Source organism: Rhizobium sp. BT-226, assembly GCF_025847085.2.
Classification (GTDB): Bacteria; Pseudomonadota; Alphaproteobacteria; order Rhizobiales; family Rhizobiaceae; genus Rhizobium; species Rhizobium sophorae.
In genome coordinates this window covers 1,117,838-1,229,709 of record NZ_JAOYTI010000002.1, presented here as the reverse complement: position 1 = coordinate 1,229,709, position 111,872 = coordinate 1,117,838, and the positions used below count along the sequence as shown (strand labels likewise).

Below are 111,872 nucleotides of genomic sequence, written 5' to 3'. Positions count from 1 at the left end.
AAAAAGCATCCCCCTCCATCGTCCGCTCCGGTCGATTTTGTTTGACAACATGTTGTCGATTTTGTATCTCATCCATAATGACAACATATTGTCATATCCGAAAACTGAAGGCAACGCCGAAGGAGGAGAGCGCCATGAAGAAAACCTACAAGGGAAGCTGCCATTGCGGCAAAGTGCACTACGAGGTGGACATGGACCTCGATGAGGGCACCGGCCGCTGCAATTGTTCGATCTGCGCCAAGCGCCGCTATTGGGGCGCCAACGTCAAGCCGGAGGATTTCCGGCTGATGTGCGACCAGGCGGAAACGTCCGACTATCAGTTCAACACCAGGAGCGGTCATCACCGCTTCTGCCGCACCTGCGGTGTGCCGGCCTATGGCGACGGTTATGTCGAAGCGATCGGTGGCGCCTATGTCTCGATCAACATCGCCTGCCTCGACGATATCACACCCGAGGAACTGGCGGCGCTTCCAATTCGTTACGCCGACGGCAGGCACGATGCCTGGTGGAACGAACCGGCGGTGACGAGTTATCTCTAATGCATGATGCGAGCGGTTTCGCACAACATCATGCTCAATTCTAAAAGTCGCTGTCGAATTGCCGTCCTCCCCTTCGTCCTCTGTCCATAACGGAGAAGGAGAACGATCGTGAAAGACGAAGCAAATGCCAGGATCGAGGAAGAGGCGATTATCGCCATGCTGATGATGCGCGCCAAGGCGCTGGGCGAAAAGAATGCCAAGGACGCGCTTTCTTACGAGGCGAAGGATTCCGTCGAGTTTTCGCTGGCGCCGCCGCTTGCCTATTACGGCCAGGACGAAGCGGGTCTGCAGGCCTGGTTCGATACCTGGGAAGGCCCGATCGGCGGCGAGGTGCGCGATGCCAAACTGACGGCCGGCGAAGATGTCGCCTTCTGGAGCGGCCTCATGCATATGACGGGAACCAAGACCGATGGCGCCGAGGTCGATCTCTGGTTCCGCCAGACGCTGGGCCTTATCAAGCAGGATGGCCGATGGCTGGTCGCCCACCAGCACGCCTCGGTGCCCTTCGCCATGGATGGCAGCGGTCGGGCGTTGCTCGATCTCAAGCCGTGAAGTGTCAGGCAGCACTCCCCGCGACCTTTCGCCGGTCGGCGCGAATGCTCACCAATCCGACGCCCATCAAAAGCAGGATCGCCGTCGCATAGATATCCGTCGTCAATGCGTAACCGGCCGATTTCGCCAGGAACCCGGCAAGGATTGCCGGCAGGCTGAAAGCGAGGTAGCTCTGGACGTAGAAGGCCGACAGCAGCCCGGCCCGCTCGTCCGCCTTGGCAAGCGGCATGATGGTGCCGATCGACCCGAGGAAATTGGTGCCGAAACCGACGCCGGTAAAAATCGTGCCGACAAGCAGCAGCGGCACATTGGCGAGATGCACGCCGGCAACGACCGTCAGGATGCCGAGCGTCTTGGCCGACACGCCGAAAACCAGGTTGGCCGAGGCCGTCTTGCTTCGCCTGAAATAGACGGCGATTGCTCCGCTCACCATCAGCGCGGTGACGACGGCCCCGCCCGTCAGCGGCGCCCGGCTGCCGGTCGTGCTGGCGACCAGCGACGGGACCAGCGAGAGATAGAAGCCGGCAAGCGTCCAGTTGGCGATGTTGATCGGCGTCACCAGCGAGAGCGGCCGCTTCACCTGCGGCGGAACGGTGACCCGCGGTATCAGCGAGCCGAGCGCGCCCGGCCGCGTGCCACCGGTCTCGCCCGTCAGCCAGATGCCGGCCGCCTGCAGCGTGAAGGCGACAAGCAACAGCGCATAGGTGAGATGCATCGGGAAGGGGCCGTATTGGATCAGGGCGCTGGTGCCCACTGCCCCCACCGCCATGCCGGAAAGCGGCGCGATCGAATTGACGATCTGTCCCTTTGCCCGGTCGACATCGACGAGCGCCGCTCCGATCGAGGCGCCGGCGATCCCGGTTGCCAGCCCCTGCACGATCCGCGCCGCGATCAGCCAGGCGGGACTGCTTGCGGCGACGAAGAGCGCCATGGAGACGATTTCGAGCACGAGGGCGATAAAGATCACCGGCTTGCGGCCGAGATGATCCGAGATCGAACCGGCGATCAGCAGCGCCGCCAGCAGCGCGAAGGCGTAGACCGCGAAGATCACCGTGATCAGCACCGGCGAAACGGAGAAGTTTTCCTGATAGATCCGGTAGAGCGGCGTCGGCGCCGCGGAGGCGCCGAAAAAGGTCGCGAGCGTCAGCGCATGAAAGCCGATCGAGGGGCGCGGCGAATTCTCGGTGGATTTGGCTGCGGCGAACATATATAAGCCCCTTAAAGCTAAGCCATTGCGTTAGCTACGTAAGGCAGGCGCTCTATAAAAGCAAATTATTTGCGTTAATAGGTCTGTCAAAGATTTTGAACCATCGGTGCCGAGGAGAGAAGTCGGGTTGCCAGCATGACTGTGAAAGAGAATCTCCGTCCGGGCGGCAGAAGCGCGCGGGTTCAGGCATCGGTGCACAAGGCGGTCCGTGAGCTGATGGCCGAGATGAGCCGCGCCGACGTGACGATCCCGCTGATTGCCGGCAAGGCGGGGGTGACGCCGTCGACCATCTATCGCCGCTGGGGCGACCTGCAGGAGCTTCTCGCCGATGTCGCCGTCGATCGGCTGCGGCCGGATATGCAGCCGGTCGATGCCGGCAGCGGCAAGGCCGATCTTCAAGCCTGGGCCGAGCAATATGCCGAGGAAATGTCCTCCGGCCCGGGCCGCGAGATGATCCGCGACGTGCTGGCGGCGCAGGCGGGCGCGAATGCTTGTAAATGCAGCGAATATACCCGCGCGCAGATCGACGTCATCGCCGAGAGGGCGAAGGCTCGCGGCGAGGCTTTTCCGGATGTCGAACGCGTCATGGACCAGGTCGTGGCGCCGATCATGTACCGCATCCTGTTCGGCGATGTGCCGGCGACAGCGCGTGTGCGCGATCTGGTTGCGCGTGTCATGAGCGCGATGGACTAGAGCAATTCCAGCAAAAGTGCGTAGCGGTTTTGCGTCCGGAATTGCGTGAAAACAAAAAGATAGAGCATCTCCGTGATTCGGAGAAAAACGGAAATGCTCTAAGTTTTCAGTTACTCCGCGGCGGCGCGCTTGAGGCCGGAAATCTGGGTGATATAGGCGCGCAGCGCCGCCGGGCGTACCGGCTTGTGCTGAACGGCGATACCGTATCGCTCGGCCTCGCTGCGCACCTCCGGCGTGCGGTCGGCCGTGATCATCAGGGCAGGGATATCGGCGCCGAACTGTCGGCGCAGATGCAGGATGGCGGCAATGCCGGTGCCGTCGCCGAGATGATAATCGGCGATGACGATGTCAGGCGGTCCCTCCCGGCCATCGAGGGCGGTTACCCCGGCGAGGCAATCCAGCGCCTCCACCTCGCAGCCCCAGCCGCTGATCAGGAGCCGCATGCCTTCGAGGATCTTCGGCTCGTTATCGATGCAGAGGATCTTCAGCCCGCTCAGGGGTTGCCCCGGACGGTCGGCGGGCGCAACCGCTGCTGCCGCCGCGGCCGGGCGCGAGACGTCGAGTGGCATGGCGATGCGGAATTGCGTGCCCTTGCCATGCGTCGACTGCAGCTCGACCGGATGGTTGAGCACGCGGGCGATGCGGTCGACGATCGATAGGCCGAGCCCGAGGCCGGAGGCGGTTTTGGCACCTTCATCCAGCCGCGCGAATTCCTTGAACACGGTGCGGAATTTCGACGGTGGGATGCCGATGCCGGAATCGATCACCTGGATGATCACCTGGTTGCCGCGCCGCCGCGCCCCGACCAGCACCTTGCCGGTGATGGTGTATTTGATGGCGTTGGAGACGAGGTTCTGCACCAGTCGGCGCAGAAGATTGGGATCGGAGCGGACGCGCAGCGATGTCGGCATGACCACCAGCTTAAGCTGCTTTTCCCGCGCGATCGGCGCAAAATCGGTCTCGATGCGCTTGAGCAGGTCGGAGAGCGCGACGGCGGCGAGCCGCGGCCGCATGGCGCCGGTATCGAGCCTGGATATATCGAGCACCGCGCCGAGAATGGTCTCGACCGATTCCAGTGCGGAATCGATGTTGCGCACGATCGGGCTGTTGTCGGATTGCGCCATGCGCTCGACCAGAGCCGAGGAATAAAGCCGGGCGGCATTGAGTGGCTGCAGGATGTCGTGGCCGGCGGCGGCGAAAAAGCGTGTCTTGCCGATATTCGCCTCGTCGGCGGCCGCGCGCGCCTCGCCGAGTTCGCGGTTGACGCGGGTCAGCTCGGCCGTGCGTTCGGCGACGCGCTGCTCCAGCGTCTCGTTCGCCTGTTTCAGCGCCTGGTCGGCGTTCACGCGCTGGGTGATGTCGGTGAACGTGGCGACGATACCCTTGTCCGGCATGGCGTTGGAGCGCACCTCGATGATCCGCTCGCCGCCGCCGAGCACCAGCGAGAAGGGTTTGTCGAGCGTCAGGAAATGTCGCACCGTCTGGCTGAGATCGCCAGGCGCGATATCGCCGCGCTGGATGAGCGTGGTGACGATATCAGACAAGGGAAAACCGACCTGTCCGGCACTTTCCGGCAGATCCAGCAATTGCCGGAAGCGCCGGTTCCATATCGTCAGCCGGTTGGAACTGTCGAAGACGGCAATGCCCTGGTCCATCTGCGAAAGCGCCGTCTGCAGCATGTCCTGGTTATATTGCAGCGCCTCGCTCGCCTGGTCGAGCAACCAGGCGGTGTCGGAAGAGGCATCCTCGATCTTCTGCAGGATCAATGACAGCACCAGCCGGGCCGAGGACGAGCCGATGGCGCTGCCGAGCAGTTGTTCGCTGAAATGGATGAGCGCCATGTCGGCCGGCTGCTCGTCCTCCAGCTTGCGGCCGGAGCCTTGTTCGTAAGTCGTGAAAGAACGCTGCATGCGTTCTTCGCCGAGATAACGTGAGATCGCCGCCTTGAGGTCGCCGACGCTGATGCGAGTCTTCCAGCCGCGCGTGGCAAATTGCGAGCGCGAATGCCGCTTGACGAAGATGCCGGCCTGAATGCGCTCCAGCGGCTTGGCGTTGCGGGTGAGCGAGCCGACGACGAAGAAGGCGCTGTTGACGAGCAGGCTCATCGCCGTCGCATTGACCAGCGGATCGGCGTCGGGCGCGGTGAACAGCGTGGTCCCGGGAAAGATGAAGCCGAGTACGGCGCTCGCCACATAGGAATAGTCGGGGCCGCCGAGCGAGGGCAGGAACAGCAGGTAGATCCAGATGATGAAGCCGGAGGTCAGCCCGAGGATCGCGCCGCGCGCATTCGCCCGCCGCCAGATCAGCCCGCCGAAGAGCGCTGGGGCGATTTGCGCGATCGCGGCAAAGGAAAGAAGGCCGATTGAGGCAAGGCCGGCGGTGCTGTCGGTCGAACGGTAATAGGCGTAGCCGAACAGCAGCACGGCGAAAATGGCGCTGCGGCGGATGTTGAGCAGTGTCTTGGCGAAATTGTCGCGCAGGCTGGCGCGACCGGCGAGTTTGCGCCGGAGGAAGATCGGCATGACGATGTCGTTCGACACCATGATCGACAGCGCCACGGAATCGACGATCACCATCGCCGTTGCAGCGGAGAAACCGCCGATGAAGATGATCAGCGAAATGACGGGCATCTGGCCGGCAAGCGGCAGCGACAGCATGTAGAAATCGGCATTGCCGGTGCCGCCGAAGGTCAAGAGCCCGCCGATCGCCACCGGCAGCACGAAGAGATTGATGGCGATGAGATAGCTGGGAAACAGGAAACCCGCGAGTTTCAGCTGTTTCGGTGTCCGGTTTTCGACAACCGTCACGTGGAATTGCCGCGGCAGCAGGATGATCGCAAAGGCCGACAAGATGATCAGGGTGATCCAGCGGCTGATCGGTGTGTGGTAGCTAAGCGCCGACATGACCAGCTCATTGTCGAGGGTCTTGCGCCAGAGATCGGTCGGACCGTCGAACAGAAACCAGATGACGCAGACGCCGGCCGTCAGGAAGGCGACGAGCTTGACCACGGATTCCATCGAGACGGCGAGGATCAGGCCGTCCTGGTGTTCCGTCGCATCCGTATGCCGCGTGCCGAACATGATGGCGAAACAGGCAAGCACCAGCGTCGCGGCGAGCGGCAGATCGAGGAAATAGAGGTTGCCGCTGCCTATGCCGTAATCGGACGGATTGACCATGGCGCTGACGGTGCTCGAGATCGCCTTGAGCTGCAGCGCGATATAAGGAATGGCGCCGATCAGCGAGATCAGTGCGACGATCGTTGCGACCGTCGGGTTCTTGCCGTAGCGCGCGGCGACGAAATCGGCGACCGAGGTGAGCTTCTCCGCCTTGGCGAGCTCGATGATGCGGCGAAGCAACGGCATGCCGAGCGTGAAGACCAGGATGGGGCCGATATAGATGCCGGCAAATTCCAAGCCGCGCTGCGCCGCAAGCCCGACGCTGCCGAAATAGGTCCAGGAGGTGCAGTAGATCGCAAGGCTCAGCGCATAGACGACGGGCCATCCGCCTTCCAGCGTGCCCGGGCCGAGCTTGCCCTGGCTACGGTTCTTGCGGTCGCCATAGCTTGCCACGGCGAAAAGCAGGAGCAGATAGCCGAAGGCAGACGCGAATATAACCCAGCCTGGAAGCATTGACCCTCCGCCGGCGGAAAAACCGCCGGGACCTCCCGCAACATGGGTCAGCTTAAGTTATTTCAAGCACTTTGAGAATTCCCGCCGGTCTAGGCCTTAAGTCAAAGACCGCACGGGGTATCCCCAAACAATTACGATTACCGATTGATTAATTGCAATGAAGATGTAGCTAATAAAAACAATTGTATCGAAGGGAGACGGATCCGATGCTCAATGAGTTCAAGGCCTTTATCGCCCGCGGCAATGTCATGGATCTTGCAGTCGGCGTCATCATCGGCGGCGCCTTCGGTGGCATCGTCAAATCTCTGGTGGATGACCTTATCATGCCGATCGTCGGCGCCATTTTCGGCGGCTTCGATTTTTCGAATTACTTCTTCCCACTCTCGTCGGCGGTCAACGCGCCGTCGCTCGCCGCCGCCCGCGCCCAGGGAGCTGTCTTTGCCTATGGCAGTTTCCTCACCGTGCTCATCAACTTCCTCATTCTCGCCTGGATCATCTTCCTGATGGTCAAGGGCGTGAACATCCTGCGTGCCCAGGTCGAGCGCCAGGAAAAGGCGGCACCGGAAGAGCTGCCCCCGCCGCCGGCAGACGTTCAACTGCTGACGGAAATCCGCGATCTTCTCGCCCAGCGCCCGACGGCTTGATCCGGGCTCAATCATCACCAAAATCGATATGCCATCACTGGTTATCATGGGATTTGCCGGCGCAAATCCGCTATGAAGGCGAAAACCGGAGATATGCATGTCGATCGTCAGCAGCCTCAGCCCGCGCGCCCTGGCGGCGCCCGAAAGCGGGATCGTCGAACTCGTCAACTATGCCCGTGGCCGTGAAGGCCTGCTGCCGCTCTGGGTGGGTGAGGGCGATCTGCCGACGCCTGATTTCATCAGCAGGGCGGCGATGGATGCGCTTGCCGCCGGCGAGACCTTTTACACCTGGCAGCGCGGCATTCCCGAGCTTCGCCAGGCGCTTTCGGATTATTACGTCAGACATTTCGGAATCCGGCTTCCGGTCGAGCATTTCTACGTCACCGGTTCCGGCATGCAGGCGATCCAGCTCAGCGTTCAGGCGTTGACCTCGCCAGGTGACGAATTCGTCTATCTCACCCCCGCCTGGCCGAATATCGCCGCCGCCCTCGAAATCGCAGGCGCACGTTCGGTCGGTGTCGAACTGCAGTTCGAAGGCGGCAAATGGGCGGTCGATCTCAACCGCATCGAAGCCGCCATCACGGAGAAGACCAAGGGCCTCTTCATCAACACGCCGTCGAACCCGACGGGCTGGACAGCAACGAAGAAGGATCTCGCCGATATCCTGGCGCTGGCCCGCAAGCATGACCTCTGGATCATGGCGGATGAGATCTACGCCCTCTACTATTTTCCAGGCGGTCGCGCGGCCTCCTTCCTCGATGTGATGGAGCCCGACGACAAGATCATCTTCGTCAATTCCTTCTCGAAAAACTGGTCGATGACGGGCTGGCGCGTCGGCTGGATCGTCGCACCCCCTGAGATGGGCCAGGTGCTCGAAAACCTTATCCAATATTCGACGTCGGGCGTCGCCCAGTTCACGCAGAAGGGCGCCGTCGCTGCCCTGGACAAGGGCGACGATTTCATCGCTGCCAATATCGCCAAGGCGGCCCGCTCCCGCGATATTCTCTGCGATGCGCTGATTGCCACCAACCGCGTCGAGACGCTGAAGCCGGATGGCGCGATCTATGCCTTCCTGAAGATCGACGGCGTCGCCGACAGCCGCAAGGCAGCGCTCGACATCGTCGACAAGACAGGCGTCGGCCTTGCTCCCGGCACCGCTTTCGGACCGGGCGGCGAACTTTTCCTGCGCGCCTGTTTCCTGCGTGATCCCACGCAGGTGGCGATCGCGGCCGAGCGTCTCTGCGACTATATCCTCAAGCTCTAACGGGACGATTTTGTGCCGGAATCGCCGGATCGATAAAACTCTAGCAAAGCCCGAAATCGGCCTCTAACCACGACTCCAAACATACCCGTTCAAAGGCCTTCCAACGGCCGTTCGATAAGAAAATTGGAAAGAAAAACCGGCGCCTGATGCCCCTGCTTCTAAAAAACGAAAGCAGGGATGCGGGACATGGCGGTTTTGGTGACGGGCGGGGCCGGATATATCGGCAGTCACATGGTTTGGGCGCTGCTCGATGCGGGCGAGGATGTGGTCGTGCTCGACCGCCTCTCCACAGGCTTTCGCTGGGCCGTGGCGCCGGCGGCGCGTTTCTATCTCGGCGACGTTGCCGATCCGGACATATTGAAAAAGGTCTTCATCGAAAACGACATCGAGGCGATCATCCATTTCGCCGGCTCCGCCGTCGTCCCGGTCTCGGTCGCCGATCCGCTCTCTTATTACGACAACAATTCCGGCAAAACCCGGGCGCTGCTGAGCGCTTCGGTCAAGGCCGGTATCCGCAACTTCGTCTTCTCTTCGACGGCGGCCGTCTACGGCCAGCAAAAGACCGACCTGCCGGTGAAGGAGACGGCCCCCCTCAATCCGGAAAATCCTTACGGCCAGTCGAAGCTGATGACCGAATTCATGCTGCGCGATGCCGCCGCCGCTTATGATTTCAACTATGTCGCGCTTCGCTATTTCAACGTCGCCGGCGCCGACCCGCACCACCGCGCCGGCCAGTCGACCTCAGGCGCCACGCACCTCATCAAGGTCGCCTGCGAGGCAGCGCTCGGCAGGCGCGACAGCGTCCATGTCTACGGCATCGACTATCCCACCCACGACGGCACCGGCGTGCGCGACTACATCCATGTCAGCGATCTCACGGATGCACATCTGAAAGCGCTGCAGCACCTGCGCAGGGACAAGGGCTCGCTGGTTGCCAATTGCGGTTATGGCAGCGGTTATTCCGTGCTCGACGTGCTGAACATGGTCACCCGCCTGCACGGCCATTCCTTCAAGATCCACATGGCGCCGCGCCGCGCCGGCGATTCGGCAAGCGTCGTCGCGGACGCTTCGCTCGCAAGGCAGGTGCTCGACTGGAAGCCCAGATACGATTCGCTGGAAACCATCGTCCAGAGCTCGCTCGATTGGGAACTGTTCCTGTCGAACAAGAACGTCGACGACCTGCACAGCATCCACCGGGCACTCGCCGCCGCGTCGTTCTGAGCGACCGACCTGCCGGTTCCTGCATGACACGACTTGAATAAGGAAAAATCAAACTTTCTCTGGCGGGCTCTGGCTGACGGAAAGGAGAAGATGAAGAACTTTCTGGCCTCATTGCAGCTGCAAAAAGACAACCCGACACTTCTGACGGCGCAGTTCCGAGCCCTGTCGTCGCAGATCCCCATTCTCTATGTCCTCTTGATCATCAACGCCCTTGCGGTGGCGATCACCCATCTCAAATCCGCGCCCCTTTGGCTCTCGCTCTACATTCCCGTGGTCTTGAGCGTCGTCTGTGTCTTTCGTCTCTGCTGGTGGGAGATCCGCGGCAAGGAAAACGTCACCGCCGAGCGTGCCTACAGGTTGATGAAGGTGACGATATCGGGGGCTGGCATCCTGGCCGTCGCCTTCGGTAGCTGGGCGATCGCGCTTTACCAATATGGCGATGCTTCCCAGCAGGGTCAGATCGCCTATTTCCTCGTGGTGACTGGGATTTCTTGCATCTTTTGCCTGATGCACCTGCCGATGGCGGCGGCGCTGACCACGGTCATCACCTTCTGCGCCATGGTCGCGACCTTCTTGTTCTCGGGCAATCCCGTTTTCGTGGCGACGGCCATCAGCGGCCTCTTCCTGATCCTGCCTTTCCTCAGGGTGATCAACAGCTATTTCCAGAATTTCGTCGGTCTCGTGCAATTGACCGAGGAATTGAAGCAAAAGCAGGCGGAAGCCGAGGAGCTCAACCTCGTCAACAGCCGCAACGCGCTGCATGATCAACTGACCGGCCTTGCCAACCGCCGCAGCTTCTTTCTCTCGCTGGAAAAACGGCTGCAGAAGAATCCCTCTTCGCCGCCCGTCCTCGGCATTCTCGATCTCGATGGTTTCAAGCCGGTCAACGACGTCTTCGGCCATGCCGCCGGCGATCTCGTGCTCAAGGAGACGGCCCGCCGCTTCGTCGCGCTGGTCGGCGAAGAGGGCATCGTCTCCCGTCTCGGCGGCGATGAGTTCGGGATCATCTTCCCCTGTTCGATGACGCGGCAGGCGATCGCCGATCTCGGCCAGGCGCTCTGTGCTGCCGTCCGCGACCCTTTCGAAATCCCCGACGGCTCGGTCCGCGTCTTCGGCTCCTGCGGCATCGTCTATCCCGATATCGGCACATACACCGCCGAAGATCTCTACGAGAAAGCGGACTTCGCTCTTTACCAGGTCAAGAGCAAGCGCAGCAGCGGCGTCGAATTCTTTTCAGCCGAGCACGAGAAGATCCTGACGCAGCGCCACCTGATCGAACTCGAACTGCAGGCGAATGATTTCGCCAAGGAATTGAAACTCGATTATCAGCCGATCGTCGACTTGAGGAGCGGCCGCGTCGTCGCTTACGAGGCGCTCGCCCGCTGGGACAGCGCCCGCTTCGGCCGCATCAGTCCCGAAGCCTTCATTCCCGCTGCCGAGCGCACGGCGGTTATCGGCCGCATGACCCGCATCCTCTTCGCCAAGGCGCTCGAAGCGCTGGCGATCATTCCACGGCATCTGAGCCTGTCTTTCAATCTCTCGGCGCGCGATATTTGCGACCACGAGACCTCGATGGCGCTGCTTGCCATGATCACCCGCTCCGGCATCGATCCGAAGCGCATCGAGTTCGAGATTACCGAGACCGCATTGCTCTCCGATTTCGACACCGCCGATCAGGTGATATCAATGCTGCGCGCTGCCGGCATCTCGATCGCGCTTGACGATTTCGGCACCGGCTATTCGAGCCTCAGCCATATTCATCGTCTCGGCTTTGACAAGCTGAAGATCGACAAATCCTTCGTGATGAATTTCGATCGCGACGCCCGCTGCATGAACATCACCCGCTCGGTCGCCAATCTCTGCCAGAATCTCGGCATTGCCTCCGTCGCCGAAGGCGTCGAAAGCGAAGAGATCGCCGAGGGATTGAAGGCGATGGGCGTTCGTCTGGCGCAGGGCTATCATTTCTCGCGGCCGCTGCCGCTGGAACTTGCCATCGATTACGCCGCCCGGTGCGAGGCCTCAGCCTCCGCCCGTAATTCGCTGTCTGCCTGAACCCAATCTCCGACCGGTCTTAAATCGACTGGAGCGAAGCTACGTCGTCGTCTATTCATGGTCTCAACAGATGAGGTGAACCATGCAAGACGGCGAAGTCATCATTGAGCGGCTGGGGACTGTTGCTATCATCCGCCTCAACCGGCCGCGGGCGCTGAACAGCCTGACGCTGCCGATGATCCGGGCGATCACTGCGGCCCTTCACACTTTTGCCGGTGATCCCGAGGTGACAAGCGTCGTGATGACGGGGGAGGGCGAACGCGGCTTCTGCGCCGGCGGCGATATCCGCGCCCTGCATGAGAGCGCCCGCGCCGGCGATGGACTGGCGGCAAGCTTCTGGCGCGAGGAATTCCGCCTCAACCATATGATCGCCGCCTACCCCAAACCCTATGTCGCGCTGATGGACGGCATCACCATGGGCGGCGGCGTCGGCCTGTCGTCGCACGGCCGCCACCGCGTCGTCTCCGAGCGCACCCGGCTGGCCATGCCCGAAACCGGCATCGGCTATGTCCCGGATGTCGGCGCCACCTGGCTGCTGCCACGCGCACCCGGTGAAGCCGGAACATGGCTCGGCCTGACAGGGCTTGATATTGGCGCGGCCGATGCAATCCACGCTGGGCTTGCCGACCTTCAGATCGCGTCGTCGAGGCTCGGCGAAGCGATCGATGCTCTCTCCGGCCTGCCGCGCGGAAGTTCATCCGGCGATGTCGATGCCGTCTTGCAGGAGCTTTCGGAACCTCAGGGAGAAAGCCGACTCAGGCAGAACGCGGCGACGATCGATCGCGCCTTTCGTTTCGACAGCGTCGAGGAGATCCTGGCAGCACTTGCCGGGGAGGAGGGCGATTTCGCCGCTGAGACGCGCCGGGTGCTGCTGACGCGTTCGCCGACCAGCCTGAAGCTCGCTTTGCGACTGTTCAGGGCCGGACGCCATAGCGCCTCGCTTGCCGAATGCCTCGGCCGGGAACTCGGCGCCTGCCTGCAGATGCTTGATAATCCCGATTTCTTCGAGGGTATTCGCGCCGCCGTCATCGACAAGGACCGCAATCCGAAATGGTCGCCTGCATCAGTCGAGGCTGTGGAGTCAGCAAGGATCGAGCATTTCCTGAAACCGGCCGAACCGCCGCTTTCGCTCTGAAGTCTATCCAGTTATCGCCACATGCCGCGCATGCGGGCGCCGACATCGATGCGCACCTGCCGCGCCTGCTGCTGGGCGGCGCTGCCAGATTTCACCTGCGGCCAGCTGCAGGCTTCGAAGAACTGCAGCAGCGTTGCCGGAATGAAGCGGCTGCGTGAGGCATAGACGTGCCGGTCGCCCTGCGAGTTCTGCCCATAGGTGAAGAAGCGTTGCGGAACGACGAGGTCGAGACCATCCCGAGCGCGCGTCATGGCGACATAGAGCAGCCGGCGTTCCTCTTCGATTTCGGCGGTGGTGCCGACGGCGAGGTCGCTCGGTATGCATCCGTCGACGACATTCAGCATGAAGACCCTCGTCCATTCCTGGCCCTTGGCGGAATGGATGGTGGACAGGATGAGATAGTCTTCGTCGAGAAGCGGTACGCCCGCCTGGTCGCTGGTCGCATCCGGCGGATCGAGGGTGAGCTCGGTAAGAAAGCGCTCGCGTGAGGCATAACCGCTAGCGATCTGCTCGAGCTGCAACAAGTCGGCCTGTCGCGTCGCGGCATCCTCGTGCAGCCGTTCCAGATGCGGTGCGTACCATTCCCGTGCCAGGCCGATCTCTGCCGGCCAGCCGGCCTTGCCGGTCTTCAGCTCCTGCAGCATCGAAACGAACGTTGTCCAGTCCTCGCCGGAGCGCGGTGGCGCCGGCATGGCGCCAAGAGCAGTAATCGGGCTGGCATCCTCGGCCATCAGGTCGAGCGCCTTTTGCGCCGTCGACGGCCCGACGCCCGGCAGGATCTGCATCAGCCGGAAGCCCGCCACCCGGTCGCGGGGGTTTTGCGCGAAGCGAAGGGCGGCCAGCATGTCCTTCACATGCGCGCTGTCGAGAAACTTCAGCCCGCCGAATTTGACGAAGGGGATGTTGCGCCGGGTCAGCTCGACTTCCAGCGGCCCGCTGTGATGCGAGGCGCGGAAGAGCACGGCCTGCTGCTTGAGCGTGAGGCCTTCCTCGCGATTGTCGAGAACCATGTCGGTGATGTAGCGCGCCTGCTCGGCCTCGTCGCGCACCGTGACGAGGCGCGGCCGCTCGGACGATTGCCGCTTGGTCCAGAGGTTCTTGGTGAAGCGCTCCGAGGCAAGATCGATGACGGCGTTGGCGGCAGCGAGGATCGGCTGCGTCGAGCGGTAGTTACGGTCGAGCGTGACGATATTGGCGGCCGGGCTGAAGGCGGCGGGAAAATCGAGGATGTTGCGCACCGTCGCAGCGCGGAAGGAATAGATCGACTGCGCATCGTCGCCGACGACGGTCAGCCCCTGGCCTTGGGGCTTCAGCGCTAGCAGGATCGAGGCCTGCAGCCGGTTGGTGTCTTGATATTCGTCGACCAGCACATGGTCGAAACGGCTGCCGATATCCTCGGCAATCATCGCTTCGCCGACCATCTGCGCCCAGTAGAGCAGTAGATCGTCGTAATCGAGCACGTTCTGGCTCTGCTTGGCCTCGACATAGCTGGCGAATAGTTCGCGCAGCTGTTTCTCCCACGTCGCGCACCAGGGAAAGACGTCGCGCAGCACGAGGTCGAGCGCGGTTTCCGAATTCACCGCCCTGGAATAGATGGCAAGGCAGGTGCCCTTTGTGGGAAAACGGCTTTCCGTCTTCGAGAAGCCGAGGTCGTGCCGGATCAGGTTCATCAGATCGGCGCTGTCTTCGCGGTCGTGGATGGTGAAATCCGGATCGAGGCCGATCTGCTCCGCATAATCCCGCAGCAGCCGCGCGCCGATGCCGTGGAAGGTGCCGGACCAGGACAGCGCGTCCGCCATCACGCCGGCATTCGAACCAAGCACATCGCGGCAGATGCGCTCGACGCGTCGCGCCATCTCGGCGGCGGCCCGACGCGAGAAGGTCATCAAAAGGATGCGGCGGGGGTCGGCGCCTTTGACGATGAGATGGGCGACGCGATGCGCCAAGGTATTCGTCTTGCCGGAGCCGGCGCCGGCAATGACCAGCAGCGGCCCGGCAATATGGCTGCCGTCGATGAGCGTGCCGTGCTCGACGGCCATGCGCTGCTGCGGATTGAGCTTTTCGAGATACATCCAGCCGTCCGGTCGGGCTCCCGCAGAATCACTGGGGAAAGATTAGATGTTCCTTGAATGTTCGCGATTGCCGCCGCTGTCAAGCGATCTGGCGCGCTGGCAACATCTCAGTCGGGGAAATCCGGACCGATCTCGCGCCGCACCAGCTTCAGGCTGCGGTCGGGCTGAAGGATATAGGTTTCCTCCACGCGCTGTCCCGTCCCGTTGTAGAACTGGTGATAGACGGCGCTGCCGACTGGCGACTTGCTGAGCTTCGTTCGCGGCTGGCCGCCATAGGTAATGCTGCCGGGAATGGGTTCCAGCGCCGGGCTATCGGCCGAGGAACAGCCGGCAAGCAAAGCCCCGGCAAACAAGGCGGACAGAAGCGCTTTCATCGTCATCATCCCTCTTTCGACTGCAGCCAGATATGGAAGCGGCGGCGCCTTTCGCCAAGGGTAGCCATGCCACCGCGCAGGTATCGCTGTCGAGCAAGCTCTTCTTTTCCGGGGGACGCAACGAAATGCGTCACTGCGGCGTTAACAGACATCAACCAACATCAGGAAACGTTCACGGTGCTCGGCTTTCCAGCATTCACGGGGCATGGCGAGCCCGGCCGGCAGGGCCACAGCGATGCCGCGACGCGCGCCTCGGTAGAGAGCGCCCTTCATGCGGCCGCCGATATCGAAGCCGGCGAAATCACCGTCAGCATATCGGGCTCCTATGTCACCCTCGAAGGCTTCGTGCGCCGGCGGGGTGATGTCGAGCGGGCGGTCGAGATCACCGAGAGCATCGTCGGCCGAGGCTATGTGCACAGTCGCCTGCTGCGACGCTAGCCGGCCAGCGCCGTCATGTCGCATGAAGGGAACCAAAACGCCCTCCCGCGGGTTGAAAGGCGGACCTAAACGCTGGAGAACCTCATGCAGTCGCTTCTTCGCATCTCTGCAATGACCGTGATAACAGGCGGTGTCTTTGCCGGCTCCGCCCATGCCTCGCTGGAAACCGGCACGAATTATTCCGCTTTGCCGAAGGACCAGATCGCCCTCAACGAATATACGGGGGCCCTCGCCTGCCAGCCGGTAGAGCCTCACTATCTTCCCTCCTTCATCCGCGCGGCAGATGGCACGATCATCGGTGTCGGTTATGTCGAGATCGAGAATGAGAGCGGCGCTGATTGCTGAAAAAGGCGGTCCTGCTCGGACGAGGCTCGCCTGCGTTCCCGCAGAGGTGACGAGCCTCTAACCATCATCATGATGGCTGGTAGTCTTCTATTGAGCACCTGTACCAGGCGCAACGCCCTTTGCGCCAAAACCCGGCACGCACTTGTTGCAGGGTCAAACCAAAATTAAAGCATTGTCCCGTTCCGGCACGCTTGCGCGCCCAGAAGGCGAAAATCGCCCGAAATTCCTTGCGGAAGTGCTAATGCAGCTTCAGCTTCGCCTCTTCGGCGGCCGCCAGGAACTCGGCTCTTGCTTCTTCCACGCTCTTGCGCCCATCGAGCGCCGCCCGGCAGGCGCTGCGGGCCTTGATATAACGAAGCCCGCGCACACTCGGCCAGAGATCCGCCAGGCACTTCAGCGCATCGAACGGACCATTGACCGTTCGCGCATCGGCACCTTCGAAACCGACATTGACCGGACTGTTCCATCTTTCAGTTGCCATCGATGCTCCTCCACGATTTGTCGACAGAAACGAAGTGCAGCATCTCCCAGTTCCTCCGGGGAGATTTTGCGATAGTTAATATTCTAGCGTGATTTTCACCGTCAGCAATGGGCGGATCGTCGCTGATGCCGCTGCGAGCGGCCTCGCGTCGACCGATGAGGGGATATGATGGACGGCTTTGATGAGAAGCAGCAGATGATGACGTGTTTCGGAAGAGGTAGGGACCGATGGCGATGCCCTGTTGCGGATCGCTTGTGAGCACGGGCGGAAGGCACCATCGCCATAAGATTGGGTGAGGGCGAATAGCCTTCTTGTCAATGCATCCGACGGGACCCATAAGTTGTTTTGATAACAGGGTCGAGGGCCGGGGAATGACCGCGCGCATATTGGTGGTTGACGATATATTGGCGAATGTGAAGCTGTTAGAAGCGCGCCTTCTCGCAGAATATTTCCAAGTACTGACTGCCGCCGATGGTAATGAGGCACTAGCGATCTGCGAGCGAACCCAAGTCGATCTCATTCTGCTCGATGTCATGATGCCCGGCCTCGATGGCTTCGAGGTGTGCGAGCGGTTAAAGGCCAAAGGAAAGACGGCGCATATCCCGGTCATCTTCATAACCGCTCTCGATCAGCCCGCCGACCGCGTCCGCGGCCTGAAAGCCGGCGCGGACGACTTTCTGACGAAACCGGTCAACGATCTCCAGCTGATCTCCCGCGTGAAAAGCCTGCTGCGGCTAGCCGAAACTCAAACCAGATCCCATGTTGTGCGAAACGCCACGAACCCTGCAAGCGTTCTCCTCGTGGATGCACGGGCCAACTCGCAGGGACAGATCATCAAAACATTGAAGCCCGTTGCGGATGTGGCAGCGATCTCCGATCCGCAGGCAGCCCTTTTCGAAGCGGCCGAAAACTGGTTTGATCTGGTTATCGTCAACGCCAATTTCGACGACTACGATCCGCTTCGCCTCTGCTCTCGATTCCGTTCGCTGGAGCGCACGCGGTTTGTGCCAATCATGCTGATTACCGAGCGAGGCGCCGACGATATTGTGATCCGTGCACTCGACCTCGGAATCAATGACTATATCTTCCGCCCGATCGATCCCAGCGAGTTCCTAGCCCGTTGTGATAACCTCCTCAATAAAAAGAAGCGAGCGCTGCACACCTCAACCGTTGAAGGTGGCGGCAGGTCGCATGGTGAAACAAAACATCACCCGGGCGCTCTTCTGTTCGACTTTGTCGATGGAAGGCTCACTATTATCCCTAGTTCTGGAACGGTTTCTTCTCCTGACCGAGCCAATGCAGCAGCGGCACTTGAGGTTGTTATCAACGATGCGCATCGTCTTGATGAGACGTTGGTTAAATCGAATGCAGATTATCGGCTGATAGAGATTTTTCGAACCCTTTCAGCGCTAACATCTTCCGGCGAGAACGTAATCAAACTCGGATTGATGAACATCGAGTGCCTGCAGATGGCAGAATCGTTCGACAGAGCCGGCGAATTGTCTGCCCATCTTTTCGGCGCTTTGCGAACCCAGTGCTTGAAGACGCACATGTACGTTTCCCAATTCGAGGAGTGGAATAAATTCTCAGCGAATGCCACTGAAATCTCCGTTGATGACAGTGACGTTCCTCGTCTTACCGACACAGTTAACAATCTCGCTACCGAACTATCCTGGCAGACCAATGATGTTGACACCAACGTACCTAAGTCGCTCGAGTTTTTGCTCGGACTCGTTCATGAGCCTCGAAGAACCTCCAAAAAAGCAGTTTACGCTTTGATATCGGTGATCGAAGGAATAGCGCTTTCCGTTGCCCGCTATTGTAGCGATATATTGGAGGGCTCCGCGAAAACTGCCGCCGGCCACATGAAAAAAGCTTTCGGAGTGGCAACAGCGGCGATCGTTTTAAACGCAGCCATCTCATATTTTGACATAGCGGCGAAGGTAGGCTCGACGCCATGGCTCTCACCTGCGATCGAGATAATCAAAAAGTATATCGAAGCATTCCGCTAGCGCCCGAAAGTTCGAGCAGTGGGCGTGTTTGCGTGGAGGAAAACTGGTGCTGCCGAGTGGGATTGAACCACCGACCTCACCCTTACCAAGGGTGTGCTCTACCACTGAGCTACGGCAGCAGGACCAGATCGCGCAAGCCGGGTGGCTCAATCGCGGGAACGGGGCGGCTATTGCCACAGCTTGAGGGCAAGCGCAAGCAGCAAATTCCAACTTCGCGTGGATTGGCATGCAAGGGCCTTTTGGATCGGCGCGAATTCGGCTAATCCTTTTCCATGAACGAAAAGACCGAAGCTGGCCAGCAGAGCCGCAAAGAGGCGATCGAAGCGCAGGCAAAACTGCGCCGCGAGCGTGCCGCCGAAAAGCTCAGGGAAAATCTGGGGCGACGCAAACAGCAGGTCCGCGCCCGCCGTTCCGGCCAGGCCGACGAAACAAATGGGCTGCCCGCCGCAAAATTGGACGAATCGTAATGTTCCGTCCGTCGCGAATTGAAGCCTGTCGATAAATCCCCTAAACACCTCACTCCTTATTCCAAGGCAGAACTTTCAGGAAAGGCGGGCGCTGCCCGTAAGCGCACATGGATCGTATCAGAATCGTCGGCGGTAATGAGCTGAATGGCATCATTCCGATTTCCGGCGCCAAGAATGCCGCACTGCCGCTGATGATCGCCTCGCTTCTGACCAGCGATACGCTGACGCTCGAAAACGTGCCGCATCTGGCCGACGTCGAGCTGCTGATGCGCATCCTCGGCAATCACGGCGTCGACGTCGCCGTCAACGGCCGCCGCGAGCGCCAGGAAGATTCCTACGCCCGCACGATCCATTTCACTTGCCGCACCATCGTCGATACGACCGCATCCTATGAACTGGTCTCGAAGATGCGCGCCTCCTTCTGGGTCATCGGCCCGCTCTTGGCGCGCGAAGGCCATTGCCGCGTATCGCTGCCGGGCGGCTGTGCCATCGGCACGCGCCCGGTCGATCTCTTCATCGAGGGCCTGACGGCGCTCGGCGCCACCATGGAAATCGATGCCGGTTATATCAACGCCAAGGCGCCTGCCGGCGGCCTGATCGGCGCACGCTACACCTTCCCGAAGGTCTCGGTCGGCGCCACCCATGTGATGATGATGGCGGCAACCCTTGCCCGCGGCACGACGGTGATCGGCAATGCCGCCCGCGAGCCCGAGGTCGTCGATCTGGCCAACTGCCTGAACGCCATGGGCGCCAAGATATCGGGCGCCGGCACTGCGACCCTCACCATTGAAGGCGTCATCTCGCTCTCCGGCGCCCGCCACCGCGTGTTGCCGGATCGCATCGAGACCGGCACCTATGCCATGGCCGTCGCCATGGCCGGCGGCGACGTCGTGCTGGAGAATACCGACATGGCGCTGCTCGAAACCGCGGTGGAAACGCTGCGCCGCGCCGGCGCGGAAATCTCCTCGACCAACAATGGCATGCGCATCAAGCGCAATGGCGCCGGCATCAGGCCGGTCGATATCGTCACCGATCCCTTCCCGGGCTTCCCGACCGATCTGCAGGCGCAGTTCATGGCGCTGATGACCCGTTCTTCCGGCGTCTCGCATGTCACCGAGACCATTTTCGAAAACCGTTTCATGCATGTGCAGGAGCTTGCCCGCCTCGGCGCCAGGATCTCGCTGTCCGGCCAGACGGCGAAGATCGAGGGTGTCCAACGCCTGCGCGGCGCACCCGTCATGGCGACCGATCTGCGCGCCTCGGTTTCGCTCGTCATTGCCGGCCTTGCCGCCGAGGGCGAAACCACGGTGTCGCGCGTCTATCACCTCGACCGAGGTTTCGAGCGGCTCGAGGAGAAACTGACCCGCTGCGGCGCCATCGTCGAGCGCATCAGCGAGTAAACGCGCCCTTATCCCGGTTGCGTAATCCGCCGCAGCATCTTATTTCCCTTTTGACGCATCGCCATTCCGGCGGTGCCAGCTGGGGATGAGGCTGAATGACCGACCTGAAGCTTATTGCGCTCGATGACGAGGACCTTGCGGTCGTTTCCGCGCATATGCAGGACAGCGTCTTCAAGGTCGGCGACATCGACTGGTCGCCGCGCGACGCGCAGTTCGCGCTTGCCGCCAATCGTTTCGTCTGGGAAGGTGCCGAGCGCAAACGCAAGGGTTTCGAACGTCGCCGTGCTGCCCTGGTCTTCAAACGCGTGCTTGCCGTCCGCTCGCTCGGCATCGATCGCGGGAAACGCGACGAGGTGCTGTCGCTGCTGGCGCTGCGCTTCGAGAAGAAGGGCGAGGGGCCGGATGGCACGGTCGAGCTGTCGCTGTCGGGCACGGCCTCGATTGCGCTCGATGTCGAATGCATCGAGGTCCAGCTGGCCGATATCGGCGGCGCCTGGGAGGCTTCCTCCAAGCCTCGCCACCGCTGACATGACGCCCTAAAGTTTGAACATCGCAGTTTCGAGTTGAGAAGGAATATCGGCCTTGGCAATCTGGCTGGATCAGGCATCGGAAGGTTTCGAGCAGCATTTTGCCGCCTTCCTGACGACGAAGCGCGAAGTCTCCGAGGATGTGAACGTCGTCGTCCGCGCCATCATCGATGATATCAGAGCCCGCGGCGATGTGGCGCTTGCCGAATATTCGCTGAAATTCGACGGCATCGATTACGCCACCGTCCCGATGCGCGTCACAGCTGAAGAGATCGACGCCGCCGTCGAGGCGGTTCCTTCGGAAGTGCTGGGGGCGCTGAAGCTCGCGGCACTGCGCATCGAATCCCATCATCGCCGGCAGCTGCCGAAGGACGATATCTACGAGGACGACATGGGCGTCGGCCTCGGCTCGCGCTGGACGGCGATCGAGGCGGTCGGGCTCTATGTTCCGGGCGGCACGGCGAGTTATCCGAGCTCGGTGCTGATGAATGCCGTGCCGGCCAAGGTCGCCGGGGTCGATCGTATCGTCATCGCCGTTCCCGCCACCGGCGGCGCCGTCAATCCGGCGGTGCTCGCCGCCGCCAAGCTTGTCGGTGTCACCGAGATTTATCGTGTCGGCGGCGCCCAGGCAATCGCGGCTCTTGCCTATGGCACCGAGACCATCGCACCGGTCGCCAAGATCACCGGCCCCGGCAATGCCTATGTCGCCGCCGCCAAGCGCCATGTCTTCGGCACCGTCGGCATCGATATGATCGCCGGCCCCTCCGAAGTGCTTGTTATTGCAGACAAGGACAACAATCCGGATTGGATCGCCGCCGACCTCTTGGCCCAGGCCGAGCACGACGTCAGTTCCCAGGCGATCCTCATCACCGATGACGCCGCATTCGGCAAGGCAGTGGAGCAGGCGGTCGAACGCCAGCTGAAGACGCTGAACCGCGCCGAGACGGCGGCAGCAAGCTGGCGCGATTTCGGCGCGGTCATCCTCGTTGCCGATCTGAAACAGGCCATTCCGCTGGCAAACCGTATCGCTGCCGAGCATCTGGAGCTCGCAGTCGTCGATCCGGACCGGCTGCTCGACGGCATCCGCAATGCCGGCGCGATCTTCATCGGCGCCCATACGCCCGAGGTGATCGGCGATTATGTCGGCGGTTCGAACCATGTGCTGCCGACGGCGCGTTCGGCGCGCTTCTCCTCCGGCCTTTCGGTTCTCGATTTCGTCAAGCGCACCTCGATCCTGCGCCTTGGGCCGCAGCAACTGCGCACCCTCGGCCCGGCGGCGATCGCGCTGGCGGTCTCCGAAGGCCTCGATGCCCATGCGCGATCGGTCGCGATCCGCCTCAACCTCGAAAGGTGAGGGCATGGCGAAGGGCGATTTCCGGCTTTGCGACGTCGTCCTTGACGATACGATCGGCCGTTCGACGCCCGATGTCGAGCATGAGCGCGCCGTCGCCATCTTCGATCTGATCGAGGAGAACAGGTTCGAGCCGCTCGGCCATGCCGGCGGACCTTACCGGCTGAACATTTCGCTGGTCGATTCGAAGCTGGTTTTCGCCATCACCACCGAAGAGGGCGGGAGCGTCGCCACCCATATCCTGTCGCTCACGCCCTTCCGGCGGATCGTCAAGGATTACTTCATGATCTGCGAGAGCTATTACGAAGCAATCCGTTCGTCGACGCCAAGCCGCATCGAGGCGATCGACATGGGCCGGCGCGGCATCCACAATGAAGGTTCGCAGACGCTGAAGGACAGGCTGGCCGGCAAGATAGAAATCGATTTCGACACCGCCCGGCGCCTTTTCACGCTGGTCTGCGTGCTCTACTGGCGCGGATGACGGCAATGGATCTCGCCGCCGACATCGAGGAGGGAAAGCGGCCGGGCGCCATCCTCTTCATGTGCGGGATGAACGCCATCCGCTCGCCGATAGCCGAAGCGATCGCCCGTAGCATTCTGCCGGCCAATACCTATATACGATCGGCCGGCGTTCGCGCCGGCGAGCGCGATCCCTTCGTGGATGCCGTGCTCGAGGAAATCGGGCTTTCCCTCGGGCGCCGCCAGCCGCAGACGCTGGAAGAACTCGAGGACGATTATTTCGATCTGATCATCACGCTTTCGCCGCAGGCCCACCACGCGGCGCTCGAGCTGACCCGGTCGAGTGCGGTCGATGTCGTCTATTGGCCGACCATGGATCCGACTGTTATCAGCGGAACGCGCGAGCAGATTCTGGAGAGCTACCGCGAGGTTCGCGAACACCTGGCCGGCCTCATCGAAAGCCGGCTACTCAAACGAAATGGCATCGCCGCGCAATCGGCATGAAAACAAATAAAGGAAAGCCTGATCAACAAGGTTCACAAACCATCGTTGATTGTGTAGTTTCCGCCCAAATTTTGAAGGCGCGCCCTGCGCTGCCTATTCAACCCACAGGAAGAAAACACTTATATGCCTAAAGAAGAAGTCCTCGAATTCCCGGGAATCGTCACCGAACTTCTGCCGAATGCGACGTTCCGCGTGAAGCTCGAAAACGAACACGAGATCATCGCCCATACGGCAGGCCGCATGCGCAAGAACCGCATCCGCGTTCTCGCCGGCGATAAGGTGCTGGTGGAAATGACGCCCTACGATCTGACCAAGGGCCGCATCACCTACCGTTTCAAGTAAGCTTGCCCAAGGCCCTGTAAGGGTTTTTCTCCCGTCTGCCGATGGTCGAGGTTCTATGACGCTGAAATACAAGCTCATTCTGGCCTCGGGTTCGCCCCGGCGCGTCGACCTGCTCAACCAGGCCGGCATCGAGCCTTCGCGCCTGATGCCGATGGATATCGACGAGGCGCCGAAGAAGTCGGAGCATCCGCGTTCGCTCGCCCGCAGGCTTTCGGCTGAGAAGGCTGAAGCCGCCCTTGCCGCCATCAAGGGCGATATCACCTGGAAGGGCAGCTATATCCTGTCTGCCGATACGGTGGTCGCCGTCGGCCGGCGCATCCTCGGCAAGGCTGAGTTCGCCGACGAGGCGTTGAATTCGTTGCATCTCCTCTCGGGACGCAACCACATGGTCTACACCGGCGTTTGCCTGGTGACCCCGGATCGCAAGGTCCGTCAGAAGATCGTCGAGACCAAGGTACGCTTCAAGCGTCTCTCCGGCTTCGAGATCGAGAACTACCTGGCTTCCGGCCAGTGGCGCGGCAAGGCAGGCGCCTACGGCATCCAGGGCCTCGCCGGCACCTTCGTGCAGAAGATGGTGGGCTCCTACACCAATGTCGTCGGCCTGCCGCTTTATGAAACCATTCTGCTTTTGACCGGCGAAGGCTTCGATGTGCATAGCCGGTGGCCCGAGGGCTGAGCCCGACGGCCGATGCTTGAAGCGCGTCACGATCTTTCAGATCCGCGCGTCGCGCTTTAAGGCTTTGTTTTTACGCATGTCGGTGTCGCAAAACCGTTGGATACTTTTGCGCGACATGCTTTAGGACGGACCGATATGCCTGAAGACAAGAAACCGGCCGCCAAGGTCGAACCGCTGCGCAAGACGCGCCCTTGCCCCGAATGCGGCAAACCTTCGAACCGCGAACATTACCCCTTCTGCTCCAACCGCTGCCGCGAGGCCGATCTCTCCCGCTGGCTGACCGGCGCCTATGCCATTCCGGTTGCCGACGACGAGACGAAGGCTGATTATCCCGATGAAGAAAACTAGAGAATTTCGTCTGCGAAGCTCTTATTTTTCCTCATGAATCCGCAAAGCCGGCAAGACCGTCAAAAAAGAGTCATTTGACGCTTGCCATGGCCGAACAAGATGCTATAACCCCGCTCGCTTCCGGGGTGAACCAAGGCCCCGCGGTTCCTTTTCTGAAAGGGACCATCGGAAGCAGGTTAGCCCAGGTAGCTCAGTTGGTAGAGCAGCGGATTGAAAATCCGCGTGTCACTGGTTCGATTCCGGTCCTGGGCACCACTGCTATCAATCGTGTTTCATTGTATTTTTTATATCCGCATCATCGATGCGTGCGGGCATCCGATCGAAAGAACCTGCAGAATTTCGCAAGTATCGCCGTTGGCAATGTTATTGTTGCGAAATAATTCGCTATCAGCTATATTTACCGATGAAAAAGATCGCCTACAGCAAGGCCGCCACGAAGGCACTCCGCAAGATGCAGCCGAAGCGCGCCGCGGCGATCGTCGCCAGGGTCGAAGCCTTCGCCAACGGCGAGACGGTCGACCTCAAGAAGCTGCAAGGCAGCGATTTTTTTCGAATTCGTGTCGGGCAGGACCGTGTCATCATCGACGATCAGACCATGCAGGTCCTCGTCATCAAGGCCGGCCCACGCGGCGACATCTATAACGAATAGGAACCACCATGGGTGAAATCCAGAAACTGACCATCGACGGAAAGGGGTACGTGCTGCTTTCCGAAGACGACTATCAGGACCTTGTCGACATCAGCGAGGCGCGCGCCGCAAAGGCGCGTATCGACGCTGGCGAAGAGACCTGGCCTGAAGACGTCGTCAAAGCACTGATCGCTGGCGAAGATCCTGTCCGGGTGTTCCGTAAGCACCGCGGCATGAGTATCAAGGAGCTGGCTGAAAAGTCCGGGCTCTCCCAGCCTTATCTTTCCGAAATCGAGACCGGAAAGAAGGAGGGCTCCCTGGACGCACTCAGGTCGATCGCCCGCGCGCTGGACGTCGACCTTGACGATGTGGCTTGATGCATACGCATCCCAAGGCGGCCACGTTGTGATGGAGCTTGTACTTTCGAGCCGTATCCCTTTGCCCCATTTGGGGAGGCTCCCTCGTCAAAATATGATGCCGCGCGCCCGATATGCGGGGCCAGAAGGTGCCCAACAAAGCCCTCTGTTGAGGTTAGTTTCGCCCTTTCGATGTCTTCGCCAGCATCTCGCTCAGTGTTGCCGCCGAGAGCATGGATTCGGCCAAAAGCTTTTTGAGCTTCTGGTTCTCTTCCTCCAGTGCTCTCAATCTTTTGGCATGGAGACCGACATTTCCGAACTGCAAGGATTGCCACCGATAGAAGGTCGGCTCGCTGATACCGTACCTGTGGCAAACATCTGCCACCGTCACTCCGGCTTGGTGCTCCTTCAGAATGCCCGTAATCTGGTCGTTGTCGAATTTTCTCTTGCCCATCACCGTCTCAGTCCTCGCGAAATGCTCTGTTGAAACTGTCGAGAAGTGGTCTGACAGCATAGAGCGCCACGCTGCTTTTGCCCGTTTCGATCAGTATTTGTGCGGGCATGCCCGCGACCAGTTCGACATCACTCATTTTCGCCAATCGCTCGTCCGTTACACGGATCGTCGCGGCAAAGTAGGGCTGGCCGCTCTGCGTATCGATGAGACGGTCCGCTGAAACATACTCGACCCGACCTTTCAGGAGTGGAACGCGCCGCTGATTGTAGGGAAGGAGGTGGACCTGTGCCTCGAGCCCCGCATGAACGAGATTGATGTCTTCCGGTCTGACGTGGGCAGACACGACAAGGCGATCGGAGCGTGGCAGAAGATCAACGAGCGGTTCACCCGCGCCGATCACGCCACCTGATGTGTGGACGCGCAGGTTCATGATCGTTCCGTCGTCGGGAGCGCGGATGTCGGTCCTTGCGAGTTGGTCGTCGATCGCCCGCAAGCGCTCGCGCAGCTGCATGATCCGGCTTTCCGTATCGCGCATGCCTTGGGCGACTTCGCTCAACCGGTCGCTCTCGAGCTTTGCGAGATCGGCCTGTGAGCCGCTGATCACCTGGTAGGCGCGAGAGATCTGTGCCTCTACTTGACCCTGCTGGCCATCAAGGTCTGCTTTTTCCCGCTGGAGGTTGAGAAGTCTGCTCCTTCTTTCCAGTCCTTTGGCGCTGAGGATCGTAACCTGATCCAGTTCTTGGCTCGAGATTGTCGCTCTGTCGGCCAGTGCTGCCTTCTGCGCGCCAAGTCCAACGATTTCCTGCCGCACCTGTGCGATCTTTTCGTTGGCGATCTGAATTTCGGCCTGCATGACGCGGCGACGGGCTTCGAAGATTTTCTGTTGCCCGATCAGGATAGCGCTGACCGAAGGATATCTGTCCATGGCTGCCCTGAGGTCCTCAGGATAGGCGATATGGTCGCCGCCCGTCTGCTCCGCAAGCAGGCGGGCGCGGCTTCCTTCGGCGTCCCAAAGTTGCCCTTGAATGCTGTCGCGCTCCGAGCGAGACTTCGTGTCGTCGAGCTCTATCATGATCTGTCCGGCCATGACCGCATCGCCGTTTTTAACGAGGATCCGTCGGACAATCCCGCCTTCCAGATGCTGAATGGTCTTGCGGCTGGACTCCGGTTCGATGACGCCCGATGCAATTGCAGCGCTTTTCAGCGGCGCCAGGACCGACCAGATTCCCAATCCGACTATGAAAACCAGGATCAACAGGTTGCCCGTCCAAACAACGCCTCTGAGCCCCGGCATCGGCGAGGGGGGCGCGGGTCCGCGCTGTTTCGACTCGATCACCGGCAAATAGGCCGTCTGTTGCTTGACCAACCGCCGACCAGTCCTTGGCGAATTTGAAAATTTCGCCGGCGTTGCGTCCAGTTGAACAAGGGCCATGGCGGCGTTTCTCCCTATGTTCCTGTTCGAGACGGTGGTTGAAGATAAGTTTCATAAATCCGCTCGCTGTCGCCGAAGGCAGCCACCGTTCCGTTACGCATGATGGCAATCTTGTTGGTGACCGGCAGGATCCCCATCCGGTGCGTTATGATAACGACGGTCATCCCCCTGGATTTCATGCGCTCGATTGCCGCAAACAGCATGCGTTCGCCGTCATAATCCAGGCTCGAATTCGGATCGTCGAGAACGATCAGAGACGGGTTTCCATAGGCCGCCCGTGCAAGTCCCAGCTGTTGGCGCTGAGCTCGAAGGAGCAGGTTTCCACCTTCACCGATGTCGGTCTCGTAGCCCTGCGGCAGCCGCATGATCGCTTCGTGCAACCCAACCAGTTTCGCGGCGTCGATCGCTTTGCCGGGATCTCCTCCGTCCAGCCGGCCGATCACATCCTTGATCGCTCCACCGAAGAGTTCGATGTCCTGCGGCAGGTATCCGACGTGGCAGGTCCCCCCGCAAAGGCGCAGAGCCGAGATATCGACCCCACCGAGAAGAGCATATCCGCGCGTTGCTGGCACAACGCCTGCCATGACGCGACCAAGTGTCGATTTTCCCGATCCCGAAGGACCGATGAGCGCTATGCAATCGCCGGGCGCGAGGCGCAATGTGATATCAGTCAATATCGGCCGATCAGCGAAGGGTTTGAAATAGCTGACATTATCGAGAACGAGGCCATTGGGTTCCGGCAGCGGCACCATTCGGGCATCGCAATCCGATGCAACTGTTATCAGCATTCTGTTCAAGCGATTGAAGGCATTGCGCGCAAACGTAAAGGAGCGCCATGCCCCTATTGCGCCCTCGATTGGTGCGAGCCCGCGCCCGAGCAGCAGGCTCGCAACGAAGATGATCCCGGGACTGCCGCTGTTTACGAGCACCAGCCATGTCGCGGATCCCATCATGAGGATCTGCGCGAGTGTGCGGATCGATTTGGAGAAACCAAGAATGATCTCCGTCCGATGCATCGCGATGTCCTGTGCCCTTCTTGCCATTTCCGCATCGCGATAGACGATCAGCGCTGCGCCATCCTGCATGCCCATTGCCCTGATGACCTCGATGTTTTTGAGGGCGGTCGCAAATCGGATATAGCTCCTCGAAAGGGCAAGATTGGCGTAGGCAAGCGGCTCCCGCGTCGCCAGTTCCGTCATGAACGCAAACAGCAGAAGTGCAACGGCGCTCAGAAGACCGATGGTCCCAAGCAACGGATGAACAAGAAAGAGCAGGAGCAGGAATAGCGGCGCCCAGGGAACGTCAAAAAACAGCGAGCTGGCCGGTGAATCGAGGAACTGGCGTAATGCAGCCAGGTCCCTGTAGCATTCCGTGGCGGCTCCCGTATCGGTGCGAGCGGCATATTCGAATGATGAGGTGAGCACCATGGGCCGTAGCCTGTGGTCCAGCCAACTGCCGATGCGCGAAAGAGCTGCCCTGCGCACGATATCCAGCGTGGATCCGACGAGCACGGCGATGGCGATGATCATCGTCAGCATCAGCAGCGTGTCAGCGCTTCGGCTCGACAGGACCCTGTCATAGATCTGCAGGAGATAGATGGAAGGCGCGAGAAGAAAGAGATTGTAGCCGCAGCTATAGAGGAAGACCAACCCGAAGGCCCCGGCACAAGCCCTGAGCGCAACAACAAGCTGTGTCGGCGGGCGCGGTGGCTTTATGGAAATCGTTGTCATTATCAGATCTCGCTGCACTTGATACTGACAAGAAGAGACTGCTTACCTTGAGGGCCGCCGGCCGAAACCAGCGGCCCTTGAGGTCTGAGTTCAGGAGCCGAGATGGTCGACGTCGATATGGCCGAAGGCGTTTATGAAGTGATCAAGAGAATTGTTCACCGTCGTCGTTTCGGGATCCGTGTGCACCAGAGCTGACGAGATATCGCCGCCCAGAGCGTTGTTCCCGTTGCCGCCGTTGCCGCCGACACCTGCGAGGATGGTGGCATGCTGATCGGCCACAAGCTGCGTATATTGTGTCGCGGTCGTAGCCGCATTCACCGTAGCCGTGTCGCCGCCGCTCGAGTTTCCTTGGCTGCCGTTGGAGTTTGAATCTCCCCCCGCGCCGCCGTCGCCGCTGTTCGTGACCGCCGCCAGGAAGCCGTTCTTGGCCTGAGCAAAGCCACCGTCTCCGCCACTGCCGGCGTCCCAACCTGCTTTCTGCCAAACGTGATCGCCATTGTGCAGATCGGTCGTTGCCCCGTAGACCGTTTGCACGGGGTTTACATATGCAACCGGGTTGTAGTTGATGTTCCCATCGTTGTGGCCATCACCGCCGTTGCCGGCATTCGCGTCACCCGCATCCGGGTTGTTGAGATGTATCGTGTCGGATATTTGTGGAATAGGCATTGATGTCACTCCTTTACTTGGTTTCATCTGTGTTCGTTTTACGGCGTCCCCCTACGGCGTGCGTTTCCAGCATGTCGCCGCAGCCAATACAACCGCAGGCGAATATTGCCTGCGATTTAATCTCTGGCCTATCTAGATATTCGGTGACATTCATTCGGACGTATACTTGGATGTGGCGGACCGTTATTTGGATTGGTACTTAGTGATTTGGTGCAGGGTGGTATGGTCTATCGTGTCTGCGACCTCGTCGAAGCGACATCATGACCTCTAACCCGGAAAGGCTCTAATGCTCGCAAACTCGCACAACGGGCGCTGCGGCCATGACAGCCAAATGGCTACAGCACTAGCCGACAGGATGTAGACGAATTGCAGGCTCTGCTTTTCCCACGTTCAGATGCACAATGCCTGAACAATTCAGGCTGCATAGCGCCGCATGCTCGGTGGACGTGCAGTCGCCGGCGAATGGAGACGGTAATGGCGGAAACTCGTCCCTCATTGGAAGACCTGCCCAAGACGGGCAGCGATCAACACCTCGCCTCCAACGTGGCCGCGGGGCATCTGGCGCTGGTGCCGACTTGGCTTCCATTGGATGTCGCTTCCGGTCAGAGCCATAATTCAGCCGGCAGCGGTGGTGACGGGATCAGCGAAGGCGTGATCAGCAGCAACGCACTGGCCGTCTTCACGCCGTCCAATGCCGCCATTGCGGGACCTCATTCGGGTGCAGACGCCTTCCAGGGCAACGACGCGCTCATCAATCAGCATCCCACCGAAATGGCGGGGATAGGCGGGAATGGTGGAAGCGGCAATGTTGCCATCGGCGGCGGCGATGGCGGCAATCATGCCGGCACCGGGGGCAATGGCCTCTTCTACGGCGGGCTCGTCAGCACCGAAGTCGCGCTGTTTGCCCCCGTGAATACCGCCGTGGCTGCAGGCCCCGGCGCGGAGGCTCACGCCGAGCAATCGAACAACGCACTGTTCCTGCAGGGCGCGACCCAGATTGGCGGCATGGGCGGCTCGGGCGGAGACCATAACGTCGCGAGCCACGGCACGTCGATGAGCCCGGGAACTGCGCTCACATTGACCGGCGACTTTTATGCGGGCCATGGCGGCGATGGATATTTCGTCGGTAGCATGGTCGACGTGAGTATCGCCATCTTCTCACCGATCAACATCGCCATCGGCGCCGCAGGCGGCTCCGCACAGGCTCATCAGACAAACAATGTCATTTTCGATCAGGGCACTGTGCAGATTGCAGGCATCGGCGGCAATGGCGGTGGCTTCAACCTGTCGTCAGATACGATTTATACCGGCAATCACGCGGGTGGCGGCGGTGGGGACGGATCGTCAACCGGCAGCATGGTAGACGTCAATTTCGGCTATTTCCATCCCATCAACATTGCCGTTCCCGCCGGTGGGACGGCGGATGCCCAACAGACCGATCATGTTCTCTATGATCAGCAAGCGCTTCAGTTGGCCGGCATCGCGGGCCAAGGCGGAGACGGTAACCTCACGGATGCCCATTCGGCTCTCGTCGACGACATTCTGAGCTTCATGCATAGCTAGGCCTTTCCATTTTTTCTTCGAATCACGGAAATGCTCTATCTCTTTGTTTCCACGTAATTCCGGACGCAAAAACCGCAATGCACTTTTGCTGGAATTGCTCTAGCGGATAGCCTCCCCACTTGCATTGCGGAGGTTCAACTGCACGAAACCGTTCTTTGTGCCATTTTCAGGCCATATGTTAAACGCTTCCCCCGCCGGGCTCTCGTCTTTTGGGCCGACATGGCACGCAACGGTCGGCTCACTGAGAACTGAACATTCCACCATGACCTCATCCGCATTGTCGCCGATTTCGGCCGCCAGGGGCCGTGACCTCCGGCCGCTATCGGTCGGTGCCGGCGCAGTGCTGTCTGCGGGAGAACAATGCTAACTGGTATTAACGCGTCATTAGAGCACAGTTTCACTAATCATAACGGGTAGTCAGCGATCTCAGGCTTTTGTTGCTTTTCGCGTTTGTCTTTTTGTTGTCGGGTCTGCGACTGCTTTGAATTGAGATATGGAAACAAAACCGAGCCGGTCGACGGCTCGTTATATCCAATGGCGCTTTCCTAAATGGGTCTGTCGCAGATCGGTTGCCTTTTCAGTGCCTTTGGAAGCTTTGTTGACGCGCTTGCCGTACGTGAATTCGGCGACGGCTGGAAAGTCTGCAGCGGCAAGTCGAACCAGCAGGCCTTCATGAAAAATCTCTTCAATGTGCTCTGCAAGCCCAGTTATCTATCGTTGATATCTTATAAACTATAAGAATTATCATGAGAGCTCAGACTATTAATATCCGAAATACACTCACTTTTTCTCATGACATGTAGTGAGAACAGGAATATTATGAATAGCTGTTGCGTTGCAAATATTCGTGGGGAGCACGCAAGTGTCCGACATTACTGGAACTAGGCGCCGTATCGGGCGCAATGCACCAACTGTGATCATCATCGAGCATTCTACATTGGCGCGCACCACCGTGGTGAAGCTTCTTGAGCGTGAACTCGCCGGATGGAACGTTATAGATTTGATCTCGACCGAGAGTCTCGAGAGTGCTCTTGGAGCTGAGGTGCGTTTGATTGTATTGGGCCTGGCTGGCAGAAGTGTTGAGAGCACCAGCCTGCGTGATGATCTCGCGGCGATTGCTGCACGTTTTCCTGAAGCTCCTGTCGCGTTGCTCTCAGGTACGGATGACGCCATCATAGCCCGTCAGGCACTCAAGATGGGCATCCGCGGCTTATTCTCGACTTCACTTCCCATTGACATTGCTCTTGCCGGTCTTCGTCTCGTTCTGGCAGGAGGAACATTTTTCCCGCAGCTATTGGGAGCTGGTACAAACGGCTCAAACGAGCATAGTCCGGCCAGAAATGAAGCCGAAAAGAGCTTGGATGATAGGACGCAGTACTTGGCGATCGCTGATTTCACTCCCCGGGAAGCGGATGTCCTGGCAGAGTTGCAATGCGGCTGTTCAAACAAGGTGATTGCAGGAAAACTCAATTTGTCGGGGCATACAGTGAAGATGCATTTGCAACACATAATGCGCAAGCTGCAGGCGCAGAACCGCACTGAAGTGGTTGCCCGCTTAATTCAAAGAGCCGCCGGTGGGCCTGACGTCTCGCCGGGTTAGGCAGTGTCGCCAAGACCGGGGAGCTGTCTCAACAAGCGTGGTAGCAAGGGCTAAAAGCAGCACGGCCCGCGCGATAGCTGGCCTTGTATCGGCGTGGCGTTCGTTTCAACGGGTCTCATATCGTGATGCCCTGATGGGAACCGCGACTCCGCCTGTCCGTTATCTTTTGAGCAACGGAGGACATGGACATGCGCAAGAAAAAAGCCATCGTCGAGGCGGCGCTCGAGTCCGAGTACGAGCGCCAGGCACTGGGGATCATGAATACGGAGCAAGCTCTGAAGCTTGAGGATTCAGACGGACTTGTCTTCAGTCATCCGGATAAAGAGGCTGGCGTGACGGATCATTTTGTTGATCAAGATGAGCTGCGCCGTTTGGTGCGGCGGTCAACCTCGCCGCATCCCCTATTGCAATCGCAGGCTCGTACGACACGTTCGTCCTGAACTTCAGGCAATCATGTAGCCGCCGTCCACCGGCATCGATATGCCGTTCACCATGGCAGCCTGGTCGGACAGCAGGAAAAGAACAACCTCGGCGATGTCAGCCGGCTCAGCGAAACGACCGACGGGAATTCGCTTCATCATCCCCGCGGCTTTCTCGGGATCGCTCCATGCCTTCACCGCCATTGGCGTCAACGTCACCGTTGGGTGGACGCCGTTTGCGCGGATGCCGTGAGGTGCGAGCTCCTTTGCCATGACGCGCGTCAAGCCATCCAATCCACCTTTCGACGCACAATAGGCAGCGTGGTCGGGGATGCCGACGAAGGATGCGACCGACGAGACATTGACGATGGCGCCCTTGCGGTCCTCCTTGATCAGCGAGCGGGCATATTCCTGGGCGACGATCATCGGAGCACGCGTGTTGACCGCGACGAGACGGTCGAATGCTTCGACGGTTGTCTCCAGGAATGGCTGGAGCTCGGTGGTGCCGGCGCAATTGATCAGGAAATCTGCGGGAAGAGCAGCGATCGCCGCCTGTCTGGTCGCATTGGCGTCTGCGAGATCGACCTGGATGGCCCGGCAGCCGAACTCCCCGCGTAGCGCGTCGACGTCGGCAGCACTGCGGGTCAGGGCAACGACCTGCGCACCCCGTTCGACGAGCATCCTTACAATTTCGCGTCCGATGCCTTTTCCGGCGCCGGTCACGATCACCGTCTTTCCTTTGAACTCCATGGGTCGTTCTCCTAAAGTCTCTGGCCTGTTTCCCGATCGAAGATATGCGCACGTCGGGGATCGATGTGGAAGTACATCGTCCGTCCGGGGTCGACCTCGATACGCTCGCGGATCAGGGCGTCGATCGGCACGCCTCCCGTGCGACCGAAGATCAATGTCTCCGAACCCGTGGGCTCGAACACCGAGACTTCGACCGGAACGCCTTCTTCGCCGATCGTGATGTGCTCTGGTCGGATGCCGTAGGTAACGGCTCTTCCTTCATCTGCATTCGTATCGGCCATCGGAAGGGTTATGCCCTGGTCGGTGACGACGATCTTCCTGCCGTCGCGGGTGGCTATGCGGCCCTGAAGGAAGTTCATCGATGGGCTGCCGATGAAGCCGGCGACGAAGAGGTTTACGGGGAAGTCGTAGAGATCGAGAGGCTTGCCGATCTGCTCGACCCTGCCGTCGCGCATCACCACAATCTTGTTGGCCATCGTCATCGCCTCGATCTGATCGTGCGTGACGTAGACGGTGGTGGTCTTCAGCCGCTGGTGAAGCTCCTTGATCTCGACGCGCATGGTGACGCGGAGCTTGGCGTCGAGGTTCGATAATGGCTCGTCGAACAGGAAGACCTTCGGATCTCGGACGATGGCACGACCCATCGCCACGCGTTGACGCTGTCCGCCTGACAGTTGCTTCGGATAGCGGTCGAGATAACGCGTCAGGTCGAGGATCTCGGCCGCCCTGCCGACCTTCTCGTCGATCTCCGCCTTCGGCCGTTTGGCCATCTTCAGCGGAAAGCCCATGTTCTCGGCGACCGTCTTGTGAGGATAGAGCGCATAGCTCTGGAAAACCATCGCGATGTCACGTTCCTTTGGAGGAGCGTCGGTGACGACACGGCCGCCGATCCGGATGTCTCCGCTGCTGACCGTCTCCAGCCCGGCGATCATCCGGAGCAAGGTGGACTTGCCGCATCCGGAGGGACCGACCAGAACGACGAATTCGCCATCCTCGATGTCGACGCTGACGCCGTGCATGACCTGAAGCGCGCCATACCTCTTGGTGACGTCGCTAACCTGTACGTTTGCCAATGTCGTTTCTCCCTAAAGCAGCGCAGTTTGTGTTTTGGTGTTGTCGACGGAATTCATCATCTCATCCCTTCCAGACGATGTAGGCGCCAAGGACTGCCGAGATCGCCGCCGCGAACCATACCGAAAGCCCGAACGGCTCGATGAACCGCATCCAGAACAGGGAGAGCGCGACCCAGATCACGATCGAGATGAAGAGCCGGTCGAACCAGTTCGTTTCGATCGGCAGAAATCCCGGCTTGCGTTCGTTATTTCCTGATTGAGACGTCATTGTTTCATCCTTTCACGGCGCCGAAGGTCAGGCCGGCGACGATGTGACGCTGCACTATCGAAAAGACGATGAGCGCCGGAACCAATGTCAGCATTGAGATCGCGGCCATGATGCCCCAGGCCGTCCCCGTCGTCGTCACATATTCCGACAAGCCGGTGGTCAGGGTTCGCGCATGGAAATTGGTGAGCGTCGCCGCCAGCAGGTATTCGTTCCACGCAAACACCCAGGTCAGGATCAGCGTCACCGCAAGTCCGGGCCGTGCCAAAGGAAAGATGATATCATAGAGGACGGTCCATGGGCTCGCGCCGTCCATATAGGCCGCCTCGTCCAATTCCTTCGGAATGCCTTCCACGGTCGGGCGCAACGTCCAGATGGCGAAGGGAAGGTTGAAGGAGCAATAGACCAGGATCATGCCCAGCTTGGAATCTGCGAGCGAGAAGTCGCCGATCTTGTAGACCTGCGTCAGCAGCAGGAAAAGCGGCAGCAGGAAGACCGCCGGCGGCGCCATGCGGTTGGTGATCGTCCAGAAGAAGATGCTTTCCTTGCCGGCGAGGTCGAAGCGCGTCAGGGCGTAGCAGGCAAGGAAGCCGAGCGTGGTGACGAGCAGCGCGTTGCCCGACGAGATGATCAGCGAGTTGAGCATGTATCCGCGCAAGGTCGGATTGGTCAGCACGTCCTGGTAGTTCTTCCAGAAGAAGCTCCGGAGAATGACATCAGGCGTCGAGAACAGGTCGAAGGGCTGTTTCACCGATATGACGAAGAGCCAATAGATCGGGAAAAGGGTCGCGAGGCTTATCAAGGTCCACAGGACGACCGGAAGCCAGGGAAAACGGGTCTTCATCGCTTCAACCTCTCTTCACACGGGGCGCTATCAAACCGACGTAGAGCAGCCAGCAGACGACGATGGTGAGATAGAGGACGATGACGGAGATCGCCGAACCGTAGCCGTAATTCGTCTTGGGAAAGACTTCCCTGAAGATATGGACGCCGATGTAGCGCGTCGAAGAACCCGGACCGCCGCCGGTCAGCATCAGGACTTCGTCGACGGTGCGCAGCGCGTCCATCAGCCTGATGAACACCGTGGCGAGCAGGGCCGGGCGGATCAGGGGGAGCGTGATGTGCCAGAAGATCTGGCTCTTGCCGGCGCCGTCGATCTGCGCCTGCTCGAACGGGTCTGAAGGAAGCGAGACGAGTGCGGCGATCAGCGAGAGGGTGACGAGCGGCGTCCAGTGCCAGATGTCCATGATGACAGTGACGGTGAAGGCCGCGACGGCGCTCTGGCCGATATTCAGATCGTAGCCGAACCAGCTCCTCAGAAGATAGGGAATGATGCCGATGGACGGGGTGGTCATCAGCTTCCAGACTGAGCCGACGATGATCGGCGCCATGATCAGTGGCAGAGTATGGATCGTGCGAAACACCGCTTTTCCGGGAAAGTCCTTGAGCAGCGCCTGGGCGAGGATGTAGCCGAGGACCAGCTCCGACACGACCGCGAAGAAGACGAATGTCAGGGTTATGCCGAGCGATGCCAGGAACTGCGGGTCGAAGACGAGCCGCCGATAGTTCTCAGCCCAGTTGAATATCATGCCCGGATTGGCCGCAAACGGGTTCCATGAATGGAAAGAGACCCAGAGGACGTAGATGAACGGAAAGATCCCGAACAGTCCGAGGATCACTATGGTCGGTGACAGCAACAGCCACCCGAGCTTCTGCGAATGCATCGCCTATCCCCCATTGAACACTATGTAGACGTCCGCTCCCTCAGGGAGCGAAAGATGACGGGTCGTCGGAACGACCCGTCAGTTGGGGAGGATGTTTTATTTGCGATAGCCGAGCGAGGTGAGCTCCTCTTCGGCCTTGGCCGCCATCTGGTCGAGGCCTTCATCAGGCCCGATCTTGCCGGTCAGGATGTCGTAGAAGATAGGCGCGGTCGCTTCACGCACCTGAGCATGGAAGGGGTAGGGGGGAGCGCCGGCGAAGAGCTTGCCGTCGTCCTTCAGCATCGTGTAGAAGCCGCCGAGCTTGGCGTCCATCTCCTTCACCTTCGGATCGTCGAACGTCGCAGTATTGGTGATGCGCGGTGCGGCGATGGCCCAATCGGGCTGCACTTCGTTCTGGCCGATGAATTCGAGGAACAGCAGTGACGCTTCCTTGTTCTTGGACGTGACCGGCACGCCGAAGGCGCCGCCATCGTAGTAGCCGATATAGCCCTTTCCGGCTTTCGCGTCATCCAATACGCCCGGCTCGAGCGGCGGCAGAGCGAAACCGACCTGGCCGACCACCTTCGACTGCGCCGGATCGCTTGCGATCCACGCGGCATTCTCACCGTAGATCAGTCCCTGGGCGACACGGCCTGCGGCAAACGTCGTTGCGGTTTCCGTCCAGGTTGACTGCGTCGATTCCGGAGGAGCGATGTCGCGCAGGTGCAGCCAATACTTCAACGCGGCCTTCGCCTTGTCGCCGTTCATCGCACCGCCATGTTCGACCGTCGCCGCATAATTGTTCTTGGCGTCGATGCCCCAATTGTAGACGCCGAAGGTCGGCGCGATGGACTCGAAGAACTCATACCAGGACGCCGGATGGCCTGTATGTGCCTGGGCGGTCGTGCCCCAGAGCTCCATGCCGTTGTCCTTGCCGTACTTCGTGAAGAATTCGGCGATCTCCGTATATTCCGCGTGTGTGGTCGCCGGCTTCAGGTCCTTGCCGGTTTCCTTCTTGAAGGCTTCCTTGATCTTCGGATCGTCGAAGAGGTCCTTGCGATAGAGATACGCCTTCAGGAAGGCTTCCATCGGAACACCGAAGAGATCGCCGCTCGAGTCCTTGAAGTAGTCGGCAAAGCTGGTGAAGTTGGCGTCGTCGTAGGTCGGCGCCTTCAGATCCGGCTGGTCTTTCAGCGTCTTCGTGATGTCGACGAGGAAATTCCTGGCCAGATAGGAGTAGATGATGTCCTGCTCGATGTAGACCATGTCATAGATGCCGGTCTTGGCTTCCATGTCCTTGATGGCCTTGTCGTACATCTGATCCCAGGACGTCGTCTCGATGTCGACCTTGATGCCGGTCTTCTTTTCGAATTCCGGAGCGAGCACGTTCCTGATGTAGTTCGATGGCGGAGTGCTTTCGGTGACGCCGTGCAGTGTCACGCCCTTGAATTTGGCGCCGGCATCGGACCAGAAGTCAGCCCAGGCCGGCGAAGCGGTGGTGGCGAGGCTGAGCGTCAGCGCAAGCGCGCTAGCCTTCAAAGCATAATTCATTTTCAATCCTCCCAAAGTGCAGCGAGATCATTTCGCCGGTCCTTTGTGTAGGCCAAAAAAACTGACGGCGCAACATTTGTTGTCTAAACATGCAAATCATGGATCTATCCCTTTGATTTTTGCAGAAACTAATTTCCGGTAAAGGACGGATTAAAGCGATGACAAGCGTAAAATATTGCACTGCAAGGTAATTTTGCAGAGCAGCAAAAAAATTGCAGCCAAAATTATTTGTTGTCTTGCCAAACTAAATGGCATAGCACTGTCCGCAGCCAAAGGCATTTTTTGGAGGAAAAGGCTATGCGTCGATTGGGTATCCATTCATTTGTATGGACAGGCGGCCAAACGCAGGAAGGGCTGGAAATGGCCCTCAACAAGACGGCCGAACACGGATATCGCACCATCGAATTTGCCTATCTGCGCCCCGAGAAATTCAATCTCGATCGATTGGCAAAGCTTGCGCAGTCGCTTGACGTGGAGATTGGCGTGACGATGGGCCTGCCACTCGACAGGGACGTATCGAGCGAGGACATGTCTGTGGTGTCCGCCGGCAAGCAGACGCTGGCCGACGCCGTTCGTGCGGTCCGCGATATCGGCGGCAACAAGCTGGGTGGAATTCTCTATTCCGCGCACACCAAGTACAATCGCCAGCCGACGAAGAAGGGCTGGGACAACAGCGTCGCCGCGATCGCCGCGACTGCAGAAGTCGCCAGCCAGGCGAACGTCGATCTCGTGCTGGAGGTTGTCAACCGGTTCGAGACGAACCTGCTGAATACCACGGCGCAGGGGCTGCAGTTCATCGCCGAGACGGGGTCGGAGCATGTCCGTCTCCACCTCGACACATTCCATATGAACATCGAGGAAGCCAATCCGGCCGCGGCGATCCGCCTGGCCGGCGATAAGATCGGCTACTTCCACATCGGCGAGAGCAACCGCGGTTACCTCGGCGACGGCGTCATCAATTTCGATCTGATCTTCGACGCTCTGCTCGACATCGACTACAAGCGCGACGTCGTGTTCGAAAGCTTCTCGACGACGGTCGTGGACGAAGGCCTGTCGCTCGCTTGCGCGATCTGGCGCGACACCTGGGAGGATAATGATCCGCTTGCGGCGCACGCGAAGCGCTATATCGAGCTGAAATATGACGAGGCCAAGCGCCGCCGCGCCACAAACGCGCGGCCCTGATTATCCTTCTGAAAGCCTGTTCCAGTCGTGTAAGGGTTGGGCCGACTGAAGGGAATTGAAATATGAACGACACCGTCTCCATCGGAAGTTCGCCGCGCAGGATCCGACAGAACAATATCGTCGCCGCCTTGCAGACGATCTATGCCCACCGAAGCCTCAGCCGAGCGGATCTCGCCCGGAAGCTCGGGATGAATCGCTCGTCCTCGGGAGAGATCGTCGCCGAGCTGACGGAAAGCGGGTTCGTTCAGGAGTCGGACGAGAGCGGCAAGCAGCGCCTGGAGCATTCCCGTGCCGGTCGTCCGGGCATCATGCTCGAACTGGTACCCGATGCCGCATTCTTCGTCGGGATAGAGATTGGCGTCGAACATATATCGGCTGCAGTTGTCGATCTCTCCGCCGAGGTCCGGGCATGTCGGAAAATCGCGTTCGACACGCCGTCTTCGACGGTGGAGGAGGCCGTGGCGCAGGGCGTCGAGCTCATTGTCGGCGAGATGACGAAGGGGATGATCGGACGGTGCAAGGGTCTCGGCATATCGGCGCCGGCCCACATCCGACCGAACGGAATTGTCACTCTCGCACCCATCATCGGCTGGCGAGAGGTGTCGTTGAAGGAGATTGGGCGGTCTGCTTTCCCGGCCGCCGTCCCGATCGCGGTTGAAAACGACGCCAACGCGTTTGCGATCGGCGACAGCTATCGTCACGGCGTCTCAGGCGTGACCCTGTTCCTGCTGATGGAAACCGGTGTCGGCGGTGGCATCATGATCGATGGCAAGCTATTCCGGGGCGGCCACGGCCTGGCGGGAGAAATCGGCCACACCCTGGTACCGGGAAGCGGCGGTCAGAAGTTTGAACAGCTGATCGGTCGCGAAGTGCTGATCAGGCAGTATCGCGAGGCTATTGGACGTAAGCACGTTGATCTGCAGGAATTCCTTGGCGACGTTCATGACCGCGTCCCGGCCGCGGTCAATATTGCCGAAACCTGGTCGCGCCATCTCGCATACGCATTGCTGCAGGCCTGTCGTCTGCTCGACCCGGACAGGATCGTGCTGGGTGGTTCCGTGGCATCTCTCTACCCGATGGTGGCCGCCCGCGTGGCGGTCCACATGTCGGAGGGCCAGAATATACCTTTCCCCATGCCGGAGATCGTCGTGGACGATGATGCGGAGTTCGGTTCCGCCTTCGGCGCGGCCTGCATGTTGCACCAGCGCTTTCTGTCATTGGAGAGCGAGGAGTTCGGCGGCGAGGACGGTGCGCCGGTCCAATCGGCGACGAGTTGATGACAACTATCGAAAGCGGATTGCAAATGACTTCAGTACTGGCTCCGGACCCGCTCGGTCCCACGGTTTGCGTAGGGGAGATCCTCGTCGAGATCGTCGCCACGACGGTCGGAGACGGGTTTCTTAAAGCCCAGCCGCTTGTCGGCCCGTTCGCGAGCGGAGCGCCGGCGATCTTCATCTCGCAATGCGGGCGCTTCGGCGGCAAGGCCGCAATGGTCGGCGCCGTCGGCGATGACGATTTCGGCCGTGTCAATACTGATCGCCTCAAACGCGACGGCGTCGATGTTTCGACGATCTCGATCGATCCGGATTACCCCACAGGAAGCGCCTTTGTCCGCTACCGCAAGGATGGCTCCCGCGATTTCGTCTATAACATCGCCAAGTCCGCAGCCGCACGCTTCGGCTGGTCTCAAACGGTCGCCGATCTCATCAATCGGAGCGGCCATCTTCACGTGATGGGTTCGGCCCTATCGGTCCCCAGTGCGCGCGCGGTGATCGACAAGGCGGTCGACATAGTCAAGGCGCGCGGGGGAACGCTCTCGGTGGATCCGAACATTCGCAAGGAATTGAAGCTGGACGAGGATACCGAGCGCCGCTTTTCCAAGCTTGTTGCTGCCGCCGATCTGCTTCTACCGTCCGGAGAGGAGCTTGAGCGTGCCGCCGGTGTCGAAGGCGAGGCAGACGCGATCCGCCGCTTGTTCGAGATGGGCGTCAAGGAGATCGTGCTGAAGCGCGGCGCCGACGGCGCGACCTATTTTGGCAGCCAAGGAGACCGCATCGACGCTCCGGCATTTGTCGTTCAAGAGGTCGATCCCACCGGCGCCGGCGACTGCTTCGGCGGTGCCTATCTCACCTGCCGGCGGCTCGGAATGTCTCCGCAGCAAGCTCTGACCTATGCTTCGGCCGCCGGCGCCCGCAACGTGACGGTCCTGGGTCCGATGGAGGGCGCCGGCACTCAGCAGGAACTCGATGCGTTTATCGCTTCAACGGAAAGGCGCCCGTGATGCAGGTGCATCTCAACGAACTGGCCAGGCTGAGGATCGAAGGCCAGCCGAGAGGCGTGACCTCCGTCTGCTCGGCCCATCCGACCGTGCTTCGCGCCGCGCTCCGACACGGGCGGCAACAGGCAAGCACCGTCCTGATCGAAGCAACCTGCAACCAGGTCAATCACCTCGGCGGCTATACCGGAATGACACCAAGCGACTTCGCGTCCCTCGTGATGAAGATTGCGGCGGAGGAAGGGTGCCCCGAAAATCTGATCGTTCTCGGTGGCGATCACCTCGGCCCCAATCCTTGGCGCGACCGCCCGGCGGAAGAGGCCATTGCTGAGGCGGAGAAGATGGTTGCCGCCTATGTCGATGCGGGATTCCGCAAGATTCACCTCGACGCCTCGATGGGCTGCAAGGGCGAGGCGGTGGCGCTCGACGACGAAACCACGGCCCATCGTGCCGCCCGGCTCGCTGCGGTCGCCGAGGCGTCGGCGAAGAAGAGCGGCGGCGCAATGCCGGTTTACGTCATCGGCACCGAAGTGCCGCCGCCAGGCGGGGCCGACCATGCCCTCACGACGATCGAACCGACGGCCGCCGCCGCGGCGCTGAAGACGATCGAAGTCCACCGCCGGATTTTTACCGAGGCCGGACTCGGGCAAGCGTTTGGACGGGCCATCGGTCTGGTCGTTCAGCCGGGCGTCGAGTTCGGCAACCACAATGTCATCCTTTATGACCGCAGCAAGATAGACGCGCTGAAATCGGTGCTCACCGGGGAGCCGCAGTTCGTCTTCGAGGCGCACTCGACGGATTATCAGGGGACCCGACCTTTGACCGCGCTGGTGGAGGACGGCTTTCCCATTCTGAAAGTCGGTCCCGAACTGACCTTCGTCCTACGCGAAGCGCTCTACGCGCTGGATGCGATCGCTTCGGACCTCTTGCCCGATTATGGCCAGCGTCCGCTCTATGCGGCGATGGAAGCGCTGATGCTCGATCAGTCCGGCAACTGGAGCCGCCACTACCACGGCACGAACGCCGAGATGCGCTGGCTGCGGCATTACTCGCTGTCCGACCGCATCCGCTATTATTGGGCGTCGGCTGAAGCTCAAGATGCCGTCCGGCGCCTGTGCGAGGCCCTTCGAGGGCAAACTGTACCGCTGCCATTGCTTTGGCAGCATATGCCGGCCGCACAGGATTTCGCAGATGCGCCGCTCGATCCGGAACAGGTTTTGATCTGGAGAGTGACGAAGAGTCTCGCGGACTACCACGCCGCCTGCGGCGTCGGGAAGAATTGACAATCAGGATCAAGACAGGAGGAAAAATCGATGAACGAATTGAATGGGAAGATTGCGGCGGTCACGGGTGCTGCGTCCGGAATAGGACTCGCTTCGACGGAGGCAATGCTCGCCGCTGGCGCGACGGTCGTGCTGGTGGACCGCGATGAGAAGGCCCTTGGGACGGTTTGCGCCCGTCTTGGCGAGCGCGCTATTCCGCTCAAGATCAACTTGCTGGATCCGGGCGAGTGTGCGGGACTGCTCGAGGGCATTCTGTCGAAGACCGGCAAACTCGACATCCTGCATGCCAATGCAGGCACCTATATCGGCGGCGACCTGATGGAAACCGACCTTGATACCATCGATCGGATGCTCAATCTCAACGTCAATGTCGTCATCAAGAACGTTCGAAACGTCATTCCGCACATGATCGAACGTGGCACCGGCGACATTGTCGTCACCAGCTCCGTCGCCGGACATTCGGCGATTCCATGGGAACCGGTCTATTCGTCGTCGAAGTGGGCGATGACGTGCTTTGTCCAGACGATGCGACGCCAGCTTCTGAAAAGTGGCATTCGTGTGGGGTCGGTTTCTCCAGGCCCGGTGATCAGCGCTCTGCTCGCGGATTGGCCGGAGGAAAACCTTCGCAAGGCCAAGGAGGCAGGGGCTTTGATCGAGCCCAAGGAAGTCGCCGACGCGATCATCTTCATGCTGACCCGGCCGCGCAACGTCACCATCCGCGATATCGTCGTGCTTCCAAGCGCCTTTGACATTTGAGGAGAAGTGACATGAGCTACCAGCAGAAATTTCGTCTCGACGGCGAACGGGCGGTGGTCACAGGCGGAGGGCGTGCGATCGGGCTCTGCTGCACCGAGGCGCTGGCGGAGGCGGGCGCCGCCATCGTCGTTATCGAACGCAGCGAGGCCGACGCCGAGCAAGCGCTTGCTCTCCGGGGCAGAGGCTACGACATCGAAGTCCGGGTCGGCGACGTCACCGACGCGGCCCGAATGGACGCGATCGCGGCTGAGCTCGCCGATGGCGGCCGGCCGGCGACCATCCTGGTGAACAATGCCGGAATTGGCCAGAGTGGCATTCCCGCGCAGGATCTCACCGACGCGGATTGGCTGCGCATGATGGACGTCAATCTGAATGGCGTCTTCTGGTGCTCGCGCGCCTTCGGTCGTCCGATGATTTCGATGAAACGCGGCGCCATCGTGAACCTCGGCTCGATGTCGGGGCACATCTGCAACCGGCCTCAGCCTCAGACGGCCTATAACGTCTCCAAGGCGGCAGTCCATCACCTCACGCGCTCATTGGCGGCCGAGTGGGCGCATCACGGCATCAGGGTAAATGCTGTCGCGCCCACCTATATCGAGACACCGATGGTGGTGGCCGTCGAAGCCAATCGCGAGCGTATTCCGCTCTGGCTCGCCGACACGCCGATGGGAAGAATGGGAACGCCGGAGGAAGTTGCAAGCGCGGTCCTCTTCCTCGCATCGGGCGCCGCCAGCCTGATGACCGGAGCAATCGTCAACGTCGATGCAGGCTTCACCTGCTGGTAGTGCTTGCGTGGGACGAGGCGCGAGCCGCGCCTCGTCCACATTGGTAGGCCGGCTGCGGACAAATCAACGAATGTGGAAACGTTACCACATTTTCTTGACTCGCAATTCTGCTCCGTTTATTCGAATGTGGAAACGTTGCCATATCTGGGAGGAGCTTCATGAAATCCGCGCGGTTGAACCGACTTTTCGGCGTGTCTGGAAATTGTTTTGACGTTGCTATCGATCACGGCATGTTCAATGAACGAACCTTCCTCGCCGGCATCGAGAACATGAAGACGGCCATCGAGGTGATCGCGCAGGCGGCGCCGGATGCCATTCAGCTGCCGCCGGGGACGGCACCCATGCTGCAGGCTATTCCCGGCAAGCATCGCCCGGCGCTGGTGCTGCGCACCGACATCGCCAACATCTACGGCAATCCCCTGCCGTCTCAGCTGTTTTCCGAAATGATCGACAGGGCGGTGGAACAGGGCGTTGCGTTGGATGCCGCCTGTGTCGTCGTCAATCTCTTGATGCTGCCGGACCAGCCGGAAGTCTACCGCGCCTGCGTGCGAAATGTGAACAGCCTGAAACGCGAATGCGAGATCTACGGCATGCCGCTGATGGTCGAGCCGCTCGTCATGCAGGACAATTCCAAGGGCGCCTACATGGTCGATGGTGTGATCGACAAGATCCTGCCGCTTGTGCGCCAGGCGGCCGAGCTCGGCGCCGATATCATCAAGGCCGACCCCTGCGACAATGTCGAGGAATATCACCGCGTGGTCGAAATCGCCCAGGGCCTGCCGGTGCTCGTGCGCGGCGGTGGCCGCGTTTCGGATCAGGAAATCCTGATCCGCACCAAGCAGTTGATGGAGCAGGGCGCCCGTGGCATCGTCTATGGCCGCAACGTCATCCAGCATCACAATCCCGGCGGCATGACGCGGGCCTTGATGGCGATCGTCCATGACAAGGCTTCCGTCGAGCAAGCCTCGCTGCATATTGGCTGACGCGCGTCCGGGAGGAGATGTCATGACGAAAATATTCCGCTTCGGCGTCATCGGCTGCGGTCTGATGGGGCGCGAGTTCGCGAGTGCTGCGGCGCGCTGGCTGCATCTGGCCGATATGAAGGCGCGACCGGAAATTGTCGCCGTCTGTGATACCAACGCGACGCTGCTCGACTGGTTCAGGGAACATGTGCCGACCGTTCGGCAGTTCACCGCCGACTATAAGGAGCTTCTGGCCAATCCCGAGGTCGATGCGGTCTATTGCGCTGTCCCGCATGTGCTGCACCAGCAATTCTACATCGACGTCCTGAAGACCGGAAAACATCTTCTCGGCGAAAAGCCCTTCGGCATGGACGCCGCGCAGAACCGGGAAATCATGGCGGTTCTTGCCGAGCATCCCCAACTCCTGGTCCGCTGCTCGTCGGAAATGCCTTTCTTCCCCGGCGCACAGAAGGTCATCGCGCTCGCAAAAAGCGGCGAGATGGGGGATATTCTCGAAGTCGAGGCGGGTTTCCTGCACTCTTCGGATATCGACCGGCAGAAGCCGATCAACTGGAAGCGCATGGCCCAGATCAATGGCGATTATGGCTGCATGGGTGATCTCGGCATGCATGTGCTGCACGTGCCGCTGCGTCTCGGCTGGCGCCCGACCACCCTGCATGCGCAACTGGTCAAAAAAGTCACCGAACGTCCCGACGGCAAGGGCGGCATGCTGCCCTGCACCACCTGGGACAATGCCACGATCAGCAGCCGCGTGCGCACCGGCGATCAGGATTTCCCGATGGTGCTGAAAACCTGGCGCATCGCGCCCGGCGAATCCAACACCTGGTACATCCGCGTTCTCGGCATGAAGAAGAGCGCGTTCTTCAGCACGAAGTCGCCGCGCCAGTGGCAGTGGATGGACTATAATGGCGGTGCGCAGGCTTGGAGCACCGAGGATCTGGGATATGGCTCGCTGTTTCCGACCATCACAGGCAAGATCTTCGAATTCGGTTTTGCCGACGCCATACAGCAGATGTGGGCGGCCTTCGTCGATGAGCTTGCCGGCGGAAATGCAAATGGTTTCGGCTGCGCGACGCCGGCCGAGGCGCAGGCGCATCATGCGGTCTTGACGGCTGCCCTCAAATCCGGCCGTGAGGACGTGGTGGTGCCGGTCGCCTATGACGGGGCGTCCGTCTGATGCAGCGCTCCGAGATCAACGCAGCGTTACGGCGGGCAACCGAAACCCTCGAGCGCTGGCACTGGTCTCTGCCGGCATGGGGCTATTGGACGGCGGCGGATTTTGCCTCTCGCCCGGAGGCATCAGCCTATTTGCGCGCCCATCAGCTGGGTTGGGACGTCACCGATTTCGGCTCGAACCGGTTTGCCGAATGCGGCCTCGTGCTGTTCTGCCTGCGCAATGGCATCGTTGATGTCGAGGGGGAGCGGACCTATGCCGAAAAGCTGCTCTTCGTTGGGGAAGGGCAGGTCACGCCGACGCACCGTCATGCGGCAAAGATGGAAGACATCATCAATCGCGCCGGTGGCGATCTCGTCATCGAATTCGCCGCAACCGATGCCGATGGCAATGTGCTGAAGGATGATATGACGGTGCCAGTAGACGGGCTGCCGCACCGGCTCGCTGCATGGGAGCCGTTGGTTCTTCAGCCTGGCCAAAGCGTGACGATCCGCACCGGGCTTTACCACCGCTTTTACGGCAGGATAGGCGGCGGACCTGTCCTTGTCGGCGAGGTCAGCCAGGTCAACGACGACAACAGCGATAATTTCTTTCTGGAGCCGATCGGGCGCTTTGCCGCGATCGAGGAAGACGAGCCGGCGCTCAGACCCTTGTGGAACGAAGGAGGCAGCTGATGCGAGCCGGGGAGGAGGTTCACGATCGCGACAGTCGAAAGCAGGGCGGCATCGTCTGCGCGGGAAACTTCATTGTCGATCGGGTCCACACCCTGTCCTATTGGCCCGAACAGGGCAATCTTGCGCATATTCTGCACCAGGATCTGGGCGTCGGGGGCGGGGCGGCCAATGTCGTCACCGATCTGGCCTCGCTCGGATTTCCTGGAAAGCTGGCGGCGGCCGGATGCATCGGCACTGATCAGGACGGGGAGATCATCAAGGCCCGCCTTACGGCTGCCGGCGTCGATGTCGGTGGGCTGACGGCGCTTGCCGACCGGGTGACGGCGCATACGCATGTCATGAATGTACCCGGCCAGAACCGGACCTTTTTCTATCATGGCGGCGCCAACGATGCCGTCACGGACAAGCTTGTCTTACCCGCGGCCTTCGCCAGGGCCGGTTATCGGCTGTTCTATCTCGGTTATCTGATGCTGCTGCCGGGTCTCGACCGCATTGGCCCCGACGGCCGTTCGGGAGCGTCGCGCCTGCTGGAGGCCGCGCGCCGCGCGGGGCTCACGACATGCGTGGATTTGGTATCGAGCGAAGACCCGGACTTTGCGGCCAAGGTCGGCGTCGCTCTGCCCTTCTGCGATTTCCTGATCATCAACGAGATGGAGGCGGGTCGGGCAACCGGCGTTACCGTTCGCGATGCGGAGGGAGATTTGATCGAGGCGGGGCTTTTGGAAGCGGGAGAGCGCCTGCTTGCGGCGGGCGTCGCCAAGGGCGCGATCATCCATGCGCCGGAAACCTGCTTCTGGTTTGCGCCCGGCGCTTCCCCGATCATCACGCGATCACGGCCCGTCGATCCCAGTGACATCGTCAGCACGGTCGGCGCCGGAGACGCCTTCTGCGCCGCTGTGCTCTACGGCCTGCATGAGAACTGGCCGGTCGAGCATATCTGCGCCGTCGCCCATGCCGCCGCTGCGCGTTGCCTCAAGGGGGCGACAGCCACCGATGGCATCCCCGACATGTCCGTCCTCCTTCGGGAGGCGAAGCAGACGAACCCGCAATCCGCTTAGCCCATTGGCGTCGCCTCAGGAGGGCGGCTCCGATTATCGTTCAGTCAAGGGAGGAGCAAACATGAAGCTATTCATTATGGCAGCCGCGCGCGGCAGCCTTGCCGGTGCAAGCGCGACCGGGGAGGCAGTGCGATGACATATGCGGAAACGGCGAGGCTCTCCGGCAAGGTGGCATTGGTCACAGGAGGAGCGAGCGGCATCGGCAAGGCGGTCTGCGAACGCTTCGCCGCCGAAGGCGCCAGGGTTGTCGTGGCGGATCTCGACGGCGAACGATGCGCACGGGTGGCGGAAGCGATCGGCCCTGATGCCTGGGGTGTAGCGCTTGATGTGACCATCCAGGACAGCATCGAAGAAGCTGCGCGCTTCACCATCGCCACCGCCGGCAAGATCGACATCCTGGTCAATGCCGCAGGCATTTACGAGGTCGAGTCCATTCTGGAAATATCCCGGGAGCGCACCGCGAGGGTATTTCAGGTCAATGTCGAAGGCCTGATCTTCATGACGCAGGCCGTTGCCCGGCACATGGTGGAGAGAGGGGAAGGTGGACGCATCATCAACTTCTCGTCCCAGGCTGGGCGTCGGGGCGAAGGACCGGCCGTGGCTTACTGCGCTTCCAAGGCGGCCGTCATCAGCATTACGCAAAGCTGCGCTCTGGAGCTGATCCGTTATGGGATCAACGTCAACGCCATCGCTCCCGGCGTCGTCGATACGCCGATGTGGGACGTCGTCGATGCAAAGCTCGGCAGCCGGGAAGGTTTGAAACCCGGTGACGTCAAGCGCCGCGTGGCCGCCGCCGTTCCGGCCGGACGATTTGGCGCCCCCCAAGAACAAGCTGCCATGGCGGCCTTCCTGGCCGGACCCGATGCAGCATACATCGTGGCGCAGTGCTACAATGTCGATGGCGGCAATGTCATGAGCTGACGCTTCGCTTCATCAGCAGCAATAGGCAATCGAACGTGAGATCCGGAGGAGTGGAATGAAGGCCGTACGCTTGGAGTCGATCGGGTCATTGACCATGCGCAGCGTTGAGAAACCGGTTGCCGGGCCGGGCGAGCTGCTTGTCCGGGTCGCAGCCGCCGGCATCTGTGGTTCCGATCGCCACATGTACAAGGGTGAGTATCCGACGGCGATCCCCGTGACGCTGGGCCACGAATTCTGCGGCATCGTCGAAGAGATCGGCGATGGTGTGACACGGTTTGCCGGCGGCGAGCTGGTGACGGTCGACCCCAATATTGCCTGCGGCACCTGTCCGGCTTGCACGCGGGCGCGGCCGAACTTGTGTGAGCGCCTCACCGCCATCGGCGTGACACGAGATGGCGGTTTTACGGAATATGTCGCGGTGCCGCACGCGCAGGCCTTCGTGCTGCCGGCCGACCTCGATCCCGTTCACGGCGCCTTCAGTGAACCGCTGGCCTGCTGTATCCACGCCATCGACAAGGCAAGGATCCGTCCAGGCGACAGCGTCGCCATCCTTGGCGGCGGCGTGATCGGCCTGCTGATGGTGCAGCTGGCCCGCCTGGCTGGGGCAGGCGAGATCATTTTGATCACGCGCCAGCAATCGAGACGCCAAACCGCTCTGCGCCTGGGGGCCACACATGCCTTCGACCCGGCCTCTTCGGACACGATCGCTTCCGTTCGAGAGGTCACCGAAGGCGGCGCCGACGTGGTCATCGAGTGCGCCGGCGTCAGCGACACGCTTCAAAGCGGTCTGAAAATGGCGCGGCGCGGTGGTACCTTCGTGCTTTTCGGGGTGACGCCGGCGGGTGTCGAAGTGCCGGTTCTGCCCTTCGATCTGCTGGTGAACGAAGTCGATATCAGGCCGGCCTACCTCAACCCCTTCACCCATTCGCGCGCTGCGGCAATGGTCGCGAGCGGGGTGTTGGAACTGGACGCATTGGTCACCAAAACCATAGGTCTCGAGGAGGTCGCCGACGTGGTGGGCAACGCGCCACTGCCAGGCGAGATCAAGGTCATCGTCCGGCCCTAGCTTGGCCGCGCCTCTCTGATTCGCACCATCTGCTCAGCTGCGGACGGGGCCGGTGGAATCGCGCTCGATCAACGTGACCGGCACTTTTACGATCGCGCCTTGCCGAGATTCGTCCCCTGCTTGGTGCTCGTCGATCAGCGCTTCCAGCAGCCGTGCTGCCTGCCGCCCGACATCGCGGATCGGCTGCGCAACCGTTGTCAGCCGTGGAAAGACGTAGGCTGCCTCCGGCAGGTCGTCGAAGCCCACGACCGAATAGTCGTTCGGAACGGAAAATCCGCGATCCTGGATGGCATGGATTGCGGCAATCGCTGAAACGTCGGTCGTGCCGATGATTGCGGTGACCTCAGCTCGAGACGCCAGCAGCTCCCGCGCCAGCCGGTAGGTCTCTGCAAAGCTGTGCTCTTCCGCCATCGCCACGATCGCGGGCGCAATGGCGTCTTTCGCCATCTCGGCCGTGATGCCTTGCAGGCGAAGCTGGATAGGCTGGCTGTGTGCCGGCGCGCCGACGATGGCGATCGCCCGGTGGCCGAGGTCGATCAGATGGCGCGCCATCAGCCGTCCACCCTCCTCGTGATCGGCCATGACAGCGTCGTCGGCGATGCCGTTCAGCTCGCGGTCGATGGCGATGGTTGGAATGTGAGCGTCACGCAGCACTCCGAAATGCTCGGTGCTGCCGAAGGCGCTCGCCACGATGACGCCGTCGACGCGCTGGGCGAGCAGCATGGAAATGTAGCGTATCTCATGGTCCATATTTTCTGCCGTGCTGCAGATCAGCGTCTGATAGCCGTGCTGAAACAATTCCTGTTCGATGGCATGGGCCAGGATGCCGAAGAAAGGCACTTCAATCGACGGCAGCATCAATCCGATCATCCGGCTTGGTGCACCGCGCAGCATGCGCGCACCCTTGCTGGGCGTGTAGTTCAGCGTTCGGATAGCCGCCTCGACGCGGTCCCTGAGTTCGGGTGAGGCGTAACCACTGTTGTTGAGCACGCGCGAGACCGAAGAGACCGATGTTCCTGCAAGTTTAGCGATATGTCTGATGCTGGTCGTCACGTGCTCGCATTTCTTTCTCTACAACGCCGCGCGTCGTTTCAGACGCGCAAAGGACGCTAGCATAGGAGCGGTCGAACATCATGAGACGAGCTGCTGAAGTTCACCTTGATTTCATCATCCACTAGATCACTAGCGGGATGCCGCATCAAGCGCACGCCGCAAGTGCGGCCCCCGGTCCATGCCTCAGCGAAGACACGTCCACATACCGAATATTTTGGCGATCACTTTCCCATTCTCGCGTCGTAGCTGCCCATGGACAGTGTTTTGCTCGTCGGAAATATCAATAAGGTCGAAGGAAACGCTTTCATTTCGGTCGATATTTCCAAGGAAGAAAACGTCTTTTCGGACGAGCGGCCCCTTGCAGGGAAACCAGTTTTCCAAGGCGCGATCGGCGAGTGCCTGATACTCGGCAAAGTAAAACAGTCCCGCGCCGTTGAACTCCTGCGAGGCGCTGGGATCAAACTTAAAGGTTCGGAGCGCCCCGTGAGCGAGGGCGGAAAACCCGAAATGCGTTCCCAACCGCCCATTCCGGATGTCTGCAGCATTCTGGGCGAGAAGGCTGGACTGGAACCGCTGTCCCTGCGGCTCAGGCAACGTTACACGTGCGATCGAGTGATTGTTGTCTTTGATCGTTCTGTGAACGAAGGTTGAGATGAGTTCGACCGCGCCGACGCCTCTTCCGTGGATGGACAACTCGTGCCGGGTCGACGTCCGGGTTCGCGAGACTGCGGACAGTCTCGAGTGGATGGTCAAAACGCCGTTCGCCTGCACGACGTCGAAACGTGCATCCGTCAGTGACGTTGCACAGATCGCGGCATAGGCCTCCTCTCCATTCGCCGTTCTGAAATCCGCATTGTCGAGCCCGAGATGACAGGCAAGTATCAGCCAGTGACGATGGCCGAGTTCCTTCATCAGCCATGTCTCCGACAGCCCGTTTCCATTCAGATGCGGCATACCGAGGAGTATATGCGGATCAAGGGCACGTGCCATCAACTCGCGTGCCGAAGGTCCTGCGGGCGGAAAATCGAAAAGGGCCGCGCTCATGATCAGGCGCTGACTGATTGTTTGAGAGACGATGTCTGTGCCGAACGTCGAGCCGCAAGATGCCCGATCACATGTTCGGCATCCCTGCCGACGCTGAGGAACCGGCCCGAGCCCCAGGTCCAGAGCCAGGGAAGTCCCAGCACGTAGACGCCATCGACGGCGGTGACGCCGCGGCGATGAACAGGATAGGCGTTGCCGTCGAAGATCGGCAGTCCGACGAAGGACCAATCCGGGCTGAATCCCGTGGCCCAGATGACCGAGGCGATCCCCTCCGCCTTCAGGTCGAGTTCGGCGATCTCCGCCTCAGGCTCCCAGACAGGGACATAGGGGGATCCGGCTGGAGCATCGATGCCCTTTTCGGCGATATGCCGGTCAATCAGGGCATTGATGCCGTTATAGACACGGTCGGCACCGTCGAGATTGGCCTTCAGGTTCGGCTCGAACAGCATCCGGCTGGCGGCGACGCCGGACATGCGGCCATAGAGCGCCATGCCCTCCAGTGCGAACTTGCGCAGATCGATATCGCGTCCGCCGTCGCGTCCGGTCAGGTAATGGTTGGTGTCGTGCTTCTTCTTCGTCATGCCATCATGTTCGACGGTGATGTCGTATTGGCCGATATCGGAAAGCCAGTCGACCACATCGCGGCCGCGATAGAACCGGGCGCAACGCGGTGCATTGCCGGTGACGAGATGCACCTTGCGGCCGGCAAGATGCAGATCCTCTGCAATCTGGCAGCCGGACTGGCCGGAGCCGACCACGATGACACCGCCTTCCGGCAGTTGATCGGCATTGCGATAGGCGGCGGTGTGGATCTGCATGATGTGCTCGGGCAGGCGCTCGGCCGCACGCGGAGTGGCTGGATCTGCATAGAGGCTGGTGGCGATCACCACGGCATCAGCAGTCACCGCCCCAGCCGAGGTCTCGAGCCGGAAGAGGCCGCCATGCTTTTCGAGCGACGTCACGCCGGTTTGCTCGAAGACCGGCGCCTCGACCTTCTTCACGAAGCGATCGACATAGGCGAGGATCTCGTCCTTGACCATAAAACCGTGAGGATCCGTGCCGTCATAGGGATGGTCGGGAAGCTGGCATTGCCAGTTCGGCGTCACCAGGCAGAAGGCGTCCCATCGTTCGTTCTTCCACTTATGCGCAACGGTCTTCTTCTCGAAAACCACGTGATCAATGCCGTGCCTCTTCAGATAGTGAGAGGCCGACAGCCCGGCCTGGCCACCGCCGATGACAACCGCACTGTAGTGGTTCTTGAGGGATGGTGTGGTCATGATGGTCCTTTCAAAAGATGAAGGTTTTGCAGTGGACGCGGGCATCTGCGTCATGCAGGAAGGCGACAGCGACGCTTTCAATTCGGGCGAGTTGGTCGTTTGCGGATGAACACGCAAAACCAAACTTCGCCTCCACGCGATCGCTGGCGATGGTAAGCGCCCTGCGGCTGCGATCTATGAAATCGGCGACCGAATAGCTTTCACCCTCGGTGAAAAACTCACGGATGATCAGGGAGGGGGAATAACAGGTCTCCTCCTGGCCATCCGGCCAGGTTATGACGAACCGCATTTCAGGCATGGTCGGCCTCCAGCAGCGTGTGATAGCGGGCAAGATGGGCAGTCGCGGTTTGCTGCCAGCCATGCCGCGCGGCAACCGCGAGACCACGGGGAATGACCTGCTCGCGGATCGGTGCGACCAGCGCCAGCGCCATGCCTTCGGCAATGGAGACCGGATGATGCGGATCGCACCAGATCGCATCGCCGGGACCCAGATATTCGGTGAAGGGCGCAATCGAGGATGTAACAACCGGAATGCCGCTGGCCATGGCTTCCAGAACGACGAGGCCGAAGCCTTCCTTGAGCGAAGGGAACACCAGCGCATCCGCCAATCGGTAGAGGCTAGGCATGTCGGCATCCGCGATCGCTCCGATGATATGCACCGCTACGGCGTCCCGGCCGAGGCAGGCGAGGCAAGAACGGAACTCCTCCTGATAGTCGCCATGGTCCAGGAGGGAGGCGCCGCCGGCAATGACAAGCTGGGCATCCGGCCGGATGGCGCGGACCTGACGAAAAGCTTCGAGAATACCAAGGTTGTTCTTTCGCGCCTCAATGCCGCCGACACTGAGGAAGATCGGCCCGCTTCCGACCTGCAGTCTGTCGCGCAGAGCGACCTGCTCCCCGCTCCAGGCAGGCGAGAAGCGGTCGGTGTCGACGCCATTGCCCACCACTGTCGCCTCGATGCCGCGATCACCTCTCAGCCTGTCCTGCCAGAGGCGGCTGACGGCGAAGAAGATATCGGCCGCATCGATCGCGCGATCCTGCAAAGCCATCAGGCGCGGATCGGCGAACTGGTCGATGTGGTGGACAGTGCGGGCAAAGTTCGGGATCAGGCCCTCCAGCTTGAGCGTCGCCAGCGCATTGCCGGAAATGCCGTCATGGGCGTGAAAAAGGTCGAAGCCATCGGTTCCGGCGCTCCGGAAATAGTCGACATAGCCTGCAATCCGCTGCTCGACCATTTGCGTCATGTCGGCGGGTGCAGGCGGCACGGCAATGCAGGCCGTGCCGCAGGAGGGTTGACGAAAGAAGCCCGTCCCCTTGGCATCAGGCGCGTGCAGGACCACCTCATGACCAAGCGAGGTCAGCGCTTCCGAAAGCTGCATGGCATGAACCACGCCGCCACGCGGATTGGTGGAATGGGTCAGTATGGCAATGCGTAGCGTTCGGTGCGGCGGGAGGTTCATGCGGCGACATCCTGCCGACCGAGCTGCATTAGGGGTGTTTCGGTATGATTGCGCACCACTGCACGGCTTTCGCCATCGACCAGTGCGACCTCGGCCCCAGCCACGACCGCGCCGATGACCGCAGCGCTGATGCCGCGCGCAGCGAATCGGCTGACGACATCGGCCGCATGTTCCGGGGCGACCGAGAGCAGGTAGCCGAAGCTCGGAAAGGTGACGAGCCAGCGATCGAGGCTGACACCGGCGGGCAGGGGAATGGCAGTGACGTCGATATCGATGCCGACATGCGAGCATTCGGCCAGCATGATGGCCGTGCCGACGATGCCGCCCTGGCTGATATCCTTCGCAGACAGCGCCAGTCCGGCCTCGGCGATCTCGGGCAGCAGCTCGATGTCGCCGCGCAGGCGTGCCGGCGCGGCATCGGTGGCGGCTTCCCAATTATTGAAAGGTTCGCGGTAACGGCCGCGATGGTCGATAGCTGCAATCAGCACATCGCCGGGCTTCGCGTCGAAGCTCGTCAGCAGTTTCTTGGCGCGACCGAGAATGGCGACCGACAATTGGCCGCGTTCGCTGCGGATATTCGTGTGCCCGCCGACGATCGGTACGCCAAAGGTGCTGGATGCCGCCCGCATACCTTCGAGAACGGGTGTCGCGCCTGCCTCGCCATTAGCCCAGACGGCATCAACCACGGCGGTCGGTCGGCCGCCCATGGCAACGACGTCGGAGATATTGACCATGACGCCGCACCAGCCGGCGAACCAGGGGTCGGCGGCGACGAACTCGTTCATGAAGCCTTCAATGGCAAAAAGCAGATAGCCGTCGCCATCGGGCAGCGCGGCGCAATCGTCGCCGACGGCAATCTGCTGCCCCTGCAGGCCGAGGCTTGCCGCGATCGTGCCTATATCCTGCTTGGCGGCGATGCCGCTGCTTGTCGAGAGTTTTGCCGCCAGGGCCTTGATGTCGATCGCGACCATCCTCACGCCACCTTTCTGGAAAGGGCGGTGAAGCCTGCCTCGGGTGTGGCGCAGGGCGGATAATAGGCAAGGTCGGCCTTCATCCTGAGATGCGGCTTGCCATAGACCTCGAACTCCTCGATCACATTCCAGTGCAGCCTGCGGAACAGCAGGCCGTTCTGCACCTGCACATTGGCGAGGAAAGTGTGGCATCCGATCGCATTGGCGGAGGACACGGCGAGCTTGATCAGGGTCGCCCCGAGGGCGCCGATCTTGCGAAAATCCGGATGGACTGCCAGTCGCGAGCCCCACCAGAGACCGGGTTCCGCCTGATGGATGCGCACCGTTCCGACCAGCTGGTCGGCGGCAATACCGAGCATGGAGAGAGCCACGATCGGGATGGCGTGATCATCGATCGCATCGCGGTCGTCGCCCTCGAAGATCTGCTGTTCCTCGCAGAAGACGGCACGGCGCAGCGCATGCGCTTGGCTGCGCTCCCAGGCGGAGGTCGCGAACTTCACCTGGAACTCGCTCGATCGATAGGGAGCAAAGGCTTCGAGCATCATTTGGTGAGCATCCTTTCATAGGTGGAAAGGGCGGAGCAGGCGCCGCATTTGCCGCAGCCGGCTTTGATGTCGACGGCCTTCAAGCCGCTGACGACCAGCATCCTGGACAAGGGTCCGAGGATCGAGTGCATGAAGTCGGGCCTCGGCGCCGGATGGCTTTCGAGCGGCGTGCCGGAGATCGGCACGAAGGGCACGACGAAGGGATAGACGCCGAGCGCAACCAGCTTTTCGCAGATGTCCAGAATGGCTTCACGGCTGTCGCCGAGCCCCGCCAGGATATAGGTCGAGACCTGGCCGCGCCCGAAGACCTCCACTGCGGCCTTGAACGAGGCCATGTATTTGGCGATCGAGACCTGCGCCTTGCCCGGCATGATGCGGGCACGCACCTCCGGCGTCACGGCTTCCAGATGCATGCCGAGGGCATCGACGCCGGCCTCCTTCATGCGGGTGAACCAGATATCGTCTTCCGGCGGCTCGCATTGCGCCTGGATGGGAATATTGACGGCCGCCTTGATGGCGCGGGCGCTGTCGGCGAGGATCGCAGCACCGCGGTCGTCGCCCTTCGGCGTGCCGGTGGTCATCACCATATGCTTGACGCCGTCCAGTTCGACGGCGGCCTTGGCGACTTCCGCGAGCTGCTCCGGCGTCTTGTGGGCGATGGTGCGGCCGGCTGCCAACGATTGGCCGATGGCGCAGAACTGACAGGTCTTGGTGCGGCTCTGATAGCGGATGCAGGTCTGCAGCACGGTCGTGGCCAGCACGTCCTTGCCGTGCAGAACGGCGATCTGCGAATAGGGAATGCCGTCGGCGGTCGAACGCTCGTAGAAGCGCGGGCGCAGGGGAAAGGAGACCTCGCCCAGCACCGTGCCATCCCGGCTGATACGGCTGCGGCCCATCTCGTCCGGCTTTTCCACCAGATAAGGACTCTCGAACGCAGGTGCGGTGTGAACCGGCACCATCACCGTCATGCCGTCGATGGTCAGTGCCTTGTGGTCGGAAGGTCCGGCACCACCACGGCGGCTTTCATGTCCGGCCTTGGGGTCAACGAGCCGGGCTCCATAGGACTGCAATTCGTTGATCAGAATCTCGGTTGGCAGATGTGTCGTATTCTCCATCGGAAAGGGTCCTTGCTTCGGCTGTGGGGAGGGATGGCTGGGAGGTGGTGACCATCGGCGCCGTGGCGCGGCCATCCATGACAAGATGCAGCAGCTCGGGCCGGGCATAATGGCCGACCGAATCCATCATCCGCTTGCGTTTCACGATCAGGCTCATGTCGAGATCGGCGATCAGGATGCCTTCGCCTTCCGTCAGCGGTGGCACGACGTGTTTGCCTTCGGGCGAGATGATCGCGGTCATGCAGCCGCCGCGCAGGGCCTTCTGCAGCCCTGCGTCGGACGTGATGGAGGCGATCTGCTCGTCGCTCAGCCAGCCTGTGGCATTGACCACGAAACAACCGCTTTCCAGCGCGTGGTGGCGGATGGTGACCTCCATCTGGTCGGCAAAAATCGGCCCGACCATCGAACCCGGAAACTGGGCGATATGGATGTCCTCGTGCTGTGCCATCAGGGCGTAGCGGGCCAGAGGGTTATAGTGCTCCCAGCATGCCAGCGCCCCAAGGCGTCCGACGGCGCTGTCGACCACCTTCAGGCCGGAGGCGTCGCCCTGGCCCCAGATCATCCGCTCGTGAAAGGTCGGGGTGATCTTGCGACGCTTGAGGAGGAGCGTGCCATCGGCATCAAACAGCAGCTGGGCATTATAGAGCGATCCGTGGTCACGCTCGTTGACGCCAAGCGCCACGACGATGCCATGCTCGCGGGCGGCTGCCGAGACGGCATCGGTGGCAGCGCTCGGCACCGTGACGGCTTCCTCGTAAAGTCGCACGTGCTCCTTGCCGGAGAGAACAGGCGGCAGCACGAAAGAAAAATAGGGGTACCAGGGGACGAAGGTTTCGGGAAAGACGATCAACTCGGCGCCTTTGGCCGCCGCTTCACGAATTGCATCCAGCACGCGGGCCAGTGTTTTCTCGCGCGAGGTCAGATCCGGCGCGATCTGCGCGGCGGCAACCCGGACGCTCGTTTTTTTCTCCATGACGAAATCCTCGATTGACGGGTGGGGAGGCGGAGCGCCGAGGCTCCGCCTTTATTCTTTGCGGCGGCTGATGCTCAGAGCGTCCAGGTATCGAGGATGAAGGCGCCGTCGCGGCGATGGATCAGGATCAGGTCGAGAACGTCGAGGGGACTGATCGGCGTGATGCCGGGGATCAGCGCGCCTTCGCCATGGCCGTAAAGCGCCTGAAGGGCAAAACGGCAGGCATAGACCTTGCCGCCTTCTTCCATGAACTTGACGATCTGGTTGTTGAAATTCAGATGGCCGGGAAAGGCCTCCGCGCCGAGCATCGGAAAACCGCGCTGGACGCCGAGCGTCACGCCTGGGCCGTAGAGAAGGATCGAGGTCTCGAAACCTTTCCGCTTCAGGCGTGTCGCCTGCAGCAGGTTGACGAATCCGATCGATCCTTCGAAGGCCACGGTATGGAAGGTGACGAGGGCTTTTTCGCCTTCGCCGGCCTGTACGTCCTCGAAAACCTTGTCCTCGTAATCGACAAGAAAGTCGCCTTTTTGATTGGCTGGCTTGGTCACTGCGGGCATGGATGGCTCCTTGATTGAAATCCGATCCCCATCCGGGGGAGCATCCATCCAATTGCAAGCGCTATGCCATATTGCTTATGCACAAATAGCAGTCAAATATGCGAGTAATGCATTCAAATATGCAATCAATTGTGAGAGTTAAAAGTCTGAAAGCTAATTTTCTGTGCGACAGAATGCAAGAATCGAATGCACGAAAGCCCAAATCAGATGCATTCAATTGGGGTCAATCCTTGGGAGCAGCCATGATATTTGTGCAGCACGAGCCTCTGTCACCTGTTTACGCTGGGGCTTTGGGAAGAGCTGACTTAGACTCGCGACGCTTTCTGGTGTCGGATCCAGCTATATTGAATGCACTCAATTAATGCAGTTGGATGTATATGTAGGGGCGTTCGCAAGGCGGCCAACGGAGTACGCCGTCAATTCCGTCGACGGCGGAGGAAGGAGGCGAAAGAGGATGCTCGGATTCCCTTGTCCCCGATTATGCCCGTGTCGCTCTTATGTCGGCTCGACTCAATGCTCGGAAAGTCGTGACCTTGGCGGCAAGCCATGCTTGCCTCAATCAAAGCCTCTGGAGGTCGCGGCCCTTATCGATGAGGCGACCGTAGACGTCTCGAAGTAAGAACAGGGTGCTTGTGGCGGGGGTGACAATAAGCGCACCCCCCGCTTTCACGCCTTGCGTGCTCCGGTTTCGAGCACGATACACCGCAACGAAACTGTTCGGAGTCTGGCCATTCCGCATTGATCGACAAGCTTCACCGCGAGAGCTACAGAATAGCCTGATCGATAGCAGCCCGTTGAGCGGACACATGATGAACGACACTGTCCTCCTGTTTCACGGCATTGCCCGGACGAAGAAAAGTATGGCGAAGCTCGCCAGCTTCCTGTCCGGCCACGGTTATCGGGTTGTGAATGTCGGTTACCCCTCCACCAAGTTTTCGATCAGCGACCTCATCGACATCGTCCGACCTGAGATCGACGGCGCTGCCAAGGAGGCAGGCGAGGGCAGGGTCCATTTCGTGGGTTATTCGATGGGTGGGTTGATCATCCGTGCTTTTCTGACGCGTTATCGCCCAGCCAACCTGGGAAGGGTGGTCATGGTCGGAACGCCGAACAACGGCAGTCAGGTTGCCGATTTCCTCAAGGGTTGGCCCTTATACAGGACGGTCTATGGACCGGCAGGGCAGCAGCTGATTACGGATCAAACCGCAATGACCGACCTGTTCGGCACAGTGGATTATGAACTTGGCATCATCGCTGGGAACCGAACCATCGACCCGGTCTCTTCGCTTATCATCGGCCTCAGGGTTCCGAATGATGGAAAGGTTTCGGTGGAGAGCACGCGTCTCGACGGCGCGGCGGCGCATATCGTCATTCCGGCAAACCACACTTTCTTGCCCGTCAACGGGATTATGTGGAGCCAGACCCTGTCGTTTCTGAAAGACGGGCGGTTCACAAGCTGACACGATGTACTTTCACCTTCGCTTGGTCTCCGCGATCACTTGAACAGTGCCTGCGGGAAGGCGAAGCCTGTAACATACTTGCTAGCTAAGCCAGATGATTTCCAAATATTCAAACATCCGCCACATGCCCTCTCCTTAATCCCCGCTGCACCAGTATCGAAGGAAATGCCATGACCGCCATCCTGCGAAAGAAAATTCACGGCAGGTCCACACGCGGACAGGTCATCGACGGTGCGCCCGATGTCGGCGTCGCCTATCAGGTGTTTTCCGATACGGTGATCGAAGACGTTATCGTCAAGAACTCTCCTCGAGGCTTCAAATTTCACAATGGCAAGAACCTCACCGTCAGGCGCTGTGAAACAGAGAATGTGAAGGGCGACGGCATCTACCTGACGAAGACGACGCACGTGCTGTTGGAGAATAATCGCATCGGCGCGGCTCCGGGCGAGGGAGCAGACTGCTGCCAGTTCGCCTATCAAAACAGCGACGACAATATCAGCTCCGATATCGTGATCCGCGGTAACCTCTTCCTGCAGTCGCCGGCGAGCGCATCGAACAAGGGCGCGCTGGTCTGCGACAAAACTCGAAAATACCTGGTCGAATACAATTTCATCGGCGGCAAGAATTTCTCCTTTTCGTCGATTGGGGATGACGCCGTGGTGCGCAGCAACATCATGCGCGACGGCAGGATGAATGATTATTCCTTCGGCTACGGCATCGGCGACAAGGCCGACCACGCCGGCCATCACATTTATGACAACTGGATCGAGAACGCCAATCGTGGCGTCAGCCTAAGCGGCTTTTCGGATCAGGAACGGGCATTTCGCAAAGACATCGATATCCACGACAACGTCATTAGCCAATGCGACATCGCGTTCTTCGCCAACCGTCGGTGGTCCGGCAGCTTTCGGCGCAACATATTCCTGCGGTGCGAGCAGGACATCGTTCTCAAGGGAAACGGCAAAACGACTGCAGGTGATATCGATGGCAACTATCGCAACGATGGCAGCTTTCTGAATGTCACCCCGCCGCCGCTTCGCTTCAAGCCCGACGGCAACGCTTCCGTTGCCTCCGGCGAATGGACATCCGAGCCCGACGAAATCCGCATCCAGTGGCGGAACAAGGGGATCGATATTCCAGGCGCCAATAGGCCTTCCATTACGGTCGAGCCTGGCATGGAATTGTCATGCGTCCTGCTGGCCCGCAAGGAGCAGAACTGGATGCTGGCGATCGCTGAGACTGCCTATGACGATTTCACGCCGCGCGCATGGGAGGAACACATGCTGCCTTGGCGCAAGCGCTACCTCTCGACTTAGGCGGCATATCGCTTGGCTGCACGAGGATTACAGCGCCGTGCGTCCTTTGGGACGCACGGCGCTGTAACTCTTTCAATCCTCGCATCGCGCTAAAATCAGGATCGGCGCCAACGAAGCCTCATGGCCTTTCCTGCGCTGAGCGCTTTGCGAACCGGTTCATCGTAGAGGCGGGTGACGACAATGGCCAATACGACGATCAGCGGAAGAACGACGGCAAAGATCGCCCAGGCCGGCGGTTGTCCGAGGCCAGCGGCTTTCCAGGCTCCCAACAGCAATCCCAGCAGCGGAACATGAATTGCATAGAGCGCGTAGGACGCCTCTCCCGCAATAAGAAGGGGCTGCCGCAGCATGCCATCGAAGTTGGCTGTGTAAAGGACAAGCACGGCGATAGGAAATAAAGCAGTGATGACAATCAGGTCCTTTATGCCAACCCAGGCGGCTGGCGCCTGGAAGACAAGAAGAGCAGTCGCGACAACGATTGTTGTCACCGCGGCTGCTTTTCCGATGCCCGAAGGGGAAAGCCGCTGCCGGTAGCGGTACATCAGGATACCGAGGCTGAAAGAAAAGAGAACGCGGGGAAATCCGGAGAGCAAGGCCCCGTCGAGCGGGATCAGGTCAGCGCTTCCATGGGCCAGCGTTTGCGCCGCCAGCCAAACCCATGACGCAAGGAGGATGACAGCGAGCACACCGTTGGACAGCAATCTCGCCGTATAGCCGTAGGCGAGATTGATCACGATCTCCAGGAATAGAGACCATGACGGACCGTTGAAGGGGAACAGGTTCGGCGCCTTCAGCGATGTTCCACCGATCGCCGGCAGGAAGAACATCGAGGCAATCAACGAGGTGGCAAACAGCAGGGGATCCATTTGCTGATTTCTGCTGAGCGACATGCCTGCATATGCGAGGACGCCGAGCAGTAAACCGAGCAGATAGAGGGGATACAAGCGGATAAGACGCTTGACGGCGAAATCATTGGCAGAAAGCGAAGACTCTTGAATGAGTTTCCTCTCATAGGCGTGGCCGATCACGAAGCCGCTGAGACAAAAAAACAAGTCGACGGCGAGATAGGCGGCAGGTGCTGCATCAAATCCGACAAAACCTTCGGTGTGATGCACTGCCACACAAATAGCCGCCAAGCCACGAATCCCATCGAGGCCAACCAGTCTACGATTATTTGAAGTCATCTTTTTAGCCTGATGCATGTTGCGCGCCTGCCTGGTTCGGCTTGCGGAAGCGGGACAGGAACTCCGGGCCAAGGCTCGAAAGTGCGATCACCGTATGGGGCCATAAGATGAAGGGGGCGAGCATCATTCCGGCTTCGGTGAATGCGCCGATCAAGATCAGCAGGATAATGACAACCTCCTTTCTCTTGGTGATGGCGAGGGCTCGATTGAGAGGCGACGAGGTCATCTTCGCCACGAGCCGCACCACGACGAACGACGTCCAGATTATGGTCGCGGGTATGCCCATGTTCAGCGCAAGTTCGATGTAGGTGTTGTGGGTGGATTGAGCGTCCCACGTTAGGCGAACATATTGCTCCATGATATCGGGCTGTCGGAACAAGGCAAATCCCCAGCCTGAAAGCGGCCGCTCGTAGATCAGCGGCAGCAGCTGTTCCCAGACATTCGTACGTCCGCTGAGCGTAAGGTCTTTCCCGAATGACTCGGCAATCGCCTGTGCCACACCCATCAACGCGACGGAGACGACGAAGCCCAGCAGAGCGAATGCAAGAAGAACGACGAAGGATCTGAATATCCGGCCTGGAAAGCGCTGAATCCAGCTCATTCCGTAGTATACAGCTATTCCAATTGAAAGCAGGATGATCGCCGTTGATGATTTCGCCAGCACGATGAGCACGAGGTAGAGCAGCATTGCCGCCCATCGCAGGAGATCATAATAGCGCAGACGCCACATCGGCAGGGCTGGAAGCAGCAAGATGAAGTTTGTTGCCGAAAACTGGCCGAGCATGTTTTTGTGGTAGAACGCCCCTTTCACCATCCCGGCATAGCTGCCTCTCATCACCGCAAACCGGGGAAAGGCTGCCGTGTAAAGAATATTGATGAAAGCCGTCGCGATGGCAAATTTCGCCAGGCTTTCAAATGTGTCAACGGCTCCATAACGGGCTCTGTAAAGAAGGGGTCCAGCTGTCAGCAATGCGACGGCCACGAGAGCTCGGAGCGAGGCTGTAACGCTGACGGAAAAAGCGATCGAGAGAAAGACGCATAAGCAGACTATGCCAAGCAGCGCCGAGGCGCTGCGGAGCAATTCAACGACTCGCCTGGGCTCCAGCAAACAGTAGAGGCCAATGAGTGGAACGAGCGACATCAGCAGCAGTCGCATTGGCATGGGATCTTTGCCGACACCCTCCTGGAAGTCGGCGGGCAGCCCGTACCACATGCCAGTAGCTCTCCAGAGGGAAATATAAAATATTGCCGAAAGGACGATCCGAACGAGGGTTTCACGCCGAATGCGATATTGCGCACGAGCTCTGGGTTTATGTCTTTGCAGGCCAATCGGTTGGTAGCTGTCAAATGAGGTGCTCATGACATTCCGCCTTACGTTTTGGTAACCACCTGAGCGGCAAAAATCAAAGCTGCAGACCCGCTGCGGCGAGGAAGCTCGTGATCAGCTTGTATGCCCCTTCATTGAAATGAAGATGGTCAGGCTTGTAGTTGGAACATTCTTTATCGCTTGGCTTACCGCACCGCAACATATCATCGTTCATTTGAACGAACGTGACACCCGGCATTTCAGCCAATGACGATGCGACAAGTTGGTTGGCCGGAATTCGTACATCCTCGTAGAAGGCATAGCGCTTGCCCCGAGGCGGTATGGATAACGCGTAAATATGGGCGCCCGGCCAAAGAGCGCGAACCTTGCTAACAACAGCCACGACACCAGTTGCTACTGCGCATGGCGCAGTTTTCGCACCCAGGTTGTTCGTGCCGATAAGCACGACGACATCCGCGGGATGGAAATCCGGAAGGTCTAAACCCTCGAGACGGTACAATGCATTTTGCGTGGTGTCGCCGGCGACCGCGAGGTTCATCACCGGGCGGGTGGGAAAGCTGTCTTTGATCCAGGGCTGCCAGAGCTCGACGAGCGAATCGCCCACAAGAGCCAGATTGTATCGGTCCGATCTGGCGCGATAGCTCGGAAGAGCGCGATTAAATCGCTTGCTTGCCTGTTTTGGTTGCGCCGAAGCATTCGTTGCCATTATCGGGCCAGGGCATTCCTGGGCGAAGGACGGGCCAGCATTGCCGATGATGAGGAAGAAATTGCATGCGAGGACGATGATGAGGTTGACGAAAAGTCGCAACATTCAGATTACCGATATCCTGACGTCTTGGGGTTTTCATTATTGAAGAGGAAAATGGCGGAGGCAAGGAAAGAGTGGCTCTGGCCCTCCGCCCGCAATGCTCGGCCCAACGGTAGCCGAGCCATGAAATGGAAATGCACCGACCGTATCTGATCAACGAAATCTTCAACTGCCGGAACCAAAGACCGAACCCGCCGTTGATTGCCATGCCCAACCGTGTCCGGGAGACAGGACAGACATGGCACGTCAGACATTCTGGAAAGGCTATCTCAAGCTCTCGCTCGTCACCGCGGCCGTCTCGCTGACGCCGGCAACGACCGAAAGCAACAAGGTCCGTTTCCACGTCCTCAATCGCCAGACGAAGAACCGCGTCGAAAGCCGCTATGTCGACAGCGTCACCCACAAGCCGGTGGCGGAGCGGGACCAGGTGAAGGGCTATCCGCGTGGCGAGGACGACTATGTTCTTCTCGAAGACGAAGAGATCGAGGAAGTCGGGCTCGAAAGCACCCGCACCATCGAGATCGACACATTTGTGCCGCGTGGCTCGATCGATTGGATCTGGTACGACAAACCGCATTTTCTGGCGCCCGAAGACAAGGTCGGGGTGGAAGCCTTCTGCGTCATCCGCGAGGCGATGAAGGCCAATGACGTCGTCGGCATTGCCCGCCTTGTCCTTTATCGCCGCGAGCGGGCGGTGCTGCTGGAACCGCTGGGCAAAGGCATCGTTCTGTGGACCCTGCGTTATGGCGACGAGGTGCGTGATCCCGTTGCCGAACTCGACGACAAAACCGAGATCGACACCAAGCTGCTGACACTGATGAAGCAACTGGTGAAGGAAGAGACGAAGGATTGGAGCCCGGCCATGGTGCAGGACCCGATCCAGAAACGTCTAAAGTCGATGATCCGCAACAAGCAGAAGAGCCTGAAGAAGGCGGCGCCCGCGCAAAAACCTGCGCCGGTGAAATCGACCGGCAACGTCATCAATATCATGGATGCCCTGAAAAAGAGCTTGGCTGCGGAAGATGGGGGCAAGCCGCGTTAGCGACGGTCGGCAGAGGCATCGCTGATCCGCTATGCCTTTTCTTCGCCAGCGGTTTCGCCGCGGCGAAAAACCCGTCCCAGGGATCTTTCGGCAAGGTATCGAGCCGCGTCGGGCGTGAAATCGTGTTTCGCCTGATAGAGGTTTCGAGAGCCATCTCAGCTTGCCTTCTTGCTGCGGCTGTCGCTACGCGCCGGCGCCTTCTTTTTCGCGGGAGCCTTGCCGCTGATCTTGGCGCTCTGGCGCAGCGCTTCCATCAGGTCGACGACCTTGCGTTCCGGAGCCGGTTTCTTCTTCGGTGGCGCCCGGCCCTCGACCTTCGCCTTCACCAGCTCGACAAGGGCAGCCTCGTAGCGATCTTCGTATGTGCTCGGTTCGAAGCTGCCGTGCTTGGTGCCAATGATATGGCCCGCAAGTTCGATCATTTCCTTGTCGAACTTGATGTCAGGAATGTCTTCGAAAACCGTATCGGCCGAGCGCACCTCGTAGTCGAAATTCAGCATCGTCGCGACGATGTAGTTGTCATGTGGGCGGATCAGCAGCGTCCGGTTGCGCCGGAAAAGTACGGCTTCGGCCAGAGCCGCGACCTTGCCGTCACGCATGCCCCTGGCGATCAGCGACAGCGCCTCCTCGTCATGTTCGTCGACGGGCGCGAGATAGTAAGGGCGGTCGAAATAAAGCTTGTCGATATCGTCGTAGGCAATGAAAGCCTTGATATTGAGGACCTTGTCGCTTTCCGGCATGATTTCGGCGATCTCGTCGCCCTCGATGACGATGTAGTCGCCATTCTCCATCTGGTAGCCCTTGACCTGGTCGCTCCGCTCGACCGGTTTGCCGGTCTCGCTATCGACGAATTGCCGTTCCACCCGGTGGCCGGTCCTGCGGTTGATGATGTTGAAGGAGACGCGGTCGGAGGAGGAAACGGCAGTGTAGAGCCCGACGGCGCAGGCAAGGTCGCCCACCTTCAGATGACCCTTCCAGCTTGCCCGAGCGGCCATTCCATCCTCCGTCGCAGATCAGAGCCGGCTGCCGCTCTTGTCGGTTTCGAGTTCCTGAAATGCCCAGCCGCGACCGTCGGGTGCGGGATAGGCGAGCAACGCATCGCCATTGCCGATCTTCTGGCGCGATGCAGCGTCCTTGGCATGGATAATCGCTTCATCCGCTGTTGCATAGGTTTCCGAAAGTGTGTCGCCGAGCTTATAGGCCCAGCCATTGTCATGCGGCACGACCTGATAGGTGATATCGGCCATTTCGGATCTCCTCTTCTCAGCTAAATAGGGTGCATGATGTCGTCGGCTAGTTCCGATTTGGTTTGCGCCGTTCATCGAGCGCAATGATCTTCTCCAGCGATGCGATATCCTCGCTGGTGACGACCGGAACCGGATCGGCAGCGATGGCTTCCAGCACCTCCTGGGAGACGGCGCCGTTGCGGATCGCCCATTCCAGCGTTTCGCGCGTCTCCCGCTCGGCCTTCAGCTGCGCATAGAGCGCGACGATCAGCCGATCGCGCGCATCCATCCGCCGGCCTTGATTATCCATGCTGCGGACATGCACCATCGCAATCCACCTTTGTCACTGATTTCGTTCAGGTGTATTCAACTGATGACGGATGGAAAGGTTCCGAAACCGGTGGGCGGGCTTTGCCATTGCCGCATCAGGCGGAATCACTATCCGCAGGATATTCGCGAGAGGATTTCAATATGGCCGATCTCAAGGTTCGTCCCCGCCCGACCGGCGCCACCGCCGTGGTCGGCCGCACCGGTTTCCCGCATGTCACCTCCGCCACCAAGGGCGAGATCGATATCGTCACCGCGCCGTCGCAGCCGGGCTTCAATCCGCTCGATCTGCTCTATTCCTCGCTCTCGGCCTGCCTGGTGCTGAGCGCCCGCATCGCCGCCAGCCAGATGGGCGTTCTCGACAAGATCAGCGAGATCACCGCCGAGGTCACCGGCGAGAAGGCGACGGAAGGCCTTTCGCGCGTTGCCAAGTTCAACATCGCTTTTTCGATCAAGGGCGATATCGACGAAGAAACCCGGCAGAAAATCGCCCATGCCGCCGAAGACGAGATCTGCACGGTGAGCAACACCATCCGCGGCAATCCCGAGTTCTCGACGACGATATCGGCGTAAGGCTAAATCTACATAATAATTATAGACAATCGGGGGAGGAGGATTGCGTGACCACTGCCCCGATTCTATGCTTGGGCATCGAAAGCAATGATCCCGGCCCCCATGCAGCCCAAGCCTCTCCCGACGTCTGAACAGCCGGTCGTCGCCATCATCGGTGGCGGTGTCTCCGGCGCCGGCGTCGCCTATCATCTAGCGAGAGCCGACTGCGACGAGCGCCCTGCCATCGTGGTCTTCGAGCCGCGCGCCGAACTCGGCCGCGGCCTTGCCTATGACACGGCCGATCCGGCCCACCGCATCAATGTCCCAGCTGCCAAGATGAGCCTGCAGCCCGATGACCTCGGCGAATTCGTGGCCTGGATCGAAGCCCGCGACGCCGTCGCCGGCGACCCTGAGGCCAGGCAGCCCGATGGCTCGCTCTTCCCCCGGCGCCGGCTGTTCGGCGAATATGTCGCCTCGCTGCTGAAGCCGCTGCTGGAAGACGGTAGCGTGCGTCATTGCCGCGCTGCGGTGACGGCTGTCGAAGCCCGTGCCGGTCGTTGGTCGATCCTCGACGACAGAGGCGGCGTGACCAAGGCCGATATCGTCGTGATCGCCACCAGCCATCCGCCGCCGGTAGCCCCCGGCCGGCTTGCGACCCGGCTTGCTGCCCATCCCCGTTTCGTCGCCGATACCACCAAGCCGGGCGCGCTCGAGGTGATCCGCCCTCATGACCGGGTTCTGGTCATCGGCAACGGCCTGACGGCCGCCGATGTCATCGCCTCGCTTGCGGCGCGCGGGCATGACGGTCCGGTGACCGCGATCTCGCGCCGCGGTCTGCGGTCTCGTGGGCACGCGCCGGTACCGCAGGAGCTCTTCGGCGATTTCGTCTCCGATGCGGCCCATTCCGCCGTGTCGCTGCTGAGAGAGATCCGCACTGCCATAGGTGCGGCGAAGACCCAGGGCATAAGCTGGCATGGCGTGATCGATCAGGTGCGGGCGCAGGGATACGATCTATGGCAGGCGCTGCCGGTTGCCGAGCGACGCCGTCTCGTCCGCCATCTGCGTCCCTATTGGGATGTGCACCGTTTCCGGATCGCCCCGCAGGTCGAGGCCGTGCTCGACGCGGCGGTTGCTGCAGGTCGCCTCGATATCCTGGCCGGCTCGGTCGCCGATGCGCGCATCGAAGGCGAGCTGATCCTTTGCACCCTGCAGCCACGTCATCAGCGTCAGCCGCTGGAGAGACGTTATGACGCCGTCGTCGTCACCACCGGCCCGGCGCATGGCGGCATTCTCGAAACCCAGCCCTGGCTTGCGGCACTTGCGGCAGACGGCCACCTGTCGCTCGATCCGACCGGGCTCGGCCTTACCTGCACCGAGCGCTCGGAGGCGATCGGCCGGTCAGGAAAGGCAGATCCTTCGCTGCTGATCTCCGGCCCGCTGGCGCGCGGCACGTTCGGCGAGCTGATGGGACTGCCGCAGGTGACCGAGCATGCCTTCTTCATCGCCGGTGAGATCGCTGAAAAGCTGCGGACCAGCGCGACGAATAGGCGTCCTGCCTGATTTTCCATCAATATGTCGCTCTTCGACTGTCGCTGGTGGTCGACTTCTGATACGCACCCGGCATCCGGGTGACCAAGAATATCGAGATCATGTCGCAGCCTGCCTCCACCCTTTCCGAAGCCTCGCCTTCCAATCGTTTTGCCCTTGCAGCCCTCCTTCTCGGCGGGGCGGCGATCGGCGGCTCGCCGATTTTCGTCAGACTGTCCGAGGTCGGACCGATGGCGACGGCCTTCTGGCGTGTGGCGCTGGCGCTGATCCCGATCCTCGTCGTCTCGCTCGTGAAGAAGGAGAGGGGCCCAAAGCCGCAAAGCCTTTCCGACTATGGCATGCTGGCTCTCCCGGGCGTCATGTTGGCGCTCGATCTCGCCGCCTGGCACCTTTCGCTCACCATGACCTCGGTCGCCAATGCGACGCTGCTTGCAAATCTCGCGCCTGTTTTCGTCACGCTGATCGCCGTCCTGTTTTTCAGGGCGAGAACCAGTGTCGTCTTCCTAATGGGACTGGTGCTGGCACTCGCCGGAGTGGTTATTCTGAAAGGCGGACCGGCAGGGCTCGGTAACGGCGATTTGAGCGGCGACGGCGCCGCGATGATCGCCGCCTTCTTCTATGCCTGCTATATCCTGGCGATCGGCAGGTTGCGCAGCCGGTTCGATACGATCCGCATCATGCTGTGGAGCACGGCATCGGCAGCCGTCTGCATCTTTCCGATAGCCTTCTTCTTCGAAGGCCAGATGCTGCCAGCAACCGCCTTTGGCTGGTCGATCCTCTTCGGCCTCGCCTTTGTCAGCCATGCCGGCGGGCAGGTGGCGATCACCTATGCGCTCGCCTATCTGCCGCCGGCCTTTTCATCGCTGACGCTGCTGCTTCAGCCGGTCGTCGCCGCTATCCTCGCCTGGGCGCTGCTCAATGAGGCGATCGGGATGATGCAGGCGCTCGGCGCCGCGGTGGTGCTCGCCGGCATCATGGTTGCCCGGACGTCTCGCGCGCCGGCTTAACCGCTTGCTGCTCCAGCGGCTGCGGATCATCACCCATCCTCTGCAGCAGCCACTTCTGGATGATCGGTACATCGGCATCGCCGAGGTCATGACCACCGGGGATGACGTCGGAATCGACGGTGGCGCCCGAACTTTTCAGCCTCTCTTCCAAGTCGCTCGCATATTTGCCGTAGGCATCCGTCTTGCCGCTGATGACGAGCAGGTCGGTGCCCTTGAGATCGGCATGCGGATAGTCGCTGAGCACCGGCATGGAGCGCAGCAGCACCGCCTTGTGAACAAGGTTCGGGTGCAGGTAGAGCAGCGAGTTCAGGAGGTTGGCGCCATTGGAATAGCCGACATAGACCACCTTCTTGGGATCGAGGCCGTAGGACTTGACGGCGCCTTCGATGAAGGCCGCAAAGGCTTCGGCCTCAGTCTTGATGTCGTTTTGATCGAAGGAGAAGGGTGTAATGCGCTTGTACCAGCGCGGAAAACCCTCTTCCGTCGCGCGCCCTCGCACGCCCATCAGGGTTGCTCGAGGCGCCGCCTTGTTCAGGAGCGGCATTAACGTCGTCTCATTGCCGCCCGAGCCGTGAAGGAGCACGAAGACACTGCCGTCGGGATTCGGCGGCGTATAGAAGCGGTGAACGAACGGCAGTTCTCGGTAGTTGATGCGGGGCTGGCCGGGCATCGAAAACTGGGGCAGAATCACCTTCAGGTCATCGAGATTGGTGATCGTTTCCGGCGGCGCGAAGAGCTTGGTGCCGAGGGATGCATGCTCTTCGTCAACAGTCATACCGGGCTTGTCGGTGGCAAGCTCCACCAGCGTGCCGCCGGGTTCGCGGGCATAGAGCGAGCGGAAATATTTGCGGTCGTGCATGTTGGTCGGCGACCCATCCGTCGCTTCCAGTGCCTTGCGAACCGAAAGCAGCGTCTCCTCGTCGGCAGCGCGGAAGGCGACGTGATCGACCGTGCCGGTGCCCGGCGCGCCGGACCAGAAGCCGCGCGCATCGCGCACGTCGATGACGTCGCCGGATTGCGACACCAGCCTGTCGATCGTGCCGCGGTTGGTCTGGAAGCGGTAGCCGAAATGGCTCTCGAGGAAGCTGCGGCTTTCGGCGGGCTTTTCCGTCAGCATGGTCGCGCCGCGCACGCGCTGGATCGTGTGCTCGGCCGGGATCGAAGCGCCGTCCCAGGCGGACGGCGATGTCAGGTTCTTTGCGCCTGCGAGCTTGAGGATGATGTTGTCAGGGTCTTTCAGCCGCAGGACGGGCTCGCCGAATTCGTCGGCCGGTCCCTCGGATCTCAGACCGAAACTCATGGCGCGCGTCAGCCAGTAGCCGATGCTGGTGGGATTGATCGAAAGCGATATTTCGCTGATCTGGCCGTAACCGGCTCGGCCGGGCGCACCATCTTCCCAGACGAGGAAGGTCAGCAGCGAACCCGGCGTCCCAGCCGCATCGCCATAGAGTAGATGAAGCTGCGTCGCGTCCTCGTAACCGGCTGTCTGCTTGACGAGCCGCATGCCGAGAAATCCCGCGTAGAAGTCCACATTCGCCTGCACCTTGCGGGTGACGGCCGTGACGTGATGTATGCCTGATACCATCGAGAGCAGTCCTGATTGAAGCGGTGTCGTCAGGAGCGCGAGTATGAGAGCTGCGAAGGTCATACCGTTGCCAATGACGATCGCTTAATTTTGTTCCGCACAAAGCGCAAGCGAATCGCCGCGCTGCAACAACTCCAAATGTTCGACATCTTCAAGCGCCTCTTCCAGTTGCTGCAGGGTCGGCGGCTTGACCATATAGGCGCGCGCGCCGAGATTTCTGGCCCGCCGCATGTCGCTCTCGTCGCTGGACGTGCTGAGAATGCAGACGGGAATTTGCTTGAGGCGGATGTCGGCTGAAAGCGCATGCAGCACCTCGAAGCCGTCCATGATCGGCATGTTGATGTCGAGCAGCATCAGGTCGATCTGCGGCACATCGGCGATGCCGGCGCGTTCTTCGAGCAGCCGCATCGCCTCGCGTCCGTTGGTGGCGACATGCAGGTTGAAATTCACCTTGTCCCGCCGCATCAGCTTGATCTTCCGAAGCTGGATGTCGGCCGGGCTGTCTTCGACGAGCAGCACTTCGGCGAGCCTGCCCGAACCTTCGCCTGGCTGCTCCGCCGGCCTGGCGCTGTGGGGGACGGCCGATGCGGCTGATGTCGCGGGCCTCGCCTCGGCGAGCGGCACTTCGAGAATGAAGGTGGCGCCCGGCCCATTTTCTGCCTCGCACCAGATCGAGCCGCCATGCATCTGCGCGATGCGGCGGCAGATGGCAAGGCCGAGCCCGGTGCCTTCGATGCCGCGGCCGACGAGACGCTTGAACGGCTGGAAGATCAGCTCGCGGTGCGCGGGGTCGATGCCGGGCCCGTTGTCACGTACCGTGAGGCGGCAGGTATCGCCCTGCGCCTCGCCGGTGATGCTGATCTCCGGAACCTTCTGCGCGCAATAGCGGACGGCATTCGACACCAGGTTCTGCAGGAGTTGGGTCAGCAGCGTCGCGTCGCCCATGACCTCCGGCAGCGCCCCGCGGATGATGACGGCTCCGCGGCTTTCGGTCTGCTGGCGCAGATTGTCCTCCACCTGGTCGAGCACATCGGAGAGCGAGACCGGCTTGAGCTCCAGTCCGCCGGAGGCCTCGAGCTTGGTGAAGCCCGAGACCTTGACGATCAGGTCTTCCATATGGTCGGCGGCGCTGAGCACGTAATCGAGCAATTCCCGGTCTTCGGCCGGAAGCGCTGCAGAACCGTGCAGGATGCGGCTGAAGGATTTGATCGTCCGGAGCGGCTCCTTCAAATCATGGGCCATAGCGCGGGTAAAGATCTCAAGCGATTGCCGCTTCTGCTCCAGCTTTGCTTCCAGCATGCCGTGCATGATGGCGTTCTGAATGCAGCGATGCAGTGTTTCCGGCGAAAGCGAATCCTTTGTCAGATAGTCGCGTGCCCCGCTCTTCATCACCTCGACGGCGACGGTTTCGTTGCCCTGACCGGTCAGCATGATGACGTTGGCGGCGGGATCATCCTCCAGGATATCGGCAAGAACGCCGAGCCCGTCGCGCCCCGGCAGAGAGTAGTCGAGCAGGATGCAGTCAGGCCGTTTCCGGCTGTTCAGCGCACGACCCTCTTCGCCGGTCTCCGCCTCCACGACGGTATAGGCAGTGCTGGAAACGCGGCTCAATATGCGGCGATAGACCTCGAGATCGTCGATGTTGTCGTCGATGATGAGAATAGAGCAGTGTTCCGCCAATCTGTCAGTCCTCGAGTGGCAGGATGGCGATTTCGAACCAGTATTCCTTCAGCCGCTGGATCGCGGCGAAGAGCCCGTCGAGATCCACCGGCTTCTGCACATAGGTATTGGCGCCGAGCGCATAGCAGCCTTCGATATCGCGTTCGTCGTCGGAGGTGGTGAGGATGACCACCGGGATCTTGCGCCAGCCGGCGTTCGACTTGATCGCCTCCAGCGTCTTCCGACCATCAAGGCCCGGCATGTTGAGGTCAAGCAGGATCAGCCCGGGTTTCGGCACCATCTCGGCGAGCATGTCGAGCGCTTCCTGACCGGAGGCCGCCCAGCGGATCGAATTGCGCAGGTTGGTGCGTTTGAAGGCGCGCATCGTCGCTTCGAAATCGTCTTCGCTGTCCTCGACGATCAGGATCGGTTGCGTATCACGCTGCTGCATTCTGCCCCTCGCGCTTTTTTCCCAGAGTGAAGTAGAATGTCGTGCCGGTGCCGACCTCGGATTCCAGCCAGATATCGCCATTATGCCGCGCGATGATCTTGCGAACGAAGGTGAGGCCTGCTCCGGTCCCGTCGTCGGAATCCTGCGACTTTTCCAGCCGTTTGAAAATGCGGAAAATATCCTCGTGGAATTCCTGCGGAATGCCCTTACCGTTATCCTTAACGAAAAATACGTTGCGGGCAACCGTGCCGTCCTTGCCGACGAATCGGTCAAAATAGCCGATCGAGACGAGCGGAGCCGGCTTGTCGTTGTATTTGATCGCATTGGTAATGAGATTGCGGAACACTTCGGTCAGCCGCGGCGCGTCGCAGACCACCTCCGGCAGCCGGCCGTCGATGATCACCTTGGCGTGCCGTTCCTCGAGCAGCAACTCCATCGTCGCGACGACATCCTTGACGATCAGGCCGATATCGGTGCGTTTGACCGCCAGCTGCTGGCGTCCGAGCCGGGAGAAATAGAGAAGCTCGTTGACGAGCTTCTCCATGCGCTGGCTGAGACGCACGAGCCGGTTCAGCCGGCGCACGCCGTCCACGTCGAGCTTGTCTTCATAATCCTCCAACAGGAAGCGAGAGTGGTTGTGCAGGCCGCGCAGCGGTTCCTTGAGATCATGCGAGGCGATATAGGCGAATTCATCGAGGTCGTGGTTGCTGCGCTCGAGCTCGGCCGTATAGGCCTCGAGCTGGGAAAGCGTCGTTTTCATCCGTTCTTCCTGCCGGACGCGCTCGCTGATGTCGCGCACGATACCGACGAAGGTCTTCGTATGGCCGGTGACGACAGCGCTGATGGAAACATCGATCGGAAAGACGATGCCGTTCTTGCGTCGTCCGGAGACCATGCGCGTCGTACCGATGATGCGCTCCTCGCCGGTCTGCCGGTAATGGGCGAGATAGCCGTCGTGCTCGGAATGGTAGGGTTCGGGCATCAGCATCTTGATGTTTTTGCCGATCGTCTCCTGCGGGGAGTAACCGAACATGCTTTCAGCCGCCGGATTGAAATTCCTGATCGTTCCACGCTCGTCGATGACGATGACGGCATCAGGCGTGCCGCGCACCAGCGCGCCGAAGCGGACGCGCTCGGTTTCGAGATTATAGTTGTTGCGCATGAAATAGAAGACGAGGATCGCGATCAGCCAAAGCGTGGCAGCCGTAATCGTGCGGTTGGCGATTTCCTGCCAGAACGCCGCCTCGTTGTGCCTGACGGCGAAGAAGCCGAGCATCAGGAGCACGGTGCAGGCAAAGGCGAAGAAAAGCGGCGCGTTCCGGTTGCCGAACCAGAGCGCCGTCAGCACCAGCGGCACGTAGAGAATGCCGTTGGCGACACCCAGCGGCGTATAGAGATCGACGAGAAGACCGGTGAAGCAGACCGCGGCCGGGATCCAGAGCGGGATCTGCGCCCGGTTTGCCGGCTGCATCCACCAGGAGCGGGCGAGAAGTCCCGAGCCGAAGATCACCATGCCGACCGCCGTATGCAGCGCCATCGCCGCATATGGCCCCCAGCGGTAGCCCTGTTCGGCATCGGTGACATAGCTGGCCAGCGCGATCATGCCGAGGGTGATGACGACATAGCTCGTCAATTCCTGCACCACCTGGCTTCTCGACTTCTCCACCTGGAGCGAGAGCAGCAGCGAAAGATTGGCGATCAGGAAGACCAGCGCCGTGTTCGGCCCCATGCCGCCGCCGATCTCAGCGATGAAATCCGGCGAAACCAGGAAGCGCGAGATCAACAAGTCGACATTGTGAAAAGTCCGCCCGATCATGACGATTTCCACGAGCCGGGCCGCGGCGATCGCCGCCGCAAGCCCCGCCGTGATTGTCGCCGTTATTCGAAAACGGCGGGCGGCGAGTGTCGAAGCGGCAAGCCCCACGCCGGAAAGCACGAAGCAGAGCGCGGTGTTGAAGGCCATCGACGGAAAGCCGGGAACCAGCGAAATGACAATCTCGACCTGCAGCAGCCAGCCGGCAAGCGCCGTCACGCCGAGAAGGAACATCAGGCAGCCGACGGCAATCGCAAAGGCACGGTAGTGCCGCCTTCGCTGGTCCTGCAGGTCCACGTCGCTGCTATCCTGCACCCGCGTATTCTCCTTGGTTTGCGCGGTCATTTTTTCCGAAATCAACGAATACTCAATAGGCAAAGGGAAGGTGATGCCGTGCTTTTTGCGAAATGCCTTGCAGTAAGGTATATCGAATTTTCGTGATACCGCGGTATCGTGATTTCTAAGGACAGCGACGTTCGTTCGAACAATATCCAATCACGGTGGTGGATGCCGACCCTATTTTACGTCGATGACAGCAGGGATGACCTCTTCTATCTCGACTATATCAGCCGCAAGCAGCAGATAGAGGTCGATCTATTCTGCTTTTCGACCGCCGATAGGGCGCTGGAGGCGTTGGAGGCGCGCGCGGCGGAGGGCAAGGCCGTGCCCGATCTGCTGATCACCGATCTCTACATGCCGCTCGACAGCGGCACTGGCCTGGTGATGAGCCTGCGCAGGGATGTTCGGTTCAAGGCGATGCGGCTTGCAATCTGCAGCGGATCGGATGCCGATGAGGATCGCGCGCGTGCGCTCGAGGCCGGCGCCGATTTCTATCTCGAAAAACCGCTTGACCTTGCCGCAATCATTCTCAATCTGGAAGTGTAGGAAACGACGTAAGCCCGGCCGCCTGTTCTCTGCCGCTCGCCCGGAGCATGCGACAAACCGCAATTGACAAGGTCGGGAGCGCATCACAAGATGCAACCGAAGCGAAGGAAATGGAACGCAAAATAAGCGCTGAGAGAACCGATCAACCCGCGTTCGCCGCCACGAACATCAGCCAACCCCTTAGCTGAATGGGTCTATCGGTTCTCTCGCGCTTACGTCTGGCACTGCCTTCTCGCATTCATGGATGTTGAACACGAGAAGATTTACGATACCCAGGTAAGAACTACTGCCCCTCAGTAAAATCTGCCCGTGCATCACCTGTGTTGAGATAATTGATGATTTCCGCCTTACATATCGAAAGTCCCCGTTTTCGATATCTCTCATCAACTTGTCTCGCAATTTTTGTAGCTCTTCGCGTCTAAGACGTATATCCCAAGATTTCGGGATCGGAAGCATCGGCGGGAGGAGAGAGGAAGAGTGGGAATGAACAATGCCCCGGCAATTCCTTTTCACGCCGGACCGGAACTGAGCCGGGCGATCAACCGCACCGATTTTTTCCGTCTGCTGAAGTCGGCGGCGCAGCATTACAACTTCGACAATTTTGCGCTTGCCCGCATATCCGAGGCTTCGGCCCCTTTCGGCGAACGCGATATCGTCATCACCAATGTTGCCGAGCGGCGTGTCGGCCTTTTCATCACGACATTGAAGGAAGCGCTGGGCACCGTCCGGGCAAAGTCCGCCCAGTTCCTGGCAACGCCCGTCCATGGTAGGAGCGCACAGCCGGAAGATTATCCGTCCGATCTTGTTTTCAACGAGTTCCTGAGCGGCGTCTTTCTCTTCATCCCGCTGTTCACGCCGGAAGGGCGGCGATATTGCCTCGTCCTCAGCGGCGAGCGCCAGGAGCCGGATCAGAGTGAGATCGCCGACATGCTCCTCGACGCCATGCGTATTTTCGACAAGCTCTACGAGGAAATCCTGACGCCGGAAATGTCCGGACGGCTGACCCAGCGCGAATCGGAAATCGTCAAATGGACAAGCGAAGGCAAGACGTCGGCGGAAATCGCCATCATTCTCGGTCTTTCCGAACATACGGTCAATTCGCACATCACCGCGGCCGCGCGCAAACTTGACGCAGTGAACCGCGTTCATATGGTGGCGATCGCCTTGAGGAATGGTTTGGTTTCGTGAAGCTGGTTTCGGGATTGGGGAAATGAGACGATGATCACCGAAACGAGCCGAAGGAACGCCGTAAAGGTTCTCTTTGTCGACGACGAATTCATCGAATTCCGTGCGCTCAAGAAGAAGATCGCCGAGCTCTCCGAGCCGGCCGTCGAGGTTGAATATTCGCAATCGATCGGTGACGCGCTGGAAAAGATCCGCCTGGAGCGTTTCGATCTCATCCTGCTCGACAATCGCCTTTTGCCCAATGCCGATTTCCGCGACACGGTGCCGGAGCTGCGCGGCATCGGTTACACCGGTCCGATCGGCGTCGTCTCGACCGATATATCGGGCGGCTATTTCCAGGAATTCCCGGATTACGGCGTCGATTTCCGCATCGGCAAGGACGAAATCGATGCGCAGACGCTGCAGCATATCATCCGCGAATATGTGACCTATGACGTTCCGGATTTCTGGAAGGACGATTACAGCATCTAACCATCAAGCGATGGGAAGGCGGATGATGAATCGACTGCCGCTTTCATCCGAATGTTCGAGGCTGATATCGCCGCCAAGTGCCGTCAGAAACTCCCGCGCCGTCGTCAGTCCAAGACCGGCGCCCTGGACGGTCCCCGGCCTCGGCAATTTCCAGAAAGGCTCGAATATCCGCTCCCGATAAACGGGATCGATGCCCGTCCCGTTGTCGGAAATCCGGATGAACCAGTCCGTCCCCTCGCGCTGCGCCGCGATGGCCACATGCGGCGGCGCTTCCCCGCGATAAATGAGGGCGTTGGTCAGCAGGTGCCGCAGCACCAGACCGAAGAGGGCAGGGTCGGTACGGATGGAGGGCAGGCCGTCGCTTTCGAGCGTTGCCTCGCCGGCCGCCGTCTCGTCGGTCAGTTCGCCCCAGATATTTTCGGCGAGCGCCTGCAGATCGACCTCTTCAGGCGTCACCTGCGGTGTGCCGCCGGCAAGGCTCATCAATGCCTTGGTGAGGCGCTGCGCTGTCTGCGCCTTTTCCATGATCATCCTGAGGCTCTGCAGCTGTTCACCGTCGAGCGTCGCCTCGAGATCGTCGAGCAGCAACTCGGCATACATGGCGATATGGCGGAGCGGCGATTGCAGGTCGTGCGAGGCGGTTGCGAGAAAACGTTTGATGCGCTCCTCGCCGTCTCCGGCAATGGTGGTTTCTGGCGGTCTCGTTGGGTCGGATGACATCTGGCGGTTTCCCCGATCTCTCACGGCGCCACGCGTCTTTTCAGATGCGCAAAGGACGCTGTAACACTTTGAATTGGCACATAATGCTGTAGCCGACAATAGAAAGAGGGCGCCGGCTCTGCAACCGGCGCCCTCTTCAAGGATGCGTTAACGGGATTTTAGCTCGCGGACTTGCGCGGGCGACCCTGTTCCGGCGGAATGATCTCGACGGCCTCATCGGTTGCCGGTGCCGCCTTGGCATGGCGGCGGCGCCAGTCGCCGAGGAAGAGCAGGATGGGTGCCGCGATGAAGATCGACGAGGCGCCGGCGACGAGAATGCCGAAGACCATCGGGATCGCGAAGCTCGAGACCGCGCTGCCGCCCCAGATCGCCATCGGCACCAGCGCGAGGAAGGCCGTCGCATTGGTGTAAAGGCTTCGCGCCAAGGTCTCGTTGATCGACTTGTCGATGATCTCGCGCAGCGGCATCGACTTGTAGAGCCGCATGTTTTCGCGCATGCGGTCATAGACGACGACCTTGTCGTTCACCGAATAACCGACAAGCGTCAGGATGGCGGCGATCGCCGTCAGGTTGAAGTCGAGGCCGGTGATCGCGAAGAAGCCGATCGCCTTGGTGACGTCGAGCACCAGCGTGACGATGGCGCCGACGGCAAACGGCCATTCGAACCGGACCCAGATATAGATGAGCATCGCAAAGCTTGCGATCACCACCGACAGGATGCCGGCCCAGGCAAGCTCGCCGCTGACCTTCGGACCGATGACGTCGGTGCCTTCGACAGTGGCGGTCGGATCGATCTTGGCGACTTCGGCCTTCAGCTTGGTAACCGCTGCCGTCTGCGCCTCTTCGCCGCCCTCCTGCCGCTGCGCGCGAACGAGGATGCTATTCTTGTCGCCGAAGGACTGCAGCGTGATTTCGCCGAGGCCGAGGCTGTCCAAACCTTCGCGGAACTTCGCAAGATCAGCAGCCCCTTGCGTCTTGACGGCCATCTGGATGCCGCCGCGGAAATCGACGCCGTAGTTGAGGCCCGGATGGATGAAGAGCACGACGGAGGCAATCGACAGCAGCGCCGAAACGGTGACGCCGAAGAAGCGCGCCTTCATGAACTCGATGTGCTTGTCATAGGGGCTGAACGGGATCAATGGCCGGATGTTCAGCACCTTGAACTTGCGGCGGCGGGTGATCTCGATCATCGCGACGCGCACGAAGGCGACCGAGGTGAACATCGAGATGATCAGGCCGAGCGCCATGGTCACGGCAAAGCCGCGCACCGGCCCGGAACCGAAAAAGAACAGGATGGCGGCAGCGATCAGGGCCGTCATATTGCCGTCGATGATGGTCGAATAGGCACGATTGAAGCCCGTATCGATGGCGGCAAAGGCGCCCTTACCCTTGCGGGTCTCTTCACGAATACGCTCGTTGATGAGAACGTTGGCGTCGACCGCAAGGCCGATGCCGAGCACGACACCGGCAATGCCCGGTAGCGTCAGCGTCGCACCGACCAGCGTCAGGGCCGAGAAGGTCAGGATGGTGTGGATCAACAGCGCGATATTCGCCAGGATGCCCCAGGTGCCATAGAGAACGAAGATGAAGAGTGCGACGAGAGCAAAGCCGACGAGGCCGGAATAAATACCCATCTTGATGGCATCGGCGCCGAGGTCGGCGCCGACGGTGCGTTCCTCGATGACCGTCAGCTTGGCGGGCAGGGCGCCGGCGCGCAGCATAGCGGCAAGCGTCGTTGCGCTGTCGGCTGAGAAGCTGCCGGAGATCTGGCCGGAGCCGCCGGTGATCGGCTCACGGATGACCGGCGCGCTCAGCACCTTGTTGTCGAGGACGATGGCGAAGGGATTGCCGACGTTCTGGCGGGTGATTTCGGCAAAGCGGGTAGCGCCGGCGCTGTCGAAGCGGAAGCTGACGATCGGCTCACGCGTGTTCGGATCGAAGCTGACACGGGCGTCCGAAAGGCGGTCGCCGGAGATCTCGACGCGGTCAAGGACCGGATAGGAATTGCCTTCATCGTCCTTCAGCATGGTCACGCCGGGTCCGGGCGCGTTGTTCGGCGCCAGCATATGGAACGACATCTTGGCGGTGGAGCCGAGAAGTTCGCGCAGGCGCGACGGATCCTGCGCGCCCGGAAGCTGGACGAGCACGCGGTTGGCGCCGATGCGCTGGATGGTTGGCTCGGAGACGCCGACCTGGTCGACGCGCTGGCGGATGACTTCAAGGCTCTGCTGGACGGCATTGTCGACATTGGCGGCGATGCCGGCCCGCGAGAAGCCGACGGTGATGGTGGCGCCGTTCGCCGTGACATCAAGATCCGCCTGGCCGGCGCTGAGGCCGGTGCTGATCGGGTTGGCAAGCGTCTTGAGTTCGGTGACGGCAGCATCGCTCTGTGAGGCATCGGCGAGCGTCACGACGATCTGGTTCTGGCTACGGACCACGGCTTTCGGTTGGATGCCCTTTTCGCGCAGCACGCGGCGCGCGTCCTGAAGCAGCGATTGCAGCCGCTCCTTGGTCAGGTCGGCTTCGTCGACTTCCAGAACGAGGTGCGAACCGCCGCGAAGGTCGAGGCCGAGCGACACCTGCTCATGCGGCAGCCAGGCCGGCACGCGCTGGAGGACGGATTGCGGCAGGACATTCGGCAAGGCGATCAATAGGCCGAGTAGGATGATCACCGTATAGGTGACCACCAGCCATCGTGAAGTACGCATGTTGTATTCCTTGATATCGAGGGCCGGCGCTCGGGCGCTGGCGGCATGTCGTCAATGGTCGGAAGCGCCGATCGGCGCGAACGTCAGGCAGCGGCCGGCGGTGCGCGCGGCTGATGGGTCCTGGAGACTGCGGCATGAAGCGAAGCTTCAAATGCCGGAAAAGGCGCGGCCATGGTCCAGCCGGAAAAATCGACAGCCGGGGAGGCGGCAAGGGCAAGCGGTCCGGCGTCATGCGCCGCCTGCTTCGGTGCAAGCTTGCGTTCACTGGCAAGCAACCCGCGCACGGCATCGCGCGCAGTCAGCTGCGCTGGCTGCGAATCCCGATCGGAAGAGGAAAGCGTATTAACGGCGGCCGGCGAGATCACCAGATTGCCGCCGAAAAGCAGGCCGAGATAGGCAAGGACGGCGACGAGGAGGGAAGCGGCGATACGGCTCGTCAGACGGCGCTGGTCCAGCTCCATCTTCTCCGTCCCGGCGATGTCACTCCCGTATCGGCTCAAAAGCGCGCCAATCTCTCATTCTCTTTCCGGCGGAGGGTCATCCGTCGGCATAATTGTATCAGGCCCATGTCCGTCTTCATAGGGCACACTCTCATGATGCACTTGAGCGAGCCGGTCAACCATGCCCAGCGCGATTTCACGCTCGCCCATGATGACGGTGTCGGCGCCATATTGCTTCAGCTCATCGACCTCGGCGTCGGAATGGGCGCGGGCGACGATGAGGATCGATGGATTGACGCTGCGCGCCTGCTCGGCGATGCGGCAGGCTTCGAAGGCGTTCGGGATGGCGATGGCAATGCTGCGGGCGCCAGAGAGATTGGCAAGGTCGAGCGTTTCCCGCGTCACCGCGTTGCCCGACAGAGTTTCGATACCCTGCGCCTTGAGCTCGCCGATGCGCTTGTCGGAGTCCTCGATGACCAGAAAAGGTGTGGCTGACGACTTGAGGTTCTGTCCGACGATGCTGCCAACCCGCCCGTAGCCGACGAGAATGGCGTGGCCGCTGAGGGCGGTCGGGTGCACCTCGTCGTCTTCGGGCGGCATCTCCTCCTGCGCTGCTGTCGCATCTGCAACGGCAGCAGGGTCTGCCACGACCTCTTCGCGCTTTGCACCATCCAGCAGCGGCCGCATGCGGTCGCAAAGGAAGAACAGCAGCGGATTGAGGATGATCGAGATGATGGCGCCGGCAAGGATCAGATCGCGGCCCTCCTCCGGCAGCAGCCCGAGTTCGACGCCGAGGGCGGCGAGGATGAAGGAGAATTCGCCGATCTGGCCGAGGCTTGCCGAAATCGTCAGCGCCGTGCCGAGCGGCTTCTTGAAGGCGAGCACGATCAGGAAGGCGGCGACGGACTTGCCGATGACGATGATGAAGATGGTGGCGAGGATCGGCAGCGGTTTGTCGATCAGGATGTTCGGATCGAACAGCATGCCGACCGAGACGAAGAACAGCACGGCGAAGGCGTCGCGTAGCGGCAGGCTTTCCTGCGCGGCGCGATGGCTGAGCTCGCTTTCGGCCAGCACCATGCCGGCAAAAAAGGCGCCGAGCGCCAGCGACACGCCGAAGAGCTTCGCCGCTCCGAAGGCGACGCCGAGCGCGATCGCCAGCACGCCGAGCCGGAAGAGCTCGCGCGAACCGGTATGGGCGATGCGGTGCATCGTCCATGGAATGAGCTTACGGCCGAAAACCAGCATCAGCGCCACGAACAGCGCCACCTTCACCAGCGTCATGGCGATCATGCCGCCGATGCCGAGATCGAGGCCGAACAGGCGGTTGAGCCCGGCCGAGAGCGGCTCGACGGGAGCGTGACCCTCACCGCCGATGCTGGCTGCTGCCGGGATCAGCACCAGCGCCAGCACCATGGCGAGATCCTCGACGATCAGCCAGCCGACGGCGATCCTGCCGCGCTCGGTTTCGACGAGGCGTCGCTCCTGCAGCGCCTTCAGGAGCACGACGGTGGAAGCGACCGACAGCGCCAGGCCGAAGACCAGGCTGCCGCCGGTCGGCCAGCCCATGAAGGCGCCGAGCCCCCAGCCGAGCAATGTCGCAAAGGCGATCTGCACGATGGCGCCGGGCACGGCGATGCCGCGCACCGACAGCAGGTCTTTCAGGGAGAAATGCAGCCCGACGCCGAACATCAGCAGGATGACGCCGATTTCGGCAAGCTCCGGCGCCAGGTTCTGATCTGCCACATAACCCGGCGTATGCGGCCCCACGAGCACGCCGGCGATCAGATAACCAACGAGCGGCGGCATCCGCAGGCGATGGGCGAAGGCGCCGAAGATGAAAGCCAGCACGAGGCCGCCGACGATTGTCGAAATCAAGGGCGTATCGTGTGGCATCGTTGTCTCCCGATCTGGAAATCCCGTTCGTAATATGACATATATGGTCTATATCGACCAATATGGGCAACTTGAAATCATGGGTCAAGGCGCAAGGGAAACAATTCTCACCCCCGCTCTCTGCCGCGCGGCGCGCGGTCTGCTGGACTGGACCCAGACCGACCTTGCCGAAAAGGCCGCCGTCTCGCGCAGCACCATCCGCGACTACGAGGGCCGGCACCACGACATCCATCGCGCGACGGAGGCGCAGTTGCGCCTCGCCTTCGAGGAAGGCGGCGTCAAATTCGTCGAGATCGAAGGGGCGGGCACCGGCCTCTGCCTAGCCTCTGCTTAATTCCGGCGATACACGACGAGTTTTATCTCTGCTTTTGGCTCCAAATGAACTCTTCCGTTTCAATGATGGCACATCGCTGTCGAGTTATGATGCCTGAGTCCCCGAGATGAGCCGCAGAACCATCCCCTACCACATTTCAGTTCTATTCAGATTTCGATCGTAGGTTGGTGCCAAACTTTAATTTGGTTGCAAAGGGAGCACGCAATGAGGGGATTTATGCTGTTTGGCATTATTGGAGTGCTCATTTTCGGTGCGATGGCCAGCTATTATTGGGAGGGAAACCTATTTGGCTTCCGCTATTGGAGCTGGCGGCAGAAGCTTACAGTGTCGGTTGAGACTCCTGATGGGATGGTAACCGGCAGTTCGGTAACTGCCGCAAGTTGGGATATGCCACCTGAATGGTTCAAAATTGGCGATTCGGGGGGCTGGCACGGGGGCCCGCTGAAGCTCCTCGGGGAAGCTGTTACATTGGAGGTCGCGCCGAATAAGTATCTGTTTGCGCTGGTTGACGATGCTGCGACTGAACTGGCGGTCACGCTCTTCGCCGGTCCACCACTTCGGTCAGATCATCGAGACGAGTACGCACGTTCACTTGATCGAATTCAACTCATCGCAGAGGCGAAAAGGCTGACACCAAAACAATATCCTCGCCTGGTGACATTTGCCGACATCAACGATCCGACCACGGTCCAAGATGTAAAGCCATCCGAGCTGGAAGAATTCTTCGGACCTGGAGTTTCATTGAATTCTATCACCTTGTCGGTGACGCCAGAGCCAATGACCGACGGACGAGTCGACGCCGCTCTTCCCTGGCTATGTGACTATGAATTTCGGCGGAGCGGAAAGCGGCATTTGTCACATCGGACCATTGGCCCGTCCTCAACGGCACTAAAATCGAACAGGTGCCCCTGGCGCAATTACGTTATGGAGGCTTGGGGAACGGATGTTGATGACAAGATAAAAAGGCGTCTATGTTGCCCTTCTTAGCGGCAATACGTCAAAGAGTGCTGCAATGTCCACCGATGGCGCTTCCGCATAAGGCCGACAACGGCTCGTGCGCGAGGCGGCAACTAGCCCGGCTTTAGGGCGCCAGGCAGGCGGCAGAGACCTTGTAAACGGAGAGCGTCTTGCCCTTGTAATAGCCCTCCGTCGGCTGCCAGTTCTTCAGCAGTTCGGGCGTCTCGGTGGCGCAGCTGAAGGGACTGTCCGTCAGGAAAACCACCTTACCGGTGATGTCGGCCGGCAGGGCGAATTCCTGCTCGTAATAGCTCTCGGGAAGGCCCGCCGGCGCGCGCGCATAGATCCTGTAGGATGTGTCGCGCAGCGTATAGAAAAGATCGGCGACCATGTCGCGATCATTGGTGACGATGATGTCGGTGCCGGCCTGGCCGGCAAGTTCTGCGGCTTGGCGGCTGACCTCGGCGCGGCCGAGATAGCGCTTCATCAGCTCGTCGCCGTTCGGCAGCAGCAACTGATGCGAAAAAATCGTCGCCAGCGGAAAGAGCAGGCTGGCGATGCCGTTGATGGTTAGCGACAGCCTGAGCCCCTTCGGCCACATCCGGTAGAGCAGCCAGACGGCAAGGATGGTGCCGGCGACATAGGCAGTCACCGCCCAGTTGGCATAGGCCTTGGCGACCGTTGCCTGCAGCGTGATCAGCACGACCACCGGCATCGACAGCCAGACCAGCATCTTTTCCCGATCGTCGCTCCTGCCCCTGATCATGCGGTAGACCGTCCAGAGCATCGCAAAGAAGATGATCGGCCCGACGACGCCGAACTGGGCGGCGAAGAATTCAAGCCCGCGACGGAGATTGATGCCGAGTTCGCTCCAATGGGCGATGTCCTGGGTATGCCGCACCGTCGTGTTGTCGTGCTGCAGGTTCCACCAGAGGTTCGGCAGGGCGACGACCGCCGCGACCGCGACCGCGATGATGAAATCGCGAATGGCGATGCGCGCAGCCGGAATGCGGAGGAGGGCAATCGCGCCGCCCGGAACGACGAACAGCACGGCATATTTCGTCAGGAAGGCGAGGCCGACGCCAAGGCCCATAACCAGCGCCAGCCCGACCGAGCGCCGCTGCGTCAGGCCGAAATAAGCAAGCAGCGCGATCGCGATGAAGAATAGCAGGATCACATCGGTCGAGAAGAACACCGAAGAAAGCGCCACACCGGGGAGTGTGATGTAGGTGGCGCCCGTCCAGCCTTCGATCTCCGGCCCGACGAAACGTTTTGCCGCCTTCATCAGCACCAGTGCCGCCGCCATGTGGATCAGCGGTCCGAGCAGCCGGATCCAATAGATGGCGTTGGAGCCGGAAAGCTCGGTCATCGCCCGGATCACCCACGCAATCATCGGCGGCTTGGAGTAATAGCCGAGGTCGAGGTTTTGCGACCAGAACCAGTACTGCGCCTCGTCGACGAAAAGGTCCGTCGCATCGAAATTGAGCATGACGACGCGCCAGAGCGTGAAGCCAAGAACGATGAGGAGACCAGATCTGGGGGACATGAACCGATAGTTCCGCTGACATGAATGGCGCGAGTGCGATACACCAAAGGTGCCGGACTGCCAACGGGGAAGGGTGGGTCTAGCGCATCGGCCCGAAAATCAGAATCGATTTTCGGAAAGCACGATGCGTAGATTCAAAATGTTAGAGCGTCCTTTGTGCGTCCGAAAGGACGCACGGCGCTCTAATGCATGTCGCGCAAAAGTGTGCAGCGGTTTTGTGATAACGACATGCGTAAAAACAAAGAGCTAAAGCGCAAGGAACGTATCTGAAAGATCGCGACGCGCTTTAGAACACCCGAAGGGCGCGGATGTCGCGGTTTGCGGCGAGGGAATCGAGGCGGGCGACGGCGGCAAGCAGCGTCATTGCAATCAAGCAGGCACCCAATCCGAGAACAATCATTGCTCTGTCCTTGTCGACGTCATGTCTTGGTTATCGACCGGCCTATAACACGGAGCTTGCGTGTGCCTTGTAGCAGCCATGCAACTCCGCAACAGTATTTGCTGCGAACGGCCTTGAATTGCTTCAAAAGCCTGTCCTCCGAAAGGCTTATTAACCTTCAAGCAAGGAATTAACCATAAACATTGATGTACACGTCGGAATGGGAAGATGCACTCGTTCCCACCAGGCATGACGCCGTCCCGCCGTACCGGGTTGATCCGGTATCCATCTCTTCAGACAGCTCCGAAACATAGCTGAACAGGGGGCTCGATCCGCCGGTTGTAACCGGTGGTGAGGACCTTCTCCACGCTTCACGTTTATCGGACGCTGCAAAAGTTTTTGGCCGGGCCTTCGCTCGGAAAGTGGTTGGGGACAGGCGTTGAGGCAGGACATGCCATCAGATCAGGCTCGTGGAGCGCAGGCAGGCAGCTTGCGCGACCGCCTGCGCTTTGCCGGTCTCGATGCCGACCAGTGCGAGTTGGTGCGCCGTAACCGGCCGGCGCTCGAAGCGCATCTGAAGGCAGGCCTCCGGGATCTCTTCCACAGGTTCCAGTCATTCCCCGACGCCTCGCGCAATTTCGAGAGCGAGCGCCAGGTCGAGCGCCTGCACGATCTGCAGTCCTCGCATTGGGACGTGCTGACGGATGCGCGGTTCGACAGCCTCTATGCCGAGCGTGTCAAGGTTCTCTCCGATACCGAGAGCAAGATGGGCCTCGACCCGCGCTGGCACGTGGCCGGCCATGGCGTCATGCTGGAGCATGTCGTTTCCGGCCTCGCCGAAGAGATCGCCGGTCGTCCGCTGCTGCCGTCGGCCAAGCGCCGCGCCCGCGAAATCTCCGATCTGATGACGGCGATCATCCGCATCGTCATGGTCGATGTGGAAATTGCCGTATCGCTCCGCTTCAATGCGCTGCGCGCCGCCCAGAGCCGCGCGCTCGCCGACCAGCGCGCCGACAACGAGACCGAGATCGCCCGGATATTCGGCGATGTCATCGAAAGCCTGTCCGCACGCGACCTGACGCGCCGCGCGCCCGTCGACGGCGACGGCGCCTATGGCGGCATTGCCGTCGCGCTGAACGGCGCGTTGGACGGCCTCCAGGCCGAGTTCACCGCCATCACCGAGCGCACGCTCAAGGCCGAAGCGGCGACAGGCTCGCTTGCCGGTCTGTCCAGGCAGTTCGCCGGCACGGCTTCCGGCCAGGCCGACCGGCTGCAGCTTTCCGCCGCCGCCCTTGCCGGCATTGCCGGCAGCGTCCGCGACGGCGCCGCCGACAGCCGAGCCGCCGAACAGGCGGCCGCCTCGACGCGCGCTGCCGTCGAGGAAAGCGGCGAGGTCGTCGGCCGTGCGATCAGCGCCATGGCCGATATCGAGCAGTCGGCCGAAAAGATCGGCCAGATCATCGGCGCGATCGACGAGATCGCCTTCCAGACCAATCTTCTGGCGCTGAATGCCGGCATCGAAGCCGCCCGCGCCGGCGATTCCGGCCGCGGCTTTGCCGTCGTCGCCCAGGAAGTCCGCGCCCTTGCCCAGCGTTCGGCCGAAGCCGCCCGCGAGATCAAGACATTGGTGACGACGACCAAGGCGCAGGTCGACGCCGGTGTGCAGATGGTCGGTCGCACACAGGATTCGATCGGCAGTATCGTGGGTCAGGTCACCGACATCAACGCCGCCATCGCCGGCATCGCCACCCGAACCGGCGAACATGCCGCAAGCCTCGACAGCGTGACATCAGACGTCAAGGGCCTGGGTGGCGAGGTGGCGGCCAGCGCCGGCTTGGCGGAGCGCTCGGCCGAAGGCGCCGACCACCTCCACACCGTCATTCTCGAGCTCGGCCAGACGATTCGCGAATTCCGCATCGCCCGGGAAAACGCCACTGCCGGGCGCCCGGCGCCGGTGCGCGTGACACCGCCGCGCGCCCTTGAGGGCGCGATCCGGCCGGCACCGGTCGTGGACGAATACGAAAATGACGATTTTGGCCTTCCGCAAGCGTTCGCAAGCGTCGGAGGTGGGCGGAATGTTTACTAACCTATCGGATGATTGCCTCAGCTCGTCTTTTCGGGCCGGGGACAAGGGGACAAGGAAAAGCTGATGGCAGCAAAGAAGAGTGGCAAGACGCTGGATTTGACAGCGGTGCTCGACCTCAACGAGGCTTCCGCCTTGCGCGATAAACTCCTCTCCCTCCGGGGTAGCGGTCTTTCGATAGACGCTTCCGGCGTCGAACGGATCGGTGCTCTTTGCGCCCAGGTTCTGATGTCCGCCGAGAAGACCTGGGAGCAGGACAAGCAGCCGTTCACCTTCTCCAAGGTGTCCGACGCATTTCAGAAAACCATGCAGCTGGTTGGCGTCAATATTGACCACCTGCTTGCCAAGGAGATTCGGCAATGAAGAAAAAAGTGCTGACCGTGGATGATTCCCGCACCATCCGAAACATGCTTCTCGTGACGCTCAACAATGCCGGCTTCGAGACGATCCAGGCGGAAGACGGCATCGAGGGCCTCGAGGTTCTCGAAGAGTCCAATCCTGACGTCATCGTGACCGACATCAACATGCCGCGCCTCGATGGCTTCGGCTTCATCGAAGGTGTCCGCCGCAACGAGAAATATCGGGCGATCCCGATCCTGGTCCTGACCACCGAAAGCGACGCGGAAAAGAAGAACCGCGCCCGCCAGGCCGGTGCCACGGGCTGGATCGTCAAGCCTTTCGACCCGGCCAAGCTGATCGATGCCATTGAGCGTGTAACCGCTTAAACCCAGGATTTGCTCCTATGGATATGAACGAAATCAAAGAGATCTTTTTCCAGGAGTGCGAGGAACAGCTCGCCGAGTTGGAATCCGGTCTTCTGAAAATGAATGATGGCGATCGCGATCCGGAAACCGTCAATGCGGTGTTCCGTGCCGTCCATTCGATCAAGGGTGGCGCCGGCGCCTTCGGCCTTGACGATCTGGTCGCCTTCGCCCATGTTTTCGAGACCACTCTCGATTGCGTTCGATCCAACAAGCTTGAACCGAACCAGGACGTCCTGAAGGTGATGCTGAAGTCGGCCGACGTGCTGGCCGACCTGACGAATGCTGCGCGCGACGGCGGCAGCGTCGATGAAAGCCGCAGCCGCGGCCTCGTCAAGGAGCTCGAGGCGCTGGCCAATGGCGAATTGCCGTCTCCCTCGGCGTCAGTCGAGGCGCCTGCGCCGAAGGCTGCCGCAAAGGCCGCTCCGGCCGCTCCGGCGCCGACCCCAAAGCCGACGGATGATAGCGGCTTCCAGCCGGTCCCCTTTTCCTTCGACGATTTTGGCGGCGAAGACGATGCGGGCGGCATGCCGACCTATGAAGTTATCTTCAAGCCGCGCTACGAACTCTATTCCAAGGGCAATGACGCCACCCTGCTGCTGCGTGATCTCTCGCGCCTGGGTGAAATGACGATCTACTGCAATACGGATGATCTGCCGGGCCTCGAGGAACTCGATCCGGAAGGCGCTTATTTCTTCTGGAACGTCACGATCAAGACGGACAAGGGCGAGGACGCCATCCGCACCGTCTTCGAATTCGCCGAGTGGGATTGCGAACTGACGGTGAAGCCGGTCGAAGAAGCACGGGCCGACGCGACCAGCAACGACGAACTGCCGATGGTGCCGGTTCCTTTCGATCTGTCGATCCTCGACGAAACGGGCGCAATGGAAGAGGTTTCCGCCTCAGACGCGCGGGCCGAGGCGACGGCCGCAGCCGTTGCCGCCGCCGAGACTGCCTCCAGCGTCACGCAGATTGTCGCCGCCCGCGTCGAGAAGAAGGAATCGGCAGCCGCCGCAGCGGCCGCTGCAAGTGCTGCCGCCCAGAACAATGCCGCTGGCGCCGGCCAGACGATCCGCGTCGATCTCGACCGTGTCGACCGCCTTATCAACCTCGTCGGCGAATTGGTCATCAACCAGGCGATGCTGTCGCAGAGCGTCATCGAGAACGACACGACCGGCACCTCCTCGATCAATATGGGCCTCGAGGAGCTGCAGCAGCTCACCCGCGAGATCCAGGACTCGGTCATGGCCATCCGCGCGCAGCCGGTGAAGCCGGTCTTCCAGCGCATGTCCCGTATCGTCCGTGAAATCGCCGACATGACCGGCAAGTCGATCCGCCTGATCACCGAAGGTGAAAACACCGAAGTCGACAAGACAGTCATCGACAAGCTCGCCGAACCGCTGACCCACATGATCCGCAATGCCGTCGACCACGGCATCGAAACGCCCGAAAAGCGTGCGGCCGCCGGCAAGAACACCGAAGGCACCGTCCGCCTGACCGCCAAGCATCGTTCGGGACGCATCCTGATCGAGCTTGCCGACGACGGCGCCGGCATCAACCGCGAGAAGGTTCGCCAGAAGGCGATCGACAACGACCTCATCCCGGCCGATGCCAACCTGTCGGACGAGGAAATCGACAACCTGATCTTCCTGCCGGGTTTCTCGACGGCCGACAAGATCTCCGACATTTCAGGCCGTGGCGTCGGCATGGACGTCGTCAAGCGTTCGATCCAGGCGCTCGGCGGCCGTATCAACATCACCTCGAAGCCGGGCCACGGCTCGGTCTTCACCATGAGCCTGCCGCTGACGCTCGCCGTCCTCGACGGCATGGTGGTCACTGTCGCCGGCCAGACGCTGGTCGTGCCGCTGACGGCGATCGTCGAAACCTTGCAGCCGGAAGCGGCCGCGATCCACTCCTTCGGTGCGAACCACCGACTGATCTCGATCCGCAACTCGTTCTGCCCGCTCGTCGATGTCGGTCGTATCCTGAACTTCCGCGCCACCCAGGCGAACCCGGTCGAGGGCGTGGCGCTTCTGGTGGAATCCGAAGGCGGCGGCCAGCGCGCCCTGATGGTCGACGCCATCCAGGGTCAGCGCCAGGTGGTCATCAAGAGCCTGGAAGCGAACTACACCCATGTCCCGGGCATTGCCGCAGCCACCATTCTCGGTGACGGGCGCGTGGCGCTCATCCTCGATGTCGACGCGGTTGTCGGCGCCTCGCGCGGCCAGTCGCTCAAAGCAGAAATGTCGTTAGCAGCGGTAGGATAAGGAATGTCGTACGCCGTAAAAAATCTGAACGAGGGGGATCGCGAGCTCATCGCGTTCCGCATCGGGGATCAGGAATTTTGCGTGAACATCATGTCGGTTCGCGAAATCCGCGGCTGGACCCCCGCGACCGCGATGCCGCATTCGCCAGGCTATATGCTGGGTGTCATCAACCTGCGCGGCGCGGTGCTGCCGATCATCGATCTTGCCGCACGGCTTGGCATGAAGCCGGCCGATCCGACTGCCCGTCATGTCATCATCGTCGCCCAGGTCCGGCGCAAGGTCGTCGGCCTGCTGGTCGATGCCGTTTCCGATATCCTGACGGTGACCGACGAAACCATCCAGCCGACGCCCGAAATCTCCTCGGAACTCGAGCGTCAATTTGCCCGCGGCATTCTCGCCATCGAGAAGCGCATGATCTGCCTGATCGAACTCGAATCCCTCTTTCCAGAGACCGAAAGCGAAGCCGCATGAATGTAATGGGCGCAAAAGATCAGAGGCAGGGATCCGACGAGGTCCTGGCAAGCGGAGAATATCCGCTGACGCGCCGCGACCTCACCGAGATCGCCGCGATGATCTATTCGGATGCCGGCATCTTCCTCAACGAGACGAAGGCGTCGCTCGTCTATTCGCGCCTGTCGAAGCATATCCGCAATCTCGGCCTGTCCGGCTTCCGGGAATATTGCGACCTCGTCGCTTCGCCGGCGGGTGCTGCGCCGCGCCGCGAGATGCTTTCGCATCTGACGACCAATTTTACCCGCTTCTTCCGCGAAAACCACCATTTCGACCATCTGCGCGACCATGTCCTGCCGGAGCTTCTGCAGCGGGCGAGATCGGGCGGCAGGGTGCGCATCTGGTCGGCCGCCTCTTCCGATGGGCAGGAACCCTATTCGATCGCGCTGACGGTGCTGTCGCTGATGCCGAATGTCGCGGATTACGACTTCAAGATCCTGGCGACCGACATCGACCCGAAGATCCTCGCGATCGCCCGGGCCGGCGCCTATGACGAAAATGCGCTCGAAACCGTGTCGCCGGCCATGCGCAAGCAATGGTTCAGCGAAGTCGAGGTGCAGGGCCGCCGGAAGTTCCAGGTCGACGACCGCGTCAAGCGGCTGATCACCTACAACGAACTGAACCTGATGGCGCAATGGCCGTTCAAGGGCAAGTTCGACGTCATCTTCTGCCGCAACGTCGTCATCTATTTCGACGAGCCGACGCAGATGAAGATCTGGCAGCGTTTCGCCGGCCTGCTGCCGGAAGGCGGCCATCTCTATATCGGCCATTCCGAGCGTGTGTCGGGTGAGGCAAAACACGTCTTCGACAATATCGGCATCACGACCTATCGCTACACGGCCAAAGGTCTCGGGAGGAAGGCATGAGCGCGCCGGCAAGGGTTCTCGTTGTTGACGACTCGCCGACGATGCGGGGGTTAATCACCGCCGTGCTGAGTTCCGATCCCGAGGTCAACGTCATCGGCCAGGCCGGCGACGCGCTGGAAGCGCGCGAGGCGATCAAGCGGCTGAACCCCGACGTCCTGACCCTCGACATCGAGATGCCGAACATGAACGGCCTCGATTTCCTCGAAAAGATCATGACGCTGCGTCCGATGCCGGTGATCATGGTATCCACGATGACCCATCGCGGCGCCGAGGCGACGCTTGCGGCGCTGGAGATCGGCGCGTTCGACTGCGTCGGCAAGCCGGCGCCGGGCGAACTCAGGCCGTTCGGCGACCTCGCCGAGAAGGTCAAGGCCGCCGCGCGCACGCAACGCCAGTATTCCCAGCCCGTCGCCGCCGTCGCGCCACCGCCCTCGGTCGCCGATTTCCGCGTCGGCCGCAAGATCGTCGCGATCGGCTCCTCCACCGGTGGCGTCGAGGCGCTGATTGCCGTGCTGCAGAAATTTCCGGCGAATTGCCCGCCGACCGTCATCACCCAGCATATGCCGCCGACCTTCACCAAGAGCTTCGCCGAACGGCTGAACCGGCTCTGTGCGCCGGTGGTGCAGGAAGCGACCGACGGTGCCCGTCTCGAAATCGGCAAGATCTATCTGGCGCCCGGCGGCGAGCGTCACCTGCAGGTCAGCGGCGCCTCGGCGCCGTGCTGCCGTCTCGTTGACCGGGCGCCGGTCAACGGTCACCGCCCCTCGGTGGACGTGCTATTCGATTCGGTCGCGGAACTGGCGGGGCGTAATGCCGTCGGCGTGATTTTGACCGGAATGGGCCGCGATGGCGCCGCCGGATTGTTGAAAATGCGCCACGCCGGCGCCAGAACGCTCGGCCAGAACGAAAAAACCTGTGTCGTTTACGGAATGCCAAGGGTTGCTCATGAACTTGGCGCCGTTGAGCAGCAGCTGCCGCTGTCTGCCATCGGTGAAGAAATATTGAAAATGACAGCCGCCCGAAAGGAAGGGACCGAATAAATGTCGATCGCGGAGAAAATCAAAGTTCTGATCGTCGACGATCAGGTAACGAGCCGGTTGCTGCTCAGCGACGCGCTGACCCAGCTCGGTTTCAAGCAGATCACGTCGGCCGGCGACGGTGAGCAGGGCATGAAGATCATGGCCGAGCAGCCGCACCACCTGGTGATCTCGGATTTCAACATGCCGAAGATGGATGGCATCGGCTTCCTTCAGGCGGTGCGCACCAACCCCAACACCAAGAAAGCGGCCTTCATCATCCTGACCGCCCAGGGCGACCGCGCACTGGTGCAGAAGGCGGCCCAGCTCGGCGCAAACAACGTGCTCGCCAAGCCGTTCACGATCGAGAAGATGAAGGCGGCCATCGAAGCCGTGTTTGGAGCCCTGAAATGATCACTGAGGGGGCAGCCCGCCGCGTGCACATCATTCAGGGCGAGTACAAGGTTCTGAACGATCCGAATGCGGTCCTCTCGACCATTCTCGGTTCGTGCGTGGCTGCGTGCCTCAGAGATCCTGTCGCCGGTGTCGGCGGCATGAATCACTTTCTGCTGCCCGGTTCGGCGACGTCGCCGACATCAGGCGGCGATGCCACGCGGTACGGCGTGCATTTGATGGAACTGCTGATCAACGGTCTCCTGAAGCAGGGCGCCCGGCGCGACCGGCTGGAGGCAAAGATCTTCGGCGGCGCGAAGACGATCTCGACATTCTCCAATGTCGGTGAGCAGAACGCGGCCTTCGCCGTGCAGTTCCTGAGGGATGAAGGCATTCCGGTGGTCGGTTCCTCGACCGGCGGAGAGCATGGACGCAAGCTTGAATATTGGCCGGTCTCCGGTCGTGCCCGGCAATACCCCCTGACCGGCGCCGAAACGCAGAGAACCGTCGCTCTCGAGCAGCGCCCCGCCGCTCCGCAGAAACCCGTCGAAACCAGTATCGAATTTTTTTGATGGCGAGGATTTTCATATGACATTTACCCAGATGATGGAGCCGCCTGCGCCAGTCGAAGCGCTGAGCGACATCCTGATGCGCATCGTGTCCGAACTGCACGATGTCGCCTACCTCATCGAGCGCATCGAGCCGCAGCTTCTCGAAATCGGCGGCGCCGAAATCCTGAACTCGCCGGATGCCATGAAGGTCATGCAGGGCATCGATCTGGCCGTGCAGAAATCGCGTGGTCTTGCCGAATTCATCGACACCATCACCGGCGAAATCCCGCACGGCTGGGCAGTCGATGTCGCAACCGCGCTCAGCCTCGTCAAGCTGGCAGAGATGCAGAAGGCATTGGGCGGCGCCACACGCCACGGTCACTCCCAGCCATTGAGCAAGGCAGCCGGCGACTTCGATTTCTTCTAGAACGCCCCCGTTTCTCCGAGTCACGGAAACGCTCTCTCCTTGTTCTTGCGCAATTCCGGACGCAAACCGCTGCGCACTTTTGCTGGAATTACCTTAGGCCTTTTCGCTCCCGCACGCTCTCACGAAACGCTCGCACAAGTTTCGCCGACTATTCGTCTGATGAGGCAATAAGCCTGCTTTGTCTTTGACGGATCGTGCGAGAACAGAATGAATCTGTTAAATCAATTAGTTCAGATCTTTAAGAACTTCGGTTCCCTGGGCCGAACACGCCTGATGATTCTCGGAGGCGTCGGTGCCGTTTCCATTGCAATCGTCCTTGCGGCCGCCCTTTTCGTCAACAAGCCGGCACAGGAAACGCTCTATGTCGGTCTGGACTCGCCGGATCTCAACCAGATCAGCATGGCGCTTGCCGAAGCCAACATCAATTTCCAGGTCGGCACGGATGGCTCCAGCATCAGCGTTCCCGCGGGGATGACGGGCAAGGCCCGCCTGATGCTTGCCGAGCGCGGCCTGCCGAACAGCGCCAATGCCGGTTACGAACTCTTCGACAATGTCGGCTCCCTCGGCCTGACCTCCTTCATGCAGGAGGTGACGCGGGTTCGAGCGCTGGAAGGCGAAATCGCCCGCACCATCCAGTCGATCTCGGGTATAACAGCCGCGCGCGTCCATATCGTCATGCCGGAGGTTGGAAACTTCCGGAAAGCGGAGCAGAAACCGACCGCCTCCGTCATGATTCGCGCAAGCGCCACCACCGGGCGCAGCGCGGCGACCTCGATCCGCCACCTCGTCGCCTCGGCCGTGCCGGGGCTTGACGTCGATGACGTGACGATCCTCGATTCCGCCGGCCAGTTGCTCGCTTCCGGCGACGAGGCGAGCAACAGCTCGCTGAACCGCTCGCTCAACATCGTCCAGAACGTTCAGCAGGAAGTCGAATCCAACATCGACAAGGCGCTGGCGCCCTTCCTCGGCATGGACAACTTCCGCTCGAGCGTCACCGCCGATCTCAACACCGACGCCCAGCAGATCCAGGAAACGACCTACGATCCCGAATCCAAGGTGGAACGCTCGGTCCGCTCGACGAAGGAAGCCCAGCAGTCGCAGCAGAAGACGTCCGATAGCGCGACGACGGTCGAGCAGAACATTCCGCAGGCGGCTCCCGAGGCCGGCGGTTCCGCCGGGCCGGAATCGCAGGACAAGTCCGACAAGCGCGAAGAACAGACCAACTACGAAATCAACAGCAAGACGACGGCGACGACCCGCAACAGCTACAAGGTCGAAAAGCTTTCGATCGCCGTGGTGGTCAATAAGGGCCGCATCGCCAAGATGGTCGGTGAGCCCGCCGACCAGACCAAGGTCGACGCCTATCTTGCCGAAATGCAAAAGATCGTCGCTTCGGCGGCCGGCATCGACGCCAAGCGCGGCGACGTCGTCACCGTCACCGCCATGGACTTCCTCGAGAACCAGCTGCTCGAAGACGCCACCGGTGGCGTCCGCGTCATGGATATGCTGAGCCGCAACCTTGCCGGCATCATCAACTCGCTCGCCTTTGTCGCGGTCGCCTTCGTGGTGGTCTGGATGGGCCTGCGGCCTCTGGTGCGCAGCGTCAGCGGCAACGGCAGCTCCGCGGCTTTCGGCGACGCGACGCCGGAAGCGGCCGGCCTCGAGCTGCCGGACTTCGCGCCTGCATCGGGCGCACCCGGCGGCGCTCTCATGGACGGCTTCGGGTCCGACTTCGGCTTCGACAGTACCGAGGATCTGCTCAGCCTCGGCGACGACGATGGAAACTTCAATCGTCGCGTCAAGGAAGGCCCGGAACGCAAGCTTTCCCGTATGGTCGAAATCAACGAGGAACGTGCCGCGAAAATCCTCAGGAAATGGGCGATCGACGACGCAGCGTAAAAGAAAGGCCGGGCAACCGGCCTTTTTTCATATCGGTACCGAACTCGATTACCTAACCGCTGTCCCGAAAAGCCGTGACTGAAATGCGGCTTTAGGGTGATATGATGAGATTGACTCGCGTAAAACGCGAAGCACGTTGCGATACCGCAAGAATCATCTTAGCCTCCCTATATCTTGAAGGCTGGAACGAGCGGTCGAATCAGTGCATTGGCGACAGCGAAAGTAAATCCCTAGAAGTCGGAGATGGTGATTTGCATCGGCTGGCTTACCCTTAGGTGATTCGAAATGGGATTCGAGCGGGACTTGACCTGAATCCTTTACAGAAAAATTGCTGTTGCACCGAGTTCGATCGTTTCTCAGCCGCAGGACATTGCCAATGGATATGAATGTAATTCAGGCGAGCAAAGGCGAGAGGCATATGGCGAATTTCGCGAGTGCGGTGGTGCCGGATCTGTTGCCGCGCGATGAGCTGCTCCAGCGCCTCCACGGTGTCGCCAGCACCGGCAGGTTGCAGTCGGGCCTGCGCGCACTGACGGACTACGTGGGTGCTTCGCACTACCTTCTGGCGCGCTGTGATCTCATCCAGGAAAGTGGCCTCGATTTCATCGTTTCGTCGGACTGGCCTTTCGATCTGGTCAGGGACATCGCCAATGATCTGGTCCGCGGCTATTCCCGGTCGACGGAGCTGGAAAAATGCATGCAGGTCTTCCAGCCGAATTTTGCTCTTCTGCCTGACAGTGCCGAGATTCCGAATGGTGCCAGCCGCCAATATTGTTCGGTGACCTTCAATGTCGGCCGGTCGCGGCTGGCCTTGATGTTCCTGTTCGGCGAGGGGTTCATCCTTTCGCCGGAGCGCCTGCGGGATGTCGGTCTGCTTGCAGGTTATGTCGCGAGCTTCCTGCGCTGCGGCGGTACGAAGGTCGATCGCGATTTCGAATTGACCGACCGCGAGCTGGAATGCCTGTTCTGGATCGCCGAAGGCAAAACCAGCGACGAGATCGCGATGATCCTCGGAATCTCCCGTAATACCATCAACAACTACATCACCAGCGTGATGCGCAAGACGGCGACCAAGACCCGGTCCGAGGCCATTGCCTTCGCCGTCCGCAATAATCTCGTATAGGGGGATCCATGGGCTATCCAGCAGGCAGGACGATGAGCAGCGCCGAGCAGCTGCGCATGGTGCGTGTGAACAGGATTTCCAGCCGGTCCGATCTTTTTCCGCGGCTGATCGCGATGCAGAAGCTGGCCGACGCGCAAGGCTTCGCGATCTTCCGCGTCAACGGCTCGGGCCTTCCGGCAAAGCAGAGGCTTGTCTGCGAGCTCGAGAACTGGGGGTCTTCCAATGCCGGTTTCGGCAAGGCCTTCACGGATGCATACGGCGATATCCTTCTCGACCATATCGACAAGTCGCTGCTGCCGCTCTCATGGGCCGGCGGTTACGACCGTGCGGCACCCGGTCCGGCCGACTTCTCGCCGTTCATGACGCGACTGCAGGACGGTATTCTGCCTTTTTCCGGCCTTGCCTTTCCGGTGCGGCTCGGCGCCGTCGGCAACGGTTTCATCCTTTTCACCGGCGATGAGATCGATCCTTCGAGCGATACCATCGTCGAGCTGCACGGTCGCTGCTGCAATATCATGATGGATCTGCTCTCGCTCGACGAACGCCGCACGGCTGCCGCCGAGGCGCTCAGCGAACGCGAGATCGCCTGTCTGCAGCTTGCCGGCGACGGCCGCATCAGCGAAGAGATTGCCGACAAGCTCGGCCTGTCCGTGCACACCGTAAACGCCTATCTCGGCTCGGCGACCATCAAGCTCGATTCCGTCAATCGCATCCAGGCGATCGCCAAGGCGATCCGGCTCGGTTATATCAGCTGAACCTGTGCAGTCCTTTACAGCGTGCGCTTCTTTTCAGACGCAAGCGACGCTGTAATGCTTTGAATTGCTGTCCAAAGCGAATGAAAGCTCGATTGCCTTGAAAGAAAGTCAGCCGGCTAGCGCCTGCGGCGGCTGGTTGACGCTGTAACGCGCTTCCCGAAGGCTCTTTTTAAGAAAGATGGTGTTCTCGTCGGGATCGGCCGAGGGCTCCTGGAAAGCGATATGGCTGATCTCGATGCCGGCATGATCTTCGGCAAGGGTGAGTTGTGCGTAGACGGTGACGCCGCGCGGCTTGATTTCCAGATCGAGAACGACTTCGGGCTTGCCGCCCCACTCCAGCGTATAATTGCCGCCCAGGCCGAAATTCACCGTGCCCGGATGAAAGAAAAGCTCCGCCGCCGAAGCGACGAGATCGGAAAGGTTGCCGTAATACTCGAAGCGCAGCAGGGAAATGAGGTCAGAAGCATCCAGAAGGCGCAGTTCAGTGGCGACCGGGCTGATCGCGTCTGCGAGGATCTTTTCACGCTGGGTAGAGTGAGGGCATTTTTTCATTCGGCTTATCTTACCCGTTTGTTCTTGGCGTCCGCAGCGTAGACCCGGTGGATGAGCTCCGCTACCGCCTTATAGAAGACTGACGGTATGACACTATCGATCGAGACTTGCGCAAACATGGAGCGCGCAAGTGGCGGATCTTCGAACACCGGTATGCCGTTCTTCTCGGCGATCTCCCTGATTTTGAGCGCAATCAGGTCCTGACCCTTGGCCAGCACCACCGGCGCATCGTTCTCTTCGCGCGCGTAACGCAGCGCCACCGCGTAATGCGTCGGGTTTGCGATCACCAGCGTCGCGCGGTCAACGTTGGCGATCATGCGCCGGCGCGCCCGGTCGCGCATCAGCGAGCGCTGCCGGCTCTTGACGAAGGGGTCGCCCTGAGCCTGCTTGTTTTCTTCCTTCACCTCGTGCCGCGTCATCTTCAGCTCGGTGAACCAGTGATGGCGCGTCCAGAAAAGATCGGCGATCGCCACGATCGCGGTGGCGATCAGCATGACGATGATGATCTTGCGCATCGCCGCCATCATTCGCACCAGAATCGTCTGCGGATCGGAGAACATCGCGTCGATCGAGCCGAAATATTCGCTCCTGAGCACGAAGAACAGGATCACCCCGACGACGACCACCTTGAACAGCGATTTTCCGAATTCGACCAGGCCGGGCAGGCTGAAGAGCCGTGACCAGCCTTTGATCGGCGAGATACGCGAGGTCTGCGGGCGGATGCGCTCAAGCACCAGTGTCGGCAGATTCTGGAAGACGGAGGAGGCGACGCCGAACACCATGAACAAGATGAAGGCGGGCGCCAGCAGCGCGGCACTTGCCCAGCCGATCCGGACGAACAGTGCCAGGACATCTGGTCCCGTCTCGATCTTCCACTGGTCGGGCTGTTCGAAGATGTCGCGCAGCATTTCAGTCATGCGTCCGACGCTGTCGGGAAGGAAGAACACGAGGTAAATGAAGGTCGCAAGGATGGTCGCAAAGATCGAAAGTTCGCGCGAAGACGGTACGTTGCCCTTTTCCGCGGCATCGCTTTGCTTTTTCGCGGTTGGGGCTTCTGTTTTGCTGTCCTTGTCATCGTCTGCCAAGTCGCGGCCCTCCGTCAAAGAAATAGGCCGCAGCCAATGCATGTCGCCCAAAAACGTGCAGCGCTTTTGGGATGACGACATGCATCAGAACAAAGACTTAAAGCGCGTCGCAAGAACCGAGTTCTATGCGACACGCTTTAGCGCGCGGTCCGTTGCTGGAAGGGTAGTCGCCTGTGGCACGGCGATCAACAGCCACCGTTCGGCATGCCGGATTTGTCAACAGTCTCGACGTGTTAGGCGGCCGCCGAAGCGTCGCCTTCCTTTTCCTTGAGCTCGATCTGGCCGGAATTGGCCAGGCGAATCGCTTCCTGCGCCACGGCGCGGCGGGCAATCGCGATCTCGCGCGGATTGACGCCGCCCATGCCGCTCTGCAGATCCGATTCGATCATGCGGCGCTGGCGTGGGCTGATGGCGGAGAGAACCGATTCGCGGATCTCGGGGGGCGACCCGCGCAGCGCGACGGTGAGTACGTCCGCCGAGATGTCGTTGAGCAGCATGACGCGGCTGCGCTGCGGCATGTACATGAGGTCCTCGAACAGGAAGATCTTTGGGCGAACCTTGTTGACCGACTCGCGGCTGATCGATTCGAGCGAGGTGAGCAGCGTGTCGACCTGCGGCTTGTCGAGTTCGTTCATCAGATCGGCGACCTTCGTCGAGCCGGCCGCATTGCGCTCTGCCTCGACCTCGGCAAGCAGCGTCATGACCTGGTTCTCGATGATCTGCGCAGCCTTCGGGCTGACCGCCTTCATGTTGACCGTTCTGTTCATGATGTCGGCGCGGCGGTTGTCGGGAAGCTGCAGCAGCACCTTGGCGCCGAAGGCGGAGGGCATCATCGAAAGAATATAGGCGACGGTCTGCGGATGCTCGCGCAGCAGGAACTGTGCGACGAACGCCGGCTCCGCCTCGCTGAGGCGATCCCAGATCGAGGTTTCGTAGGCCTGGAATGCAGTGCGGCGGCCGAGCAGGCTGTCGACTTCGTCGGGCGTCAGGCCTTCTTCAAGAATGGCCTCGATCGCCTTGGCGTTGTCCATCAGTCCGGCGCCCTCGGTGAAGAGGTCTTCGAACTCGGAGACGAGCAACAGGAGCTCGTCCGGCGGAATAGCACGCAGCGACTGGGCGGATGAGATAATGGTCTGCAGTTCGGCCTGAGTGAAATACTTCAACAGCCGGCCGGCGACGCCCTTTCCCATAGCGAGAAGAACAGCCGCCGCCTTTTCAGCCTGGGTCAACGGTTTCCCGGCTAGTGCGCCGCCGAAATCGTCAAAGTCCATCATGGTCTAACCTCTCCGTCCCACACAGGGATCAGGCTTTTTTCGTACTCAAAACTTCAATCAGTTTCACACCGAATCGCGTGTCGTCGTTATCAAGCACCGTAATTTCGCCACGTGCAATCCTGCGGCCGTTCACCATAATCTCGACCGGTTCACCAATTTTCTTGTCGAGGGCGATCGTCGCCCCTTCATTGAGGTTCATCAGGCCGGAGACCTGCATGCGGCTGGTGCCGAGCATGATTTGGACGTCGATCGGGATGTCCATGATCAGGTCGAAGTTGGAATTCAAAGCGCTGCCGAGCGGAGCCGGCGACGCCTCGAAGGAGGGGCTGCTGCCGAAATCCATGCCGGCAGTCGGGCTGGCATTGCTGCCGCCGAAATCACCGCCGAAATCGTCGCCGCCGAAAGGACTTTCCGAAGCCTCGCCGCCGAAGGCAGCCAGGTCCGTTCCTGCTGCGAAGGCGTCGGTCTGCAGGTCGTCGCCAAACTGCGGCAGGTCGCCATCGGCATCCTGCTTCAGCACGCCGCGCAGATCGTCGATCGCCTGGTCGAGATCGGCTTCGCTGCCCGGAAGATCCAGGGAGAGGTCGCTGTTCTGCTGTGTTTTCTTCGTAGCCATGAAATCACTATTCCAGTTGAAACTTGCCTCAAACTGCCTTTGCAGCCCAAAAGCCAGAGAACCGATTAATTCATTAAATGACGGATGAGTTCGTCATCCGAGTTCATCGTATCCTTGACGCGGACCATGTAGTTTTCGCCTGAACGCCCGAACTCGCACACATACAATTCCTTGCTGTTGGCGCTGACCTCGACACGCACCTCGCCGTGGTCGCGGAACGGAATGACGTCGCCGACCATCAGCTTCGATATCGTGCGCAGCGTCAGGTCCTGCAACCTGATCTTCGCCTCGAGCGTGACATGCGAGCGGCGGACCTGGTCGCCGAGCTGTTCGGTCCATTCCGCTGAGTTGCTGCTGGCCTGACGTTTCGGCTTCGGCGGCGTCACCTTGGTCTTGAGCAGCGCCGTCTGCGGAACGATCAACGAAAATTCCGAAACGATGCCGGCAAGCGTGATCGACATGTTGATGGCGGCCGCGAATTCATCCGGACGATCCTCCGGCGGCCGGGCGCGCATGTCATGGGCGTACGGGGCCGAAAGGCTCGGCTCGAAACCGCCAGGCGCGTTGACGGCCGAGCGTAGCACCTTGGCGATCTTGTCGAAGACCATGACCGCCAGATCGAGCTCGATGATCGACAGCAGCCGGTCGGCCGGTTCCTCGATCGTATCGGCTGTGGCGCCGAGCAGATGCTCCATCAGCGTGATGACGAAGCCGTTGCCGCAGGCAAGCGTAATGTTCTGCGACCAGTTGCGCAGCGTCGCGTCGACGAGTGTGACGTTCGCGCTCAGGTCTTCGATGAGGTGGTTCTTGTAACCGATCTCGCAGCCGAGATAGTTGACCGCCACGTCGAGGCCGGTCTCGCTTTTGATGACGTCGGGAAAGAATTCGCTGTAGATTTCCCCGAAGGAGCTGCAGATCTTGGCGACCCTGCCTCTGTCGCCAAGCCCGCCTGTCAGCTTGGCGAGGAGGGCAGGATCCATTGCCGGTTTGTCGTGCGAAGCATTGCTCATAGTCATTTAAGCCGCCTTGTTTTCGCCACCTGGGTTCATCATTTCCTGCTCGACCGCATCGATGGACGGACGCTCGTAAGCCGAGATCGTCTTGCGGCCGTATTCGAGAGCGACCTGCGGCACCGAACCGTTCATGTAGGCAAGCAGCGTCTGCTTGACGATAACGTAAAGGCGGTGCTGCTTGTTGCGCACGATCTTGATCTGGGAGACCAGCGGCGAGCAGAGGCAGTAGGACAAGAGAATGCCGAGGAAGGTGCCGACGAGCGCCGAGCCGATCAGGTGACCGAGCACCTCAGGCGATTCGTTGATCGCCGCCATCGCCTTGATGACGCCGAGAACGGCCGCGACGATACCGATCGCCGGGAAGGAATCGCCCATAATCTGGATCGCGTGGTAGGGTTTCATCTTATCGTGCATGATGGTGTTGAGCTCTTCGTCCATCAGCGCCTCGATCTCGTGGCTGCGGGCATTGCCGATGATGATCAGGCGCACGTAATCGCAGATGAACGCCGTCAGTTCCTTGTTCTTCAGAACGGTCGGAGCCTGCTGGAAGATCGTCGATTCGGCTGGATTGTCGATATGGGCTTCGATTTCGTTGCGCGACTTGGTGCGCAGGTCGCGCATCAGCGAATAGAGCACGCCGAGCGTATCGAGATAATTGCGTTCCTTCGGCACCGCGTGCTTGAAGGCTTCGGCGAGGGCCTTGCCGGAATCCTTCACCACCTTCATCGGATTCGCCATGATGAAGCTGCCGATACCGGCGCCGCCGATGATGAGGAATTCGAAGGGCTGGAACAGAGCGTCCACGTGGCCGCCCATCGCCATGAAGCCGCCGATGACACAGCCGCAAGTCACTATAAATCCGATAATGATGTTCATCGTCAGCCCAATCTGAACGTTGCTTTTCTTTGAGACCGATAGGGTTTCTGCCTTGCGTGAGGCTGATGAAAGGGCCGGTCGCGAGGCATTTCCGCGTGCCAGCTTCGCGCAAGCATCTGCCGTCAGTCTAAAGGGGACGAATGGGTGTCCGCACCCGTTTCTGAGATGCCGCCTCAGCGAATCCCGGCCAAACAATACAGACGACGCCCGGCTTTTCGTTCCGTTCATCGCCAATGCTTGGAGCTTACCGACATGCAATCCGGTCTTTATGTTTCTCTGTCGTCGCAGATGGCCCTCGAAAAGCGTCTGACCACCATCGCAGACAACATGGCGAACGTGAACACGACCGGTTTTCGCGCCACCGAGGTGAAGTTCGACGAGATGGTGGCGGCCACCAAGAACAAACTGAACACCAAGGTCGCCTTCGTTTCCCAGGGCAACGACTACCTGAACGAGGGAAGTGGCGAGTTGCAGCACACCGGCAACATGCTCGATTTCGCCGTCAAGGGTGATGCCTGGTTTGGGCTCGACACGCCGGCCGGCCGGGTTCTGACGAGGGACGGCCGCTTTACGATCAAGGATACCGGCGAACTCGTCTCGATCCGCGGATACCCGGTTCTTGACGCCGGCGGCGCGCCGATCCAGCTCAACACGACAGGCGGTGAGCCGGCCGTCGGCACAGACGGCATCATCTATCAGGGCGGCCGCCAGATCGGTTCGCTCGGCCTGTTCGAGGCCGATATCAGCAAGGGTTACCTGCGCTACGAAAACAGCGGCATCATGACCACCGACCAGCCGCGCGCCGTCGTCGACCGCTTCAATGTCGGTGTCGAGCAGGGTTATCTCGAAAACTCCAACGTCAACGCCATGCGCGAGATCACCCAGCTGATCGAAGTCAACCGGGCCTTCGAAAGCGTCTCGTCGCTGATGCGCGACAGCGAGGATTCCTTCAAGGAAGCCGTTCAGACGCTTGGCGGCAGCCGCTAATGCATGTCGCCCAAAGTGTCCGGCGGTTTTGGGAGAACGACATGCACATGAACAAGGATCTAAAATACGTCGCATGCAGCAAGCTGCACACAACGTATTTTAGGGTGGGATTTGAAGCATGAGCACCACGCTACTATCAGTGGACGGTCTTTCTCCGAAGCTGGCGCATCTGGCGGGCCTCGTCGACCAATACGCATCGCCGGAGTTCGCGGTCGCCCACGGCGGTCGCGTGCAGACCATCGCTGCCGGCCACTACACGGTTCACGGTCTCTCCCGCCATGTTCGTCTCGGCGAATTCGTGGCCCATAAATCGGCGACCGGCATTCATCTCGGCGAAGTCGTGCGCGTCGAGCCGGAACTGATCTATGTCTGCCCGATCGAACCCGGCGAGCCGATCGGCATCCATGATACCGTCATCCGCAAGGGCGCCTTCCGCATTTCACCGACGGACAGCTGGTGCGGGCGCACCGTCAACTCGCTCTGCGAGCCGATCGACGGGCTGGGGCCGATCACCGAGGGCCTCGATCGCCGCTCGATCTCCAATACCGCGCCGCCCTCGATGACCCGCAAGCGTGTCGAGACCGGCTTCAAGACCGGCGTGCGCGCGATCGACATCTTTTCGCCGCTCTGCCTCGGCCAGCGCCTCGGCATCTTCGCCGGTTCCGGCGTCGGTAAGTCGACGCTTCTGTCCATGCTCGCCCGCGCCGATGCCTTCGACAAGGTTGTCATTGCGCTCGTCGGCGAACGCGGCCGCGAGGTGCGCGAATTCATCGAGGATACGCTCGGCAGCAACATGAAGAAAGCGATCGCCGTCGTCGCCACCAGCGACGAAAGTCCGATGCTGCGCAAGATGGCGCCGCTGACGGCGGTCACCATCGCCGAGCATTTCCGCGACAAGGGCGAGAACGTGCTCTTCATCGTCGATAGCGTCACGCGTTTCGCCCATGCGATCCGCGAGGTGGCGACCGCCTCCGGCGAGCCGCCGATCGCGCGCGGTTATCCCGCCTCCGTCTTCACCGAGTTGCCGCGCCTCTTGGAACGCGCCGGTCCCGGTCCCGAGGGCGCCGGCACCATCACGGCGATCATCTCGATCCTCGTCGACGGCGACAATCACAATGACCCGATCGCCGATTCGACCCGCGGCATCCTCGACGGTCATATCGTCCTGCAGCGCAGTCTCGCCGAAGAAGGGCGTTATCCCCCGATCGATCCGCTTGCCTCGATCTCGCGTCTTGCCCGCAAGGCCTGGACGCCGGATCAGGAAAAGCTGGTATCGCGGCTGAAGGTGCTGATCCATCGTTTCGAAGAGACGCGCGACCTGCGCATGATCGGCGGTTATCGTCAGGGTGCTGATCCCGATCTCGACATGGCGATCAAGCAGGTGCCGATTATTTACGACGTTCTGAAGCAGTCTCCGGGCGATCGCGACTCGCTTGACGCTTTCGCCGATCTCGCCGGCGCGCTCAAGGCTGCAGCCGGCATGGGCAATCAGGGCGGCCCTATTCAGAGGAGAGGCTAGACGTGGCTGATTTCGACGACGAACGTATCGCTTCCCTGAAGCAGCGCAGGAAGACTGCGATCCTGGATCGGTTTCTGACTTTCTCCGGCCTGGCGCTTGCCGGCGCTTCCGCCTTCTTTCCCTGGTACGTCTTCTTCAACGCGGACAAATTCGGCATTAATGTCGCCGCCAGCGAGAGTTCGCGTGAACTGCCGGATTGGCCGGCCCGCAACGTCTTCAGCGTCTCGCCGCTTGCCATGGTCAACAAGAACGAGGCGGACAAGAAGGCCCCGCCGATCGATCCGCTGACGACGGCGACGGTCTCCGATCTCGGCAAGGAGCGCGATGGCCGCGCCATACAGGAAGATCAGCCTTTCCCCGGCAGATCTTCCTTCCGCCTGCTGCATGTTTCCAACGGCCGGGCGCTGATCGAGGATCCCTCGGGCATGTACGTGGTGCGCATCGGCTCGATCCTGCCCGACGAAAGCCGCCTTGCGACACTCGAACAGCGCGACGGCAAATGGGTGATCGTCACCTCCAAGGGCGAGATCTACCAGAACAATTGAACCTGTCCGCAAACGCCGAAGGCAACAGGGGGCTCCGCCGCGAACCAGCCGGAGCCCTTTTTTTTAATTCCGGCATTCGTTGGATCGATTCCCACTTAAGGTATGACGCATCAATTCAAATAGTTACAGCGTGCTTGCACGTCCGAAAGACGCGCGGCGCTGTCATAGCGGCGGCCTTCGCCGAAAACCGCCTCGAAGCCTGAATTCCCGTAAGTCCCACGCAAGATTACCGCACTAGGTTCGGGACAGTAAAAACGGAGAGTTCTCATGCAACCGATCCAACTTTTCGACTTGGCTTCGCGGCAGGCGGAATGGCTGACGATCCGTCAGCAGGTTGTTGCCGGCAACATCGCGAATGCCAATACCCCGAAGTTCCGCGCCAAGGACGTTACGCCCTTTGATGCGGTGCTCGACAATTCCAATATCAACATGGCGCGCACCAATCCGGCGCATCTCAGCGGCAACGATTTCAGCGACAGCGGCGATATCGACGTCAAGGACGCCGCGCTCGACCAGGAGATCGGCGTCCAGGAATCCGGCAATACAGTCGGGTTGGCCGAGGAGCTCTCCAAGTCGGGCGATATAAAGCGCCAGTACGATCTGAACACCTCGCTGGTCAGTTCCTTCAACCGCATGATGTTGATGACCGTCAGGAGGTAAAGTCATGGATCCGCTTTCAGCAGCAATGAAAATCGCCGGTTCCGGGCTCGAGGCGCAGTCGACGCGCCTGCGCATCGTTTCGGAAAACATTGCCAATGCCCGCTCGACCGGCGACACGCCCGGTGCCGACCCCTACCGCCGCAAGACGATCACCTTCGGCCAGCAGATGGATCGCACCAACGGCGTCGAGACTGTCAACGTCAAGAAGGTCGGCGTCGACGAAGGCGACTTCAGCACTGAATTCGACCCCAGCAATCCGGCTGCGGACCAGAAGGGCGTCGTCAAACTGCCGAACGTCAATATCCTGGTCGAGATGGCCGACATGCGCGAAGCCAACCGCTCGTATGACGCCAATCTGCAGACCATCAAACAGACCCGCGATCTCATCTCCTCCACGATCGACCTCCTGAAGAGCCAATAATAATGATCAGCAGCGTCCAGAATGTCAGCAACCTTTCGATGACCCGTGCGCTCGGCGCCGTCGACACCGAACATTCCGCCTCGTCGTCTGCCGCCACTATGCCGGGCGCCGCAGGTGCGGCCAGTGGCATGAGCTTCGCCTCCGTCATGGGCAACATGGCGAGCGACGCGGTCAACAGCCTGAAGGGTGCGGAAAGCATGTCCTTTGCCGGTATCAAGGGCACGGCGTCGACGCGCGAAGTCGTCGATTCCATGCTCCAGGCCGAGCAGACGCTGCAGACCGCGATTGCCATCCGCGACAAGGTCGTCTCGGCCTTTCTCGAAGTCACCAAGATGCAGATGTAACTGATTTGAGGACGAACACATGAGAGCGCTCGCCATCGCAGCAACGGGCATGGATGCCCAGCAGACCAATCTGGAAGTCATCGCGAACAACATCGCCAACATCAATACGACCGGTTTCAAGCGCGCCCGCGCCGAATTCTCGGATCTTCTCTACCAGACCGAACGTGCCAAGGGTGTCGCCAACCGCGCCAACCAGGCCGTCGTTCCGGAAGGTGCCAATATCGGCCTCGGCGTCCAGACCTCGGCGGTCCGCAACCTGCATCTCCAGGGTGAACTGACCCAGACCGGCAACGATCTCGACGTGGCGCTGATCGGCAAGGGTTTCTTCCAGATCCAGTCGACCGACGGTACGACGCTTTACACCCGCGCCGGTGCCTTCAACAAAAACGACCAGGGCCAGCTCGTCACCATCGACGGCTACGAGGTCCT

Annotated in this window: 114 protein-coding genes, 2 tRNA genes and 1 pseudogene (2 of these 117 running past the window's edge); 69 read left to right on the top strand and 48 right to left on the bottom strand. The window is 60.5% G+C overall.

What is annotated here, in order from left to right:
• Nucleotides 1–76, bottom strand: partial view of a MarR family winged helix-turn-helix transcriptional regulator gene (locus OIU37_RS16290; protein ID WP_264258065.1) — the start only. Its footprint begins 425 nt before the window's first position; 76 of the gene's 501 nt are visible here — the first part of the coding sequence; its start codon is at nt 74–76; the stop codon falls past the left edge of the window.
• Between the two features lie 58 nt (nt 77–134).
• Between OIU37_RS16290 and OIU37_RS16285 the strand changes: the two genes are divergently transcribed.
• A complete protein-coding gene (locus OIU37_RS16285) occupies nt 135–539 on the top strand; it encodes a GFA family protein (protein ID WP_168314513.1) in 405 nt (134 codons plus the stop codon).
• A 108-nt stretch (nt 540–647) separates the two neighbouring features.
• Nucleotides 648–1,091: a nuclear transport factor 2 family protein gene (locus tag OIU37_RS16280; RefSeq protein ID WP_171601675.1), complete on the top strand. Its 444-nt coding sequence runs from the start codon at nt 648–650 to the stop codon at nt 1,089–1,091.
• 4 nt (nt 1,092–1,095) lie between these two features.
• Here OIU37_RS16280 and OIU37_RS16275 read toward each other — a convergent pair whose 3' ends face one another.
• A complete protein-coding gene (locus OIU37_RS16275; RefSeq protein ID WP_264258064.1) occupies nt 1,096–2,298 on the bottom strand; it encodes an MFS transporter in 1,203 nt (400 codons plus the stop codon).
• A 135-nt stretch (nt 2,299–2,433) separates the two neighbouring features.
• Here OIU37_RS16275 and OIU37_RS16270 point away from each other — a divergent pair, with 135 nt between their 5' ends.
• Nucleotides 2,434–2,991: a TetR/AcrR family transcriptional regulator gene (locus tag OIU37_RS16270; protein WP_264258063.1), complete on the top strand. Its 558-nt coding sequence runs from the start codon at nt 2,434–2,436 to the stop codon at nt 2,989–2,991.
• Between the two features lie 110 nt (nt 2,992–3,101).
• Here the strand turns inward: OIU37_RS16270 and OIU37_RS16265 are convergent, their stop codons facing one another.
• Nucleotides 3,102–6,620: a PAS domain-containing hybrid sensor histidine kinase/response regulator gene (locus OIU37_RS16265; protein WP_264258062.1), complete on the bottom strand. Its 3,519-nt coding sequence runs from the start codon at nt 6,618–6,620 to the stop codon at nt 3,102–3,104.
• 206 nt (nt 6,621–6,826) lie between these two features.
• Here OIU37_RS16265 and mscL point away from each other — a divergent pair, with 206 nt between their 5' ends.
• The 5 genes from mscL (at nt 6,827) to OIU37_RS16240 (ending at nt 12,936) form a co-directional block, all read left to right on the top strand.
• The gene (mscL, locus tag OIU37_RS16260; protein WP_182210803.1) at nt 6,827–7,264 is read left to right on the top strand and encodes a large conductance mechanosensitive channel protein MscL; all 438 of its coding nucleotides are present in this window, start codon (nt 6,827–6,829) and stop codon (nt 7,262–7,264) included.
• Nucleotides 7,265–7,361: 97 nt separating this feature from the next.
• Nucleotides 7,362–8,528 carry a pyridoxal phosphate-dependent aminotransferase gene (locus OIU37_RS16255; RefSeq protein ID WP_264258061.1) on the top strand — a complete coding sequence of 389 codons (1,167 nt, stop codon included), beginning with the start codon at nt 7,362–7,364 and terminating at the stop codon, nt 8,526–8,528.
• Between the two features lie 186 nt (nt 8,529–8,714).
• Entirely contained in the window at nt 8,715–9,749 is a 1,035-nt protein-coding gene (gene galE / locus OIU37_RS16250) for a UDP-glucose 4-epimerase GalE (protein WP_240601909.1), read from the top strand.
• Between the two features lie 90 nt (nt 9,750–9,839).
• A complete protein-coding gene (locus tag OIU37_RS16245; RefSeq protein WP_264258060.1) occupies nt 9,840–11,801 on the top strand; it encodes a bifunctional diguanylate cyclase/phosphodiesterase in 1,962 nt (653 codons plus the stop codon).
• 82 nt (nt 11,802–11,883) lie between these two features.
• The gene (locus OIU37_RS16240) at nt 11,884–12,936 is read left to right on the top strand and encodes an enoyl-CoA hydratase/isomerase family protein (protein ID WP_264258059.1); all 1,053 of its coding nucleotides are present in this window, start codon (nt 11,884–11,886) and stop codon (nt 12,934–12,936) included.
• 11 nt (nt 12,937–12,947) lie between these two features.
• On the opposite strand, the gene OIU37_RS16235 is transcribed toward OIU37_RS16240, so the two are convergent.
• Together OIU37_RS16235 and OIU37_RS16230 are read right to left on the bottom strand one after the other, a co-directional pair.
• Complete coding sequence (locus tag OIU37_RS16235) at nt 12,948–15,008, bottom strand: ATP-dependent helicase (protein ID WP_264258058.1); 2,061 nt, start codon at nt 15,006–15,008, stop codon at nt 12,948–12,950.
• 107 nt (nt 15,009–15,115) lie between these two features.
• The gene (locus OIU37_RS16230) at nt 15,116–15,382 is read right to left on the bottom strand and encodes a hypothetical protein (RefSeq protein ID WP_168312333.1); all 267 of its coding nucleotides are present in this window, start codon (nt 15,380–15,382) and stop codon (nt 15,116–15,118) included.
• 177 nt (nt 15,383–15,559) lie between these two features.
• Between OIU37_RS16230 and OIU37_RS16225 the strand changes: the two genes are divergently transcribed.
• Together OIU37_RS16225 and OIU37_RS16220 are read left to right on the top strand one after the other, a co-directional pair.
• Nucleotides 15,560–15,820: a BON domain-containing protein gene (locus tag OIU37_RS16225; protein ID WP_264258057.1), complete on the top strand. Its 261-nt coding sequence runs from the start codon at nt 15,560–15,562 to the stop codon at nt 15,818–15,820.
• A gap of 84 nt (nt 15,821–15,904) precedes the next feature.
• Nucleotides 15,905–16,165: a hypothetical protein gene (locus tag OIU37_RS16220; RefSeq protein WP_264258056.1), complete on the top strand. Its 261-nt coding sequence runs from the start codon at nt 15,905–15,907 to the stop codon at nt 16,163–16,165.
• 238 nt (nt 16,166–16,403) lie between these two features.
• Here the strand turns inward: OIU37_RS16220 and OIU37_RS16215 are convergent, their stop codons facing one another.
• Entirely contained in the window at nt 16,404–16,646 is a 243-nt protein-coding gene (locus tag OIU37_RS16215) for a DUF982 domain-containing protein (protein WP_264258055.1), read from the bottom strand.
• 371 nt (nt 16,647–17,017) lie between these two features.
• On the opposite strand from OIU37_RS16215, the pseudogene OIU37_RS16210 reads away from it, so the two are divergent.
• A pseudogene (locus tag OIU37_RS16210) lies at nt 17,018–17,794 on the top strand (response regulator); the annotation flags it as partial.
• Nucleotides 17,795–18,702: 908 nt separating this feature from the next.
• On the opposite strand, the gene OIU37_RS16205 reads toward OIU37_RS16210, so the two are convergent.
• Nucleotides 18,703–18,777 (bottom strand) — tRNA-Thr (locus OIU37_RS16205).
• A gap of 153 nt (nt 18,778–18,930) precedes the next feature.
• Here OIU37_RS16205 and OIU37_RS16200 point away from each other — a divergent pair.
• The 12 genes from OIU37_RS16200 (at nt 18,931) to OIU37_RS16145 (ending at nt 25,737) form a co-directional block, all read left to right on the top strand.
• Complete coding sequence (locus tag OIU37_RS16200) at nt 18,931–19,125, top strand: hypothetical protein (protein WP_264258054.1); 195 nt, start codon at nt 18,931–18,933, stop codon at nt 19,123–19,125.
• 107 nt (nt 19,126–19,232) lie between these two features.
• The gene (gene murA, locus OIU37_RS16195; RefSeq protein WP_264258053.1) at nt 19,233–20,525 is read left to right on the top strand and encodes a UDP-N-acetylglucosamine 1-carboxyvinyltransferase; all 1,293 of its coding nucleotides are present in this window, start codon (nt 19,233–19,235) and stop codon (nt 20,523–20,525) included.
• A gap of 95 nt (nt 20,526–20,620) precedes the next feature.
• Entirely contained in the window at nt 20,621–21,052 is a 432-nt protein-coding gene (locus OIU37_RS16190) for a DUF2948 family protein (protein WP_171601660.1), read from the top strand.
• A gap of 55 nt (nt 21,053–21,107) precedes the next feature.
• Nucleotides 21,108–22,406, top strand: a complete 1,299-nt coding sequence (hisD, locus tag OIU37_RS16185) for a histidinol dehydrogenase (protein WP_264258052.1) — start codon at nt 21,108–21,110, stop codon at nt 22,404–22,406.
• A 4-nt stretch (nt 22,407–22,410) separates the two neighbouring features.
• On the top strand, nt 22,411–22,884 hold the full coding sequence (locus OIU37_RS16180; RefSeq protein ID WP_264258051.1) for a UPF0262 family protein: 474 nt from the start codon (nt 22,411–22,413) through the stop codon (nt 22,882–22,884).
• The gene (locus tag OIU37_RS16175; protein ID WP_264258050.1) at nt 22,881–23,366 is read left to right on the top strand and encodes a low molecular weight phosphatase family protein; all 486 of its coding nucleotides are present in this window, start codon (nt 22,881–22,883) and stop codon (nt 23,364–23,366) included. Before OIU37_RS16180 ends, OIU37_RS16175 begins: the two co-directional genes overlap by 4 nt.
• Before the next feature lie 123 nt (nt 23,367–23,489).
• The gene (infA, locus tag OIU37_RS16170; RefSeq protein ID WP_003545338.1) at nt 23,490–23,708 is read left to right on the top strand and encodes a translation initiation factor IF-1; all 219 of its coding nucleotides are present in this window, start codon (nt 23,490–23,492) and stop codon (nt 23,706–23,708) included.
• 55 nt (nt 23,709–23,763) lie between these two features.
• Nucleotides 23,764–24,384: a Maf-like protein gene (locus tag OIU37_RS16165; RefSeq protein ID WP_171601656.1), complete on the top strand. Its 621-nt coding sequence runs from the start codon at nt 23,764–23,766 to the stop codon at nt 24,382–24,384.
• A 135-nt stretch (nt 24,385–24,519) separates the two neighbouring features.
• The gene (gene yacG / locus OIU37_RS16160; RefSeq protein ID WP_264258049.1) at nt 24,520–24,732 is read left to right on the top strand and encodes a DNA gyrase inhibitor YacG; all 213 of its coding nucleotides are present in this window, start codon (nt 24,520–24,522) and stop codon (nt 24,730–24,732) included.
• A 179-nt stretch (nt 24,733–24,911) separates the two neighbouring features.
• Nucleotides 24,912–24,987: transfer RNA gene (locus OIU37_RS16155), tRNA-Phe, on the top strand.
• A 148-nt stretch (nt 24,988–25,135) separates the two neighbouring features.
• Entirely contained in the window at nt 25,136–25,381 is a 246-nt protein-coding gene (locus OIU37_RS16150) for a type II toxin-antitoxin system RelE/ParE family toxin (RefSeq protein WP_264258048.1), read from the top strand.
• 8 nt (nt 25,382–25,389) lie between these two features.
• Entirely contained in the window at nt 25,390–25,737 is a 348-nt protein-coding gene (locus OIU37_RS16145; protein WP_264258047.1) for a helix-turn-helix domain-containing protein, read from the top strand.
• 154 nt (nt 25,738–25,891) lie between these two features.
• On the opposite strand, the gene OIU37_RS16140 is transcribed toward OIU37_RS16145, so the two are convergent.
• The 4 genes from OIU37_RS16140 to OIU37_RS16125 form a co-directional block, all read right to left on the bottom strand.
• Entirely contained in the window at nt 25,892–26,170 is a 279-nt protein-coding gene (locus OIU37_RS16140; RefSeq protein ID WP_164986455.1) for a transposase, read from the bottom strand.
• A gap of 7 nt (nt 26,171–26,177) precedes the next feature.
• Nucleotides 26,178–27,602, bottom strand: a complete 1,425-nt coding sequence (locus OIU37_RS16135; RefSeq protein WP_180693844.1) for an HlyD family type I secretion periplasmic adaptor subunit — start codon at nt 27,600–27,602, stop codon at nt 26,178–26,180.
• A gap of 14 nt (nt 27,603–27,616) precedes the next feature.
• Nucleotides 27,617–29,332, bottom strand: a complete 1,716-nt coding sequence (locus tag OIU37_RS16130; RefSeq protein ID WP_180693843.1) for a type I secretion system permease/ATPase — start codon at nt 29,330–29,332, stop codon at nt 27,617–27,619.
• 90 nt (nt 29,333–29,422) lie between these two features.
• Nucleotides 29,423–29,998, bottom strand: coding sequence for a PE-PGRS family protein (locus tag OIU37_RS16125; RefSeq protein ID WP_138334522.1), 576 nt, complete (start codon nt 29,996–29,998; stop codon nt 29,423–29,425).
• A 474-nt stretch (nt 29,999–30,472) separates the two neighbouring features.
• On the opposite strand from OIU37_RS16125, the gene OIU37_RS16120 reads away from it, so the two are divergent.
• The 3 genes from OIU37_RS16120 (at nt 30,473) to OIU37_RS16110 (ending at nt 33,601) form a co-directional block, all read left to right on the top strand.
• Complete coding sequence (locus OIU37_RS16120) at nt 30,473–31,561, top strand: hypothetical protein (RefSeq protein WP_264258046.1); 1,089 nt, start codon at nt 30,473–30,475, stop codon at nt 31,559–31,561.
• Nucleotides 31,562–32,396: 835 nt separating this feature from the next.
• Nucleotides 32,397–33,161 (top strand): response regulator transcription factor, encoded by a 765-nt coding sequence (locus OIU37_RS16115; RefSeq protein ID WP_264258045.1) that lies wholly within the window; start codon nt 32,397–32,399, stop codon nt 33,159–33,161.
• Between the two features lie 182 nt (nt 33,162–33,343).
• Complete coding sequence (locus tag OIU37_RS16110) at nt 33,344–33,601, top strand: hypothetical protein (protein WP_064647809.1); 258 nt, start codon at nt 33,344–33,346, stop codon at nt 33,599–33,601.
• Nucleotides 33,602–33,604: 3 nt separating this feature from the next.
• Here the strand turns inward: OIU37_RS16110 and OIU37_RS16105 are convergent, their stop codons facing one another.
• The 6 genes from OIU37_RS16105 to OIU37_RS16080 all read right to left on the bottom strand — a co-directional run bounded on the left by OIU37_RS16105 (nt 33,605) and on the right by OIU37_RS16080 (nt 38,922).
• Nucleotides 33,605–34,330 (bottom strand): SDR family oxidoreductase, encoded by a 726-nt coding sequence (locus OIU37_RS16105; RefSeq protein WP_264258044.1) that lies wholly within the window; start codon nt 34,328–34,330, stop codon nt 33,605–33,607.
• An 11-nt stretch (nt 34,331–34,341) separates the two neighbouring features.
• Nucleotides 34,342–35,403: an ABC transporter ATP-binding protein gene (locus tag OIU37_RS16100; protein ID WP_264258043.1), complete on the bottom strand. Its 1,062-nt coding sequence runs from the start codon at nt 35,401–35,403 to the stop codon at nt 34,342–34,344.
• A 61-nt stretch (nt 35,404–35,464) separates the two neighbouring features.
• Nucleotides 35,465–35,671 (bottom strand): DUF2160 family membrane protein, encoded by a 207-nt coding sequence (locus OIU37_RS16095; RefSeq protein ID WP_027686047.1) that lies wholly within the window; start codon nt 35,669–35,671, stop codon nt 35,465–35,467.
• 4 nt (nt 35,672–35,675) lie between these two features.
• Nucleotides 35,676–36,512, bottom strand: coding sequence for a carbohydrate ABC transporter permease (locus OIU37_RS16090; protein WP_264258042.1), 837 nt, complete (start codon nt 36,510–36,512; stop codon nt 35,676–35,678).
• A gap of 4 nt (nt 36,513–36,516) precedes the next feature.
• Complete coding sequence (locus OIU37_RS16085; RefSeq protein ID WP_003545408.1) at nt 36,517–37,392, bottom strand: carbohydrate ABC transporter permease; 876 nt, start codon at nt 37,390–37,392, stop codon at nt 36,517–36,519.
• A gap of 96 nt (nt 37,393–37,488) precedes the next feature.
• Nucleotides 37,489–38,922, bottom strand: a complete 1,434-nt coding sequence (locus OIU37_RS16080) for an extracellular solute-binding protein (protein WP_171601646.1) — start codon at nt 38,920–38,922, stop codon at nt 37,489–37,491.
• Between the two features lie 297 nt (nt 38,923–39,219).
• On the opposite strand from OIU37_RS16080, the gene OIU37_RS16075 reads away from it, so the two are divergent.
• The 12 genes from OIU37_RS16075 (at nt 39,220) to OIU37_RS16020 (ending at nt 51,079) form a co-directional block, all read left to right on the top strand.
• Entirely contained in the window at nt 39,220–40,104 is an 885-nt protein-coding gene (locus OIU37_RS16075) for a sugar phosphate isomerase/epimerase (RefSeq protein ID WP_264258041.1), read from the top strand.
• A gap of 62 nt (nt 40,105–40,166) precedes the next feature.
• Nucleotides 40,167–41,381, top strand: coding sequence for an ROK family transcriptional regulator (locus OIU37_RS16070; RefSeq protein WP_264258040.1), 1,215 nt, complete (start codon nt 40,167–40,169; stop codon nt 41,379–41,381).
• A gap of 26 nt (nt 41,382–41,407) precedes the next feature.
• Nucleotides 41,408–42,385 (top strand): sugar kinase, encoded by a 978-nt coding sequence (locus tag OIU37_RS16065; RefSeq protein WP_264258039.1) that lies wholly within the window; start codon nt 41,408–41,410, stop codon nt 42,383–42,385.
• A complete protein-coding gene (locus OIU37_RS16060; RefSeq protein WP_180694254.1) occupies nt 42,385–43,662 on the top strand; it encodes a D-tagatose-bisphosphate aldolase, class II, non-catalytic subunit in 1,278 nt (425 codons plus the stop codon). Before OIU37_RS16065 ends, OIU37_RS16060 begins: the two co-directional genes overlap by 1 nt.
• A gap of 30 nt (nt 43,663–43,692) precedes the next feature.
• Nucleotides 43,693–44,418, top strand: a complete 726-nt coding sequence (locus OIU37_RS16055) for an SDR family oxidoreductase (protein ID WP_180693827.1) — start codon at nt 43,693–43,695, stop codon at nt 44,416–44,418.
• 11 nt (nt 44,419–44,429) lie between these two features.
• On the top strand, nt 44,430–45,203 hold the full coding sequence (locus OIU37_RS16050; RefSeq protein ID WP_180693826.1) for an SDR family NAD(P)-dependent oxidoreductase: 774 nt from the start codon (nt 44,430–44,432) through the stop codon (nt 45,201–45,203).
• Nucleotides 45,204–45,361: 158 nt separating this feature from the next.
• Nucleotides 45,362–46,186 (top strand): class I fructose-bisphosphate aldolase, encoded by an 825-nt coding sequence (locus OIU37_RS16045; RefSeq protein ID WP_180693825.1) that lies wholly within the window; start codon nt 45,362–45,364, stop codon nt 46,184–46,186.
• A 22-nt stretch (nt 46,187–46,208) separates the two neighbouring features.
• Nucleotides 46,209–47,363, top strand: a complete 1,155-nt coding sequence (locus tag OIU37_RS16040) for a Gfo/Idh/MocA family protein (protein ID WP_264258038.1) — start codon at nt 46,209–46,211, stop codon at nt 47,361–47,363.
• Nucleotides 47,363–48,034, top strand: coding sequence for a D-lyxose/D-mannose family sugar isomerase (locus OIU37_RS16035; RefSeq protein WP_264258037.1), 672 nt, complete (start codon nt 47,363–47,365; stop codon nt 48,032–48,034). The genes OIU37_RS16040 and OIU37_RS16035 overlap by 1 nt, the downstream gene beginning before the upstream one ends.
• Nucleotides 48,034–49,092, top strand: a complete 1,059-nt coding sequence (locus OIU37_RS16030; RefSeq protein ID WP_264258036.1) for a carbohydrate kinase family protein — start codon at nt 48,034–48,036, stop codon at nt 49,090–49,092. Before OIU37_RS16035 ends, OIU37_RS16030 begins: the two co-directional genes overlap by 1 nt.
• Before the next feature lie 132 nt (nt 49,093–49,224).
• Nucleotides 49,225–50,013, top strand: a complete 789-nt coding sequence (locus OIU37_RS16025) for an L-iditol 2-dehydrogenase (RefSeq protein ID WP_180693821.1) — start codon at nt 49,225–49,227, stop codon at nt 50,011–50,013.
• 55 nt (nt 50,014–50,068) lie between these two features.
• On the top strand, nt 50,069–51,079 hold the full coding sequence (locus tag OIU37_RS16020; protein ID WP_264258035.1) for a zinc-dependent alcohol dehydrogenase family protein: 1,011 nt from the start codon (nt 50,069–50,071) through the stop codon (nt 51,077–51,079).
• Between the two features lie 33 nt (nt 51,080–51,112).
• On the opposite strand, the gene OIU37_RS16015 is transcribed toward OIU37_RS16020, so the two are convergent.
• The 10 genes from OIU37_RS16015 to OIU37_RS15970 all read right to left on the bottom strand — a co-directional run bounded on the left by OIU37_RS16015 (nt 51,113) and on the right by OIU37_RS15970 (nt 60,074).
• Complete coding sequence (locus OIU37_RS16015) at nt 51,113–52,132, bottom strand: LacI family DNA-binding transcriptional regulator (RefSeq protein WP_264258034.1); 1,020 nt, start codon at nt 52,130–52,132, stop codon at nt 51,113–51,115.
• Nucleotides 52,133–52,315: 183 nt separating this feature from the next.
• Nucleotides 52,316–53,176 (bottom strand): Pnap_2097 family protein, encoded by an 861-nt coding sequence (locus tag OIU37_RS16010; RefSeq protein ID WP_264258033.1) that lies wholly within the window; start codon nt 53,174–53,176, stop codon nt 52,316–52,318.
• 2 nt (nt 53,177–53,178) lie between these two features.
• Nucleotides 53,179–54,453, bottom strand: a complete 1,275-nt coding sequence (locus tag OIU37_RS16005) for an MSMEG_0569 family flavin-dependent oxidoreductase (RefSeq protein WP_264258032.1) — start codon at nt 54,451–54,453, stop codon at nt 53,179–53,181.
• 10 nt (nt 54,454–54,463) lie between these two features.
• Nucleotides 54,464–54,751, bottom strand: a complete 288-nt coding sequence (locus OIU37_RS16000; protein WP_168314484.1) for an MSMEG_0570 family nitrogen starvation response protein — start codon at nt 54,749–54,751, stop codon at nt 54,464–54,466.
• Entirely contained in the window at nt 54,744–55,913 is a 1,170-nt protein-coding gene (locus OIU37_RS15995) for an MSMEG_0565 family glycosyltransferase (RefSeq protein WP_264258031.1), read from the bottom strand. Before OIU37_RS15995 ends, OIU37_RS16000 begins: the two co-directional genes overlap by 8 nt.
• Nucleotides 55,910–56,884: a sll0787 family AIR synthase-like protein gene (locus OIU37_RS15990; protein WP_180694253.1), complete on the bottom strand. Its 975-nt coding sequence runs from the start codon at nt 56,882–56,884 to the stop codon at nt 55,910–55,912. The genes OIU37_RS15995 and OIU37_RS15990 overlap by 4 nt, the downstream gene beginning before the upstream one ends.
• 2 nt (nt 56,885–56,886) lie before the next feature.
• Complete coding sequence (locus tag OIU37_RS15985; protein WP_168310544.1) at nt 56,887–57,429, bottom strand: MSMEG_0567/Sll0786 family nitrogen starvation N-acetyltransferase; 543 nt, start codon at nt 57,427–57,429, stop codon at nt 56,887–56,889.
• Entirely contained in the window at nt 57,426–58,544 is a 1,119-nt protein-coding gene (locus tag OIU37_RS15980) for an MSMEG_0568 family radical SAM protein (RefSeq protein ID WP_264258030.1), read from the bottom strand. Before OIU37_RS15980 ends, OIU37_RS15985 begins: the two co-directional genes overlap by 4 nt.
• A complete protein-coding gene (locus OIU37_RS15975; RefSeq protein WP_264258029.1) occupies nt 58,471–59,517 on the bottom strand; it encodes a Nit6803 family nitrilase in 1,047 nt (348 codons plus the stop codon). The genes OIU37_RS15980 and OIU37_RS15975 overlap by 74 nt, the downstream gene beginning before the upstream one ends.
• Nucleotides 59,518–59,591: 74 nt before the next feature.
• Nucleotides 59,592–60,074, bottom strand: a complete 483-nt coding sequence (locus OIU37_RS15970; protein ID WP_264258028.1) for an MSMEG_0572/Sll0783 family nitrogen starvation response protein — start codon at nt 60,072–60,074, stop codon at nt 59,592–59,594.
• A gap of 809 nt (nt 60,075–60,883) precedes the next feature.
• Between OIU37_RS15970 and OIU37_RS15965 the strand changes: the two genes are divergently transcribed.
• Entirely contained in the window at nt 60,884–61,534 is a 651-nt protein-coding gene (locus tag OIU37_RS15965; protein WP_168310577.1) for a triacylglycerol lipase, read from the top strand.
• A 170-nt stretch (nt 61,535–61,704) separates the two neighbouring features.
• Nucleotides 61,705–62,850, top strand: coding sequence for a right-handed parallel beta-helix repeat-containing protein (locus tag OIU37_RS15960; protein ID WP_372353367.1), 1,146 nt, complete (start codon nt 61,705–61,707; stop codon nt 62,848–62,850).
• Nucleotides 62,851–62,945: 95 nt separating this feature from the next.
• On the opposite strand, the gene OIU37_RS15955 is transcribed toward OIU37_RS15960, so the two are convergent.
• From OIU37_RS15955 to OIU37_RS15945, 3 genes are read right to left on the bottom strand one after another with little or no spacing between them, the layout of a single operon-like run.
• Nucleotides 62,946–64,052 carry an acyltransferase gene (locus OIU37_RS15955; RefSeq protein WP_168314482.1) on the bottom strand — a complete coding sequence of 369 codons (1,107 nt, stop codon included), beginning with the start codon at nt 64,050–64,052 and terminating at the stop codon, nt 62,946–62,948.
• The gene (locus tag OIU37_RS15950; protein ID WP_264258027.1) at nt 64,039–65,394 is read right to left on the bottom strand and encodes an O-antigen ligase; all 1,356 of its coding nucleotides are present in this window, start codon (nt 65,392–65,394) and stop codon (nt 64,039–64,041) included. Before OIU37_RS15950 ends, OIU37_RS15955 begins: the two co-directional genes overlap by 14 nt.
• A 43-nt stretch (nt 65,395–65,437) precedes the next feature.
• Complete coding sequence (locus OIU37_RS15945; protein WP_180693811.1) at nt 65,438–66,172, bottom strand: GDSL-type esterase/lipase family protein; 735 nt, start codon at nt 66,170–66,172, stop codon at nt 65,438–65,440.
• A gap of 235 nt (nt 66,173–66,407) precedes the next feature.
• Between OIU37_RS15945 and OIU37_RS15940 the strand changes: the two genes are divergently transcribed.
• Nucleotides 66,408–67,211, top strand: coding sequence for a Ku protein (locus OIU37_RS15940; RefSeq protein WP_264258026.1), 804 nt, complete (start codon nt 66,408–66,410; stop codon nt 67,209–67,211).
• Between the two features lie 155 nt (nt 67,212–67,366).
• Here the strand turns inward: OIU37_RS15940 and OIU37_RS15935 are convergent, their stop codons facing one another.
• The 3 genes from OIU37_RS15935 to OIU37_RS15925 are packed head-to-tail and all read right to left on the bottom strand — an operon-like array spanning nt 67,367 to nt 68,765.
• Nucleotides 67,367–68,206: a Ku protein gene (locus OIU37_RS15935; protein WP_264258025.1), complete on the bottom strand. Its 840-nt coding sequence runs from the start codon at nt 68,204–68,206 to the stop codon at nt 67,367–67,369.
• Between the two features lie 18 nt (nt 68,207–68,224).
• The gene (locus tag OIU37_RS15930; protein ID WP_064647874.1) at nt 68,225–68,458 is read right to left on the bottom strand and encodes a DUF2188 domain-containing protein; all 234 of its coding nucleotides are present in this window, start codon (nt 68,456–68,458) and stop codon (nt 68,225–68,227) included.
• A 46-nt stretch (nt 68,459–68,504) separates the two neighbouring features.
• On the bottom strand, nt 68,505–68,765 hold the full coding sequence (locus OIU37_RS15925) for a hypothetical protein (RefSeq protein WP_171601627.1): 261 nt from the start codon (nt 68,763–68,765) through the stop codon (nt 68,505–68,507).
• Nucleotides 68,766–68,908: 143 nt separating this feature from the next.
• Here OIU37_RS15925 and OIU37_RS15920 point away from each other — a divergent pair, with 143 nt between their 5' ends.
• From OIU37_RS15920 to OIU37_RS15910, 3 genes are all read left to right on the top strand, one after another.
• Nucleotides 68,909–69,337, top strand: a complete 429-nt coding sequence (locus tag OIU37_RS15920) for an OsmC family protein (RefSeq protein WP_264258024.1) — start codon at nt 68,909–68,911, stop codon at nt 69,335–69,337.
• A gap of 87 nt (nt 69,338–69,424) precedes the next feature.
• A complete protein-coding gene (locus tag OIU37_RS15915) occupies nt 69,425–70,876 on the top strand; it encodes an FAD/NAD(P)-binding protein (protein WP_264258023.1) in 1,452 nt (483 codons plus the stop codon).
• Nucleotides 70,877–70,965: 89 nt separating this feature from the next.
• Complete coding sequence (locus OIU37_RS15910) at nt 70,966–71,871, top strand: DMT family transporter (protein WP_182210896.1); 906 nt, start codon at nt 70,966–70,968, stop codon at nt 71,869–71,871.
• On the opposite strand, the gene OIU37_RS15905 is transcribed toward OIU37_RS15910, so the two are convergent.
• From OIU37_RS15905 to OIU37_RS15890, 4 genes are read right to left on the bottom strand one after another with little or no spacing between them, the layout of a single operon-like run.
• On the bottom strand, nt 71,837–73,519 hold the full coding sequence (locus OIU37_RS15905; RefSeq protein WP_206679627.1) for a VOC family protein: 1,683 nt from the start codon (nt 73,517–73,519) through the stop codon (nt 71,837–71,839). The genes OIU37_RS15910 and OIU37_RS15905 overlap by 35 nt on opposite strands.
• Before the next feature lie 21 nt (nt 73,520–73,540).
• On the bottom strand, nt 73,541–75,136 hold the full coding sequence (locus OIU37_RS15900; protein WP_264258022.1) for a response regulator: 1,596 nt from the start codon (nt 75,134–75,136) through the stop codon (nt 73,541–73,543).
• A 4-nt stretch (nt 75,137–75,140) separates the two neighbouring features.
• Nucleotides 75,141–75,566, bottom strand: a complete 426-nt coding sequence (locus OIU37_RS15895; protein WP_003545468.1) for a response regulator — start codon at nt 75,564–75,566, stop codon at nt 75,141–75,143.
• On the bottom strand, nt 75,553–77,694 hold the full coding sequence (locus OIU37_RS15890; RefSeq protein WP_182210897.1) for a PAS domain-containing sensor histidine kinase: 2,142 nt from the start codon (nt 77,692–77,694) through the stop codon (nt 75,553–75,555). The genes OIU37_RS15895 and OIU37_RS15890 overlap by 14 nt, the downstream gene beginning before the upstream one ends.
• Nucleotides 77,695–77,886: 192 nt before the next feature.
• Between OIU37_RS15890 and OIU37_RS15885 the strand changes: the two genes are divergently transcribed.
• From OIU37_RS15885 to OIU37_RS15875, 3 genes are all read left to right on the top strand, one after another.
• Entirely contained in the window at nt 77,887–78,264 is a 378-nt protein-coding gene (locus OIU37_RS15885) for a response regulator (RefSeq protein WP_171601623.1), read from the top strand.
• 483 nt (nt 78,265–78,747) lie between these two features.
• Entirely contained in the window at nt 78,748–79,452 is a 705-nt protein-coding gene (locus tag OIU37_RS15880) for a LuxR C-terminal-related transcriptional regulator (protein ID WP_171601622.1), read from the top strand.
• A gap of 30 nt (nt 79,453–79,482) precedes the next feature.
• Entirely contained in the window at nt 79,483–79,920 is a 438-nt protein-coding gene (locus OIU37_RS15875; RefSeq protein WP_171601621.1) for a response regulator, read from the top strand.
• Nucleotides 79,921–79,923: 3 nt separating this feature from the next.
• Here the strand turns inward: OIU37_RS15875 and OIU37_RS15870 are convergent, their stop codons facing one another.
• The 4 genes from OIU37_RS15870 to ybaL all read right to left on the bottom strand — a co-directional run bounded on the left by OIU37_RS15870 (nt 79,924) and on the right by ybaL (nt 85,684).
• A complete protein-coding gene (locus OIU37_RS15870) occupies nt 79,924–80,640 on the bottom strand; it encodes an ATP-binding protein (protein WP_182210877.1) in 717 nt (238 codons plus the stop codon).
• Between the two features lie 158 nt (nt 80,641–80,798).
• Nucleotides 80,799–83,348, bottom strand: a complete 2,550-nt coding sequence (gene secD, locus OIU37_RS15865; RefSeq protein WP_182210878.1) for a protein translocase subunit SecD — start codon at nt 83,346–83,348, stop codon at nt 80,799–80,801.
• A gap of 83 nt (nt 83,349–83,431) precedes the next feature.
• Entirely contained in the window at nt 83,432–83,809 is a 378-nt protein-coding gene (locus tag OIU37_RS15860) for a hypothetical protein (RefSeq protein WP_168314471.1), read from the bottom strand.
• A 54-nt stretch (nt 83,810–83,863) separates the two neighbouring features.
• Nucleotides 83,864–85,684 (bottom strand): YbaL family putative K(+) efflux transporter, encoded by a 1,821-nt coding sequence (gene ybaL, locus OIU37_RS15855; protein ID WP_182210880.1) that lies wholly within the window; start codon nt 85,682–85,684, stop codon nt 83,864–83,866.
• A gap of 34 nt (nt 85,685–85,718) precedes the next feature.
• Here ybaL and OIU37_RS15850 point away from each other — a divergent pair, with 34 nt between their 5' ends.
• Nucleotides 85,719–86,018, top strand: a complete 300-nt coding sequence (locus OIU37_RS15850) for a helix-turn-helix transcriptional regulator (RefSeq protein ID WP_168314469.1) — start codon at nt 85,719–85,721, stop codon at nt 86,016–86,018.
• Nucleotides 86,019–86,222: 204 nt separating this feature from the next.
• Nucleotides 86,223–87,005, top strand: coding sequence for a hypothetical protein (locus OIU37_RS15845; protein ID WP_264258021.1), 783 nt, complete (start codon nt 86,223–86,225; stop codon nt 87,003–87,005).
• A gap of 94 nt (nt 87,006–87,099) precedes the next feature.
• Here OIU37_RS15845 and OIU37_RS15840 read toward each other — a convergent pair whose 3' ends face one another.
• Nucleotides 87,100–88,521: a glycosyltransferase family 39 protein gene (locus OIU37_RS15840; protein WP_264258020.1), complete on the bottom strand. Its 1,422-nt coding sequence runs from the start codon at nt 88,519–88,521 to the stop codon at nt 87,100–87,102.
• An 830-nt stretch (nt 88,522–89,351) separates the two neighbouring features.
• Here OIU37_RS15840 and OIU37_RS15835 point away from each other — a divergent pair.
• The 13 genes from OIU37_RS15835 (at nt 89,352) to visR (ending at nt 101,551) form a co-directional block, all read left to right on the top strand.
• The gene (locus OIU37_RS15835) at nt 89,352–90,986 is read left to right on the top strand and encodes a globin-coupled sensor protein (protein ID WP_264258019.1); all 1,635 of its coding nucleotides are present in this window, start codon (nt 89,352–89,354) and stop codon (nt 90,984–90,986) included.
• Between the two features lie 63 nt (nt 90,987–91,049).
• The gene (locus OIU37_RS15830; RefSeq protein ID WP_003545491.1) at nt 91,050–91,346 is read left to right on the top strand and encodes an STAS domain-containing protein; all 297 of its coding nucleotides are present in this window, start codon (nt 91,050–91,052) and stop codon (nt 91,344–91,346) included.
• A complete protein-coding gene (cheY1, locus tag OIU37_RS15825) occupies nt 91,343–91,708 on the top strand; it encodes a chemotaxis response regulator CheY1 (protein WP_003545492.1) in 366 nt (121 codons plus the stop codon). Before OIU37_RS15830 ends, cheY1 begins: the two co-directional genes overlap by 4 nt.
• Before the next feature lie 17 nt (nt 91,709–91,725).
• Nucleotides 91,726–94,011 (top strand): chemotaxis protein CheA, encoded by a 2,286-nt coding sequence (locus OIU37_RS15820; protein WP_182211172.1) that lies wholly within the window; start codon nt 91,726–91,728, stop codon nt 94,009–94,011.
• 3 nt (nt 94,012–94,014) lie between these two features.
• Entirely contained in the window at nt 94,015–94,482 is a 468-nt protein-coding gene (locus OIU37_RS15815; protein ID WP_088937874.1) for a chemotaxis protein CheW, read from the top strand.
• On the top strand, nt 94,479–95,387 hold the full coding sequence (cheR, locus tag OIU37_RS15810; protein WP_129417923.1) for a protein-glutamate O-methyltransferase CheR: 909 nt from the start codon (nt 94,479–94,481) through the stop codon (nt 95,385–95,387). The genes OIU37_RS15815 and cheR overlap by 4 nt, the downstream gene beginning before the upstream one ends.
• Complete coding sequence (cheB, locus tag OIU37_RS15805; protein WP_168310519.1) at nt 95,384–96,427, top strand: protein-glutamate O-methylesterase CheB; 1,044 nt, start codon at nt 95,384–95,386, stop codon at nt 96,425–96,427. Before cheR ends, cheB begins: the two co-directional genes overlap by 4 nt.
• Nucleotides 96,428–96,817, top strand: a complete 390-nt coding sequence (locus OIU37_RS15800; protein ID WP_003556488.1) for a response regulator — start codon at nt 96,428–96,430, stop codon at nt 96,815–96,817.
• Nucleotides 96,814–97,368, top strand: a complete 555-nt coding sequence (gene cheD, locus OIU37_RS15795; RefSeq protein ID WP_003545509.1) for a chemoreceptor glutamine deamidase CheD — start codon at nt 96,814–96,816, stop codon at nt 97,366–97,368. The genes OIU37_RS15800 and cheD overlap by 4 nt, the downstream gene beginning before the upstream one ends.
• 16 nt (nt 97,369–97,384) lie before the next feature.
• A complete protein-coding gene (locus tag OIU37_RS15790; protein WP_003545510.1) occupies nt 97,385–97,774 on the top strand; it encodes a hypothetical protein in 390 nt (129 codons plus the stop codon).
• Nucleotides 97,775–97,981: 207 nt separating this feature from the next.
• Nucleotides 97,982–99,673: a flagellar basal-body MS-ring/collar protein FliF gene (gene fliF, locus OIU37_RS15785; RefSeq protein ID WP_240601946.1), complete on the top strand. Its 1,692-nt coding sequence runs from the start codon at nt 97,982–97,984 to the stop codon at nt 99,671–99,673.
• A 376-nt stretch (nt 99,674–100,049) separates the two neighbouring features.
• Complete coding sequence (gene visN / locus OIU37_RS15780; RefSeq protein WP_264258018.1) at nt 100,050–100,796, top strand: transcriptional regulator VisN; 747 nt, start codon at nt 100,050–100,052, stop codon at nt 100,794–100,796.
• A gap of 8 nt (nt 100,797–100,804) precedes the next feature.
• Nucleotides 100,805–101,551 carry a transcriptional regulator VisR gene (visR, locus tag OIU37_RS15775; protein WP_240601948.1) on the top strand — a complete coding sequence of 249 codons (747 nt, stop codon included), beginning with the start codon at nt 100,805–100,807 and terminating at the stop codon, nt 101,549–101,551.
• Between the two features lie 108 nt (nt 101,552–101,659).
• Here visR and OIU37_RS15770 read toward each other — a convergent pair whose 3' ends face one another.
• The 6 genes from OIU37_RS15770 to motA all read right to left on the bottom strand — a co-directional run bounded on the left by OIU37_RS15770 (nt 101,660) and on the right by motA (nt 106,967).
• The gene (locus OIU37_RS15770; protein WP_017958982.1) at nt 101,660–102,103 is read right to left on the bottom strand and encodes a hypothetical protein; all 444 of its coding nucleotides are present in this window, start codon (nt 102,101–102,103) and stop codon (nt 101,660–101,662) included.
• Between the two features lie 5 nt (nt 102,104–102,108).
• Nucleotides 102,109–103,188 (bottom strand): flagellar biosynthesis protein FlhB, encoded by a 1,080-nt coding sequence (flhB, locus tag OIU37_RS15765; protein WP_168310513.1) that lies wholly within the window; start codon nt 103,186–103,188, stop codon nt 102,109–102,111.
• A 233-nt stretch (nt 103,189–103,421) separates the two neighbouring features.
• Entirely contained in the window at nt 103,422–104,462 is a 1,041-nt protein-coding gene (fliG, locus tag OIU37_RS15760; protein WP_168314460.1) for a flagellar motor switch protein FliG, read from the bottom strand.
• Nucleotides 104,463–104,490: 28 nt separating this feature from the next.
• Nucleotides 104,491–105,078: a flagellar motor switch protein FliN gene (fliN, locus tag OIU37_RS15755; protein WP_171601608.1), complete on the bottom strand. Its 588-nt coding sequence runs from the start codon at nt 105,076–105,078 to the stop codon at nt 104,491–104,493.
• A 65-nt stretch (nt 105,079–105,143) separates the two neighbouring features.
• On the bottom strand, nt 105,144–106,094 hold the full coding sequence (locus OIU37_RS15750) for a FliM/FliN family flagellar motor switch protein (RefSeq protein ID WP_180693793.1): 951 nt from the start codon (nt 106,092–106,094) through the stop codon (nt 105,144–105,146).
• Nucleotides 106,095–106,967, bottom strand: coding sequence for a flagellar motor stator protein MotA (motA, locus tag OIU37_RS15745; RefSeq protein ID WP_171601606.1), 873 nt, complete (start codon nt 106,965–106,967; stop codon nt 106,095–106,097).
• 252 nt (nt 106,968–107,219) lie between these two features.
• Between motA and flgF the strand changes: the two genes are divergently transcribed.
• The 7 genes from flgF to flgG all read left to right on the top strand — a co-directional run.
• On the top strand, nt 107,220–107,954 hold the full coding sequence (gene flgF, locus OIU37_RS15740; RefSeq protein ID WP_171601605.1) for a flagellar basal-body rod protein FlgF: 735 nt from the start codon (nt 107,220–107,222) through the stop codon (nt 107,952–107,954).
• A gap of 118 nt (nt 107,955–108,072) precedes the next feature.
• Nucleotides 108,073–109,473 (top strand): flagellar protein export ATPase FliI, encoded by a 1,401-nt coding sequence (fliI, locus tag OIU37_RS15735; RefSeq protein ID WP_171601604.1) that lies wholly within the window; start codon nt 108,073–108,075, stop codon nt 109,471–109,473.
• Nucleotides 109,474–109,475: 2 nt separating this feature from the next.
• Nucleotides 109,476–110,018, top strand: a complete 543-nt coding sequence (locus tag OIU37_RS15730) for a flagellar protein (protein WP_240601950.1) — start codon at nt 109,476–109,478, stop codon at nt 110,016–110,018.
• A gap of 267 nt (nt 110,019–110,285) precedes the next feature.
• Nucleotides 110,286–110,678, top strand: coding sequence for a flagellar basal body rod protein FlgB (gene flgB / locus OIU37_RS15725; RefSeq protein ID WP_003545529.1), 393 nt, complete (start codon nt 110,286–110,288; stop codon nt 110,676–110,678).
• Nucleotides 110,679–110,682: 4 nt separating this feature from the next.
• Nucleotides 110,683–111,099: a flagellar basal body rod protein FlgC gene (gene flgC, locus OIU37_RS15720; RefSeq protein WP_168310506.1), complete on the top strand. Its 417-nt coding sequence runs from the start codon at nt 110,683–110,685 to the stop codon at nt 111,097–111,099.
• A gap of 2 nt (nt 111,100–111,101) precedes the next feature.
• The gene (locus OIU37_RS15715; protein WP_264258017.1) at nt 111,102–111,443 is read left to right on the top strand and encodes a flagellar hook-basal body complex protein FliE; all 342 of its coding nucleotides are present in this window, start codon (nt 111,102–111,104) and stop codon (nt 111,441–111,443) included.
• 19 nt (nt 111,444–111,462) lie between these two features.
• Nucleotides 111,463–111,872, top strand: partial view of a flagellar basal-body rod protein FlgG gene (flgG, locus tag OIU37_RS15710; RefSeq protein WP_264258016.1) — the 5' portion only. The gene runs 379 nt beyond the window's last position; 410 of the gene's 789 nt are visible here — the first part of the coding sequence; the start codon lies at nt 111,463–111,465; the stop codon falls past the right edge of the window.

Excerpts from the sequence above, each read along its gene's own strand:
- OIU37_RS16220 (WP_264258056.1), top strand. The coding sequence starts at position 15,905 with ATGCAGTCGCTTCTTCGCATCTCTGCAATGACCGTGATAACAGGCGGT.
- OIU37_RS16055 (WP_180693827.1), top strand. The coding sequence starts at position 43,693 with ATGAACGAATTGAATGGGAAGATTGCGGCGGTCACGGGTGCTGCGTCC.
- OIU37_RS15915 (WP_264258023.1), top strand. The coding sequence starts at position 69,425 with ATGATCCCGGCCCCCATGCAGCCCAAGCCTCTCCCGACGTCTGAACAG.
- OIU37_RS15895 (WP_003545468.1), bottom strand. The coding sequence starts at position 75,566 with ATGCAGCAGCGTGATACGCAACCGATCCTGATCGTCGAGGACAGCGAA.
- OIU37_RS15715 (WP_264258017.1), top strand. The coding sequence starts at position 111,102 with ATGATCAGCAGCGTCCAGAATGTCAGCAACCTTTCGATGACCCGTGCG.
- OIU37_RS16085 (WP_003545408.1), bottom strand. The coding sequence starts at position 37,392 with ATGCATTCGCAGAAGCTCGGGTGGCTGTTGCTGTCACCGACCATAGTG.
- fliI (WP_171601604.1), top strand. The coding sequence starts at position 108,073 with ATGAGCACCACGCTACTATCAGTGGACGGTCTTTCTCCGAAGCTGGCG.
- OIU37_RS16030 (WP_264258036.1), top strand. The coding sequence starts at position 48,034 with ATGCGAGCCGGGGAGGAGGTTCACGATCGCGACAGTCGAAAGCAGGGC.
- OIU37_RS16285 (WP_168314513.1), top strand. The coding sequence starts at position 135 with ATGAAGAAAACCTACAAGGGAAGCTGCCATTGCGGCAAAGTGCACTAC.
- OIU37_RS16270 (WP_264258063.1), top strand. The coding sequence starts at position 2,434 with ATGACTGTGAAAGAGAATCTCCGTCCGGGCGGCAGAAGCGCGCGGGTT.
- OIU37_RS15850 (WP_168314469.1), top strand. The coding sequence starts at position 85,719 with ATGACATATATGGTCTATATCGACCAATATGGGCAACTTGAAATCATG.
- OIU37_RS15945 (WP_180693811.1), bottom strand. The coding sequence starts at position 66,172 with ATGTTGCGACTTTTCGTCAACCTCATCATCGTCCTCGCATGCAATTTC.
- OIU37_RS16070 (WP_264258040.1), top strand. The coding sequence starts at position 40,167 with ATGAACGACACCGTCTCCATCGGAAGTTCGCCGCGCAGGATCCGACAG.
- OIU37_RS16110 (WP_064647809.1), top strand. The coding sequence starts at position 33,344 with ATGGACATGCGCAAGAAAAAAGCCATCGTCGAGGCGGCGCTCGAGTCC.
- OIU37_RS16130 (WP_180693843.1), bottom strand. The coding sequence starts at position 29,332 with ATGACAACGATTTCCATAAAGCCACCGCGCCCGCCGACACAGCTTGTT.
- OIU37_RS15835 (WP_264258019.1), top strand. The coding sequence starts at position 89,352 with ATGCCATCAGATCAGGCTCGTGGAGCGCAGGCAGGCAGCTTGCGCGAC.
- OIU37_RS16275 (WP_264258064.1), bottom strand. The coding sequence starts at position 2,298 with ATGTTCGCCGCAGCCAAATCCACCGAGAATTCGCCGCGCCCCTCGATC.
- cheB (WP_168310519.1), top strand. The coding sequence starts at position 95,384 with ATGAGCGCGCCGGCAAGGGTTCTCGTTGTTGACGACTCGCCGACGATG.
- OIU37_RS16010 (WP_264258033.1), bottom strand. The coding sequence starts at position 53,176 with ATGAGCGCGGCCCTTTTCGATTTTCCGCCCGCAGGACCTTCGGCACGC.
- OIU37_RS16240 (WP_264258059.1), top strand. The coding sequence starts at position 11,884 with ATGCAAGACGGCGAAGTCATCATTGAGCGGCTGGGGACTGTTGCTATC.
- OIU37_RS16145 (WP_264258047.1), top strand. The coding sequence starts at position 25,390 with ATGGGTGAAATCCAGAAACTGACCATCGACGGAAAGGGGTACGTGCTG.
- OIU37_RS15880 (WP_171601622.1), top strand. The coding sequence starts at position 78,748 with ATGAACAATGCCCCGGCAATTCCTTTTCACGCCGGACCGGAACTGAGC.
- OIU37_RS16120 (WP_264258046.1), top strand. The coding sequence starts at position 30,473 with ATGGCGGAAACTCGTCCCTCATTGGAAGACCTGCCCAAGACGGGCAGC.
- OIU37_RS15840 (WP_264258020.1), bottom strand. The coding sequence starts at position 88,521 with ATGTCCCCCAGATCTGGTCTCCTCATCGTTCTTGGCTTCACGCTCTGG.
- OIU37_RS16150 (WP_264258048.1), top strand. The coding sequence starts at position 25,136 with ATGAAAAAGATCGCCTACAGCAAGGCCGCCACGAAGGCACTCCGCAAG.
- OIU37_RS15940 (WP_264258026.1), top strand. The coding sequence starts at position 66,408 with ATGGCACGTCAGACATTCTGGAAAGGCTATCTCAAGCTCTCGCTCGTC.
- OIU37_RS16090 (WP_264258042.1), bottom strand. The coding sequence starts at position 36,512 with ATGAAGACCCGTTTTCCCTGGCTTCCGGTCGTCCTGTGGACCTTGATA.
- infA (WP_003545338.1), top strand. The coding sequence starts at position 23,490 with ATGCCTAAAGAAGAAGTCCTCGAATTCCCGGGAATCGTCACCGAACTT.
- OIU37_RS16235 (WP_264258058.1), bottom strand. The coding sequence starts at position 15,008 with ATGTATCTCGAAAAGCTCAATCCGCAGCAGCGCATGGCCGTCGAGCAC.
- OIU37_RS15800 (WP_003556488.1), top strand. The coding sequence starts at position 96,428 with ATGTCGATCGCGGAGAAAATCAAAGTTCTGATCGTCGACGATCAGGTA.
- OIU37_RS16020 (WP_264258035.1), top strand. The coding sequence starts at position 50,069 with ATGAAGGCCGTACGCTTGGAGTCGATCGGGTCATTGACCATGCGCAGC.
- OIU37_RS15815 (WP_088937874.1), top strand. The coding sequence starts at position 94,015 with ATGTCGTACGCCGTAAAAAATCTGAACGAGGGGGATCGCGAGCTCATC.
- yacG (WP_264258049.1), top strand. The coding sequence starts at position 24,520 with ATGCCTGAAGACAAGAAACCGGCCGCCAAGGTCGAACCGCTGCGCAAG.
- OIU37_RS16165 (WP_171601656.1), top strand. The coding sequence starts at position 23,764 with ATGACGCTGAAATACAAGCTCATTCTGGCCTCGGGTTCGCCCCGGCGC.
- OIU37_RS15930 (WP_064647874.1), bottom strand. The coding sequence starts at position 68,458 with ATGGCCGATATCACCTATCAGGTCGTGCCGCATGACAATGGCTGGGCC.
- OIU37_RS15970 (WP_264258028.1), bottom strand. The coding sequence starts at position 60,074 with ATGCCCGCAGTGACCAAGCCAGCCAATCAAAAAGGCGACTTTCTTGTC.
- fliF (WP_240601946.1), top strand. The coding sequence starts at position 97,982 with ATGAATCTGTTAAATCAATTAGTTCAGATCTTTAAGAACTTCGGTTCC.
- OIU37_RS16190 (WP_171601660.1), top strand. The coding sequence starts at position 20,621 with ATGACCGACCTGAAGCTTATTGCGCTCGATGACGAGGACCTTGCGGTC.
- OIU37_RS15925 (WP_171601627.1), bottom strand. The coding sequence starts at position 68,765 with ATGGTGCATGTCCGCAGCATGGATAATCAAGGCCGGCGGATGGATGCG.
- OIU37_RS16005 (WP_264258032.1), bottom strand. The coding sequence starts at position 54,453 with ATGACCACACCATCCCTCAAGAACCACTACAGTGCGGTTGTCATCGGC.
- OIU37_RS15910 (WP_182210896.1), top strand. The coding sequence starts at position 70,966 with ATGTCGCAGCCTGCCTCCACCCTTTCCGAAGCCTCGCCTTCCAATCGT.
- OIU37_RS15965 (WP_168310577.1), top strand. The coding sequence starts at position 60,884 with ATGAACGACACTGTCCTCCTGTTTCACGGCATTGCCCGGACGAAGAAA.
- OIU37_RS16095 (WP_027686047.1), bottom strand. The coding sequence starts at position 35,671 with ATGACGTCTCAATCAGGAAATAACGAACGCAAGCCGGGATTTCTGCCG.
- motA (WP_171601606.1), bottom strand. The coding sequence starts at position 106,967 with ATGAACATCATTATCGGATTTATAGTGACTTGCGGCTGTGTCATCGGC.
- cheD (WP_003545509.1), top strand. The coding sequence starts at position 96,814 with ATGATCACTGAGGGGGCAGCCCGCCGCGTGCACATCATTCAGGGCGAG.
- OIU37_RS16245 (WP_264258060.1), top strand. The coding sequence starts at position 9,840 with ATGAAGAACTTTCTGGCCTCATTGCAGCTGCAAAAAGACAACCCGACA.
- OIU37_RS16035 (WP_264258037.1), top strand. The coding sequence starts at position 47,363 with ATGCAGCGCTCCGAGATCAACGCAGCGTTACGGCGGGCAACCGAAACC.
- visR (WP_240601948.1), top strand. The coding sequence starts at position 100,805 with ATGGGCTATCCAGCAGGCAGGACGATGAGCAGCGCCGAGCAGCTGCGC.
- OIU37_RS16255 (WP_264258061.1), top strand. The coding sequence starts at position 7,362 with ATGTCGATCGTCAGCAGCCTCAGCCCGCGCGCCCTGGCGGCGCCCGAA.
- murA (WP_264258053.1), top strand. The coding sequence starts at position 19,233 with ATGGATCGTATCAGAATCGTCGGCGGTAATGAGCTGAATGGCATCATT.
- cheY1 (WP_003545492.1), top strand. The coding sequence starts at position 91,343 with ATGAAGAAAAAAGTGCTGACCGTGGATGATTCCCGCACCATCCGAAAC.
- OIU37_RS15955 (WP_168314482.1), bottom strand. The coding sequence starts at position 64,052 with ATGCATCAGGCTAAAAAGATGACTTCAAATAATCGTAGACTGGTTGGC.
- OIU37_RS15750 (WP_180693793.1), bottom strand. The coding sequence starts at position 106,094 with ATGACTATGAGCAATGCTTCGCACGACAAACCGGCAATGGATCCTGCC.
- OIU37_RS16180 (WP_264258051.1), top strand. The coding sequence starts at position 22,411 with ATGGCGAAGGGCGATTTCCGGCTTTGCGACGTCGTCCTTGACGATACG.
- OIU37_RS16135 (WP_180693844.1), bottom strand. The coding sequence starts at position 27,602 with ATGGCCCTTGTTCAACTGGACGCAACGCCGGCGAAATTTTCAAATTCG.
- OIU37_RS15950 (WP_264258027.1), bottom strand. The coding sequence starts at position 65,394 with ATGAGCACCTCATTTGACAGCTACCAACCGATTGGCCTGCAAAGACAT.
- OIU37_RS16040 (WP_264258038.1), top strand. The coding sequence starts at position 46,209 with ATGACGAAAATATTCCGCTTCGGCGTCATCGGCTGCGGTCTGATGGGG.
- OIU37_RS16050 (WP_180693826.1), top strand. The coding sequence starts at position 44,430 with ATGAGCTACCAGCAGAAATTTCGTCTCGACGGCGAACGGGCGGTGGTC.
- OIU37_RS16105 (WP_264258044.1), bottom strand. The coding sequence starts at position 34,330 with ATGGAGTTCAAAGGAAAGACGGTGATCGTGACCGGCGCCGGAAAAGGC.
- OIU37_RS16125 (WP_138334522.1), bottom strand. The coding sequence starts at position 29,998 with ATGCCTATTCCACAAATATCCGACACGATACATCTCAACAACCCGGAT.
- OIU37_RS15935 (WP_264258025.1), bottom strand. The coding sequence starts at position 68,206 with ATGGCCGCTCGGGCAAGCTGGAAGGGTCATCTGAAGGTGGGCGACCTT.
- OIU37_RS16265 (WP_264258062.1), bottom strand. The coding sequence starts at position 6,620 with ATGCTTCCAGGCTGGGTTATATTCGCGTCTGCCTTCGGCTATCTGCTC.
- OIU37_RS15885 (WP_171601623.1), top strand. The coding sequence starts at position 77,887 with ATGCCGACCCTATTTTACGTCGATGACAGCAGGGATGACCTCTTCTAT.
- OIU37_RS15860 (WP_168314471.1), bottom strand. The coding sequence starts at position 83,809 with ATGGAGCTGGACCAGCGCCGTCTGACGAGCCGTATCGCCGCTTCCCTC.
- OIU37_RS16065 (WP_264258039.1), top strand. The coding sequence starts at position 41,408 with ATGACTTCAGTACTGGCTCCGGACCCGCTCGGTCCCACGGTTTGCGTA.
- OIU37_RS15790 (WP_003545510.1), top strand. The coding sequence starts at position 97,385 with ATGACATTTACCCAGATGATGGAGCCGCCTGCGCCAGTCGAAGCGCTG.
- OIU37_RS16200 (WP_264258054.1), top strand. The coding sequence starts at position 18,931 with ATGAACGAAAAGACCGAAGCTGGCCAGCAGAGCCGCAAAGAGGCGATC.
- flgC (WP_168310506.1), top strand. The coding sequence starts at position 110,683 with ATGGATCCGCTTTCAGCAGCAATGAAAATCGCCGGTTCCGGGCTCGAG.
- OIU37_RS15920 (WP_264258024.1), top strand. The coding sequence starts at position 68,909 with ATGGCCGATCTCAAGGTTCGTCCCCGCCCGACCGGCGCCACCGCCGTG.
- OIU37_RS15905 (WP_206679627.1), bottom strand. The coding sequence starts at position 73,519 with ATGACCTTCGCAGCTCTCATACTCGCGCTCCTGACGACACCGCTTCAA.
- OIU37_RS15870 (WP_182210877.1), bottom strand. The coding sequence starts at position 80,640 with ATGTCATCCGACCCAACGAGACCGCCAGAAACCACCATTGCCGGAGAC.
- OIU37_RS16140 (WP_164986455.1), bottom strand. The coding sequence starts at position 26,170 with ATGGGCAAGAGAAAATTCGACAACGACCAGATTACGGGCATTCTGAAG.
- OIU37_RS15975 (WP_264258029.1), bottom strand. The coding sequence starts at position 59,517 with ATGGAGAAAAAAACGAGCGTCCGGGTTGCCGCCGCGCAGATCGCGCCG.
- fliN (WP_171601608.1), bottom strand. The coding sequence starts at position 105,078 with ATGGCTACGAAGAAAACACAGCAGAACAGCGACCTCTCCCTGGATCTT.
- OIU37_RS15980 (WP_264258030.1), bottom strand. The coding sequence starts at position 58,544 with ATGGAGAATACGACACATCTGCCAACCGAGATTCTGATCAACGAATTG.
- OIU37_RS16080 (WP_171601646.1), bottom strand. The coding sequence starts at position 38,922 with ATGAATTATGCTTTGAAGGCTAGCGCGCTTGCGCTGACGCTCAGCCTC.
- fliG (WP_168314460.1), bottom strand. The coding sequence starts at position 104,462 with ATGATGGACTTTGACGATTTCGGCGGCGCACTAGCCGGGAAACCGTTG.
- OIU37_RS16175 (WP_264258050.1), top strand. The coding sequence starts at position 22,881 with ATGACGGCAATGGATCTCGCCGCCGACATCGAGGAGGGAAAGCGGCCG.
- OIU37_RS15875 (WP_171601621.1), top strand. The coding sequence starts at position 79,483 with ATGATCACCGAAACGAGCCGAAGGAACGCCGTAAAGGTTCTCTTTGTC.
- OIU37_RS16215 (WP_264258055.1), bottom strand. The coding sequence starts at position 16,646 with ATGGCAACTGAAAGATGGAACAGTCCGGTCAATGTCGGTTTCGAAGGT.
- flgF (WP_171601605.1), top strand. The coding sequence starts at position 107,220 with ATGCAATCCGGTCTTTATGTTTCTCTGTCGTCGCAGATGGCCCTCGAA.
- secD (WP_182210878.1), bottom strand. The coding sequence starts at position 83,348 with ATGCGTACTTCACGATGGCTGGTGGTCACCTATACGGTGATCATCCTA.
- OIU37_RS16230 (WP_168312333.1), bottom strand. The coding sequence starts at position 15,382 with ATGAAAGCGCTTCTGTCCGCCTTGTTTGCCGGGGCTTTGCTTGCCGGC.
- OIU37_RS15995 (WP_264258031.1), bottom strand. The coding sequence starts at position 55,913 with ATGAACCTCCCGCCGCACCGAACGCTACGCATTGCCATACTGACCCAT.
- mscL (WP_182210803.1), top strand. The coding sequence starts at position 6,827 with ATGCTCAATGAGTTCAAGGCCTTTATCGCCCGCGGCAATGTCATGGAT.
- galE (WP_240601909.1), top strand. The coding sequence starts at position 8,715 with ATGGCGGTTTTGGTGACGGGCGGGGCCGGATATATCGGCAGTCACATG.
- OIU37_RS15990 (WP_180694253.1), bottom strand. The coding sequence starts at position 56,884 with ATGGTCGCGATCGACATCAAGGCCCTGGCGGCAAAACTCTCGACAAGC.
- ybaL (WP_182210880.1), bottom strand. The coding sequence starts at position 85,684 with ATGCCACACGATACGCCCTTGATTTCGACAATCGTCGGCGGCCTCGTG.
- OIU37_RS16000 (WP_168314484.1), bottom strand. The coding sequence starts at position 54,751 with ATGCCTGAAATGCGGTTCGTCATAACCTGGCCGGATGGCCAGGAGGAG.
- OIU37_RS16075 (WP_264258041.1), top strand. The coding sequence starts at position 39,220 with ATGCGTCGATTGGGTATCCATTCATTTGTATGGACAGGCGGCCAAACG.
- visN (WP_264258018.1), top strand. The coding sequence starts at position 100,050 with ATGGATATGAATGTAATTCAGGCGAGCAAAGGCGAGAGGCATATGGCG.
- OIU37_RS15770 (WP_017958982.1), bottom strand. The coding sequence starts at position 102,103 with ATGAAAAAATGCCCTCACTCTACCCAGCGTGAAAAGATCCTCGCAGAC.
- OIU37_RS15845 (WP_264258021.1), top strand. The coding sequence starts at position 86,223 with ATGAGGGGATTTATGCTGTTTGGCATTATTGGAGTGCTCATTTTCGGT.
- flgB (WP_003545529.1), top strand. The coding sequence starts at position 110,286 with ATGCAACCGATCCAACTTTTCGACTTGGCTTCGCGGCAGGCGGAATGG.
- OIU37_RS16025 (WP_180693821.1), top strand. The coding sequence starts at position 49,225 with ATGACATATGCGGAAACGGCGAGGCTCTCCGGCAAGGTGGCATTGGTC.
- OIU37_RS15985 (WP_168310544.1), bottom strand. The coding sequence starts at position 57,429 with ATGATGCTCGAAGCCTTTGCTCCCTATCGATCGAGCGAGTTCCAGGTG.
- OIU37_RS15960 (WP_372353367.1), top strand. The coding sequence starts at position 61,705 with ATGACCGCCATCCTGCGAAAGAAAATTCACGGCAGGTCCACACGCGGA.
- OIU37_RS16045 (WP_180693825.1), top strand. The coding sequence starts at position 45,362 with ATGAAATCCGCGCGGTTGAACCGACTTTTCGGCGTGTCTGGAAATTGT.
- OIU37_RS15830 (WP_003545491.1), top strand. The coding sequence starts at position 91,050 with ATGGCAGCAAAGAAGAGTGGCAAGACGCTGGATTTGACAGCGGTGCTC.
- cheR (WP_129417923.1), top strand. The coding sequence starts at position 94,479 with ATGAATGTAATGGGCGCAAAAGATCAGAGGCAGGGATCCGACGAGGTC.
- OIU37_RS16060 (WP_180694254.1), top strand. The coding sequence starts at position 42,385 with ATGCAGGTGCATCTCAACGAACTGGCCAGGCTGAGGATCGAAGGCCAG.
- OIU37_RS15820 (WP_182211172.1), top strand. The coding sequence starts at position 91,726 with ATGGATATGAACGAAATCAAAGAGATCTTTTTCCAGGAGTGCGAGGAA.